Here is a 115,343-nt window from a genome sequence, read left to right as displayed (position 1 = left end):
CTGCTCCTGTGCTGGGCGATCGCGACCGTTATCTGGCCACGTACAGCCACTCCATCAATTCATCGAAATGCGAGACGATGCGCTGCGGCGCACAGGCCTCAAGACGCGGCACACTGTGTACGCCGTAGTCGACACCGACACTGTGCATGCCCAAGGCACGCGCCATTTCCAGATCATATTCGGTATCCCCGACCATCAGCGCCTCATGCGCCTCAACGTTCAGCTCGGCCAACAGCTCCTCGAGCATGCGGGGGTGCGGCTTGGACAGCGTCAGGTCCGCAGTGCGCGAAGCATGGAACCAGTCACCGCAATCATGGGCCCTGAACATGCGGTCCAGCCCGCGGCGGCTCTTGCCCGTCGCGACGGCCAGCAGCTGCTCGGGATGGCGACGCAGACGCTGGATGCCGGCCTCGACACCGGGGAAGAAGTCCAGCGGCGTGGTATCGACCGCCACGAAATGCGCCTTGTAGGCCGCGACCAGCGCCTCGCACTGCTCGGCCGTCGCCCCCGGGAACAGGCGCTCCATGGCTTCGGGCAGCCCGAGCCCGATGATGTCGCGAGCCGCATGGGCAGGCAGCTCACCCATGCCCGTCGCCAGTGAGGCCGCCTGCAGGCAATCGACGATACGCGCCTCGGAATCCATCAGGGTGCCATCCCAGTCGAAGATGACCAGGCGATAGCGCGGTTGCGGCAGTCCTGCAACGAGATCAGTCATGACGAGCTCCCAGCTCTCTGGCAGTGGCGAGAACGCGCTTCATCCGCTTGTCCAGCGGCGCGCGCACGGTGACGGTTCGCCCGTCGATCGGATCAGGGAAGCTGAGCTGGGCGGCATGCAGGAACAGGCGCTCCAGCCCGACCTTCTTCGCCAGGGCATTGCCGCGCTCGGTGCCGTACTTGGTATCGCCGAGCAACGGATGCCCGGCATGCACCGAGTGCACGCGGATCTGGTGAGTACGCCCGGTAATCGGCTCGGCCTCGACCAGCGTCATGCTCGGATAGGCCTCACGCACCGCGTAACGCGTACTGGCCGTCTTGCCGGCCTCATCGACGCGCACCCGACGCTCACCATTGCCACCGTCATAACGCTCCAGCGGCGCATTGACGTAATCGCGACGTGAATCCCAGCGCCCCTCGACCAGGGCCAGATACAGCTTGGTCATCTTGTGGGCCTTGAGGTCGTCATTGAGCTGCAACAGCGCAGCCCGCGTCTTGGCCAGCAGAATGCAGCCGGAGGTATCACGGTCCAGGCGGTGCACCAGCTCCAGGAACGGCAGGTCGGCGCGAATCTGGCGCATGGCCTCGATCAGGCCGATCTTGACGCCACTGCCACCGTGCACGGCAAGCCCCGAGGGCTTGTTGATGACCATGAAGTCATCTGTCTCACGCACGATGCAGCCCGCCAGCACCTCGCGCAGGTTGTCACTGACTTCCTGCACGGCGGCTTCCGGCGAGAGGCGCAGTGGCGGCACCCGTACCAGATCGCCCGCCTGCAGGCGATAATCGACCTTGATGCGCTTCTTGTTCACGCGCACTTCCCCCTTGCGCACGATGCGATAGATCAACGCCTTGGGTGCGCCCTTGAGGCGGGTACGCAGAAAGTTGTCGATGCGCTGCCCGGCCAATTCCGGGGCAACCTCGATCCACTGGACTGATTGGCCTTCGGCCATGTCGCACTCCTTTCCGGCCCCGCCTTCGCGCGGCCTGCTCATCTTGTTGCCGTGCGCCTGGGCGCACTCAGACCGGCCATTCTACGGTGTCATGCGACCAATGGGGAATCATCGTGCCACATGCCGCTCTCATGAGCGGCTCACCGGGCCTCGTATCTCGGGCGATGTAGCGAAGCGTTTGATCTGGCAGCTGAATTGCTGGTACATACCTTTACTGGTATATTCGAGCGCAGTGAGATGGGCCTTCTCTATATGCCCGATCATCGTCTCCGCAGCCCTGTCACAGCGGCCGGAAAAACGGCGCACCCGGCACTTCAACAAGGTGCTTCACGCCGGCGGAGAGGGTCAGATGGCCCGCAATGAAGCAACGCGCACCGACATCAGCACCGTGCAGGTCACGCAAGCACCCTGTTGTCATCTACCCTGTCGGTAGCGTGCTGTCCCGCGCATCGCACCTGTCAATCACAGGCAGCGAAGGCCGCCCCAAGGACAGTCATTCGCGGCCAGTGGCCAGACCAGAAGCTGACGCAAAACATCGATGTCGCTCAGGTCTCACAGGACTTGGTGACGATATCAGCGGGCGCGGAACGCATGACGCCGCGCGCCGCAGCGCAATCGCCCTTCGAGCCTTCGTTGCAGACTCCACGAGATGCTGTCGCGGGAGCCCGAAAGCCGCCTGCGCAGGCAAGACAGCAAGATGCCCAGTCATTCATGGGCCAACGACACAAGACCGCCCGGGCATGAAGCCCGGGCAATCATTCGATATCCGTGCCGAAGGCCGGCGTCGATGAATCGGCAAATGCCAGGTGTTAGGGAAGAGACCGCAGGGCCGGAGGAGTACCAATCCCCGCAACACGTCCTGCCTCTTCCAAGTACTCAACATGATCATGCCGCATGTGGCCCGTCCACGGACTTGCCTGCATGCGAAAAACGCATTCCACGACATGCGCTGAGCACAACACGAAGCGGAAAACGGTTCCTCGTCGCCGACGCACAATGCGGCTGCCCTTCGGCACGCCCAGTCTAGCGAGACGACATGAAACGGATGCTCATCAACGCGACCCAGCCGGAAGAGCTGCGCGTCGCACTGGTCGACGGACAACGCCTTTACGATCTCGACATCGAGTCCGGCGCCCGCGAACAGAAGAAAGCCAACATCTACCGCGGCAAGATCACCCGCATCGAGCCCAGCCTCGAAGCCTGCTTCGTCGACTTCGGCGCCGAACGCCACGGTTTCCTGCCACTCAAGGAAATCTCCCGCGAGTACTTCTCCAAGGACCCCGGCCAGGGCCGTCCCAACATTCGTGAAGTGCTCAAGGAAGGCCAGGAAGTCATCGTCCAGGTCGACAAGGAAGAGCGTGGCAACAAGGGTGCCGCCCTGACCACCTTCATCAGTCTGGCTGGCCGCTTCCTCGTGCTGATGCCCAACAACCCACGTGCCGGTGGTATCTCCCGCCGCATCGAGGGCGAAGAGCGCGCTCAGCTGAAGGAAGCGATGAACAGCCTGACCCTGCCGGACAAGATGGGCGTCATCGTGCGCACCGCCGGCATCGGCAAGAGCGCCGAAGAACTGCAGTGGGACCTCGACTACCTGGCACAGGTGTGGGACGCGGTGACCAAGGCCGCTTCCAGCCGCCCTGCCCCCTTCCTGATCTACCGTGAATCCAACGTCATCATCCGTGCCATGCGCGACTACCTGCGCAATGACATCGGCGAAGTGCTGATCGACTCTTCGGAAGTCCAGGAAGAAGCGCTGTCCTTCGTGCGTCAGGTGATGCCGAGCTACCAGCAGAAGATCAAGCTCTACGAAGACGACGTGCCGCTGTTCTCGCGCTTCCAGATCGAATCCCAGATCGAGACCGCCTACCAGCGTGAAGTGAAGCTGCCCTCCGGTGGCGCCATCGTCATCGACCACACCGAAGCCCTTGTCTCCATCGATATCAACTCCGCTCGCGCCACCCGCGGCAGTGATATCGAGGAAACCGCGCTGCAGACCAACCTGGAGGCCTCCGACGAGATCGCCCGCCAGCTGCGTCTGCGCGACATCGGCGGCCTGGTGGTGATCGATTTCATCGACATGACGCCGGCACGCAACCAGCGTGAAGTCGAGAATCGTGTGCGCGACGCGCTCAAGATCGACCGCGCTCGCGTGCAGATCGGTCGCATCTCACGCTTCGGCCTGATGGAAATGTCGCGCCAGCGTCTGCGTCCGTCCCTGGGCGAGACCAGCGGCGTGGTCTGCCCGCGCTGTGACGGCCAGGGTACCATTCGTGACGTGCGCTCCATGGCGCTCTCCATCATGCGCCTGATCGAAGAAGAGGCCATGAAGGAGCGCAGCTCGCAGATCCGCGCCATCCTGCCGGTGCCGGTCGCGACCTACCTGCTCAACGAGAAGCGCGCCACGCTGTTCGACATCGAGCGCCGTCAGGGCGTGAATGTCGTGCTGCTACCGAACCCGGAGCTCGATACGCCGCACTACGAAGTCGTGCGTCTGCGTGATGACCACGTCGATGAAGACGGTGCCGACAAGTCCAGCTTCGAGCTGTCCGTCGAGACCGAGGTCGGCAAGGAACCGGATCCGAACTTCGACAAGCCGCCGGCGCGCACTGAAGCCGCCGTCAAGAGCGTGTCCCACACCACGCCTGCCCCGGTTGCCGCACCGGAAGCGCCTGTAGCAGTGGCCGAGACCGCTGACAGCAGCAGTGACAGCGATAGCCGCAACGGCAACGGCAAGAACAACGGCAACCGTCGTCGCAACGGCAACGGCAGCAGCAATGGCCGTAACCGTCAGGAGCAGCGCAACGAGTCTCGTAATGACACTCGCAGCGAAGGCCGCAACGACAGCCGTCAGAGCTCGCGCAATGACAACCGTCAGGGCAACCGTTCGAGCCAGGGCAATGACACCCGCGCTCAGGCCAGCAAGCAGGAAGTCGTGGCGCAGTCGTCAGCCCAGACTCCCGCCAGGACTGCCACTCCGGCCACCGGTGGCGGCCTGCTGTCGCGCCTGGCCCGAGGCTTCAGCCGCCTGCTGGGCAATGACAGCGATACCGCCGTGCCGGCCAAGTCCAGCGAAGCCCGCAAGGCACTGGAAAAGGCCCGTGAGCGTCGCGAGACCGTCAGTGAAGCCAGCGCTCCGGCAGCGGCTCGCAACGACTCCCGCAATGGCCGCAACGCTGAACGTAGCAACGATCGTAACAACGACCGCAGCAATGACGGCCGTGGCAACGAGCGTGATGACAACCGCAAGGATTCCCGTCGTCGCAATGACAACGCGTCACGCAACAACGACGGCGAGTCACGCAACAGCGGCAACGACGCTGACAGCAACAGCCAGAACGATGGCCGCAGCAACAACAAGCGTCGTCAGCGCAACGACCGTGGCAACCGTCGCAAGTCCAACGAGTCGCGTCAGGACAGCCAGCAGGAAATCGTCACCAACGACAGCAAGCCGCAGGCCGAACCGGAGCAGACGCCGCAGGCTGACAACAGCCCGAAAGCCGAAGCCAGGAGCAGCGACAGCCAGAACGCCAAGGCCGACAACGCCAGCAAGCGCGATTCCGGCAAGCGCAGCGACAAGCCGGGGCGTGGTGAAAAGCCGGCCAAGACTGACAAGGCCGAGCAGGTCGACAGCAAGCAGGCACGCGAGTCCATCAAGGCAGCCGAACAGGCCGAGCAGGTGGAGCAGCAGGTCAGCAGCGAAGACCAGCAGACCCGCAACAACCCGCGTGTGCGCAGCCGTCAGCACGCTCTGAACCCGCAGGCGGTCGAAGAGCAGAAGTCGCTCAAGGCCATGACGCTGGCAGGCCCGCAGGCAGCCGCTACTTCGGCAGCCGCTGCGGTGCCGGCCATTGCCGAGGAAGGTGCCGAAGCCGTCAACGCCACCACCGCTGCCCCGCAGGGCGAAGCCAATGCCCCGCAAGGCAACGACAGCGCCCAGCAGGTTGAAAACAGCACCGCGGCACAGCACGCACCGACCACCGTCGAGCAATCTGCCAGCGCAGACCTCACGGCAGCCGCCGCACCGGAAATCAGCGAGCCGAGCAACGAGACGCTGAGAGAGACGGTCGCCCCTGAGTCAGCGCCATCCGACGTGCAGGCGTCCGAGTCTGAGCCAGCGGAAGTGGCCGAGCCGGTCGTCGAAGCGCCGATCGAAGCACCTGCCGAAGAGGCGTCCGAAGCGCCTGCCACTGGCGCTCACCAGGCGCAGAAGACTGAGCAGCACGCCGCCCAGCGCACTGAGCAGCACGCCGTCCAGCAGCCAAGCGTGCACCAGCCGCAGGCCAGCGCAGCTGACAACGCCGTCGACACGCCGGCCGTCACCGCGGCAGAAGTCGCGCCGGAAGCCGCGGCCGATGAGCAGTCGCTGAAGGAAAGCGTGACCAGCGAAGCCGCTGTGCCTGAAGCGTCAGCCGCCGCCGAGCAAAGCGCCCAGGCACCGGCCACCGAAGCTCAGGCACCTGTCGCTGAAGCAGAGGAAGCGGTCGCCGCTGAAACAGACACTGCCAGCCAGCCTGCGCAGCCTGTGGCGCAAGAACCTGGCGTGGAAGAAGCCGCCGTTGAACAGCCTGTACAGGAGGCCGTGCGTCAAGAGGCTCCTCAGCAGACTGAGACCAGTGAGGCGAAGGTGGCAGAAAGCGCTGACGTGGCCAGTACTGAGATTGAGCCTGCCGTCAGCACTGAGCGCACCACAGATACTGTCGCTGTAGCTGCGGAAGGCTCTCAATCAGCTGAAGGCTCTCAATCAGCTGAAGGCTCTCAATCGGCTGAAGGCTCTGATGCTGCTGAAGGCTCTGCAAACGCTGAAGGCGCTGATGCTACTGCTGAAGGTGCCGAAAGCGCCGTCAACGTCAGCGCCAGCGTCGAGAATGCGCCGGCCGAGGCAGCGTTCGCGACTGCCGAGCGTCACGACAATGTCGCCGTGGCGCAAGCCGTGAGCGACGACTCCCACACAGGGGAAGTCGCTGACAGCGAGCAGAATCAGGCACCGAGCGAGCAAGGCGAGACGACAGCGGCAGAAGGCGTGCAGCAGGACAGCACGCAGCCAGCCACCGAGACCCGCCGTCGTCGTGGCGAACGCGCCTACAACGATCCGCGCGAAGTGCGTCGTCGTGAGCGTGAAGCTGCCGAACGTGCTGCTGCACACCAGACCAGCGCGGAGACTCAGGACACGACCGCTCAGGATGACAGCAACACGTCACACTGAGTCCTGAGGCAGGCGCCCTGCCCCTGCCGTCACTCTGGCGCCCCTTTCAGCCACCAGCGCTGAAGAGGGCGCCAGAAAGGCAGCAAGACAGGGCCTAGCCAGGGGCTATGCCAAGGTCTGCCAGCCGCTCTCGTTGAGCAGCAAGTCAGATGAAAACAAGAACGCCCCGCAGGCAAGCCTGCGGGGCGTTCTTGTTTTCATCGTATAACTCAATGTGCACGACTCTGGGCCTCAGCTCGGGCATCACTCTGCCGGCATCATCCCCAGCTCACGCGGCTCCTGCTCGAGCCAGACACCGAAGCGTGAATGGACGGCCTCACGCACCTCCTGCGCCAGTGCCAGCAGCTCCGTGACGGCACCCCCGCCGAAGTGCACCAGCACCAGCGCCTGCTGAGCATGCACGCCGACATGGCCTCTGCGCGCGCCCTTGAGACCACATTGATCGATCAGCCAGCCTGCTGCCAGCTTGATGCTGCCATCGGCCTGCGGGTAATGCGGCAAGCTCGGGAAGCGAGTCAGCAGCGCCTGACCCTCGGCCTGAGGAAGCTGCGGATTCTTGAAGAAACTGCCGGCATTGCCCAGTTGTGCGGGGTCGGGCAACTTCTCACTGCGCGTGGCAATCACCGCCCGTGCGACCTGCAACGGCGTCACCTCTTCCCCTTGCGGCAACGCCGCGCTGACGCGCTGGGCGAGATCACCATAATCGAGCTGGGGCGACGCCTGGCGCGATACCTGCAACTCCAGACGCGTGATCAGCACGCGATGTTCAAGCACGCCCTTGAAGATGCTGTCGCGATAACCGAAGCCGCATTCCTCGCGATTCATCCAGCGGCAGCTGCCATCTTCCAGCGACATGACTTCCAGGCGCAGCAGGTGGTCTGCCAGCTCGACGCCATAGGCACCGATATTCTGGATAGGTGCCGCACCGCAGCAACCGGGAATCAGTGCCAGATTTTCATAGCCCCACCAGCCGGCGCTGGCCAGCTCCATCACCAGGGCATGCCAGCGCTTGCCGGCCTCGACGGAGACCGTGGCCGTCAGGCCATCTTCTGCCGGCGTGATGGTGACCCCGTCAAAGGCCGGACGCATGACATGGGCATCCAGCCACGGCAGCAATACCAGATTGCTGCCGCCGCCGATCACCACCAGACGCTCTCCAGCCTGCCGGGAGGCCAGCACCTGTGCCCTGGCCGCCTCGACGGTGTGTGGCTCACTCAGGGCGCGGGCGCGCGCCGAGAAACCCAGCGTATTGCAGCCATCCAGTGCCACCCCCTCGCATTGCGAGGTGTCGCCTGCGCTCTGCTCACTTGACACCTGAGTCATGAGCGCGCCCGCGCCGTGGTCGCCGCAGGCAGTGCCGCGATGAGCGCCTCGCAAGCCACATCGATCAGGTCCAGCACACGCTCGAAGGCATCGGGGCCCCCGGTGTAGGGGTCCGGCACCTCACGACTGCCCGCCGCCAGCGCGGGCAGCGGGGTCGGCAGCAGGTCCAGCAGGCGACCGATCAGCGCCTGGTCGCCACTGTTGCTGCGCGCAGCCAAGGCACGGGTATCGGCAAGATTGGCGTCGTCCATCACCAGAATCAGATCGAAGTCGTGAAAGTCCTGCTCGCACAACTGACGGGCACGCAGCGCGCTGATGTCATGGCCGCGCTTGGCCGCATGGGCGATGGCCCGCGAATCAGGCTGACCGCCGACATGCCAGTCACTGGTGCCACAGCTGTCCACCGTGACGACCTGATCCAGGCCGTGGCGCGTCAGCGCCGCGCGCAACACGCCTTCGGCACTCGGTGAGCGGCAGATATTGCCCAGGCACACCATCAGGATGCGCTCCAATGGCGCCTGACGCTGGGCCAGCTGCTCAAGAAGCTCGCTCATCAGCCCTCTCCGCTCTCGCTGCCTGCCGCTGCTTGCGCCAGCCAGTCACGCACGCGCTCGAGATCCTCCGGCGTATCGACACCGGCCGGATGCGCCGTGCAGGCAATGGCTACCTGGATGGCATGACCATGATGCAGCGCGCGCAGCTGTTCGAGCTGTTCGAGCTGCTCCAGCGGGGCCGGCAGCCAGTCAACGTAATCGGTCAGGAAGCTGGCGCGATAGGCGTAGAGGCCGATATGACGCAGCCAGGAATCGGTAGCCAGCATGTCCGGCGGCGTGGTGAAGTGCTCGCGATCCCAAGGAATGGGCGCGCGCGAGAAGTACAGGGCACGCCCGCGCAGGTCACGCACCACCTTGACCACATTGGGGTTGAACAGGCTGTCGACGCTGGCGATCGACTCCGCCAGCGTGGCGATCGAGGCCCCCTCGTCTTCCCCGAGACGCACCGCCACCTGATCGATCAGCGCCGCCGGCAGCAGCGGCTCATCGCCCTGGACGTTGACCACCAGGGTCTCGGGGGCCAGCGCCAGCAGCGTGACCACCTCGGCAAGGCGGTCCGTCCCGCTGGGATGATCGGCACGCGTCATCACCACCTCGGCCCCGAAGTCTTCGCAGACCTCACGGATACGCTCGTCATCGGTGGCGATCACGACCCGGCTGGCCTGACTGGCGCAGGCATTGCGCCAGACATGCTCGATCATCGGCTGGCCATGAATGTCCGCAAGGGGCTTGCCCGGCAGGCGTGAGGAGTTGAAGCGCGCCGGAATCACGACCACGAAGCCAGACTCGCCCTCTGAACGGCTGTCGTCTGCCGGCCCCTGCTGCAGAAGGTCACTCATCAGCCGCGGCTCCCCTTGAGCTTCTCGTCGGCATCCATCTGGCGCGCTTCTTCTTCCAGCATGACGGGAATGCCGTCGCGTACCGGATAGGCGAGGCCATCGTAGAAGCACTTGAGCTCGGCGTTCGCCGCATCATAGGTCAGCTTGGCCTGACACAGCGGGCAGACCAGTAGCGCGAGCAGTTCCTTGTCCATCGAGACATCTCCGGAATAACAGCAGAAAAGAAAGAAAATTCAGCGATCAAGCCCTCAGAGCGCCTCAAGGCGTTTGGCGAGCCAGTCCACCAGCGCCTGATCCGGACGCGCCTCGACATCCAGCGCCCAGCAGCGCTCATTGGCGAAGCTGCGACACTTGACGGCGTCCTTGGCGGTCATCACCACGGGCAGATTGTCGGAAAAGCGCAGATCCGTCGGCGTGAAACGATGGTGGTCCGCCAGCGGACGCGGCAGATGCTCGACCCCGAGGTTGGTCAGGGTGCGGAAGAAGCGCTGCGGATTGCCGATACCGGCCAACGCATGCACCTGACCGCTGAATGGCAACTGGTGGGCAGGATAACGCACGTCGTCGATCAGGTGACGCCAATGGACCGGCGTCAGCGTCATGCAATGCGATTCCACCGGCAGACGTGAGCAGTCGATGACACCGTTGGAGATCACCGCATCGACACTGGCGAGGCGCGACAACGGCTCGCGCAGCGGACCGGCGGGCAGGCAACGCTGATTGCCGAAGGCACGCTCACCATCCACGACCACCAGCTCGATGTCGCGCCCCAGCGCATGATGTTGCAGACCATCATCGGAGAGCAGAATGTCGCAGCCGGCGGCAATCAGGCGCCGCGCCGCGCTCGGGCGATCCGGGTCGACCGCCACCGGCAGGCCGGTCTGCTGGGCCAGCATCACCGGCTCGTCGCCGGCATGCTGAGGGTCGGTATCGGCCTGCACGTAGAGGGGATAGCGCGGCGAATGCCCGCCGTAGCCGCGCGAGATGATGCCCGGGCGCCAGCCCTGCTCGCTCAACCAGCGCCCCAGCCAGGCGACCAGCGGCGACTTGCCGGTGCCGCCGACGGTGATGTTGCCGATCACGATCACCGGCACCGGCGCCCTCCAGACCTCACGCTTGCCGGTGAGATAGGCATTGCGCTTGCGCGCCACCACATTCCTGTAGACATGTTCCAGCGGGCGCAGTAGATGGAGCCAGCCGGCGCCGCGATACCAGGCGTCTACCAGTCGTTCACTCATGCGTCTGCCGTCTCCCGGAACTGGATGCGATGCAGCGCGGCATAAGCACCTTCCTGAGCAATCAATGATTCGTGGGTGCCGTCTTCGATGATCTCGCCATCATCCATCACCAGGATGCGGTCCGCCTTCTCGATGGTGGACAGACGGTGGGCGATCACGAAGGTCGTCCGGCCCTGACACACTTCTTCCAGCGCGCGCTGGATATAACGTTCAGATTCGGTATCCAGCGCCGAGGTGGCCTCGTCCAGCACCAGGATCGGCGAGTCCTTGTAGATGGCACGAGCGATGGCGATACGCTGGCGCTGACCACCGGAGAGCATCACGCCATTGTCGCCGACGATGGTGTCGTAGCCTTCGCTCATGCGCTCGATGAATTCGTGGGCATAGGCCGCACGCGCCGCCTCTTCCACCCGCGCCTTGTCGACCTCGCCGGTGCCATAGGCGATGTTGGCGGTCAGGTCGGCATTGAACAGGGTGACATTCTGCGAGACCAGCGCGATCTGCTGACGCATCGGGCGCAGCTTGTAGTCCTCGATGGCGACATCATCGATCAGGATGCGGCCGGTGGTCGGTGCGTAGAAGCGCGGCAACAGGCTCATCAATGTCGACTTGCCCGACCCCGAACGCCCGACGATGGCCACCATCTGCCCTGGCTTCACCTCCAGATCGATGCCCTTGAGCACCTCCGGCTGATGGTCTGCATAGCGGAAGTGGACATTGTCGAAGCGCACACGCCCCTCGAGGCGACCCTCGGGCACCAGGGTGCCATTGTCCGGCTCTGCCGGCGTATCCAGCAGACCGAACAGTTCTTCCGAAGCTGCCATGCCCTTCTGGATCTCGCCGTTGACTTCGGTCAGCTGACGCACCGGCTTGGCCATCATCGAAGCCGCGGTGATGAAGCCGACGAACTCACCGGCGCTCATGCCTGCCATCAGTTCCGGCGCCATCGCCAGCCACACCAGCGTGGCCAGCGCCACGGCGATCAACAGCTGGATGACCGGCGTGGCGGTGGCCTTGGTCAGCGCTTCCTTCATCTTCTGCTCGCGGTTGTACTCACTGACCGCGGCGAAGCGCGCCTTCTCGAAATCCTCGGCACCGTGGGTACGCACGACACGATGGCCGGACAGCGCTTCGGAGGCCACGTGGGTCACCTCCCCCATCGAACCCTGGATACGCTTGGAGAGCTTGCGGAAACGCTTGCTGGCATAGCTGACCACCCAACCGATCAGCGGCGTGACCGCGATGAATACCAGTGTCAGCTTCCAGTTGGTCCAGAACAGATAGCCCAGCAGGCCGAGCACGAAGAAGCCTTCGCGCATGATGATGGTCAGCGCCTTGGTGGCCGCGCCGGTGATCTGCTCGACATGGTAGGTGACGCGAGTGATGAGATGGCCGGTGGAGTTCTCGTCGAAATAGCGCCCCGGCAGGTGCAGCATGTGGTTGAACACCGTGGTGCGCAGGGTGTGCACCACGTTGCGTGCCACATCACTCATGCAGTAGGTGCCCAGGAAGGTGCCGACGCCACGCACGGCGAACATGCCGATCACGAACAGCGGCAGGAACAGTCTGAACTGGGCGTCAGGATTCTGAATGCCGTCGATCAGGCGCTTCATCATCTCGGCCAGCGCCGTACTCGAGGCACCGTAGATGATGTAGCCGACGATGGCGGCCAGAAACATCTTCCAGTACGGGCGAACATAGCCGAGCAAGCGGCGGTAATGAATCCAGGTGGAGTCGCGACTCACGGGGTCTCCATAGACTTGGGCGGCGCCCTCATGGGGCATCCGGTGATGATGATTCCGTCCCGATACGCGTACTGATGCGCACACGGGTGATACCCACTTCAGCGGCGGCGTCCAGCGCCGTGACCACCTTGGCGTGGGGCGTGCGGCCATCGGCTTCGAGGATCAACCCGAAACGATCTGCCTGGTCCTTGTACTGCGCAAGTTGCGCTCCCAGTTCATCCTCGCCGAGGCTTGCCTCGCCGAGCGTAAAATCACCTGCTGCCCCGATGCTCAGAATCAAGGGCGCCTGCTCTACCGCGCTGGCCTGACTGGACTGCGGCAGGATGAGATCCAGCGCTCGACGGCTATCGAAGGTCGTCGAGACCATGAAGAAGATCAGCAGCAGAAACACCACGTCGATCAGCGGGGTGAGATTGACCTCCACCGACTCACGCTGGCGACGCGGAAACCTCATGACGGCCTCCCGGCACCTGCCCCCTTGCCATCATCGCCACCATAGGGGTCATCGGCATCACGACGCATGTAGGCCGGCAAGTCTTCCGGCAGGCGCTCATGGGGCTCCGGCACCTGGCCGGGGCGCTGCCCCGGGCGACGGTCGATGCCGTCATGGCTCTCGGCCAGCCCGAGCTCGCCCTGATGGTGCGAGATATACTCCACCACCTGCCCTGCCTGCTCCTCCATGTTGACGGTGATGTCCTCGACACAGCGCTGAAAATAGCGATGGAACATCAGTGCCGGAATCGCCACCGTCAAGCCAGACGCCGTCGTCACCAGCGCCTGGGATATCCCGCCGGCCAGCTCCTGGGCGCGCTCGGCGCTGCCCGCATCGACGATCACGGCGAAGACGTCGATCATGCCGACCACCGTGCCCAGCAGCCCCAAGAGCGGCGTGATGGCGGCGATGGTGCCCAGCGGACTCAGGAAGCGTTCCATGTCATGGATGACGGCCACGGCCGATTCCTGCATGCGCGCGCGTACCTGCTCATTGCCCAGGCGCGCATTGCGCAGCCCCGCCGCCAGCACGTTGCCCAGCGGCGAATGACTCTCCAGCCAGTAGACATTGACCTGCCCCTGGCTGATCAGTTCACACACCTGCTGTCCCAGGCCCTTCGGCGCGATGCGTCGACGACGCAGCGTCCACAGGCGCTCGAGGATGATGGCCAGTGCCACGACGGAACATCCGAGGATGGGGAGCATCAAGACTCCCCCTGCGTACAAGGCTTCCAGCATGTGACCTCTCCCTTGGTCTCGATGCCTCTGCGGGCACCATTGTTGTCGTGTCAGATGTCACGCGCCATCCCTGTCGCGCAGGCCGTATGAATCCGCCATGCATCTGATCATTCAGCGGATTTTACCCCAAGGCACCTCACTCCGATACCGCCAGCCCTGCGCGCTGGTTGCAGCCGCTCCCCCTGCGGCGACCACTCCCAGTGCAAGGCACCGTCCAGCCCGACATGCCAGAGACACTCGACATGACGCGCCAGACGCTCCACCACGTCCGGATGCGGATGACCATGCGGATTGTAGCGACCGGCGCTGACAATCGCGTGACGCGCCGCCAGGCTCTCAAGCCAGGCATCACCACTGCTGGTGCGGCTGCCGTGATGTGCGACCACCAGCAACGGCAAGCCGCGCCCGGCCAGGCGCTGACGCAGCGTCGCCTGCAACTCGCGCTCCTGCTGCTGACCGATATCGCCGGTCAGCAACGCCAGCGGGCGTATGCCATGCGCTATCAAGACCACACAGGAGTGCGCATTGTCACGCAGGGTCTTCAACCCTGCTGGCGGCCACAGCATCTCAAGACGCACGGGATGGCCCTGCAGTTGACCGAGGATAATGCTGCGCCCGGCGACACACTCACGCACTGCCACCTCATCGAGCCAGTCAACCTGACGCCCCAGTCGCGACCGCTGCCCGGCCGGCACCCACAAGACAGCGATCTCCTCGGCAGACAGCGCCTGCAGGCCGCCGGCATGGTCACCATCCCCATGACTCATGATCACGCCGATAGGCTCTTCCGCCACATGGGGGGCTCCCGGCAAGCGAGCGCTGGCATTGCGCGACGCCGCCCCCAGGTCATAACGCCAGAGCCTCGGTACCTGCCGTGACGCGTCAGTCGAGCCGCTCGTGCTCGACGCCAGATGGCTGCGCAGCGACAGCGCCAGCCCCTGCCCGACATCATGCACCGTCAGACTGAGCGCGGGCGCCCTGGGCGAGAACGAGGCGGCTTCTGTCGCGCGCGTGCCGGCGTCCCGCTCGGCGGTGGCAAGCGCGGTCGGTGACCACGGCAAGGTCAGCGCCGCCAGTGACAGCCCCCAGCAGAGGACCACGCTGCCACACAGGCGCTTCAGACGGCCATCGAGGCCCGGCACACCCTCCGCCAGCCAGGCACACAGCAGGGCCATGACCGCGAGCGTCAGGATCAAGGCCGAGGGAGTGGCATCCGACAGGCCCGCCGTCATTGGCACCTGCGGCCAGCGCCCCTGTGTCGATGCAAGCGAAGACAATATCTCCATCGTCTGCGCCATGCCCTGTGCCAGCAGCTGCCATAGACCGCCACTGAACACACCGTCGGCGAGCATCACCGCGAGCCGTGACGGGACGAGCCCCGTGAACAGCAACAGCTGCTCGAGGCCCGCAAGTCCCCAGCCCAGCATGCCAAGTGGCACGATCAATAGCGTCACCAAGGGCGCCATCACCAGATTCATCGGCAATGACAGCCAGGAAAGCTGACCGCGCGAAAGCAGCAGGGCCACTCCCATGACCAGCGTCAGCAACCACTGGCTGCGCAACGTGGCCAGACACCAGCCGCGCACTCCCCGCGGACGCGAACGCCCCTGCCAGGCCAGCAGCAACACCGCCACGGCGATGAATGACAACCAGGTGCCCGGGCGCCATAACGCCAGCGGGTCCAGCCCCAATACCAGAATCAGCGCCAGCATCCAGACCTGCCAGACACCCAGCCCGCTGCGGCCACTCGCCATCCAAAGCCCGACCGTCACCATCAAGGCGGCGCGCAGTGCCGGCGGCGCCAGGCCTGCCAGCAAGGCGAAACTCCAGGCCGCCAGACAGGCAAGCCACCAGGGCGCGACGCTGAATCGCCACCCGCCCGGTCGCCAGAGGCGCAGCACGCCGAAACTCAGCCCCAGCACCAGGCTGGCCATCAGGCCGACATGCAGCCCCGACACCACCGCCAGATGTGTCAGCCCGGTAGCGTTCAGCGTGTCCCAATCGGCACGGGTCAGTGCCGAGACCTTGCCCAGCGTCAGTGCCGCCAGCCAGCGACAGGGCGAACCCGGCCAGTCGACCAACGCCTCGCCTTCGCCCTCGCCTTTGCCACAGCGCTGCCATAGCGCCTGTTCGGCATGCAGGCGCAGTGCTGCCAGCCCGCCTGGCGGCGCCAAGCGCTGCGCAAGGGACAGTTGGCGCACATAACCCGTGGCGACGATACCTTCGCGCCATAGCCAAGCGACACGGTCAAACTCCGCCGGGCTCGCTGAGCGCCCGAATGCCGGGTTGCTGGCGCCATGAGGCGGCACCAGACGCACGACCATGCGCCAGCGCTCACCGGCCTGCCAGGGAGTCGCCAGCGCCTCGCGTGTCGCAACATCGCGGGGTGGCTTGCGTGGCCAGTAGCGCCGAAGCTGCACCCGCTGATCCAGCAGCCGCTGACAGGCGGCCTGACGCCCGGCATCCGCGCCCGGTGACTCCGTCGGTTGGAAGAGATCACAGCGCGAGATACGCAGCACCAGGCGCACCGAGTCATCGGGCGTCGGCAATGCGCGATTGACCTGTTCGATCCGGCCTTCCAGCCACAGCTCCTGGCGCGTCAGCGCCTCCGCCATCACGAGCGGCTGCTGCAGAAGGCCGATCACCAGCCCGAACCCCAACGCTGCCGAGAGTCGCAGGCTCAAGGCTCCAAGCCGAGAGCGGCGTGACCCGGCGTCGGTAGCAGAGTGCCGGCAAGCACGGGAGGGAGTGGCTGCAAAGGCCCCCGCTACCATGAGCCAACAGAGCAGCAAGGCGGGCAACAGCAGGTTGTCGCTCAGCGTCATGAAGGTGCCCCAGCCATGCGCCCCACCCTCCTGCGCGCCGAGCCCTGCCGATGAGCGTGACTGCCAATCCGCGCCCCACTCGCCCTGACGTGACAGCCAGATTCCCACCACCAGTCCCGCCAGCAGCTGGGCCAGCGAGGCCGGTGACAGCCAGAATCGAGCGGGATGGGACGATTTATTCACGGTGGCGCCTGACATGTTGCTGGCCTCTTGCAAGGACACCCGTGGCTCAGCCCGTCAGGCATGGCGCGGGCTTTGCTGCGCTCGGTGTCGAATCGAGACACGCGGGTTGCAGATCACGAACCGGATAACTGCGCAGTCAGCATGGCAGTCCTGCAGCCATGTATGGATAATGGCCGGCGTTGAATGCCAAATGGCCAAGTCATGCCTCGTCGTCTACTCAAGCGGCTCATGCCGGAACCGGATGCACTCAAGCGCAAGAAGTCGCTGCGCTTCATGCATCACCTGATCGCCGATCCCGCACTGTGGGCGTTGTCGCGACGCACTGTGGCCAATGCCTTCATGGTGGGGCTGTTCTGTGCGCTGTTGCCGATTCCCTTCCAGATGGTGGTGGCCGCCTTCGGTGCCTGGGCACTGCGCTGCAACCTCGCGCTGTCGGTAGGTCTTGTGTGGGTGACCAACCCGCTGACCATGCCGGTGGTCTACTACGCGACCTACCGCGTGGGTGCCTGGATGCTGGACACGCCTGCACGGGTGATGCCGGACCAGGTCTCCGCAGCCTGGTTCGCCAACCAGCTGGAAGACATCCTGCCCGCCCTGGCGCTCGGCTCGCTGGTCAGCGCCGTCGTCCTCGCGCTGCTGGCCAACATGCTGGTCCGCCTCTTGTGGCGCTATCAGGTGGTACGCAACTGGCGCAGCCGCCGCAAGGCACGCCTGGCCGCCAGACGTTGCAGCAAGGAGCAATCGTCACGCCAGAACGCTGAGCAGGACACGGACACGCCCTGAACGCTGCCGACAGACGCGCATGAAAAACGCCCCGCCATCTCTCGATGGCGGGGCGTTTGGCTTTCTGGCATGGCGTAACAGCGGCTCGACTCAATCCTCGTGCAGCTTGCCACCGTCCAGGCGCAACACACGGTGCTGGTGCGCGGCCAGACCGTTGTCGTGGGTCACGATGATGAAAGCCGCCTGCGCTTCGCGCGCGATGTCATCCATCAGCTCCAGAATGCGCGCCGCCGTGGTCTGGTCCAGGTTGCCGGTCGGCTCATCCATCAGTACCAGGCTCGGGTCCGTCACCAGCGCACGCGCGATGGCGACGCGCTGGCGCTCACCTCCGGACAGCTCGCCCGGCTTGTGATCGGCGCGCGGCGCCATGCCGACCCGCTCCAGCAGCTTGCGCGCCTTGACGGCAGCCTCGGCGCGTTTGTGGCCACGGATGATCAACGGCATCGCCACGTTCTCTTCGGCACTGAATTCCGCCAGCAGGTGGTGGAACTGATACACGAAGCCGATGTGCTGATTGCGGAAGCTGCCCAGCGCCGACTCGCTGAGTTCGGACAGGCGCTGGCCAGCCACCTTCACGATGCCCTGGGTGGGGTGGTCCAGCCCACCCAGCAGGTTGAGCAGCGTGGTCTTGCCGGAACCGGAGCTGCCGACCACGGCGACCCGCTCACCGGCATGCACGCGCAGCTCCAGCTCGTCGAGCACCTGCACCTTCTGGGGGCCTTCGTCGTAGCTGCGACTCAGGCGCTCACAGATCAGCATCGGCTTGCCGTGGGTCTGGCCAGGCGCGTGAGTGTCAGAAGCCGGCGTCGGCATGGCGGTGTCTCCAGCAGCGGAACGGATGGATGCATCAGACGATGTCGACGGATTACTCATAGCGCAGCACCTCCGCCGGCTGGATGCGCGAGGCGCGCCAGGCCGGATACAGCGTCGACAGGAAGCTCAGCACCAGCGCGGAGCCGATGATGATGCCCATGTCGCTCATCTCGAGGCGCGATGGCAGATAGCTGATGAAGTAGACGTTGGGATCCAGGAACTGGATACCGAAGGTCGACTGCACCCAGGCGATGATGTCTGAGACGCTCAGCGCCAGTGCCACACCGGCGATGGCACCGATGATGATGCCCATCACACCGATGGTCAGCCCCTGCACGATGAAGATGCCCATGATGGAACCGGGCTTGGCCCCGAGGGTACGCAGGATGGCGATATCGGCGTGCTTGTCGGTCACCATCATCACCAGCGTCGAGACGATGTTGAAGGCCGCGACGGCGACGATCACCATCAGCAGCAGGCCGATCATGTTCTTCTCCATCTGGATGGCGGCGAACAGGTTGCCGTGGGTGCGCTTCCAGTCCATGCCGCGATACTGCGGCCCCAGCTGACTGACGATGTCGCGGGTGACCTGATCGGCGCTGAACAGGTCATCGAGCTTCAGGCGTACCCCCTGGACGTCGCCTTCCTTGAAGCGCGCCAGCTTGGCCATGTCCGAGATATCGGTGTAGGCAAGGCTGGCATCGACGTCCGCGCCGACCTTGAAGATACCGGTCACCGTGAAGCGCTTGAGGCGCGGGAAGATGCCCCCGGGCGTGATGGAGGCCTCGGGCACCAGTAGCGTGACGCGATCCCCCACGCCGACGCCCAGGTTGCGCGCCAGCAGCTCGCCCATCACGATGCCCCAGCTGCCGGGCGTGAGATCCGCCAGGCTGCCCTGCACCATGTGCTCGCTGATGATCGAGACCTGGTCCTCCGCGGACGGATCGATGCCGGTGACCAACGCGCCCTTGTTGCGGCCGTTGGTGGTGAACATGCCCTGCTGCTCGATATAGGGCGCTGCGCCGACGACATGCGGCTTCTCGCGCAGCTTGCCGGCCAGCGTCTCCCAGTCGGTGACGCTGTCACGCGCCTCGACGCGCACATGCGGCACCATGCCCAGTACGCGGGTGCGCAGCTCGTGGTCGAAGCCGTTCATCACCGACAGCACCAGAATCAGCACGGCGACGCCCAGCGACAACCCCAGCATCGAGGTCAAGGAAATGAAGGAAATGAAATGGTTACGGCGCTTGGCGCGGGTATAGCGCAGGCCGATCAGAAAGGGTAGGCGATCCAGCAGCATCGATGTCGATTCCTTGGGTCAGGGTCGCGGGCCATGATACGCATTCCGCAGGCTCGGCGCATGGAGCCATATTCGAATGCAGTTTGCCAGCCTTCGTCTGTGGCCAACATGAACCGCCATCATGGCAAGACATGTGCACGTCAGACAGCACAGGGCTAGCGTCGGCGCATGGCTCTGCTATCATCGCGCGCCGAGTCCGCGGCATTGCGGCTTGCGCCTTTATCGTTACCTCTTCATCAGGGAGATGCCCATGGCCACCCGTCTGCTCGCCGAATGGCACCCGCAGGACGCCATCCAGCTCAGCTGGCCCAGCCCGCACAGTGACTGGAGCGAGATGCTCGAGAGCATCGAAGCCACCTGCGAGGCCATGGTGATCGCCATCAGCCGCTATCAGCACGTGCTGATCAGCGTCAGCGATGACACCACCCGCGAGCGCCTTGCCGCGCGCTTCGCCGGTTTCGGCGTGCCCGCCGAGCGCCTGCATCTTTTCGTGGCGCCGCTGGATGACACCTGGACGCGCGACCACGGCCCCATCACCGTCGAACGTGATGGCCAGCCGGTACTGCTCGACTACACCTTCACCGGCTGGGGCGGCAAGTTCGAGGCCGCCCGCGACAACGCCCTGACCCGCGCCCTCGCCGCGCAGGGGGCTTACGCAAGCCCGGTGGAAAGCCGCGACTTCATTCTGGAAGGCGGCGGCATCGAGAGCGACGGCCAGGGCACCCTGCTGACCACCGAGGCCTGCCTGCTCAACGACAACCGCAATGCCGGCCTGAGCCGCGCCCAGGTCGAGGCGCAACTCAAGGCCGATTTCGGAGTCAAACGCGTGCTGTGGCTCGCCAATGGTCATCTGGAAGGCGACGACACCGACAGCCATGTCGACACCCTGGCGCGCTTCTGTGACCCGCGCACCATCGCCTACGTCCGCTGCGATGATCGCGACGACCCGCATTACCCGGCGCTCAAGGCGATGGAAGCCGAGCTTGAAGCACTGCGCGACGCCAATGGCGACCCGTACTTCCTGGTACCGCTGCCGTGGCCGGATGCCTGCTTCGATCCGGACGACAGCCATCGTCTGCCGGCGACCTACGCCAACTTTTTGATCATCAATGGGGCCGTGCTGGTGCCGACCTACGCCGATCGTCACGACATGATCGCCCTCAAGGCCCTTGCCAGCGCCTTCCCCAAGCGTGACATCATTCCGGTCGATTGCCGCGCCGTGATTCGCCAGCACGGCAGCCTGCACTGCATGACCATGCAATTGCCCAAGGGTACGCTGGCCACCTCGAACACCTCTCAAGGAGCACTGTGATGACTGCTTCCCGCCGTACACTCAAGGTCGGTGTCGTCCAGCAACAGGGCTGGCCCGACAAGGACACAAGCCTGGCGGCCAGCGAAGCCGCCATTCGTCGCCTGGCAGCCGGTGGCGCTGAACTGGTGATGCTGCAGGAGCTGCATGCCAGCCACTACTTCTGCCAGACCGAAGACACCGAGATCTTCGATCTCGCCGAACCCCTCGAAGGCCCGACCACCCAGCGACTGGCCGGCCTGGCCGCCGAACTCGGCCTGGTCATCGTCGGCTCCATCTTCGAGCGCCGCGCGGCGGGCGTGTATCACAACACCGCCGTGGTGCTCGACAAGGCCGCTGGCCTGGTCGGCACCTTCCGCAAGATGCACATCCCGGATGACCCCGGCTTCTACGAGAAGTTCTACTTCACGCCGGGCGATGCACCGAGCGCACAGTCCCCGCGCCGCGGCTTCGAACCCATCGACACCTCGGTCGGGCGTCTGGGTGTGCAGGTCTGCTGGGACCAGTGGTATCCCGAAGGCGCGCGCCTGATGGCGCTGGCCGGTGCCGAGATGCTGCTCTACCCCACCGCCATCGGCTGGGACCCGCGCGACGATGAAGCCGAGCAGACGCGCCAGAAGGATGCCTGGACCCTGATCCAGCGCAGTCACGGCGTCGCCAATGGCGTGCCGGTGATCGTCGCCAACCGGGTCGGTCATGAAGCGGACCCGACGCCTGCCAGCGAAGGCATCCAGTTCTGGGGCGGCAGCTTCATCTGCGGCCCCCAGGGCGAGCTGCTGGCGCATGGCGGCACCGAGCCCGAGGAGCTGCTGGTCGAGGTGGACCTGGCGCGCGGCGAAGACGTACGCCGCATCTGGCCTTACCTGCGCGATCGTCGCATCGATGCCTATGGTGATCTCACCGAGCGCTATCGCGACCGCTGAGCCCACCGGGCATTGCAGGGGCCGGCCTGACAACGGCGCCCTGTCGAGATCACACAGACCCCGCAGAGACAGGAGGGCGCCCAGCGTGGCGCCCTCTTCTGTTTCGGTCTGTCGGCGCAGCCGGCCTTTCCCGTCACTCCATCCCGGGTGATTCAGTCTCTCGCAGCCCTTCGTCTGCCCGCGCATGCCGCCATGGTCTGACTTGCCATCCCGGTCACGCTAGGCTAAACAAGATAACGCGATAAAAAATCACGTCTCCCTTGCTGCAATCAGGACGCAGAGCATGCCCGAATACCAGTTGATGGCCAGAATAGAAGCGGCCTTCGATACGCAGATCAGTGCCGCCGATCAGGTCATCACTGCGGTCAGAGAAGAGAATTCGCCACTCTGGCGGCTGGATGGCGTCAGTGCCGATAGCGAATGGCTCAGCCAGGCGTTGCAGGACGTGTGGTATCAGGATGGCCAGGACGGCCGAGTCACCCGCCCCTATCTGGGCGTCGTCGCCGCAGGCCCGACGGTGATCGAGCGCGTCGCGGCGCTCAACGCCGCCAAGGAGCAACTGGCGGAGCTCTTCGCCGAGCTGCGCGAGAAGTATCCCGACCAGCTGGCCGAACTGAAGGCGATTCTGCCCTTCCGCCACCCGGGGCTGAATCAGCACCTGAGGGGCGATGGACTGGCGCGGCTGCATCTCAAGCAGTGCTGGCGGCGGGTGCCGGTGGCAGAGGCGCCGGTCGCGCGGGTGCGCTTCGCCTGGTACAGCTCCGGGCGTTCGATCCAGCGCGTCAGCGTGGCGGAGTGTGAAGCCTTGCTGATGAAACTGGATACCGAGGCCGAGCACGTACGCCTGCAGCTCAAGCTGCTCGCTGGCTTGCCATCGGATGAGATTCTGGCCCGCATCCAGCCCCAGGCGCCGCTGATGCGCGCCAACCTGTTCTACCGTGAGCCGATGATGCGCGAAGACGGCGAGCTACGTACGCGCCGCGCGCTGAATGTCTCTCTGCCGCTGTTCCTGCCGCATGATGACCTGCGTCTGCCCGCTCTCAACCAGCCAAGCCCGACGCCGCCCACCGAGCGCACCCGCGCCCGCCGCGGCGACGTGCGCATCGAGGATACGCCCTTCCTCAAGAGTCTGCGCGTGCATCGCTATCGTTGATCCCTAGAGCAAGAGAGCCGGAGAGCCAAAGAGCCGGTGATCCAGACAGGCCGTGAAGACGCCCGCTAGAGGTCCAGCGCCGATTCGGGCATCCGCTTGAGGTGCATGCGGCGCGCCAGGCGAATCACCGGCTTGAGCGTCAGCTGCAGCGAGCCGATCACGAACAGCCAGATCCCCAGCGTCATCCACTCCTCCCAGAAGAAGCACACGCTGCCGATCGTGAACAGCAGGCCCAGCACCAGCTCATTGATGATGCTGGCCAGCTCATAACGGCGATGGATGATCAGCTCTTCATGGCCGAGGCGTAGCGTGAGGTCCGTGGTTGGGTCATCCTGCAATGTCTCGCGTGACTGCGTGCCCGACTGGCGAGTGTCGTGTTGCTGTGAATCATCCTGCATGCGTCATTTCCTCAAGGCTCATCAACAAGGTTTCCCGACTGGGAGCCCGACAACCACAAGGCCCCGACATCAATGATGTCGGGGCCTTGTGGTGTGCCTTCAAGTCAGCGGACAAGTCAGCGGGCGCGAGGCCCACACCGCTCAGAACAGACGGTTGAGTCCGTTCATGGCCGCGACCCGATAGGCTTCCGCCATGGTCGGGTAGTTGAAGGTGGTGTTGACGAAGTACTTGAGCGTATTCGCCTCACCCTTCTGCTGCATGATGGCCTGACCGATGTGCACGATCTCGGATGCCTGGTCACCGAAGCAGTGGATGCCGAGGATTTCCAGCGTATCGCGATGGAACAGGATCTTGAGCATGCCGACGGTATCGCCGGTGATCTGGGCACGGGCGGTGTCCTTGAAGAACGCCTGCCCCACTTCGTAGGGGATGCGCGCCTCGGTCAGCTCGGACTCGCCACGACCCACCGAGCTGATCTCGGGGATGGTGTAGATGCCGGTCGGCACCTCATTGACGAACTTGAACTCTTCCCCCAGCAGGTTGGCCGACGCGAAGCGGCCCTGATCGTAGGCGGCGGATGCCAGGCTCGGCCAGCCGATCACATCGCCCACCGCATAGACGTGGTCCAGCTCGGTGCGGTACTGATCATCGACGGTCAGCTGACCGCGGCCGTTGGCCTGCAGGCCGACATTCTCGAGACCAAGGCTGTCGGTATTGCCAGTACGGCCGTTGGCCCACAGGAAGGCGTCAGCACGCAGCTTCTTGCCGGACTTGAGGTGCACGACCACGCCGGACTCGTCGCCCTCGATGCGGTCGTATTCCTCGTTGTGACGCACCAGCACGCCATTGTTGCGCAGGTGATAGGACAGCGCGTCGGAAATCTCGTTATCCAGGAAGGACAGCAGACGATCACGCGTATCGATCAGATCGACCTTGACGCCAAGGCCGGAGAAGATCGAGGCGTACTCGGAGCCGATGACACCGGCACCGTAGATAATCAGCGTGCGCGGCGTGTGCGACAGGCCCAGGATGGTGTCGGAGCAGTAGATGCGCGGGTGGCGGAAGTTGACGTCCGCCGGGCGGTAAGGACGCGAGCCGGTGGCGATCACGACCTTCTCCGCGTGCAGCTCCTCGACCCCTTCATGGGCATCGCGTACCACGACGGTGTGCTCGTCCTTGAAGCGCGCGGTACCGAAGAACACATCGATGCGATTGCGGGCGTAGAAGCGCGTACGCATCTCGACCTGCTGCTCGATGGTGCGGCGTGAACGCTCCAGTACCTTGGGGAAGGAGAACCAGCGCGGCTCACCGATGTCGCGGAACATGCGATTGGTGTTGAACTCGATGATCTGCTTGACCGCGTGGCGCAGCGCCTTGGAAGGGATGGTGCCCTTGTGGGTGCAGTTGCCGCCCACGGAAGACTGAGCCTCGATCACGGCGACACGCTTGCCATGCTTGGCCGCGTTGACTGCCGCGCTTTCCCCTGCCGGACCGGTACCGATCACGACGACATCGTAGTTATAGACTGCCATGAGACTCGCTTGCTCCTTGATTGTTCGTAGACCGGCCCTGACACGTACGGTCTCACCTCGCGGTGACACTGCCATGTCAGGGCCGGTAGCAGGCCTTGCGGCCGGCGGGCTCTGAGCCATCAGAGCAGAAATCAGCGACGTGCGGCGTCGTAGGCCAGATCGCTGGCCGGCTTGCCGCCACTCTCTGCCATCAGACGCTGGCGATCCTGCTCCTTCTCGCACTCCTCGTCCTTGCCGCCACAGATGTCACAGCCATCCTTGAGCCCGAGATTGTTGAGACCACCGCAGGAGCCGGCGATCGGCTTGCGGCCCATCAGGACACCGACGGCCATCACGCCAATCAGCAGCAACATCGCGGCGAACACCAGTAACCAGATCGTCATGTCATTCCTCCCGGGGCATGGCCCCATTGTAAACCTCTCGCGCGGATCGGCTTCAGCGCAGCTTGCCCCCTGTCGATCCAGTGGATCATCCAGGACGGCATCCAGAAGATGCCATGCAGTCTGAGCGCCCGACCCTGTCGGTGGCGTGTCTCGACAGATGGCAGACAAGAAAGCCCAGCCGGCTGTCTTTCGGCAGGCCGGCTCTCGGTAGACCGACACTCGGTAGACCGGCTCTCGGTCGACCAGAGTCAGGCACCGGCTTCCTCTGCGGGCTTCGTGTCGCCTGTCGCCGGCGCGCCCTTCAGGTAGGGCGCGAATGCCGGACTCCAGGACTGCTTGAAGCCATCATCCGTTTTGACAATGAAATAGGCGGCAATGTTCTCGCGATCTGCGATCGTCATTGCCTTCTCGGCGCCCAGCACGTTGAGTGCCGTGGCCCAGGCGTCCGCACTCGCGCAATCCGGCGTGATCACGGTGACCGAGGCCAGACTGTGCTGGATCGGTCGACCGGTACGTGGATCGATCGTGTGCGAGTATCGTACGCCGTCCTGCTCGAAATAGTTGCGGTAATCACCGGAGGTAGCAACCGCGGCATTGCCGGGATCGATGATGCGCTGCACGGAGCGCTCGAAGGACTTCGGCGCTTCGATGGCGATGCGCCACGGCTTGTGGCCGGGCTTCTCTCCCTTGACGCGGATCTCGCCACCGACTTCGACCAGATAGTTCTCGATGCCCTTGGCCTCGAGCACATCGGCGACCCGGTCCACTCCATAGCCCTTGGCGATCCCCGACAGGTCGGCATACACCGGCTTGCGCTTGATCACCGTATTGCCATCGAGCTCCAGCGCCAGATGATCGACCTTCTCGAGCGCCTGCGCGATCTGTTCATCGCTCGGCGCCTTGTCGAGGCGCTCATCCGGGCCGAAGCCCCACAGATTGACGGCCGGGCCGACGGTGATATCGAAGGCCCCGTCGGAGCGCTTGCCGATATCCTGCGACTCGGCCAGCACCTGCGCCAGGCCATCCGACAGCGTGATCGGCGTATCCAGCGGCGCCTGATTGAGCTTCGAGAGCTCCGAGGCGTCCTTGTAGGTCGACATCTGCCAGTCGACCTTGTCGAGCGCCTCGAGGCTCGCCTGCTTGAGTGATGCCACCTCATCGGCATCCAGGTCCGCAGCCACCGTGACATGGAACCCGGTGCCGAAGATGGGGCCGGCGAAGCGATGCAACTCAGGGTTGCTGGAATTTTCACAGCCTGCAACCAGCAGGGCCAGCCCCATGAGGGCCGGCCCTGCCAGTCGTCTTGCGACGCGTGACATCATCGATCAACCACCGAAGTCATCGAGCAGGATGTTCTCCGGCTCCACACCCATGTCGGTGAGCATCTTGACGACGGCCGCGTTCATCATGGGCGGCCCGCACATGTAGTACTCACAATCCTCAGGCGCCGGATGGTCCTTGAGGTAGTTTTCATACAGGACGTTGTGGATGAAGCCCGTCGGGCCTTCCCAGTTGTCCTCAGGCTGCGGATCGGACAGCGCCAGGTGCCATTCGAAGTTCTCGTTCTCTTCGGCCAGCTTGTCGTATTCCTCGTTGTAGAACGACTCGCGCATGGAGCGCGCACCGTACCAGAACGACATCTTGCGCTTGGAATTCAGACGCTTGAGCTGATCGAAGATATGGCTGCGCATTGGCGCCATGCCAGCACCACCACCGATGAAGACCATCTCGGCATCGGTGTCCTTGGCGAAGAACTCACCGAACGGGCCCATCACTGTCACCTTGTCACCCGGCTTCAGCGAGAAGACGTAAGTGGACATCAGACCCGGCGGATGCTGGGAATTCGGCGGCGGAGTGGCGATACGGATGTTGAACTTCAGGATGCCGTACTCTTCCGGATAGTTCGCCATGGAGTAAGCGCGGATGACCGGCTCTTCGTTCTTGTGCTGAACGTTGAACAGACCGAACTTCTCCCAGTCACCACGATACTCTTCCTCGATGTCGAAGTCGGAGAACTTGATGTCGTAGGCCGGCGCTTCCAGCTGGACGTAACCACCGGCGCGGAAGTTGACTTCCTCGCCTTCCGGCAGCTGCAGGTTCAGCTCCTTGATGAAGGTCGCGACGTTCGGGTTGGCGGTGACAGTGGTTTCCCACTTCTTCACGCCGAAGATCTCTTCCGGCACTTCGATCTTCATGTCCTGCTTGACCGGGACCTGGCACGACAGGCGCCAGCCTTCCTTCTTCTCACCCATGGTGAAGTGGGATTCTTCGGTCGGCAGGATGGAGCCGCCGCCTTCCGAGATCCGGCACTTGCACTGGGCACAGGAGCCACCGCCACCACAGGCGGAGGACAGGAAGATGCCGTTGGCGGCCAGAGTCTGCAGCAACTTGCCACCGGCCTGGGTCGTCAGGGTGTTGGCGGGGTCGTTGTTGATCTCGATCTGGACGTCACCACTCGAGACCAGCTTGCTGCGTGCCGCGAGAATCACGAGCACCAGGCCGATAACGACCACGGTGAACATGACGACGCCGAGCACGATGATGGAGGTATCTACCATTTCGATTTCCTTATGCTCGGTTGCGTTACAGCTGGACGCCGGAGAAGGACATGAAGCCCAGCGACATCAGGCCAACGGTGATGAAGGTGATGCCCAGACCCTGCAGGCCAGCCGGCACATCAGAGTACTTGAGCTTCTCGCGGATACCGGCCAGTGCAGCGATGGCCAGTGCCCAACCGAAGCCGGCACCCACGCCATAGATGACGGACTCACCGAAGGTGTAGTCACGCTGCACCATGAACAGGGCCGCACCGAGGATGGCGCAGTTGACCGTGATCAGCGGCAGGAACACGCCCAGCGCGTTGTAGAGCGCCGGCACGAACTTGTCGAGGAACATCTCGAGGATCTGGACGATCGCCGCGATGACGCCGATGTAGGACAGATAGCCCAGGAAGGACAGATCGATGCTTTCCGCCCCTTCCAGACCCGTCCAGGTCAGCGCGCCTTCACGCAGCAGGTAGTTCAGGATCAGGTTGTTGACCGGAACGGTCACCGCCAGCACGACGATGACGGCCACGCCCAGACCGATCGCGGACTGGATCTTCTTGGACACCGCCAGGAAGGTACACATGCCCAGGAAGAAGGCCAGTGCCATGTTCTCGACGAACACGGCCTTGATGAACAGGCTCAGATAGTGTTCGAACATGTTACACAGCCTCCTTGATCTTGGTGTTGGCGGTAATCTTGTACTCCGCCTTCTCGACCTGCTCCGGGTAGATGCTGCGCAGCACCCAGATGAACAGACCGATGACGAAGAACGCCGACGGCGGCAGCAGCATCAGGCCGTTCGGGATGTACCAGCCACCGTCGTTGACGGTCTGCAGGATGGTCACGCCGAACAGGGAGCCGGAACCGAACAGCTCACGCACGAAGCCGACCACCAGCAGGATCACGGTGTAACCGAGACCGTTGCCGATACCGTCGATGAAGCTCATCGTCGGGCCATTCTGCATGGCATAGGCTTCAGCGCGACCCATCACGATGCAGTTGGTGATGATCAGACCGACGAAGACCGACAGCTGCTTGGACGTCTCGAAGGCGAAGGCCTTCAGCGACTGGTCGACCACGATGACCAGCGAGGCGATGATCGTCATCTGCACGATGATGCGGATGGACGACGGGATGTGATTGCGGATCAACGAGATGAACATGCTGGAGAACGCTGTCACCAGGCACACCGCGATCCCCATGATCAGGGCGGTGTTCATCGAGTTGGTCACCGCCAGCGCGGAGCAGATACCGAGGATCTGCAGCGCGATGGGGTTGTTCTTGAAGATCGGCGTCGTCAGGACACCTTTAGGAGTTTCGGCTGCCATCATTACGCTCCTTTGACGTCACGGAACTGGGTCAGGTACTTGGCGAAGCCATTCTCACCCATCCAGAACTGCAACAGGTTGGTCACGCCGTTGCTGGTCAGGGTAGCCCCTGACAGCGCATCGACCTGGTACTTGGCATCCGGAGAAGACGGATTCACGCCGCCCTTCTTCAGGTGCACTTCCGGGTCCATGCTGCCTTCGGGATAGATCTTCTTGCCATCCCACTGGGCCTTCCACTTCGGGTTGTCGACTTCGCCGCCAAGCCCCGGAGTTTCGCCCTGCTGGTAGAAGGAAAGACCGACCACGGTGTTGCCGTCACCCTTCAGTGCCAGATAGCCGTACATCATTGACCACAGGCCGTTACCGCGCACCGGGACGATGATCTCGTCCGGCTGTTCGACATCGCCGACCAGATAGACCACGGAGTACTGCTCACGACGCTTGATTCCCGGCAGGTCTTCGTCGCCAGACAGGGTGCGTGAGGTAGCCGGGTCCTTGGACATCTTGGCCTGGTCGTACTTCTCCGGGTCGATGTCATCGACGTATTCACCGGTATCCAGGTCCACCACCTTGGCGGTGACCTTGTCACGGAACTGCTGACCGATGTCCTCACCCGGTTGCAGCAGCTCGGCGACCGCGAGGATGTTGCTCTTGCGATCCAGCTCGGCATTGGTCATCTGCATCGGACGCAGCACGACCGCTGCGGTGGAAACCACCACCGAGCAGACGATGCACAGCCCGAGCGCGACGCCGAGGGTTTTCTTGATGGAGTTGTTGCTGGCCATGTCAGACGGTCTCCTCGTTCGCGATGCCGGCAGTCTCGCGCTTGACGCGGCGCTTGATGTTGGCCTGCACGACGAAGTGGTCGATCAGCGGAGCGAACAGGTTGGCGAACAGGATCGCCAGCATGATGCCCTCGGGGAAGGCCGGGTTGGCGACACGGATCAGCACGGTCATCACGCCGATCAGTGCACCGAATACCAGCTTGCCCTTGTTGGTCATGGAGGCGGAGACCGGATCGGTGGCCATGAAGACCATACCGAAGGCGAAGCCGCCGATGACCATGTGCCAGTACCACGGCATCTCGAACATGGCATTGGTGTCGCTGCCGATGGCATTGAACAGCGCCGAGGTCGCGATCATGCCCAGCAGGACGCCCAGCATGATTCGCCACGAGGCGATACGCGTCCACAGCAGCACTGCGGCACCCAGGAAGATCGCCAGTGTGGAGACCTCACCCACCGAGCCCGGAATGAAGCCGAGGAAGGCGTCGGTCCAGCTCATCTGCTGCATCAGGGCACCCATGCCATCCTGGGCTGCAGTGGAGAGTGCGGTCGCACCGGTGAAGCCATCCGCCGGCACCCAGACCGCGTCGCCGGAAATGCTGGCCGGGTAGGCGAAGTACAGGAAGGCACGGCCGGACAGTGCCGGGTTGAGGAAGTTCTTGCCGGTACCGCCGAAGACTTCCTTGCCGATCACCACACCGAAGGTGATGCCGAGCGCGACCTGCCACAGCGGAATGGTCGCCGGCAGTGTCAGCGCGAACAGCACGGAGGTGACGAAGAAGCCTTCGTTGACCTCATGACCGCGACGCATCGCGAACAGCACTTCCCAGAACCCGCCGACCGCGAAGGTCACCAGATAGATGGGCAGGAAGTAGGTGGCGCCCAGGATGAAGTTGGCCCACACGCTGCCGGCATCATGGCTGCCCGCCAGCAACATGACGATGGCTTCACGCCAGCCGCCCAGCGCGCTGTAACCGCCCGCGATGGCCTCATTGGCCTGCAGACCGGCGTTGTACATGCCGAAGAACATGGCCGGGAAGGTACACATCCAGACCGTGATCATGATGCGTTTCAGGTCGATGCCATCACGCACGTGGGTGGTGCTGCGCGTGACGCTCGCCGGCGCATAGAAAATGGTGTCCACGGCTTCGTAGAGCGCGTAGAACTTCTCGTACTTGCCACCTTTGTGGAAGTGCGGCTCCAGGTTATCCAGAGTCTGTCGAATGCCCATCATCAGACCTCTTTCTCGATCGTGGTGAGGTTGTCACGCAGGATGGGACCGTATTCGTACTTGCCCGGGCACACGTAGGTGCACAGCGCGAGGTCCTCTTCATCAAGCTCCAGGCAGCCAAGCTGCATGCCGGTCTCGATATCACCCACGATCAGCGAACGCAGCAGCTGCGTCGGCAGAATGTCCAGCGGCATGACCTTCTCGTACGCGCCCACCGGCACCATGGCACGCTCGGAGCCATTGGTGGAGGTATTCGGACGGTAGTCGGTCAGACCGGTCAGCTTCGACAGGTAGATACCCAGCACCGAGTGACGCTTGGCGCCCATCGACAGCCAGCCCATGAAGGCACGCTTGTTGCCTTCCTCGAGCAGGCTCACCTGATTGTGGTAGCGGCTGACGAAACGCAGCGCCCCTTCACAGGTCAGGCCGGAGAACACCGAACCGGAGATGACACGCGTGTCTTCCGGCTGCTCGACTTCGCCCTTGAGCAGCTCTTCGGTGCTGGCGCCCAGACGGGTGCGCAGCAGGCGCGGCTTGGTGGCACGCGGGCCACCGACGGCGATGATGCGCGTGGTGTCCAGGCGACCTTCCGCCAGCAGCGTACCGATGGCGACCACATCCTGATAACCGACATGCCAGACCTGACGCTGCAGGCTGACCGGCGCGAGGTGATGGATGTGCGTGCCCGGCAGACCCGCCGGGTGCGGGCCCTTGAAGGACTCGCTGACCACACCGGAGACGTCGCCACCCGGGATATCAGCCCCCGGTGCCTGGCACAGGAAGACCTTGCCTTCGGTCAGACGCGTCAGTGCGACGAGCCCCTGACGGAAAGCGGCTTCCTGGCCCTTGAGGACCACGGCCGGGTCCGCGGACAGCGGGTGAGTATCGATGGCGGTGACGAAGATGGCTGCCGGCTTGGCATCCAGCGCCGGCACGCGCGAGAACGGGCGGGTACGCAGCGCCGTCCACAGACCGGACTCGACCAGCTGGTCGACCACGACCTGACGTTCGAGACCTGCAATGGCGGCGTCGCCATGTGCAGTGAATTCCACAGCTTCGCCCTGCGCGTCGATCTCGATGACCACGGACAGAAGCTTGCGCTTCTCGCCACGATTGATCTCGACCACAGTACCGGCAGCAGGCGCGGTGTAACGGACGCCCGGGGTCTTCTTGTCAGTGAACAGGAGTTGCCCCTGCTTCACCTTGTCCCCTTCACGGACTTCCATCGTCGGCTTCATGCCGACGTAGTCAACACCCAGGATCGCTACGCGACGAACGGGCTGCGCATCCTCGATACGCTGCTCCGGCGCCCCGGCGATGGGGAGATCCAGGCCACGTTTGACTTCGATCATAGACTCGCCCAATTGTCGGATCTGATGTTGTTCAGGAAAGATCACCCATCGTAGATACGCCTCGAGGCCGATAGTTGACCAGGCAGCCTCGCGATTTTCGCGTATCAGGCAATGTGAATGCTTTTCTTATCAGACGGTTGGAGGTGTAGCCCAGAGATTGGACCGGCCCAAAAAAATCCGGCTCATTATAAAGATGCGAGGCCGGAAAGACCATACGACACTAAAGTGGTGCACACGCCGAAAACGCCAACGCCCCCGCCATCATTGAGGGCGGGGGCGTTGTAACAGCAGGTATTTATTTCAATTTTTCGCGAGTCACGCCACAGGCGCGGCGCATTGACTCAGCGCGTCGGGAAGTAGCTGAAACGCACGTTGGACATGTGCTGCAGAATACGTACCACCTGACAGCTGTAACCGAACTCGTTGTCGTACCACACGTACACGACGGCCTGCTTGTCGGTGACGATGGTCGCCTGGCCATCGACGATGCCGGAATGGCGGTTGCCGACGAAGTCCGAGGACACCACTTCACAGGAATCGACGTAGTCGATCTGCTTCTGCAGTGAGGAATGCAGGGAGGCGGTGCGCAGGAAGTCGTTCATGCGCTCGGCGTCGCTTGCGGTGTTCAGCGTCAGATTGAGGATCGCCATCGAGACATTGGGCGTCGGCACGCGGATCGCATTGCCGGTCAGCTTGCCGGAAAGCTCCGGCAGCGCCTTGGCGACGGCCTTGGCGGCACCAGTCTCGGTCAACACCATGTTGAGCGCCGCGGCACGCCCACGACGGTCACCACTGTGGAAGTTGTCGATCAGGTTCTGGTCGTTGGTATAGGAGTGCACCGTCTCGACGTGGCCCTGGCTGACACCGTACTCATCGTGCAGCACCTTCAGCACCGGCACGATGGCATTGGTAGTACAGGAAGCCGCGGAGATGATGCGGTCATCATCGCTGATGTCGGTGTGGTTGACGCCGTAGACGATGTTCTTCAGATCGCCCTTGCCCGGCGCCGTCAGCAGCACCTTGGCCACGCCCTTGCACTCCAGGTGCTGCCCCAACCCGGCCTCGTCACGCCACTTGCCGGTGTTGTCGACCACGATGGCGTTGTCGATACCGTGCGCGGTGTAGTCGATCTCGGTGGGCGAGTTGGCGTAGATGATCTTGATGTAGTTGCCATTGACGATCAGCGCCGAGTTTTCCTCATCGACGGTGATGCTGCCCTCGAAGGGACCGTGCACCGAGTCGCGACGCAGCAGGCTGGCCCGCTTTTCCAGGTCATCCTTGCTGCCACGCACCACGATGGCGCGCAGACGCAGCAGGTTACCGCCGCCGGCCTTCTCGATCATGATGCGCGCCAACAGGCGACCGATACGCCCGAAGCCATACAGGACGACGTCCTTCGGGTCGCCACCCATGCCGCCTTCGACGTAGCCACCGACGATATCGGCCAGTTCACGCTTGAGGAAGGCGGTAATGTCCGTCTCGTCGGAGCGCTTGAAGGCAACGGCCAGCTTGCCGATATCGACGTGGGCCGGGCCCAGGTTGAGCTCGATCATCGCGCGCACCAGCGGGAAGGTGTCTTCCACTGACAGCTCGACGCCTTCGGCCTTGCGCACCCAGCGGTGGTTCTTGAGGATGCGCACCATCGAGCGGTTGATCAGCGAACGCCCGTAGATGGAGGGCACGACGTTGAAGCGGCGGTAGAGATCTCCCAACAGCGGGATCATCTGCTCCGCGAGGGCTTCATTGTCCTGCCACTGCTTGAAACAGGCTTCGAGATTCTCTTGGCTCACGGGTGCATCCTCTCACGTGCGGGCAAATAATGATGGTCGTCACCGATCGCTTGGCGACGCCGGACAAGGCCAGCTGAGTATGCGTAACGCGGCTATGCACCACAATGAAAGGATGGTCGCACGCAGGGTAGTAGTGCTACAGAATCAACGATTTGACTACAAAAGCGCTTCCTCCATCCCGCGCTCGGTCATCGGTGTCCACGGTGCTGAAAAGAGGATCACTTGCCCCCATGTAGCAACTGACTTGCTATGATCAAGCGCGACTCCTTTCATGGCGGCGACTGACGCTGCAGCCCATTGCGCTGCGATAGCTTGCGTTGAAGCGCCTGCCTTGTTGCTCTCCTGAGTGTGCCGTGCCCTCACCAATGTGCCGTGCCCCCGTGAGACTGCCTTGCACCCATGAGTCGCTCAGCGTCATCTGCATGCGTGGGCCGCTCACCATGAGCGACTGACCCAGCACCTTATTTCACTCGGGCCCTGCCCGTGACGTCATCCCGTGCCGTGAACGCCGCAAGGCGTTGCGCCCAAGCCCAGGACACAAGACACCAGAGCCCATGTTCGAGACTCCGCTGACGCCCCCGTTGCCGCGCTCGCGCCGCGAAACCACCTTCTGGATGCTCAATGACCCCAGCGCCGCGGCGCTGGCGCTGGCGCGCCTGGCCGATGCCGATGTAGCGCCGCTGATGGTCATCACGCCGGATACCGCCAGCGCCCAGCGCCTGGAAGCCGACCTGCGCTTCTATACGCGCCATCCCGAGCGCCTGCTGCCCTTCCCCGACTGGGAAACGCTGCCCTACGACAGCTTCTCACCGCACCAGGACATCGTCTCGGAGCGTCTGCGCACCCTGCGTACCCTGCAGACCAGCCGCCGCGCCATCGTGCCGGTACCGGTCAACACCCTGATGCAGCGCCTCGCGCCGGTGGATTACATCGCAGGCCAGGTCTTCAGTCTCGCCAAGGGTGACATCCTCGATCGCGAGGATTTCCGCTCACGCCTGTCGCGGGCCGGTTACCGCGCCGTGGAGACGGTCTATGAACCAGGCGAATACGCCCTGCGCGGCGCGTTGATCGACCTGTTCCCCATGGGCAGCGTGCAGCCGCTGCGCATCGATCTGTTCGATGACGAGATCGACACCCTGCGCGCCTTCGACCCTGACACCCAGCGCAGTGGCGACAAGGTCGAGGCGATCGAGATTCTGCCTGCACATGAATATCCACTGACCCGTGGCGCCATCGCCTGCTTCCGCGAGGGCTTCGAGACGCTGTTCGATGTCGACCCGCGCCAGTGCATTCTCTACAACGACGCCATCAAGGGCATTCCCTCGCCGGGGCTCGAGCAGTATCTGCCGCTGTTCTTCGACGAGACCGCGACGCTCTTCGATCACATGGGCGACGAACTGCGCATCGCCATGCTGCCCGGCGTGCGCGAGGCGGCCGAGAGCCACTGGGATGCCATCACCACACGCTACGCCAATCTGGGCGTCGACCCGACCCGCCCGCTGCTGCCACCGCATCGCGCCTTCGTGCCGGTCAATGAGCTGCTGGGCCTGATCAAGCAGCACGAGCGCATCGAGCTGGTGCGCGAGCCCAATGCCCACGCCATCGAATTCGGCCACCAGACACTGCCGAGCCTGGCCATCGATGCGCGTAGCGCCGACCCGACCCAGGCGCTGGCCAGCTTTCTCAAGCAGCGCCTGAACGGCGAGCATGCCCAGCGCGTGCTGTTCGTCGCCGAGACCCAGGGCCGCCGCGAAGTCGTCGAGGAGCAGCTCACCCCGCTGCTGCGCGGCTTCGGGCTGCGCAGCCTGGATGACTTCGCGAGCTTCGAGCACTTCGTGGATAGCCCAGCCGCCGTTGGCCTGACCGTCGGTGGCCTGACGCATGGCACCTGGGTGGCCAGCACGCAGGGAGAAGATGCGCTGTCCAGTGATGACACCGACAGTTACAAGGGGCTGGTGGTCATCACCGAGACCGAGCTTTACGGCGAAGTGGTACGTCAGAGCCGCCGCCAGGCGCGCGCCACCGATGACAACGAGCTGGCCGTGCGACACCTCTCGGAGCTGCGTGAAGGCGCGCCAGTGGTGCACCACACCCACGGCGTCGGCCGCTATCTGGGGCTGGAGACCATCAACGCCGGTGGCCAGGAGGCCGAGTTCCTCGCCCTCGAATACGCCGATGGCGCCAAGCTCTACGTGCCGGTGGACAGCCTGCACCTGATCTCACGCTATTCCGGGGCCAGCGACGAGCTGGCACCGCTGCACAAGCTGGGCTCCGAGCAGTGGGAGAAGGCCAAGCGCAAGGCGGCCGAGAAGATCCGCGATACCGCCGCCGAGCTGCTGGATGTCTATGCACGCCGCGAGGCGCGTGTCGGCCATGCCTGCGACTTCCCCGCCGAGGACTATGCACGCTTCGCGGCCAGCTTCCCCTTCGAGGAAACTCCGGACCAGGCGCAGACCATCGGCGCGGTGATCCAGGACATGTGCGCCCCCCAGCCGATGGATCGCGTGGTATGTGGCGATGTCGGCTTCGGCAAGACGGAAGTCGCGATGCGCGCCGCCTTCCTCGCCGTCAATGCCGGCCGACAGGTGGTGGTGCTGGTGCCCACCACCCTGCTCGCCCAGCAGCACTACGACAACTTCCGCGACCGCTTCGCCGACACCGCGGTGGAGATCGCCCTGCTGTCGCGCTTCACCAGCGGCAAGGGCCAGGAAGCTTCGCTCGAGCGCATCAGGAACGGCCAGGCCGATATCGTGATCGGCACCCACAAGCTGCTCTCAAAGTCGCTGGAGCTGCCCAACATGGGGCTTCTGATCATCGATGAGGAGCACCGCTTCGGCGTCTCCCAGAAGGAGCGCCTCAAGAGTCTGCGCGCCGAGGTCGACATCCTGACCCTGACCGCCACGCCGATTCCGCGCACGCTGAACATGGCGATGAGCGGCATCCGCGACCTGTCCATCATCGCCACGCCGCCGGCGCGTCGCCTGTCGGTGAAGACTTTCGTGCAGCAGCGCAACGACGGCGTGGTCAAGGAAGCCATCCTGCGCGAGCTGCTACGCGGCGGGCAGGTCTACGTGCTGCACAATGAGGTCAAGACCATCGAGGAGAGCGCCGCGCGCATCGCGGAGCTGGTGCCGGAGGCCAATGTCGGCGTCGCCCACGGCCAGCTGCCGGAGCGTAGCCTGGAGCGGCGCATGTCGGACTTCTATCACAAGCGCTTCAACGTGCTGGTGTGCTCGACCATCATCGAGACCGGCATCGACATCCCGAGCGCCAACACCATCATCATCGAGCGCGCCGACAAGTTCGGCCTGGCCCAGCTGCATCAGCTGCGTGGCCGCGTCGGGCGCTCGCACCACCAGGCCTACGCCTACCTGCTGACCCCGCACCCCAAGGCGATGACCCGCGATGCGGTCAAGCGCCTGGAGGCGATCAGCGAATCCCAGGACCTCGGTGCCGGCTTCACGCTGGCCTCCCATGACATGGAGATCCGCGGCGCGGGTGAGCTGCTGGGTGACGAGCAGTCCGGCCAGATGGAAACCATCGGTTACTCGCTGTACATGGAGATGCTCGATCGCGCCGTGAAGGCCATCAAGGCAGGCAAGACGCCCAATATCGAGTCGCCGCTGGATGAAGGCGTCGAGGTCAGCCTCAATCTGCCGGCACTGATTCCGGCCGATTATCTGCACGACGTCCAGCAGCGTCTGATGATGTACAAGCGCATCAGCAACGCCGAGAACGCAAGCGACCTGCGCGAACTGCAGGTCGAGATGATCGACCGTTTCGGCCTGCTGCCGGAACCGGTCAAGACCCTGTTCCGCCAGACCCAGCTGCGCCAGCGCGCCCAGGCCCTGGGCATCATCAAGCTGGAGGCCGGCGCCGGGCGGGGTCGCATCATCTTCGGCGCCCAGACGCCGGTCGATCCGCTGACGCTGGTCAACCTGATCCAGCGCCAGTCGGATGTCTACAAGCTGGAAGGCGCCGACACCCTGCGCTTCGCTACCGACATGGATGACGCCGAGAAACGCTTCAGTTTCTGTGAGACCTTGCTGGACCTGCTCAACGCCAAGACCAAGGCCGCCTGACCCACCCACTCACCTCTGTGCACGTGAAAATGCGCAGAACATGAAAACGGCCTGCATCGCGGATGCAGGCCGTTTTTTCTGGTAGTCAGACCGCCGCACCTCTCAGGGGACAAGCGCCTCACGCATGGCGCGCCAGAAGCGCTGCCAGCAAGCACTGCACCCTGGGCATGCCAGCCTCGATAACGGACTCCGTGCCCGCGCGGGTCGGCTCCTCTTCGCCGACGCCTGCGGCATGGCTGATCACCAGACACAGGCTGGCATATTCCATCTCGAGCTCACGGGCCAGTACGGCCTCGGGCATGCCTGTCATGCCGACCAGCGTATTGCCATCGCGCGCCATCAGGCGGATCTCGGCAGCCGTTTCCAGGCGCGGCCCCTGCACCACGCCCAGCACCCCGCCGGCCGTGAGGGGCAGCCCCGCCTCGGCCGCCGCCGCATGCAGTTCCTCGCGCCAGACCCGATGATACGGCCAGGCGAACGACACATGCTGAAACGGCTTGAAACGCCCATCGAAGAACGAGCCCTCGCGACCGGTGGTGTAATCGATCAGTTGGTCCGGCACCACCAGCGTGCCCGGGGTCAGCGTCGGGTCGATACCGGACACGCAGTTGACTCCCACCACATGGGTTGCGCCCGCTTGTTTGAGCGCCCATAGATTGGCGCGATAGTTGATGCGATGCGGTGGCACCTTGTGCGGCTGACCATGACGAGCCAGGAACAGCAGCGGCTGCCCATTCAGACGCCCCTCCACGACACCACAGGAGGCCGCCCCCAGGGGCGTTTCCTGACCGCCGCGCTTGAGCACTTCCATCCCCACCCAACTGCCGAACCCCGTCCCACCGATCACCGCCAGCATCGCCCGCCTCCTTGCCACCCGTGTGCAGGAACCTCTCGGGACCGGACCCTCCGCCCCCCCCCCTCAGCGAACGCTACTCCGAGCCAACCGACAACGACAAGCACAATCGTCATGTCTTGCGTCAAGAGAACAGAAAAGGCCCCGAAAACGACACCACCCGCCGCGGTTGCCCGGGCGGGTGGTGATTGAATGCCAGCGTTGACGATGGCTATCGCACGCGATGGCGATGTCAGCCGGCGATGGCGACTGCCATCGGGCAGGTCCTGATGCAGCTCCTTGGGCTACAGATCTCTGGTCTACAGACCCTTGGGCGCGTAGATGCCCGGCGCGTTACGCCAGTAACCCTTGTAGTCCATGCCGAAGCCGAACAGAAAGCGGTCTTCGACGTCCAACCCACAGAAGTCGGCCTTGAAGCCCGGGAAGGCCTTGCGGTCATGCTTCTTGTCGACCAGCACGCAGCTGGACACGCTGCGCGCGCCGGCTTCACGGCAATACTCGAGGATCGCGGCCAGGGTGCCTCCTTCATCGAGGATGTCATCGACGATCACCACGTCGCGGCCGGCCATCGGCAGTTCCGGGTTGACGCGCCAGAACAGCTCGCCGCCGCGCATCGCGCCACGATAGCGAGTGGCGTGCAGATAATCGACTTCCAGCGGGAAGTCGAGACGGGTCAGCAGCTGGCCGGCGGTGATCAGGCCGCCGTTCATCACGCAATAGAAGATCGGCATGCGATCGCCGAGGTGTTCCGTCAGCTCAACGGCCATGCGGTCGAGTGCCACTTCAAGGTCAGCTTGCGGGATCAGGCAATCGGCGTTGTCCATCACCTCACGCATTTCGTCATGCAGGGCGGTGAGAGTCTCAGGCGTCGGAGTCAGCATCGGGAGTTTCCTGGGTGTCACTGGCCTCATCTCCACGCCGGACAGGCGCAGAAGAGGATGTAGCAGCGGCGGTTGAATCAGAACGGCGGCGGGACCCGCGCGTCTGCGTGTCTGATGACGCCGCGGCGTTCTCTGCCTCGGCGTCGTGTTCATGGTGGCGTCCTTCGAAGGACAGTACATCGGCAAAGTGCAGACGCTGCCCCGGCAGCGCCACCTGGGCATCATGCTCACGGATGATGTCGTGCACCTTGAGCAGGACATCCTGCTTGATCGCGTGGTACTTCACCCAGTCGGTGGTGCGCGTGAAGACATAGACGAAGAAGTTCAGCGAATGCTCACCGTAGGTGGTGAAGTTCACGATCTGGGTGCGCGTCTGGTCGATCTCGTCATGGCCTTCCAGCATCTCGCGTACCGCGGCAACGATGGGGCCGACCTGGGCGGCATCCTCATAGCGCAGCCCCACGGTCTCGAAGATGCGGCGGTTGTACATGCGCGACGGATTCTCCACCGAGATGCTGGTAAAGATGGCGTTCGGCACGTAGAGGGGCCGCATGTCGAAGGTGCGGATGCGCGTCAGGCGCCAACCGATATCCTCGACGGTGCCCTCGATCTCGCGGTCCGGGGAGCGGATCCAGTCGCCGACCTTGAAGGGCCGGTCGAGATGGATCATCAGGGCACCGAAGAAGTTGGCCAGCAGATCCCGCGCCGCAAAGCCGACCGCGATACCGCCGACACCCCCGAAGGCCAGCACCCCTGACAGCGAGACGCCGAGATTCTGCAGGATGGCCAGCCCCACCAGCACGACCACGACCGCACGCAGCAACTTGCTGATCGCCGAGGCCGTGGTGGCATCCATCGCGTTGACGTTGGTGCCGGGCGGCGGCATGGTGCGCAGCGCCTCGAAGCGCTTGACCATGCGAATCAACGCCCAGGCCAGCGCCAGCAGGGTCACGATCTGGCGCGCCGTGCCCAGGTACTTCTCGGCCCCGCTGAGGCTGAACTGGCCGGCGATGATGCCGAGCGCCAGCAACACCCCCATACTGTAGAGCCAGAATGACAAGGGATGACGCAGGCCATGCACCAGGGCGTCATCCCACAGGTTGCGGCTCTTCTCGGCATGCGCCGCCAGGCGAGTGAGCACCACTCGTTCGATGAGGTGCAGCAACAGCACCGCCAGCAGCAGCAGAGCCAGATTGATGCCCCACAGCGGCAGACCAAAGGTCTGCTCGACCCATTGGCGCAGCGGCTCGACCCATTGATTGATCATCTCTTCGGCAGGCGCTGCCAGCTTGTCGGCAGCAGCCTCGGTGGCGGATTGCTCAGCCATGGGAATTCCTTGCCAGTCTTCGACTCGAAAAAGACACCGCGTGCCTGATTATTGCGCGCTACCGGACTCAGAGGCCGACGACGTGTCAGACGCCTCGGCACTGCCAAGCGTGCCCGAGGGCATGGCAACCTGCTGTGATGCCTGGCTGGCCGCCATCGATTCGAGCCGCGCGTGGGTGCGCCGCCAGCGTGCCAGCCCCACCAGGCCATCCAGCGTCGGGCGAGCCCGCGCATAGCGCAACCGCGCCTGGCGCTTGCCTCGGTGGCGCTGCTCATCGTCATCGAGGCTGTCGAGCACTTCGCGCGCGGCGGCCGGGTCATTGCAGACCAGCGCCATGTCACAGCCGGCGTCCAGCGCCAGGCGCGCACGCTCTGCCGGGCCACCTTCCGCGACTGCCGCCGCCATGCCCAGATCATCGGAGAAGATGGCGCCCTTGAAGCCGAACTCTTCGCGCAGCAGGCCCAACCAGCTGGGCGAGAAACCCGCGGGACGTGCATCGAAATCCGGATAGACCACATGCGCCGGCATCACGCCGCCCAGACGCTCGGCGAGGGCCGCGAAGGGCTTGAGATCATGTTCGCGCAGCTCGCGGAACGGACGCGGGTCGACCACGCGCTCCAGATGGGTATCGGCCGAGATGCCACCATGCCCCGGGTAATGCTTGCCGACGGCGGACATGCCCGCCTCCTGCAGCCCATCGATGAAGGCGCCGCCCACCGCGATGACGTCTTCCGGCGTGGCGCCGAAGCTGCGATCACCAATGATGGTCGAGCCCGCCACATCGATATCCAGCACCGGCGCAAAGGTGATATCACAGCCGATGGCTGCCATTTCCATGCCCAGCAGCCAGCCGGCATCGCGTGCCAGACCCAGGCCTGCGGCCTGGGCGTCTTCGCCGCAACCATCACAGTCACGGCCGAGACAGCACTGTGCCAGGCTGCGCATCGATGGCAGGCGTGTCACGCCCTCGCGCAGACGCTGGACGCGCCCGCCCTCCTGATCGATGGCGATCAGCAGGTGGGGATTCACGCTGCGAATCTCGCGGCTCAGCTCCAGCACCTGCTCAGGAGAAGCGCAGTTGCGCGCAAACAGGATGACGCCCCCGACGGCAGGGCGTGCCAGCAGTTCACGTTCGTCGCGGGCGAGGGTCAGCCCCGCAACATCGACCATTACGGAGCCCAGTGGCTGTGTCATGTCATCCTTCCTGTCCATGGCCTGCGGCAGTGATGTCCCGTGTAGAGAGGAATCACGACCGCCAGGACTTCATGTCTTTTACGGGGCTTGGCAGCCTGGAAGAAACGTGATGAATCAGGCTGCCAGCGCGAGGAAAGGCGCAATTCTAGCCGACTGAACCCCTATCGAACAGTCGCGACCAGCTGCACCCCGGCAAGGGACTGCCACACGGATTTCGGTGACGGCTCATGGAGGGTATCAGACTCGGACACCAACGCCTTCAGACATGCAGCAGCACCGGTGTGCCGGGCACGGCCTCGGCAAAGAGTCGCAGCAGGTCGTCATCACGCAAGCGAATGCAGCCGTGGGACGCCGCGACGCCCATGGGTTCCGTGCTGGGCGTGCCATGAAAATAGATGTAGCGGCGCAGACTATCGACCCGCTCACCGCGGGCATTGCGACCGCGATTGAGGCCGGGCTCGCGGCCGCTGAGCCACAGAATGCGCGTCAGGATCCAGTCACGCTCAGGATGCTCTAAGGCAAGCTCAGGCGTGAACACCTCACCCGTGAAGCGCCGTCCGCGATAGACGGCGCCACGCGGATTGCCCGCCCCGATGGCGGCACGAATCACATGCCAGCCGGTTGGCGTGCAACCGCTGCCGTCGAGCTCGCCGATACCGTTGAGGCCGCTGGAGATCGCGCAGGCGTGCACCAGCGCGTCAGGGCCGGCCGCGGGGGGCGGCGCATCACGACTGCCACTCGGCGCGTCATTGCGTATCTCGAGGCTCTGGCGTGAGAGATCCACCGCGACCCAGCAGGCCATCAGCTGGCCGCCTGGGTGACCGCCTCACCATCCCCGAGCGAGGCCGGCAACGGCGCTGCCATCGCCGCGACCACCACCGGCCGCATGTGCTGAATCAGCTCACGCACCGTGGTGTGATGGCCGTATTCGGCCTCCTCGATATCGCGCAGTGCATCCAGGCCCGAGAAGGTGAAGATCACGCTGCCGAGCATGAAGTGCAGGCGCCAGAAGCGCTCGTTGTCCGGCAGATCAGGCGTCGCCAGCTTCAGAAGCTCGGCGAAGCGGCTGAAGACCGTGCCGTAATGCTCGCGGATATAGCGCCGCATGTGGCCCTGCCCCTGGGTATAGGCCAGCCCAAGCAGGCGCATGAAGGTACGCAGGCTGTTGCGCTCGGCCGGCACCTCCAGCACGGTGCGCGCCATCACCTCCAGCAGGACCTCCAGCGGCACCTGACGCCCGGCGTATTGCTGCTCGACGCTGTCGAGTGCCGCGTGGAAACGCTCACTGAACGGATCGAGATAGCGCGCGAAGACCGCCTGGATCAGCGATTTCTTGGAGCCGAAGTGGTAGTTCACCGCCGCCAGATTGACCTTGGCCTTGCTGGTGATGTTGCGCAGTGAGGTCTCGGCGAAGCCGCGCTCGGCGAACAGCACCTCGGCAGTATCGAGGATGCGGGTAACGGTATCGGTCTGGGCCATGGGCGGAACCCTTGTCAGGTAGAAAAGGACTGGAGTCGTAGGTCACGGCGCAAGCCCCGCACGGCGACTCTCTCATGAGGTGGTGCTGGTTCACGGCAAGGCCGCGTACGATCAAGGCATGTTCGAACACGGCCCGCTCGAGCACGGCATGTTTGATCATGCCTCGACCGGCCACCGCCATCGACGAACATTCGTTTGAAACACTTTGATTCTAGCGCGCCATGCCATGACTGACAATTCTCTCGCGTTTCAAACGCCAGAGGTTTAGCCAAGACTGATATTCGCTGAACGCTGACCGTGGCGATCCAAGGACTCGCAATATCCGTCCCTCCCAGACAGCCCGCCTGACCTCATCAGCAGAGCCTTTGACATCGGGCAAGCAAGGTCACCAGACAGCGATCTCTCGACGACTACCTGCCCTTTGAGGCCACCACGCAAGCCACGATGCCTTGCATGACCGCCATGACTGGATACAATGACAGTTGTATGGATGCACACCCCGTGCCGTCAGCTCAAGATGCCGCCCAGGCCAAAGGCAATGCCATGACCCAGCCGCTTACTCCGCGCCAGCAGGATGTCTTCGACTTCATCATCAAGACCATCAAGTCCTCTGGCTACCCGCCGACGCGGGCCGAAATCGCCCAGGCGCTGGGCTTCCGCTCGCCGAATGCCGCCGAGGAGCATCTGCGCGCCCTCAAGCGCAAGGGCGCCATCGAGATGGTGCCGGGCACCTCACGCGGCATTCGCGTGCCGTCGCTGGCTGACGTCGACGACAGCGCCAACGATGGCCTGCCGGTGATCGGGGAAGTGGCTGCCGGCAGCCCGATTCTTGCCAGCGAGCATATCGACCGCCACTGTCCGCTGCCGAGTGACTACTTCTCGCCGGCTGCCGACTACCTGCTGCGTGTGCGCGGCGTGTCGATGAAGGATGTGGGGATTCTGGAAGGCGACCTGCTGGCCGTACACCGCACCACCAGCGTGCGTGACGGCCAGATCGTGGTGGCCCGCCTGGGGGATGAAGTCACCGTCAAGCGCTTCCGCCGTGACGGGCACTACGTATGGCTGGAAGCCGAAAACGAGGACTTCTCGCCGATCAAGGTCGACCTGCGCACGGACAGTCTGGAGATCGAGGGTCTCGGGGTGGGCGTCATCCGCGATGGTGGCCTGCACTGAGGCCTTGACCAGCAGCGCTTTGCCCAGCAGAAAAGCCGCACGCATCGCACAAAAAAACCCGCCTCGAGGCGGGTTTTTTTGTGCGCGAAGCATGAGCGATGAATCAGTGCACGATGCCTTCTGACTGCTCGTCCTCGTCTTCTTCGCCATCCCAGAGGCGAGTCCGGGTGATGGCGTGGTCGATCATCTCACGCGCGACCTCGAAACGATTGTCACGCAGCAGATCAGCGGCCTCGTCCGAAATGCGAATGCTGAGCAGCGGCTCACCTTCGCTTTCCGCGGCGCGCAGAATCACTTCACCATCTTCCATTTGCACAATTTCAAGTACGGCGGGATCGGACACGTCATTCCTCCTGCACGGCATCTCGCGAGATACCGGCGTCGTTGTAATCGTCAGCGCGACGGCTGGCAAGCCCGGCACCGCGCTGCCATCAGCGACGCAGAAAAAAGTACGACCACAGCCAGAGCCATGGTCGTACCGGAGAATGCAGGGCTTGCCACAATGCGATCAGTCTAGCACCCGTGAAGGCGAAACGTCACCCGATTGCCATCCGCCAGTCATCACCAGCGTGCAGCACCAGATCAACGCCTGAACCTACCACTCGACACTCGACTCGCGCAGCTGCGGCAGCAGCGCCTTGAATGCCGTGATGGCAGCGCTGAGCCGCTCGGCCAGCGAGGCGTTCGAAGCTGCCGCGATGATCAGGCCATCACCACGCGAGCGCGATTCCTCGCGGCGAGCGGCACCGTCCTCTTCATGCAGGCGGGTCACATCCGCGACCAGCTCAGACAACCAGCTGTCGGGACGCTCCAGCAGGCTGCGCAGCTGCTCGACCTCGGCAATGGGCGTCGGCGGGGTGGAAAGGCGCTCACGCCAGCCACCCTGCGGCCAGCGCGCTGTCACGGCACACTCTTCCAGCAATGACGCCAGCGCAAGCTCCAGTAGGGCGAGCGCGCCCTCCTCACCGGCCATGCGTCGTGCCACGGCATGCTCATCGTCGCCAGAGGCTGCTGACTGGGCCAGCAGCAACTCGGCCTGATACAGCAGCTGATTGGTACGGGCACGCTGGCTCATCAGCTCTTGGCTCCCTTGCGCTTGTCCTCGACGACCCAGCGGCCGTTGTCATAGGTCGCCTTCCAACCGGTCGCCTTGCCTTCCTCATCGGTCATGACGTATTGAGCCTTGACCTTGCGCGAGAAGCGAATCTGCGCCGGACGTCCGTCCGGGTCCTGATCCGGGGCATCAAGAATGAAGTGATACTTCTCCGGCAGCTCGTCGGCATGCGCCTTGAGCTCCTTGACCAGCGGCGGACGCGTCTCGCGATTCTTCGGGAACTGACTGGCCGCCAGGAACAGGCCACTGGCGCCATCGCGCAGTACGTAGTGGTCCTCGACCTTGACGCAGGCAAGTTCCGGCATCGGAATCGGGTCCATCTTCGGCGGCGCTACCTCACCGGACTTGAGCAGCTTGCGGGTGTTCTTGCAATTCTCGTTGGTGCAGCCGAAGTACTTGCCGAAACGCCCGGTCTTGAGCTGCATGTCGGAGCCGCACTTGTCGCACTCGATCACCGGGCCATCGTAACCCTTGATGCGGAACTGTCCTTCCTCGACCTCGTGACCGACACAGTCCGGGCTATTGCCGCAGACGTGCAGCTTGCGCTGCTCATCGATCAGGTAGCTGTCCATCGCGGTGGCGCAGATCGGGCAGCGACGCTTGGCGCGCAGCGCATCCGTCTCGGCATCTTCACCGGCATCGGCCGCCACGGCTTCATCGCCCGGCAGCAGATCGATGGTGGTCTTGCAGCGCTCCTTGGGCGGCAGGTTGTAGCCGGAACAACCCAGGAAGACCCCGGTGGAGGCGGTACGGATCTGCATCTCGCGCCCACAGGTCGGGCAGGCGATGTCCGTCGGCACCGGCTGGTTCGGACGCATGCCCTCTTCGGACTGGGCGTGGTCCAGCTCGGCCTTGAACTCGGCGTAGAAGGTGTCCAGCAGCTCGCGCCAGTTGCGCCCGCCATTGGCCACCTCATCGAGATAGTCTTCCATGCGCGCCGTGAAGCCGAAGTCCATCAGGTCCTTGAAGGACTCGCTGAGGCGATCGGTGACGATGTCGCCCAGCTTCTCGGCATAGAAGCGACGGTTTTCCAGCGCCACGTAGCCACGGTCCTGGATGGTGGAGATGATGGCGGCATAGGTGGACGGACGGCCGATACCGCGCTTCTCCAGCTCCTTGACCAGGCTGGCCTCGGTGTATCGCGCCGTGGGCTTGGTGAAGTGCTGCAGCGGCTGCAGCTCGACAAGGTCCAGCTTCTCGCCGATGGCAAGATCCGGCAGCGACTGATCCTCTTCCTTCTTGCCCATCGGCTTCATGACACGCGTGTAGCCGTCGAACTTGAGCACACGGCCCTTGGCACGCAGCTCGTAGCCATCCACTTCGATGGTCAGCGTGGAGGACAGGTATTCGGCCGGCAGCATCTGACAGGCCACGAACTGACGCCAGATCAACTCATACAGACGCTCGGCGTCACGCTCCATACCGGCGAGATCGGTGGCGCGGCGCGACACTTCGGAAGGACGAATCGCTTCGTGCGCTTCCTGGGCGCCCTCCTTGCTGGAGTAGACGTTGGCCGCTTCCGGCAGGTAGTTGCTGCCGTATTCTTCGCTGATGAAGTCACGCGCCGTGGCCACCGCGTCCGCCGACAGATTGGTCGAGTCGGTACGCATGTAGGTGATGTAACCCGCCTCGTAGAGACGCTGGGCCATCATCATGGTCTTCTTGACCGAGAAGCCGAGACGACCACTGGCCGCCTGCTGCAGGGTCGAGGTGATGAACGGCGCGTTCGGCTTGGAGCGCGTCGGCTTGTCTTCACGATTGGTGATCGCGAGCTTGGCCGTGCGCAGCGCCGCGATGCGATCCATCGTCTCCTTCTCGCTGGTCGGACGGAAGGCCTTGCCATCCTGACGCGCCAGCTCGAAACGGATCGCTTCACCACTGGCGGCGGCCAGCTCAGCGTGGACATCCCAGAACTCTTCGGGGATGAAGGCGCGGATCTCGCGCTCACGTTCGACGATCAGCCGCACGGCAACCGACTGCACGCGACCGGCGGACAGGCCACGAGCGACCTTGGCCCACAGCAGCGGCGAGACCATGAAGCCGACGACGCGATCCAGATAGCGGCGTGCCTGCTGGGCATGCACGCGATCCATCTTCAGCTCGCCCGGCTCATCGAAGGCCGCCGTGATCGCCTTCTTGGTGATCTCGTTGAAGACCACACGCTTGTAACGCGAATCGTCGCCACCGATGGTCTCGCGCAGGTGCCAGGCAATCGCCTCACCTTCGCGGTCCAGATCCGTCGCGAGATAGATGGTGTCGGCTTTCTCGGCCAGGCGCGTCAGCTCGGAAACGACCTTTTCCTTGCCGGGCAGGATCTCGTAATGCGCCTCCCAGCCATTCTCCGGGTCGACCCCCATGCGGCGGATCAACTGGGTCTTGGCCTTCTGCGCCTTGTGAGCCGCCTTGACCTCGGGCGACATCTTGCGGGTCTCCGCCGCCTGACGGGCACGTTCCTTGGGGTCGGTGGCCTGCTTGCCGCTACCGCTGGTCGGCAGGTCGCGGATGTGCCCGACACTCGACTTCACCACGAAGTCGTTGCCGAGATACTTGTTGATGGTCTTGGCCTTGGCGGGCGACTCGACGATCACCAGTGACTTGCCCATGGTTGCTCGCATCTCCTGGCCGGCACTGATTGCGCCGGCGAATGACTCGTCGCGCTGGGTTTTGTCCCAGCCGAAAAATGCGCCTACCCTACCCCAGCATTTCAGCGCTGACCAGCAATGTTGAGACTGGCACCTCGTCAAGGCGGCTCAAGATGACGCCTCTGCGACAGCCTCGAGACATGCCATGCCACCTGCCATGCCAGCGTGCGGCTTGCGTCAGATGACATCGACAGCCGTCATGCATGGGGGCGTGGCATTCCGGCCTCCGAGCCGGACTTGAGCATAGGTCATCAGCGCATGGCAGCGGTCAACGGGGCCGGTACACGGTCTGCGCCGGCTCGATGAGCGGAAATGTCGCTCAGCAGGCTATTGCCACTATATAGGTAGCAGTGAAATGGCTGCCTGTGAAAGCCAGCCAGCGAACATTGGCGTGATGGGGCGATCACCCCGACGCCGACGCAAAGGGCATGCGACGCCTGGCTGTCAGGCGTCGAAATGGCCGGCCGCCCCCGCATGGCGTAGCGCGGCAAACCCTCAAGCGAGAGTCCACGTCCGCGTACCCGCGACAACGTATTCGCAACAATCGCGCGGCAGACTTCACGTCCCCCCTTGCAGTCCCGATCGTGATCACGAGAATGGACAACGACAGCCGACGATACTCGACAGGCTCCCTTTCAGCCTTCAATGTAGTAAAATGACAACAACCTGGTTTGCGTTTTCAGCCAGTCCATCACGCCAGTGTTCAAGGAGTATGCTTTCATGCCGCACGCGTTCAACGGCCCGATCCGCCGCACCAAGATTGTCGCCACTCTCGGCCCTGCCAGTGACAAGCCGGGTGTGCTCGACGCGATGATTCGTGCCGGAGTCGATGTGGTACGCCTCAACTTCTCCCACGGTAGCCCCGAAGATCACCGCATGCGCGCCGAGGCCGTACGACAGGCCGCTGCCGCCCAGGGCCGCAGCGTCGCCGTGCTGGGTGACCTGCAGGGTCCGAAGATCCGCATCGCGCGCTTCAAGGATACCGCCGTCAAGCTGAGCGAAGGCCAGCCGTTCATCCTCGATATCGGCCTGGGCCGTGATGAAGGTACCGTCGAGCGCGTCGGCTGTGACTACCAGGAACTGGCCGATGACGTGGTCGCGGGCGACGTGCTGCTGCTCGACGATGGCCGCGTGGTGCTTGAGGTCAATGAGCTCAAGGGCAACGAGATCCACACCACCGTCAAGGTCGGCGGCAAGCTGTCCAACAACAAGGGCATCAACAAGCAAGGCGGCGGTCTGTCTGCCGAAGCCCTGACCGACAAGGACAAGGCAGACCTGAAGACCGCCATCGATATCGGTGTCGACTATCTGGCCGTGTCCTTCCCGCGCAGCGGCGCCGACATGCAGCTGGCACGTGAGCTGCTGGGCGAGGAAGGTCGTGACATCGGCCTGATCGCCAAGGTCGAGCGCGCCGAAGCCGTGGCCGACGACGCCGTACTGGACGGCATCATTCTCGCCAGTGAAGGCGTGATGGTGGCGCGTGGTGACCTGGGCGTCGAGATTGGCGATGCCCAGCTGATCGGCGTGCAGAAGCGCATGATCCGCCGCGCGCGCAGCCTCAACCGCGTGGTCATCACGGCCACCCAGATGATGGAATCCATGATCAGCGCGCCGCTGCCGACCCGCGCCGAAGTCTTCGACGTCGCCAATGCCGTGCTCGACGGCACCGACGCCGTGATGCTGTCGGCCGAGACCGCCGCCGGCGACTTCCCGGTCGAGACCATCGAGACCATGGATCGCGTCTGCCTGGGCGCCGAACGTGAACGTGCCGCGCAGGAATCCCAGCACCGCATCCACGAAGGCTTCAGCAAGACCGACGAGACCATCGCGCTGTCCGCGATGTATGCCGCCAACCACCTGACCGGTGTCGTGGCCATCGTCTGCATGACGGAATCCGGCTATACCCCGCTGATCGCCTCGCGCATCCGCTCCGGCCTGCCCATCGTCGGCCTCGCGCAGGACCAGAAGACCCAGCGCCGCATGGCGCTCTACCGCGGCGTGGTGTCACTGCCCTTCGATTCCAGCGAATTGCCGGCGGCGGAAATCAATCGTCGCGCCATCGCGGAGCTGGAAGCCCGCGGCATCGCGACTCGCGGTGACCTGGTGATCCTGACTCGTGGTGACCAGATGAACGCACATGGCGGCACCAACACCATGAAGATCGTCACTGTCGGCAGCACCATCGACTGATCGGCCTCGCTGACCCTCCGCCCCGGGCCTTTCGGGGCGGAGGGTCAGCGACATTGCCCCATCCTCAGGAGGTCAGGGAATGAGCGAACAACGACCCAAGCGCCAGGCACGGCGCACCTTGCCAGCACGCAAGCGCATTGCGCTGGTGGCGCACGATGGCAAGAAGGATGAAATGCTGGCGTGGGCCAATCGCTGGCGCGATGAGCTGTCCCGCCACCAGCTGCTGGGCACAGGCACCACTGCTCGCCGCATCAGCAAGGAGCTGGGCCTCGAGGTCGAGGGCCTGCTGAGCGGCCCGCTGGGCGGTGATCAGCAGATCGGCGCGCGCATCGCCGAAGGCAATCTGGACCTGCTGGTCTTCCTGTGGGACCCGTTTGCGCCGATGCCGCACGACCCTGACGTCAAGGCGCTGCTGCGCCTGGCGGCATTGTGGAACGTGCCGGTCGCCAGCAATGCGGCCAGCGCGGACTTCCTCTTCCACTCGAAGTTGATCTCCGAGGAAGTCGAAGTGGCCGTGCCGGACGCCAACGACTGGGTCAGCACCCGCGCCTGAATGACGCTGGATGTCGCCCCATGAAAACGCCGCCTGCTCGCAAGAGAGGCGGCGTTTTCATGGCCAGATGTTGTAATCAAACTACCTTTTGCGCAGACAGGCAGTATTGTCTGTGCGGCATCTGGCGAAATTTCTGCCTTCCTGCCACCACCCCTGCTCTTCCTCTCTCTTCAATTACTCTCTAATCGTCTACCCCTCTCTCCGGCGACGCTACGAGAGACGCAGCTCAGTCCATGACAGCAGATCAGGACATCTACTCAATAGGTCAACTCAAGAGGTCAGCTCAAGCTGACTGGCGATCACCGCCCCACGCGCCGCCATGCAGTAAAGTCCGATGTGATGACTGTCTGCCTGGGGATGCGTCGCCGTATCGGGGAAACCCAGCTGCGCGACCACCTCGGCTGGCAGGTCGTAGGTGGCACAGCCGGGCTCCAGTACCACGATGTCACGCACCTTGCCCAGCAGGCCGTGATTGCGCGCCGACAGCAACGTCAATACCAGGTCCATCACGCAGATATCGGTGCAGATGCCTACCACGACCAGGGTTTCCAGCCCTTCGTCGCTCACCCACTCCTGTAGCGCATTGACCTGGGTATCGAGATCAATCGCGCCGACATAGCCATTGATGCAGTCCTTGCGTACCAGCGTGGCCTGCGGATCCTCTTCCAGCCAGGCAAGTTCCGCCACCAGCTCATCCTCGCCGCTGCCCTGCTCACAATGGGCGGGATAGGGCGGCTCCGGCTTGCCCGGCGCATGGGAATCAATGAAGACCAGCAGCGGGCGTCTACGCTCACTGAAGGTCCGCGCCAGCGTATCGCTGAGGGCGATCATCCTGCTGACCTGGGCATTGGGCGCCTGAGGCGCCAACGCACCGCCTGCGACCTGACAGAAGCCGTTGATCTCATCGACGATGATCAGTCCGGCCGTCGGTAGCGACACCGGCACCACGTCAGGCCGCACCGGCAGGCGGGCGTCAAGCTCGCCGGGGGGAACCCATTCGGCGGGAGTGGCAGGAATGCGTTGCACCACGCAAGACGCCGCGACATCGGGTGAAGTCGCGGCGTCTTGCGTCTCTGATCTAGAGAGTGCGGAGGATGCGCAGAAGCGCTGCTCGAAAGACACCATGCAAAAGGCCTCTGATGACGAATGGCCTTCAGCATAACGGAACTCAGGGCCGAGCGGCGACCTTCACCCGGTGGGCTCGCTGGTCCCGGACAGCACCGCGTTGCCCTGCCCTTCATCTACCGTGGTATCACAGGAAAAGCACTGGCCGCGCACCCGCGCGTGATCACGCCTCAATACCGCGAATTGCGCCACACGACCGGGATCATCCTCGATGCGCTGCGCGAGGCACACAAGGCCCGGGCGACGTGCCAGTGATGGCGGCGCGATGGCCAGCGTATCGCTGCGACTCTCTGCCATGTCCAGTGCATCCGCCATGTGCAGACACTCCACCCGCTCGACCTCCGGCAGGTTCTGCTGCAGCCAGGCATCGCACTCTTCGAACAGGGCCTCCCGCGCCACGATACGCCTCACCGCCGACGGCGAAGCCCCGGGCGGCCCGAGTAGACTGAGGCTGATGGCACGGAAGACACGCCGCTCGACGCAGATACCCGTCCAGAAGGCCAGGGCCTGATGCGTGGCGCGTACCGGACGCTGATGCCCACGTGACCAGGGCACCACGGCAGTATCGATCTCACCTTCCGCCAGCGCCCTGATGACCTCGTCGATACCTGCGTAGGCCTTGAGCTGGGCGTCGTTGGCATAGAGCTTGAGCGCACACTCGCGCGAGTACCCCCCAAGGTGCCCGGGGTAACCCACACGCAACCCATCGGGAGCCGGGATCACGCCCTGCGGCGAGATATCGCCGTGGACTTCGCTAGCTGTCACCTTCATACCAGCCCCTCATGCCAATGTCTGAACAAACCTCATCCTGACAACAGCATAGCCGCAAACATGGACGGTGTTAGGCAAAACCCTCCCAGGTGACCTCAGGCAAAGCCGCCATTGGCACCGATGACCTGGCCACTCACCCAGCCGGCATCTTCGCTGGCAAGCCAGGCCACGACGGCTGCAACATCCTGCGGGTCCGCAATGCGCCCCAGCGCCGCCATGCCCTTGAGGCGCTCAATGGTCTCTTCACTCTTGCCATGACGAAACAGGCCAGTATCGGTCGGGCCCGGCGCCACGGCATTGACCGTGATGCCTCGCTCACCGACTTCCTTGGCCAGCACCCGCGTCAGCTGGTCCACCGCGGCCTTGGAAGCCGCATAGGGCCCGTAGGTCGCGAACATCTGCCGCGTCACCGAGGTGGACATGTTGATCACGCGTCCGCCATCACGCAGGTGCTGCGCCGCCTCACGCATCAGATTGAAGGAACCGGTCAGATTGGCCTGCATCAGGTTGGCGAAGTCGTCATCCGTGAATTCGGCGATGGGCTTGTAGATGCTCATGCCGGCATTGTTGACCAGGATATCCACCCCGCCATACAGGTGCAGGGCTTGCGTGAACAATTGTGCCGCGTCGCTGCTGACACCGACATCGGCCTGTACGGCGGTCGCCTTGCCACCCCGTGACTCGATATCCTTCACGACCTGCAAGGCGCCATCACTGTCGCTGCGATAGTTGACGATGACGAGAGCGCCGTCCGCCGCCAGGCGCTGCGCGATCCCGGCACCGATCCCGCGTGAAGCCCCACTGACTACCGCCACCTTGCCGCTCAACCGCTGTGCATTCTCCGACATAGCTGTCTCCTCTTTCGTCATGGGCGATCGATCTCGAAGGCCATCAATGATGAACGCCTTGCGAGTGTCAGTCAGACATCATCATTGCAGCAAGCGGATGCCGCTGACACCCCTGCAACGTATGGTTTCGTATAGACGAAAACCGCCACCCCGGGCATGCCGATGGTGGCGGTTCTCTTACGGCAGCGGCCTGCTTCAGGCTTCGCCGTTGGCCTGACGCTCGAAGGTATCGGCGCGCAGGATCTCGATCCAGTAGCCATCGGGGTCCTTCACGAAGGCAAGGCCCTTCATCTTGCCATCGTCGGGGCGCTTGACGAACTCGACGCCCAGCGACTCGAAACGCTCGGCAGCCGCGTAGACATCCGGCACGCTGACCCCGATATGCCCAAAGCCCTGCGGTTGGGCATTGCCGTCATGGTAGGCGAAGTCCGGGTCGTTCTCGGTACCCCAGTTATGAGTCAGCTCCAGCATCGCCTCACGCCCGAAGGTGTAGGTGGTGCGCTTCAGATCATCACCGGGCACTTCGCTGGCCTGAACGTCATCCAGATAGGCAAGGAAATAAAGACTGAACTGCATCTCCGGGAAGTCGAGCTTGCGTACCAGACGCATGCCCAGCACGCGGGTGTAGAAATCCAGGCTGCGCTCGGGGTCCTTGATGCGCAGCATGGTCTGGTTGAAGACGTAACCACGGGTGGCCGGGTCGATCTGCTCACTCAGGCCGGGAACCTGCTCGAAATGTGTTGCCATGTCTGTCCTTCCGCAAAAAAGGACGGCAGGGCCTCGAAGGTGCCCGACCGCCCCTGGTGATCGTATAGCTGTCAGATGGTGACGGCGGCCAGATTTTGCAACCTCGCCGCCGCTGGCATCACGCGATCTCGATCAGCACTTCCCCCGGCGTGACACGATCGCCACGCGCGACATGAATGGCCTTGACGGTGCCATCGACCCGCGCGGCGATCTCGGTTTCCATCTTCATCGCCTCACTGATCAGCACCGACTGACCCGCCGTGACACTGTCACCGACCGCGACCAGCACCTCGACGATGTTGCCCGGCATCGCGGTGGTGACATGGCCCGGCGCCGAGGCGCTGGCGCGTCCGCCGCTATGGCCACCCGCCACGTAATCGTCCTTGGCCTCGAACACCACCTCTTCCGGCATGCCGTCCAGGGTCAGGTAGACGTGACGCTTGCTGCCCTTGGCACCGCCGACGCCGGTGATCTGCACCGCGTAGGACTCGCCGTGCACGTCGATGACGAACTCGGTCGGCACGCCAGAGGACACCGGACGCTCCGCCTCGCCCTGGGGGATGACTTCCGGCGTGAGGGTGCCGGCGCGACGCTCACTGAGGAAGTCACGTCCCAGCTCCGGGAACATGGCGAAGGTCAGCACGTCCTCGGGGGACTCGGCCAGCTCGCCCAGCTCCTCGGTGAGACGCGTCATCTCCGGCGCGAGCAGGTCGGCCGGGCGCCCGACTTCCACCGGCGCGTTGCCGATGGCACGCGAGCGGACTTCTTCATTGACGGGTGCCGGCGCCTGGCCATAGCCGCCCTGCAGGTAGCGCTTCACTTCATTGGTGATGCTCTTGTAGCGCTCGCCGGTCAGCACGTTGAGTACCGCCTGGGTGCCGACGATCTGCGAGGTCGGGGTGACCAGCGGGGGATAGCCGAGATCGGCACGCACACGCGGAATCTCATCGAAGACCTCGCGGATGCGCTCCAGGGCGTTCTGCTCCTTCAACTGGCTGGCCAGGTTCGACATCATGCCGCCGGGGATCTGACTGATCTGGACCGAGACATCCTCACGGGTGAATTCGCTCTCGAAGGCCGAATACTTGCGGCGCACCTCGTGGAAGTAATCGCCGATCTCGCGCAGCGACTCCAGCTCAAGGCCGGTATCCCACTGGGTACCGCGCAGCGAGGCCACGAAGGATTCGGTGGCCGGATGGCTGGTGCCACCGGCGAAGGCCGAGATGCAGGTGTCAATGTGGCGACAGCCCGCCTCGACGGCCTTTATCTGGCACTGCGGCGCCAGGCCTGCCGTGGCGTGGCTGTGCAGGTGGATCGGCACCTCGACCGCCTCGACCAGCGCGCTGACCAGGTCATAGGTGGCGTACGGCGTCAGCAGGCCGGCCATGTCCTTGATGGCGATGGAATCGGCCCCCATCTCGACCAGCCTGCGCGCCTGCTCGACATACATCTCCAGCGTATGCACCGGGCTTACGGTGTAGCAGATGGTGCCCTGGGCGTGCTTGCCGGCCTTCTTGACCGCGCGCATGGCGGTTTCCATGTTGCGCAGGTCATTCAGTGCATCGAAGACACGGAAGATGTCGATGCCACCTGCCGCGGCGCGCTCGACGAAGGCCTCCACCACATCATCGGCGTAGTGACGATAGCCGAGCAGGTTCTGGCCGCGCAGCAGCATCTGCAGCGGGGTATTCGGCATGGCTTCCTTGAGCGCCTTCAGGCGCGCCCAGGGGTCTTCCTTCAAGAAACGCACGCAGGCATCGAAGGTCGCGCCGCCCCACACTTCGAGGCTGTAGAAACCGGCCTGATCGAGGCGCGCGGCAATCGGCAGCATGTCTTCGGTGCGCATGCGGGTCGCGATCAATGACTGGTGGCCATCGCGCAGCACGACTTCGGTGACCTTGACGCGATCGGCATGATCGACGGTGTTGGTGTTGGGGGTTGCAGCTGTCATGTCTGGGGTCCTTCTAATTGTTGGCTACGTGAACCGGGGGAAGCTCAGGGAAGATTCACGACATCAGGGGCATCAGGTGCGCATCAGAGACCGGCATGGGCCGCGATGGCCGCCGCGATCGCCAGCGCTGTCTGCTCCGGCAGGCGCTTGACCGAGTACTGGGTCAATTCCGGGTGAGCGGCCACGAAACCGGTATCAAAGTGTGCGTTGCGGAAATCAGGGTGCTTGAGGATTTCCTGATAGTAAGGCGCCGTGGTCTTGACGCCCTGCAGACGCATGTCATTGAGGGCACGTGAACCACGGTTGATGACCTCTTCCCAGGTCAGCCCCCACACGATGAGCTTCAGACACATGGAATCGAAATACGGCGGGATGGTGTAGCCGGTATAGATCGCGGTATCGGTACGCACGCCAGGCCCGCCCGGCGCGTAGTAGCGCGTGATGCGTCCGAAGCTTGGCAGGAAGTCGTTCTTGGGGTCCTCGGCATTGATGCGGAACTGGATCGCATAGCCGTGATGGCGAATGTCTTCCTGACGGAATGCCAGCTTGTGGCCCCAGGCGATGCGGATCTGCTCACGCACGATGTCCACGCCGGTGATGGCCTCGCTGATGGTGTGCTCCACCTGCACGCGAGTGTTCATCTCCATGAAGTAGATCTCGTTGCCCTTGACCAGAAACTCCACGGTACCGGCGTTGCGATAGCCGACGGCGCGGGCGGCACGTACCGCCATCTCGCCGACGTAGGAGCGCTGCTCCGGTGTCAGCTGCGGGCTGGGGGCGATCTCGATCAGCTTCTGGTTGCGACGCTGGATAGAGCAGTCACGCTCGAACAGATGAATCACGTTGTCGTGATTGTCAGCCAGAATCTGCACCTCGATATGCAGCGGGTCGACCACACAGCGCTCGAGGAACACATCGGCACTGCCGAAGGCCTTGGTGGCTTCCGAGATCACGCGCCCCCAGGCCTGCTCAAGCTGATGAGCATCATCACAACGCCGGATACCGCGCCCCCCACCGCCTGAGGTAGCCTTGAGCATGACGGGGTAGCCGACCTGCTCGGCGACACTCAGCGCTTCCTCGACATCGGCCAGATTGCCGGCCGAGCCCGGCGTCACCGGCACGCCGGCCGCCTTCATGGCATCGCGGGCCTGGGTCTTGTCACCCATGCGGGCGATGACACTGCTGGCCGGCCCCACGAAGGCGATACCCGCCGCCTCACAGATGGCCGCGAATTCGGCGTTCTCCGACAGGAATCCGTAGCCCGGATGGATGGCGTCACAGCCGGTCTCGCGCGCGAGATCGACCAGGCGGCGGGCATCCAGATAGCCGGCCAGCGGGTCTTCGCCGATGAAATGCGCTTCATCGGCGCGTTTGACGTGCAAGGAGAAACGGTCAGGTTCGGTGTAGACAGCGACTGAGCGGATGTCCATCTCGGCACAGGCGCGTACAATGCGCACTGCGATTTCCCCTCGGTTGGCAATCAGCAACTTGCGAAACATGGTGACTCTCCCGGACGTGACGCGTGATCTTGTTGTGGTGCTCTGGTCGTGCGCTTGTCATTGACCGCCAGACGCGACAACGGCGCTGACAGACACGAGGTAGCATGCGTTCCACGCTACCCAGCGAGAGACCAATAGAAAAGTTGATATTTTTTTGCCAATCTATAAGTAAAACCTTATGACTGGGTGTGTCATGTCGCGTCCAAACTTGTTGAATCGCTTAACTTTCAGACAGTTACAGGTGTTCCAAGCGGTTCATCGCCAGCAGTCCTACTCCCGTGCGGCCGAGCAACTTGGCCTGACGCAACCCGCCGTCAGTGCCCAGATTCGTCAATTGGAGCAGGCACTCGAGCAATCGCTGTTCAAATATGCCGGCAAGACGCTGCATATCCTGCCGGCGGCTGATGCCCTGGCGAACTCGGTGCAGTCGATCTTCGGCGAGGTCTCGAGCCTGCAGATGGAGCTGTCGGAGATTGCCGGCACCATCCGCGGTGAGCTGAATCTGGCGGCCGTCTCAACCGCACAGTACGTGGTGCCGCATATCCTGGCGCGCTTTCGGGCGCGGTATCCGGAAGTGTCGGTGCGCCTGCGCGTCTGCAATCGCGGTCAGGCACTCGAGCGCCTCGCCGAGCGGCGCGATGACCTGGTGATCATGGGCATGGTGCCGGATGACGCCAACCTGGCCTTCATGCCGATTCTCGACAACGAGTTGATCCCCGTGGTCTGGCCCGGTCATCCGCTGCTGGAGGTCAAGGGCATCACCCTGGAAGACCTCGCTCAGTACTACATGCTGATGCGTGAACCCGGTTCCGGCACGCGTACCGCCTTCGAGGAGTTCGCCGCACGCGAGCGCGTCTCGCTGCGCCACACGCTGGAGTTGGGCTCCAATGAGGCCATCAAGCAAGGCGTGATGGCGCACCTGGGCGTGGCGATCCTGCCGCGACTGTCGGTTCAGCTCGAGCTGGCCTCAGGCCTGCTGGCCTCGCCCTCGCTGCCGGGCTTCCCGCTCAGGCGCAGCTGGTGCACCGTCTACCCCAAGGACCGCTACCCCACGCCGGTCACCGAGCTGTTCCTGCGCTTCGTGCGCGAGCTGCTGCCGGAGCTCAATGCGCACTTCAGCGCGCCGATGGAGCCCATCCCCGGACACAGCGTGGCCTGCCTGCCGCTGGCAACCGAGCAATGAACATAGCCTCCTGACGGCGCAAGCCACATGAAAAAACCGCCATGGAGACGAGCTCCATGGCGGTTTTTTTTCGTTAAGGCAGCTGACGGCATGTCAGCAGTGCGGCTTACTTCACTTCCACACCGTGCGCCTGCTTGTCGGCGTGGTAGGAAGAGCGCACCAGCGGGCCGGAGGCGACATGCGAGAAGCCCATCTCGCGCGCCTTCTGGCCGAGCCAATCGAAGGTGTCCGGGTGCACCCAGCGGTCGATGGGCAGGTGGTTGCGCGACGGCTGCATGTACTGACCCAGGGTCAGCATGTCGACGCCGTGGTTGCGCAGGTCCTGCATGACCTCGAGCACCTGCTCGTCAGTCTCGCCGACACCCAGCATCAGACCGGACTTGGTCTTCACTTCCGGACGACGCTCCTTGTAGCCCTTGAGCAGATCCAGCGACCACTGGTAGTCGGCACCCGGACGCACGCGACGGTAAAGGCTCGGCACGGTTTCCAGGTTGTGGTTGAAGACGTCCGGCGGCGTCTGCTCGAGCACGTCCAGCGCGACCTGCATGCGGCCACGGAAGTCCGGTACCAGCACTTCGATCTCGGTGCCATCGCACTTCTCGCGAATCTCGCGGATGCACTCGGCGATGTGGTTGGAGCCACCGTCGCGCAAGTCATCACGGTCGACGGAGGTCACGACGACGTAATTCAGGCGCATCTCGGCGATGGCCTCGGCCAGCTCGCGCGGCTCGTCGGCGTTCAGCGCGTTGGGACGACCGTGGGCCACGTCGCAGAATGGGCAACGACGGGTGCAGATGTCACCCATGATCATGAAGGTTGCGGTGCCGCCGCTGAAGCACTCGCCCAAGTTCGGGCACGAGGCTTCTTCACAGACCGTGTGCAGGCCGTGCTTGCGCAGCGTCTGCTTGATGCGCGTGACTTCCGGCGAGGCCGGCATGCGCACACGCAGCCAGTCAGGCTTCTTGGGCAAGGTCTCGGTGGGAATCACCTTGACCGGAATGCGGGCAACCTTCTCGGCGCCGCGCAGCTTCACGCCACGCTCCTTGCGGGCAGGAGCAGCGGAGGGAGCGGGCTTCGTGGTAGCGATGGTCTCGGTCATCAGTTCTGTCCTGCTGTTCGAGAAATGTCAGCCAGTGCCGCGGGCAGGCCGCTCACCGGAGTCAGGGTCACATCGCCCAGGCTTGCGCCCAGACAACGCACCAGGCGGTCACGCTCGCTGGCGAGATCCACCGGTGCGCGAACGAGATCGCGCAGCTGGGTCATCGCCATGCCGGCATAGCCGCAGGGATTGATGCGCCCGAAGGGCGCGAGGTCCATGTCCAGATTGATCGCCACGCCATGGAAGCTGCAACCACGCCGGATGCGCAGTCCCAGCGAGGCGATCTTGGCCTCTTCCATCGAACGACGCGGGTCATCGCCACGCTGCGCCGACTTCTTCACATAGACGCCAGGCGCGTCCGGACGTGGATAGGCCTCGATGCCATGCTCGGCCATCGCCGCCACTACCGTCTCTTCCAGCGCCGTCACCAGCTGGCGAACGCCGATGCCACCTCGCTTGACGTTGAGCAGCGGGTAGAGCACCAGCTGGCCGGGCCCATGATAGGTCACCTGCCCGCCACGGTCGGTCTGCACCACCGGAATGTTGCCCGGCATCAACAGATGCTCCGGCTTGCCCGCCTGGCCCTGGGTAAAGACGGGCGGGTGCTCCACCACCCACAGCTCGTCAGGCGCATCGGCCGCACGCGTATCAGTGAAGTGGCGCATGGCCGACCACACCTCATCATAGGCCTTGAGGCCGAGGTGGTAGACGTGAATCGTGTTCATGCATGCGCTCCTGTCATCAAGGCGCAAGACAAGGAAATCCAGCGTTTCATGCCTGGATCACAGCACCATATGGATGCGACCGGTGGCCTTGAGGTCACGGTGCAGCGCATCCAGCTGATCGGTACCGGTGGCACGGATCACCACACGGATGCTGCGATAATTGCCGTTCTTGCTGTCCTGCCAGGTGATGGCCGTCGCATCGAAGCCCGGCGCATGCACTTCCAGGATATTGCAGACCACTTCGACGAGATCTTCTGCGGCGGTGCCGACGATCTTGAGGGAGAAATCACACGGGAATTCAATCTTCGGGGGCGTCTGCCCACCAGCTGCTGGCGTCTTGGCCATGGGGATAGCCCTTCAGGTAACTCTATTTCCGACCATTCTACTCAACAAAGGGCGATCCGTCAGCCGGATCGCCCTTTGTTGAGTACACGACCGCGATATTCAGGGGCGCGCGCCTGGCACCGCCAGCGCGCGCCCCACTTCCATCACTGAATCATGTCATCGGCCGCGTCACTTCACGCAACCAGACGACTGACTCAGTTGAACAGGCCGTGGAAGAACAGCATCAGGGCATCCCACAGACGCTTGAACAGGCCGCCCTGCTCCACCGGCTCCAGTGCGACCAGCGGCTCTTCGGCCAGCACCTTGTCGTCCAGCTTGATCTGCAGGGTACCGTACTGCTCGCCGGCCTGAACCGGGGCCTTGATGGTGTCCTTGAGATCAAGGCGCGCGGTCAGCTTGTCAGCCTGGCCACTCGGCACGGTCAGGAAGACGTCCTGAGCCATGCCCAGACGCACCTGGTCCTTCTCGCCACCCCAGACACGCGCCTGATTGAGCACCGCGCCCTTGTCATAGAGCTTCTTGCTCTCGAAGTAGCGGAAGCCGTAGGTCAGAAGCTTCTGGGATTCCTGCGCACGCGCCTCTTCGGACTTGGTCCCCATCACGACACTGATCAGGCGAGTATCTTCCTTCTTGGCGGATGCCACCAGGCAGTAGCCGGCTTCTTCGGTGTGGCCGGTCTTCAGGCCATCGACGTCCTTGTCACGCCACAGCAGCTTGTTGCGGTTCGGCTGCTTGATGCCATTCCAGGTGAAGTACTTCTGGGAATAGATCTCGTAGTGATCCGGATAGTCCTTGATGATGCGACGCGCCAGAATCGCCAGGTCGTGCGCCGTGGAGTAATGCTCCGCGTGCGGAAGGCCAGTAGCGTTCATGTAGTGGGTGTTCTTCATGCCCAGACGCTTGGCATGCTGGTTCATCAGGTCGGCAAAGGAGCCCTCGCTGCCGCCGATGCGCTCGGCCAGAGCGACGCTGGCGTCGTTGCCGGACTGGATGATGACACCGTGCAGCAGGTCATCGACGGTGACACTGGTGCCTTCGCGGATGAACATGCGCGAGCCACCCGTCTTCCAGGCATTGACGCTGATGCGTACGTCTTCGTCCGGGCTCAGCTTGCCGTCGTCGATCTCGCTCTCGACCAGGTAGGCCGTCATCATCTTGGTCAGGCTGGCCGGCGGCAGGCGCTTGTCGGCGTTGTGCTCGACCAGGATGCGCCCGGAATTGGCATCCATCAGGATCCAGGAAGATGCCGCCAGCTGCGGTGCCGCCGGAATCAGGGTATCCGTCTCGATGGCATGGGCCGGGGTGGCGGCAACGCCTGCGAACAGCGCAATGCCGCTGGCCGCCATCAGCGCGGAGAATCGACGCCGAAGAGGAAGAAGTCGGGCTTTCAGGGACATGTTGGAATCTCTTTGACACTCATGCATAAGCCGAGGCTTGCGCCTCGGCCATGTTGCGCCTCTTCACGAAGCGCATGATGGATGAAAACGGGCCTGCGGCCCTTATCGCTCTGCCGTGACGCTGAAGGCCCCGGCATAGCCAGCATCGGCCAGCGCCGACTTGAGCGATTCAATACGGACATTGTCTTCCAGCGGGCCGACCTGAACCTTGTAGAGGTCGCCGCTACCCAGCACGCGGGTCGGTCGTCCCAGACGGGAGCTGACGCTGGCGCGAATGCTGTCGGCCTTGCTCAGATCACTGACCGCCGCGACCTGCAGGAAGGTAGCTTCCCCGTTCGCCACGGAGGACGTGCTGCTCGACGCAGCAGAGGCTACCACGGGCTTGGCGGCAACGCTCGCGCCAGAAGCGCTCGAGGCCACGGAACCGGCAGTTGCCTCCATCTCGTCAAGTCCGGCAATGCCCTGCTCGCGGCGTACCGCCTGGCTGCGCGCCAGCAGGCGCTCGGATTCAGCCGTGCCCTGGGTCGGGCTCGGGCCCGGCTTCCAGGTCGTGGCATCGAGGGTCTCGACACGCACATGCCCGGTGCCATGGCCCAGCATGTCCAGTCGCCACGCCGCGCTGTAGGACAGGTCGATCAGACGGTCTTCATGGAAGGGGCCGCGATCGTTGACCTTGACGATGACCTGCTTGCCGTTGTCCAGATTGGTGACACGCGCATAGGTCGGCAATGGCAGCGACTTGTGAGCCGCCGTCATGGTGTACATGTCATAGATCTCGCCACTGGCGGTGGCGTAGCCATGAAACTTCTTGCCGTACCAGGAAGCAGTGCCCTCGGCCACGTAACCGCGCGGATCATCCATCACGTGATACGTCTTGCCCCATACCTCATACTCGCTGCGGTTGCCGCTGCGGGTATAGGGTTCGACACGGGGCACTTCATCGGGCACTGCCGAGACATCCGGCGCATCATCGGGATAGGCATCGCTGTCCATCTCGTAACGCCCATTCTTGCCGGCCTTCTTGCCCGTGCTCGCCGAGGCACCATCACTGACCTGGGTGCCACCCCCACTGCTGGCACACCCGGCCAGCAGGGCAAGCGCAAGGGTCAGCGGTAGCGCGCGTGACCAGCTCATCCCGCACCTCCGTCCTCGAGACGACGCTTGATCGCCCGGGACAGCTCATCCACGGCCATCGCATACATGTGGCTGTGGTTGTAGCGCGTGATGACGTAGAAGTTGTCGTAGCCGACGGCGTAGCGATAGCCCTGCTTCAGGTCCAGCGCCAACGGAATCACCTGGGTATTGCCGGCCACGTCGACTGCCACCTGGACACCGGCCGCCTCGAGCGCGGAAACGCTCATGTACGGCTTTTTGGTCTTGTTGAAGGTGACGGAGGACGGCGGAGTGCCGGGGCCATCCGCGGCGCTGACCACCGGCGCACCGGCCTTCCAGCCATGACGCGCGAAGTAGTTGCCGACACTGCCGATGGCATCGACCGGGTTATGCCACAGATCCCGCACGCCATCACCATCGAAATCGACCGCATAGGCCTGATAACTGGTGGGGATGAACTGCGGATAGCCCATCGCGCCGGCATAGGAGCCCTTGATCGAGAGCGGGTCGATGCCCTGCTCCAGGGTCAGCTGCAGGAAGGCGGCCAGTTCACCCCGGAAGAAGGTGCCACGTCGCGGATGATCGAAGGCCAGCGTGGAGAGCGAATCGATCACCCGATGGGTGCCGGTGTGCTTGCCGAAGAAGGTCTCGACGCCGATGATCGCGGCGATGACTTCCGGTGGCACGCCATACTCGGCCTGGGCACGGTCGAAGGTCTCGCGATGCTCGGCGATGAACTTCACCCCGGCCTCGATGCGGGATTCCTTCATGAAGATGGCGCGGTACTGGTCCCAGCGCAGATGACCTTCCGCCGGGCGCGACATGGCATCCAGCACTTTCTGGCTGTAATCGGCCTGGTTCATCAGCTCGGTCACGCGATCGCGATCCAGCCCCTTGGCCACCAGTTCGTCGACCAGCTTGGCCGTTTCCGGGTGAGTCGCCGGGGCGAAGCCATCAGGCGCCGCCTTGGCCATGCCTGACATTCCCAGCAGCGGTGCCACCATCACCAGGGCTGCGCCCCAGTGCTTCAGACGTCGCCCACGCGCATTGATCACCGTCATCGACTCTCTCCTTGCCTGTCTGCGAGCTTGGCTCGCGAATGTCCTTGCCACTCGGCAACTGGCCGCCACGTCATCGCGACAATAGGCGCCGGTGGGTATGAATGCTCATGAGAATACCGAAGCCTGCCAACAAGGTCACGCTGGAGGTCCCACCATAACTGACCAGCGGCAACGGGACGCCAACGACCGGCAAGATACCCGATACCATGCCGATGTTGACGAATACGTAGACGAAGAACGTCAGGATGATCGCGCCCCCCGTCAGCCGTGCAAAACTGTCCTGGCCATTGTTGGACATCACCAGCCCGCGCAGCACGATCAGCACGTAGAGCCCCAGGAAGAAGCTCATGCCGATCAGGCCGAACTCCTCCCCGATGACCGCGACGATGAAGTCGGTATGGCGCTCCGGCAGGAACTCGAGCTGGGACTGGGTCCCCAGGGTATAGCCCTTGCCGAAGATGCCGCCCGAGCCGATGGCCGTCTTGGACTGGATGATGTTCCAGCCCGCGCCAAGCGGGTCAGACTCCGGATTGAGGAATGTCAGCACACGGCGGCGTTGATAGTCGTGCATGACCATCCACAGAAGCGGCAATGCCGAGGCGATCAAGGCGCCGAAGAAGGCGATCAGCTTCCAGGAAAGCCCCGCCAGCAGGATCACGAACACCCCCGCCGCGGCGACCAGCAACGAGGTGCCGAGGTCAGGCTGGCGCGCGATCAGCAGCACCGGCGCGACGATGATCACGGCGCAGATGGCCAGGTCTCGCCAGCGAGGGGGCAACGGGCGCTGCCCGAGCCAGCAGGCCACCATCATCGGCATTGCCAGCTTCATCAGTTCAGAGGGCTGAAAGCGCACTACCCCGGGAATGACCAGCCAGCGCTGGGCGCCCATGCCGACATCCCCCAGCACCTCCACCGCCACCAGCATCAGGAAGCCGGCGCCATAGACGACCGGCGCCCAGCGATAAAGCGTCGCGGGTGACAGCTGGGCAAGCCCGATCATGATCACCAGTGCCAGCGCCTGGCGTGAGGCCTGGCGCAGCGTGAAGTCGATATCTTGGCCGCTGGCACTGTAGAGCACGATCAGCCCGCAGCCGAGCACGGCCAGCAGCAACAGCAACAGCCAGGGGTCGAGGTGGATACGCTCCCACAGACTGGTGCGGCGGCGATGACTGAGATCTCCCCCTACACCACGCATCGAGCGCTGATAATCAGTCGGCATCATTCTCTCCTTGCTCACCCTCGCCCGCCGGTACCTCCGGGGGTGCCAGAGCGGCAGCCAGCGTGAGCGCCGCCTCACGCGCCTCGGGATCAATGCGCGGCAACAGCCAGTAATCGGTGACGGCGCGCGCCATCGGACCTGCCACGGAGCTGCCACCCTGACCGTTCTCGATCACCACGGAAACGGCTATTTCCGGGTGCTCGACCGGCGCAAAGGCGGCGAACAGGGCGTGGTCTCGCAGACGCTCCGCGAGCTCCTTGCCGTTGTATTTCTGGTCCTGACCGAGGGTGAAGACCTGCGCGGTACCGGACTTGCCGGCCATGCGATACTTGAGCCCGGGGCCGACATACTTGCGCGCCGTACCTTCTCGCCCGCTGACCACGTCCTCGAGCGCGGCGATGACATCGTCCCACCACGCCGGGTTGTCCAGCACTACATCCGGCTTTTCCTCGCTTCGGGGCAGCAACACCGTCTCGTCACCGATGCGCTTGGCCAGGTGAGGCGTCACGTGTCGGCCACGATTGGCCAGCACGGCCTCCGCCGAGGCGAGCTGCAACGGCGTGGCAAGCCAGTAGCCCTGACCGATACCGATGGAGATGGTCTCGCCGGGGTACCAGGGCTTGTCGTAGCGATTGCGCTTCCATTCCTTGGACGGCATCAGGCCGGGCAGCGCACCCTGCACGTCCAGCGCCGTCTGCTCACCGAAGCCGAACTTGTGCATGTACTCGCTGATGCGATCGATCCCCAGACGGTAGGCAACGTTGTAGAAGAAGGTGTCATTGGACACCGCAATGCCACGCCGCATGTTGACGCGCCCATGCCCCCAGCGCAGCCAGTTGCGATACTTGTGGCTGTCATTGGGCAGCTGGAAATAGCCGGGATCGTAGAAGGTGGTGTTGGTGGTGATGGCACCGTTCTCCAGCCCTGCCAGCGACATGAAGGGCTTCACGGTCGAGGCTGGCGGGTACTGGCCGCGAATGGCACGGTTGAACAGCGGCAGGTCGATATCATTCTGCAGCGCGCGATAGCTCTTGACGCTGATGCCGGTGACGAACTCGTTGGAGTTGAAGCCCGGCACGGAGGCCATCGCCAGAATGTCGCCCGTCTCGGGCTCGATGGCCACGATGGCACCACGTCGCCCCTTGAGCAGCCGATAGGCGAGATCCTGCAGACCGCGGTCGATGGTCAGCGTCAGGTCCTTGCCCGGCACCGGATCGATCCGCGACAGCTCACGCAGCACGCGACCCCGCGCATTGGTTTCCACCTTGCGCAGGCCCGCCTGACCGTGCAGCGCCTCTTCATAGAAGCGCTCGATACCGGTCTTGCCGATGAAGTGGGTGCCCGAATAGTTGCCCTTGTCGAGGGTCTTGAGCTCAGCCTGATTGATGCGCCCCACATACCCCAGGGTATGCGACAACGGCTTGGCATCCGGGTAGTAGCGCAGCAGCTGCGCCTCGACCTCGACGCCAGGCAGACGATAGCGATTGACGGCCAGACGCGCGATCTGCTCCTGACTCAACTCACTCATCAACAGGGCGGGCTGATAGGGACGTTGACGCTGACGCGAGCGTTCCTTGAAGTCTTCGACTTCATCGGGCGGCAGATCGAGAATCTCGACCAGGCGCTCAAGCGTCGTCTCGAGATCACCGGCGCGTTCGCGCACGATGGTGAGATTGTAGTTGGGGCGGTTTTCGGCGAGCAGCTGACCATTGCGGTCATAGATCAAGCCGCGCGTAGGCGGCAAGGGCTCGACACGCACACGGTTCTTGTCCGAGCGCGTCGTATAGATGTCGTGTTCCACGACCTGCAGGAAGAGCAGCCGCGCCAGCAGACACCCGGCCAGCACCAGCACAAGGCCGGCAGCCACGATGCTGCGAAGGCGAAAGATCCGCACTTCCTGTTGAGGATTCTTTATCGTCGCCCGGCGTTGGCGCATGGCGGGTCTCGCAACCAGTGTCGTGTCGCAAGCGGCAGGCGCTTACCGGTGATAGGGGTGCCCGACCAGCAATGTCCAGGCGCGGTAAAGCTGTTCCGCCAGCACGATGCGCACCAGGGGGTGCGGCAGCGTCAGTGCCGAGAGCGACCAGCGCTGATCGGCACGTGCCAGCAGGCGTGGGTCGAGCCCATCCGGACCACCGATGAGGATGGCCACGTCTCGCCCTCCCAGCCGCCAATCATCGGCATGCTGGGCAAGCTGCTCGGTACTCCAGGCCTTACCTAGGACATCAAGGGCGACAACATGTTCATTTCCCTTGAGTTTTTCAAGCATCCGATCGCCTTCACTGGCCATGGCACGGGCGATGTCCGCATTCTTGCCGCGATTGCCGGGCGCCAGCTCGATGAACTCAAGCGAAAAATCCCGCGGCATGCGCTTGAGATATTCCCGGCTACCCTTCTCCACCCAGTCCGGCATCTTCTGCCCGACCGCCAAAACTCGGATCTTCATGTCCTGTCCCGTGCTGTGTCAGAACGACGGGCAAGCCCGCGGTCCTTCCATCGGATACTCCCTGCCCGCGACATCGCGACCGGCAAGGACACAACGCGCGGTTGGCATGCCCCGACGAGCAACCCGTCGGGTCAGGCTGGCAGGATCAATGGCTCTGCTCGTACTCTTCACGCGTTTCGCGGGGCAGATCGCTCCACAGGCGCTCGAGGTCGTACAGGGCACGGGTTTCGGCCAGCATGACGTGGACGACGACATCGCCCAGATCCAGCAGCACCCAGTCGGAACCGTTGTCACCTTCACAGCCCAGCGGCTTGACGCCGGCTTCTTTCACGGTGACCTGCACGTTGTTGGCCAACGCGGAGATATGGCGGCTGGACGTACCGGTCGCGATCACCATCACATCGGTGACGCTGGTCAGCTTGGAGACATTGATCTCGCTGATTTCCTGGGCCTTGAGTTCTTCAAGGGCGTCGACAACCAGGTTTTTAAGAGCTTCGGTCTGCATGATTCCTCGGGAGTTTGTTCGGCAGGGGGCGCATTCTACCCGTTGGCGATGCGCGCGCCTATGGGCATCGTCATTTACTCGCCAAAGTGGCGCCACGCACGGCGATGCGGGATCACTGCGCCGGCGCACCTTCTCATGATGCCACGCTCGCACGCGACATGACGTTCAGAGCCACAACGCCCAGCTTGATGATGGGCTCAGCTCAGTGATGGGTTCAGTTCGATTACGGGCTCAGGTCGATGACGGACACTTCAGGACGAGGACGGACAATAGAGGCCATGCGCCTCGATATGACGGATCACCGCTTCCGGCAACAGGTAGCGCACGCTGTCACCCAGCGCGAGGCGCTCACGCACGAAGGTGGCACTGATGGCCATGCGCGTCGGCAATGACAGGCGCAACAGGTGGCCGCCCGGACGCGCCATCAAGGCCGCCACCGAGTCGACCTCGCGCCCCTGGATCAGCGCTTCGAGCGCCCGGGGCAGCGGTGCATCATGGTCCGGCCGCTCGATCACCACCACGTGGGCTTCATCGAACAGACGATCGGCAGCATGCCAGTCCCCGAGCTTGAGGAAGGCGTCATGGCCGATCGCCATCACCAGCCGCGCCTGCGGGCCATATTCGGCACGTAGACTGGCCAGGGTGTCGGCACTGTAGGAGGGGCCATCGCGCAGTAACTCACGCCCATCGGCCTTGAGACCCGGCTCTCCCTCTATCGCGGCTTCCAGCATCGCCAGACGCTGATCACTGCTGACGCCGGGCGCGGCGCGATGCGGCGGCTGATGCGAAGGAACCAGCAGTACATGGTCCAGCCCCAGCGCTTCGCGCAGCTCGATGGCACTGCGCAGATGGCCGTGATGGATGGGATCGAAGGTACCGCCGAGCATGGCGACACGCGGCACCGGGCCGAGACAGCCCTCGAAGCTCGGCTCCGCTGCCGTGTCAGTCCTTGAACGCGAGTCATGTGCCGACTCGGTGTCGTGATGCACGGCCTCACGCTCCTGCGCGAGACCATCGGCATTCAAGGGGCGCTGGGTGTCCTCCAGCGCCTCGGGCGACAGGGCCTGCTCGTTCGTCAAGGTCTGCTCGGGCGCGACCTGCCCCTTGGCGGGTGAGACATGGTCCTTCACTGGCGAATCTGCCCATCACCGAACACGATGTACTTGCGGGTCGTCAGGCCCTCAAGCCCGACCGGACCACGCGCATGCAGCTTGTCGGTGGAGATGCCGATCTCGGCGCCCAGGCCATATTCGAAGCCATCGGCGAAGCGGGTGGAGGCGTTGACCATCACCGAGCTGGAATCGACTTCCGCCATGAAGCGGCGCGCCAGCGCATAGTTCTCGGTGATGATGGCCTCGGTATGCCCGGAGCTGTGACGCTCGATATGCGCCATCGCCTCATCCACGCCATCCACGACACGAATCGCCAGAATCGGCGCGAGATATTCGGTATCCCAGTCTTCCGCACTGGCGGCCACGGCCTGCGGCAGCACTTCACGGGTGCGCTCGCAACCGCGAATCTCGACCTCATGTGCCGCCAGACGCTCGGCGATACGCGGCAGGACCTCGGCGGCAACCGGCGCATCGACCAGTAAAGTCTCCATGGTGTTGCAGGTGCCGTAGCGGTGGGTCTTGGCGTTCTCGGCGATCCGGACCGCCATCGCCAGGTCAGCCGTGGCATCGATATAGACGTGACAGATGCCATCGAGGTGCTTGATGACCGGCACGCGCGCATCACGCGAGATACGCGAGATGAGGCTCTTGCCACCGCGCGGGATGATGACATCGACGAACTCGGGCATCGCGATCAGCTCACCGACCGCGGCGCGGTCCGTGGTGGCGACGACCTGGACTGCCGTGGCTGGCAGCCCGGAGAGCACCAATGCCTCGCTGATGATCTCGCTCAGCGCACGGTTGCTGGACGCGGCCTCGGAGCCACCGCGCAGGATGCAGGCATTGCCGGACTTCAGACACAGGCTGGCCGCCTCGATGGTCACGTTGGGACGTGACTCGAAGATGATGCCGATCACGCCCAGCGGCACGCGCATGTGGCCGACCTGAATGCCGCTCGGACGAGAGCGCAGACCATCGACCTCGCCGACCGGGTCCGGCAGCGCCGCGACCTGCTCGAGCCCCTCGATCATGCCGTCGATACGCGCCGGCGTCAGCGCGAGACGATCGACCATCGCCTCCGATAGCCCATTGGCGCGTGCACGCGTCAGGTCCTCGGCGTTGGCCTCTGCCAGTGCCTCGCGACGCTCATCGATCAGACGCGCCATGGTCTGCAGAGCACGATTCTTGATGCCGCTGTCGACGCGACGCATCACGACGCTTGCCGCGCGCGCTGCATGCCCCAGACGATTCATGTACGCCACGACGTCCGTGGTGTCGTGCTTGCCCTGCTCACTCATGTGCCTAATCTCGCTGGTTGTCAGTGTCCACGTGCTCATTACATCATCAGCCGCGCGCCGCGGGGGACATTTCGCCATGAAGCCCTGACGTGAAGGCCTGATGTGAAGGCCAGCCGTATAGGCCTTGGAGGCGTAGACACTAGTGTCACTCGCCGTTTGGGGTATGCTGCCATTATTGCAGGCGACGTTGCATGATCGGAGCACCGTCGCATCTTGCAAATGTGTCGGCAATGCCCACGTCACAGACCGTTCGGCCAGGGAATTCGGCCGATTTCGCGCCATCCACGGCAAAGGTGCCAATATAAGTCACCATGGAGATCAAGTTCAAAGTCCGTCTCAGTCAGTTCGTCTGTCTGCTCGGCTCTGTATTGCTGCTGCTGGAAGCGGCACGACAGATCAGTATCGGCCTGACGCTCACTGCCCTGTTGCTGGCGGTGGGCGGCACGATGTTGCTGGTGGTCTCTCTCGCCCACGAGCTGTTTACCCTACGCTGGTTCCGCACGCTGGTGATGCTCAGCGTCGCGCTGATCATGAGTGCACTGGTGTTGCTGGCCCCGCAACAGCACCTGATGTGGCTGTGGGGCTTCGCCGTCCTGCTGCTCTATCCGCGCCCGCGCTGGCTGGCCCCGGCCTGCGCACTGATCGGACTGGTCACCACCTGGCTGGCGCTCAGCCAGCTGGGCAGCGACTGGCTGAGTCTGGGCATCGGCATCACCGCGACTCTGATGGCGCTCGGTGCCATCGGTGGGCGACGCCAGCAGCAGGTCTGGATGCAGCTGGAACGTCGTGGCCGGCGTGATTCCAGCCGCGCGATCTGGTCACAATACCAGCTGATGCGCGACCTGCCGCGGGAAATTGCCCGTGCCGATCGCGAGGAGATCCATATCGAATTGATCCTGCTCGCACCGGTCAAGACCGGTCGTCTGGCCAACCGTCGCCTGATGAACACCCTCGACAGTGCCGCGCTGCCGCATGAGACCCGCTACCAGCTCGATGACGGGGCACTGGCCGTCTTGCTGGTCACCCGCGGCGAGCGCATGACAAGTCTGCGCCGTCGCCAGTTGATCGAGCATCTCGCGATGCCGGTCCGTGCCCGCGTGCAACCCCTCAACGACAGTGATCCCAGCGCGCTGGACCTCAAGCGCCTCAGCGCCCACTTGAGTGATGAACCGCAGCCGATCACCCTGCTGGCGCCACTGCCTCGCAAGCCTGCCGATGCCTCATCAGACGAAACCTCGACAGACAACGTCTCGTCAGATGCCGGGCGAGGCACCCTCAAACAGGCCAGCGAGGCAGACAAGATCGCCGTGGCACCGTCACGGGGGAATGATCACTGATGTCTCCTCTGCACAGTCTGGCCCATCGCGAGCGTCGGGAACTCGCCAATCGCAAGACACTGATCATGCTGCTGGCCGCCGCGGTGATAGCCACCTATGCCCTGTGGCGCTATCTGGTCGGCGATTTCGATCATATCCTGACCCCCGTGCTGGCTACCCTGCTGATGGCGATTGCCGCCGGCCTCAATCACCTCGATGATGAGCAGCCGCTGCCTTCCTACCTGACGCTGATCGCCAGCTATCTGATGCTGGCACTCGAGGCGCCGGGTACCTATCCGGGCATGTCGCTGTGGCTGGGGCTGCCCAGCGTGCTGACACTGCTGCTGTTGCCCCTGGCACCGGCGATGCTGCTCAATCTGGTGCTGGCGCCACTTTGGCTATGGCTATTGGGTCAGCAGGAAGACAACTTCGGCGAGATACTGCGTTACCTGTGTCTGCTGCTGGTGGCCAGCCAGCCGTTCGTCATCAACAGCCTGCAGGCGGGTGTCATGAGCCTGACCGCCAGCGAGGAAACCGAATGCAATGCCTTCAATGCGCGCACCGGTCAGCAACGACTGATCAGTGAGGCAGCGCGTGCACGGGCACTGGATCAACCATTCAGCATTCTGGTCGTCTATCTGCCGCAACTGGACATGCTCGGCGAGCAGTTCGGCGAAGACCGGCGCGTCGAGTGCCTGGCGATGGCCTGCGACGTGATGCAGGAGGTCTCGCGCCAGGGCGACCTGCTGTGTCGCAGCGACAAGTCGTCCTTCTGGCTGATGCTGCCCAATACCGGCGAGGCAGGAGCACTGATCATGCGTGAGCGCCTGACCGCGGCGCTGGCAGCGGCCACACAGCCGGAAACCGGCTCCATCATTGCCCGCGCACGCCTGGTGACGTACAAGGCCGATGACACCACCCAGAAACTCGAGCAACGCCTGCTGGCCAGCCAGCTTGCCCTGATGGATCTCAATGAATGAGCGACACCCTTGCGTCACTGCTGCATTGGCTGAACCCCAGCGTGATGATCGACACCCTGATGACCACGCTGAGCGATCACCCGGCAGCCCTTGTCGCCGTCATCGGCCTGGTCTCACTGCTTGAATCTCTCGCCATCATCGGCTTATTGGTGCCGGGCGTGGTCATTCTCACCGCCGGTGCCTCACTGGCCGGCCATCTTGAACTCTCGCTGCCGATACTGCTGGCCGCCGGTGCGCTGGGCGCCATCATCGGCGATGGCGTGAGTTTCTGGCTGGGCATCCGCTATCGCGACCAACTGCCCGGCCGCTGGCCTTTCTCGCGCCATCCCGAGTGGATCGAGCACGGTCAGCAGTTCTTTCATCGCCACGGCAGCTGGTCGATCGCCTTCGGACGCTTCGTCGGTCCGGTGCGCCCGATCATCCCGCTGGTCGCCGGCATGCTCGACATGCCGCCGGCACGCTTCTTCCTGGTCAATGGTCTCTCGGCACTGGCCTGGGCACCGGCCTACCTGCTGCCGGGCTATCTGCTGGGCCAGACCTGGCAGTCACTGTTCACCCTGCCGGAAGGGGCCGATGGCCTGCTGGTCGGCCTGGCCAGCGGACTGATCGCCTGTGCCTTCGCCTTCTCCTTCCTGCGCCGCCAGCTGGGCCGCGAGGGCCGCCTCTATCATTGGCTGGCTCGCCGCATGCGTCGCAGCCCCTCCGGGCGGCGTCTGTGGTGGCAGCTGCGTCATCCCGACCCCGAGGGCGAATTCCCGCTCGCCTCGATGGCACTGCTGATCTTCGCGGTGATCAGCGTGCCCGCCATGAGCCTGGCGGTGCTGGCCCATCCCGAGCCGTGGTGGATCGACCGCGTGGCCGCCTCGCTGGCCGCAAGCCTCGCCTCACTGATGCCCCAGGACTGGCTGCGCGAGGCAAGCCTGGTGCTGTCTCGCCTCGCCGATGGCACCGGCCTGGCGGCGCTCGTGGCTCCGTGGCTGGTGTGGCTGCTGCTCAAGGGCCGCCACGCGGTGTGGCTGCATCTGACGGCCGCCTGGCTGGGGATCGCCAGTGCCAATACCGTGCTCAAGCATCTGATCCAGCGCCCGCGCCCGGATACCCCCGCCTTCCTGGAAGGCTCGATGTCGTTTCCTAGCGCCCATGCCGCCGGCAGCGTGGCAGTGTTCGGATTGGCCGCCGCCTTCATTGCCGAGCGCCAGCCATCCTCACGACGTCGCTGGATCTACTGGGCGGCCATCGCCGCCTGTACGCTTGTCGGCCTGTCACGTATCACGCTTGGCGTCCACTACCTCAGCGATGTGCTGGGCGGTGCCTGCCTGGGGCTGCTGGTCTGTGCACTGGTGCGCATCAGCTATCCCGCCTTCGTGCGTCAGCCCTCGCGCCCCCTCGACTCGCCAGCCCCGCTGCTGTGGTTGAGTATGGCGAGCCTGTTGCTGTTGACGGCACGCTTCGCCTGGCTGCCGCTATAGGCTGTCGCGATCAGACTGCTGCCGCTCAGGCCGTCGCGATAACGTTACCGTGATAACGCTGTAAACCGATGAGCCGCCTGAGATGGCGGCTTTATCACTCCCCCCTGATGACGAGGAACCTCATGCCCGGCCCTGCTGCCCCTCCCTCCAACCAGCCCCAGGCGCTGATGTCGATTCATCTCGGCATCGCGCTGCTTGGCGGTACGGCGCTGTTCTCGAAAGGCGTGCCTCTCTCGGCGCTCGACATCACCACCTGGCGCAGCCTGCTGGCGGGACTGTTCCTGCTGTGGCTGGCACGCCTGAAGTGGCATGTCTCGCTACGTCTGAGCGGGCGTGACTGGCTCTTGCTGGGCATCGCCGCCGCGCTGATGGCCGCGCACTGGGTGAGCTACTTTCACTCGATGCAGGTGTCTTCCGTGGCCACCGGCATGCTGGCGCTGTTCACCTACCCCATCTTCATCGTGCTGCTGGAGCCATGGGTGGAAGGCACGCGCCTGAAAGCGAAGGACCTGGCGGCAGCGGGGCTGGTCTGCATCGGCATCTGGCTGCTTGTCCCAGGCGGCGACAGCAGCGCGCAGGGCGACAGCCTGGCGGGGGTGTTATGGGGCGTGTTCTCGGGCCTGTTGTTCGCGGCGCGCAATCTGCTGGTGCGCTACCGTCTCAGCCACCTCAACCCGGTACTATCGATGAGCCTGCAGGCGCTGGGCGTCGTGGTGCTGACGCTGCCATTCGTCTCCGGCGAGATCATGGATGCCAGCCCCTCGACGGGGATCGCCATGCTGGTGCTGGCCATCGTCTTCACGGCAGCACCGCATGCCCTGATGACCTTTGCCCTCGGTGGCCTCAAGGCCAAGACCGTCGGCATGATCGGCTGCCTGCAACCCGTCTACGGCGTATTGCTGGCGTGGCTGATTCTCGGCGAGGTGCCCACCTGGCTGACACTGGTCGGCGGTAGCTTCATCGTGGCGGCGGCAGCACTTGAGACCCTGCGCCGCAGCTGAACCGAAGTCGCAGCTGAATCAGCACCGCGCCCCTGAACACACTCAGGCCCGCCATTGGCGGGCCTGAGTGTGTTCACAAGCTGACATTCTTCGCTCGGTCATGCCGACATCAACCGGTCGCGAGCCAGATGCCCACGCCGATCATCAGCGTGCCGGCCACGCGGTTCATCAGCCGCACTCGCGAACCCCGCCCCAGCCAGCGCGCCAGGCTGCTGCCACCACCGGCGTAGAGCAGCAGGCAGGTGAATTCCAGCGTCAGGATGATGCCGACCAGCGCGATCAGCTGCGGCGCCAGCGGCAGGCTGGCATCCAGAAACGGCGGCAACAGCGCGATGAAGAACGCCCAGCCCTTGGGGTTGGCAATCGCGGTGACGAAGCCCTGTGCGGCCAATGCACGGCGCGAGGCGCGCGGTGCCGTCGCATCCTCCCCTGCTACCCCCAGGGCCAGGCGGCCACGTGAACGCCACATCTGGATCCCCAGCCAGGCTAGGTAGGCGCCCCCCGCCAGCTTGAAGGCCGAGAACACCATCGGATAGCGCAGCATGATGGTCGCGACGCCGATCACCGCCGACACCGCCACCAGCCCGACGCCCAGCAGTTCGCCCACCATCATCCACAGCGTGCGCTTGACGCCCTGGGTCATGCCCAGGGTCATCGCCAGCGTCATGCACATGCCCGGTGTCAGCGAGACCAGAAAGAACGTCGGCACGAACACCGACAACAACGACCAATTCAGCATTCCCTGCTCTCCTTGCGCAATCTGATGCAGTGCCAGAGGGATGTCTCTGACAAGCTCTCACCGACGAACTCTCTCCTGAGCGGATCGACCGATCGCCCTTCAATCGCCGCTGACATGCCCCTCGCCCCAGCGCGGCATCAGCGCATGCGCGATACCCAGCTGGTTGAGAATGCGTGCGACGATGAAGTCGATCATGTCATCGAGGGACTGCGGGCGATGATAGAAACCGGGCGCAGCGGGCAGGATGACGGCGCCCATGCGCGTCAGCGTGAGCATATGCTCGAGGTGAATGGCCGAGAACGGTGTCTCGCGCGGCACCAGAATCAGCGTGCGACGCTCCTTGAGGGCCACATCGGCGGCGCGCTCGATCAGGTTGTTGCTGGCCCCGGTCGCGATCGCGGACAGCGAGCCGGTGGAACACGGGCACACCACCATGGCACTCGGCGCGCCGGAGCCGGAGGCCACCGGGGCCATCCAGTCCTCGCGCCCGAAGCAACGAATCTGACCGGGCCTTGCGGCGTAGCGCTGGGTGAGCACCTCGGCGAGGCGCGCCGGACGTGCCGGCAGCTCCTCATCGGTCTCGGTGGCGATCACCATGTGCGCCGCCTTGGAGACCATCACCATCACTTCATGACCGGCCGCGACCAGACACTCGATCAGGCGCAGGCCGTACTGGGCGCCGGAGGCCCCGGTCAGCGCGACGGTAACCGCCGACTTGAACTCGCCCTCAGGGGCTGTCGCTTGCGCTTTCATGCTTCACCTTCACGTGCTGCCAGCGCCGCCAGAAGGCGCTCGTGAATACCGCCGAAGCCGCCATTGGACATCACCACCACCCAGTCGCCGGCGCGGGATTGATTGGCGATCTTCGCGATCAGGGCGTCGAGGTCCTGCTCCACCTCAGCTTCCACGCCGAGCGCGCGGCACTCACTGACCGTCTCGTCCAATGACCAGCCGAGGCTGGGGCCCGCGAACCAGCTGACGCGGTCGGCCGCGGTCACCGAAGCCGGCAGACGCGCCTTCATGGTGCCAAGCTTCATGGTATTGGAGCGCGGTTCGATCACCGCCCACAGGCGACCGCCTTGCCCTTCGGCCGCCACGCCCGGCGCCAGGCCCTCGAGCGTGGTGGCGATGGCGGTCGGGTGGTGCGCGAAGTCATCGATGACCTTGACGCCCGCTACCTCACCGCGCAGCTCCTGCCGACGCCTGGGCGGCGCGAAGCGCGCGAGTGCCTGCAGCGCCGCCTCGACACTCACGCCGCACTCGACGGCAGCGGCCACCGCGGCACAGGCATTGGCCACGTTGTGGCGTCCGCGCATCGCCCACTGGCACTCGACGAAGCGGTCCGCCTCGCCGGACACGGCGGCCGGCGCCGCCAGCGCGAAGTGGCTGCCATCGGCACTGATCAGACGATAGCGCCAGTCGCCACCGGCGTTCTCGATACCGCTCTCATCGCCGAAGCGCGCCACCGGCGTCCAGCAGCCTTGATCCAGCACGCGTTCCAGCGCCTCGGCACCGGCGACGGCGTCCGCTGCGACCACCAGCTTGCCGCCAGCCGGCACGGTGCGCACCAGATGGTGGAACTGACGCTCGATGGCGGCGAGATCCGGGAAGATGTCGGCGTGGTCGAACTCGAGATTGTTGAGCACGGCGATGCGCGGACGGTAATGCACGAACTTGGAGCGCTTGTCGAAGAAGGCCGTGTCGTACTCATCGGCCTCAACCACGAAGGGCGCCTGCGGGTCGCCGATACGCGCGGAATCCCCCAGCTGCGGCGGCACGCCACCGATCAGATAGCCCGGCGTGCGACCCGCACATTCGAGAATCCAGGCAGTCATGGTCGCGGTGGTGGTCTTGCCGTGGGTGCCGGCGATGGCGATCACCGGACGACCGGTCAGCACCTCGTCACACAGCCATTGCGGGCCGGAGGTGTAGGCCAGGCCGCGCTCGAGCAGCGTCTCGACTTCGGGGTTGCCGCGCGAGACGGCATTGCCGACCACCGTAAGGTCAGGCGCGGGGACGAGATTGTCGGCCGCATAGCCCTCCATCAGGGTGATACCGGCCTCGGCCAGCTGTGTGCTCATGGGCGGATAGACGTTGGCATCGCTCCCCGTGACGCGATGACCGCGCGCGCGCGCCAGCAGCGCCAGAGAGCCCATGAAGGTACCGCAAATACCGATGACGTGAAGGTGCATCTGTTTCTCCAATCCGGAAGCCCGAGCAGACTAGCATGCCCGCCAGGCGGCGAGTAGCGCGCGGCCTGTCAGGGATGGACGACACCCCCAGTGGCATTCGGGCGTCGTGCAGGGGTCATGTCTTTCGGATATGATGCGGCGGGTAAGCGCCAGCCCGTTCAAGACCATGACAAGGAAGCAGAGACGAGAAGCCCATGCCCCAGCACAATGCCTTCTACGCCCAGTCCGGTGGCGTTACCGCCGTCATCAACGCCAGTGCCTGTGGCGTCATCGAAGCCGCTCGTGAAAACGGCGACCAGATCGGCAAGCTGTATGCCGGTCATAACGGCATCATCGGTGCCCTGACCGAAGACCTGATCGACGTCAGCCAGGAAAGCGACGAGAACATCGCCGCGCTGCGCCACACGCCGGGCGGTGCCTTCGGCTCCTGCCGCTACAAGCTCAAGAGCATCGAGGACCACCGTACCCAGTACGAGCGTCTGATCGAGGTGTTCAAGGCCCACGATATCCGTTACTTCTTCTACAACGGTGGCGGCGACAGCGCCGATACCTGCCTGAAGGTCTCTCAGCTGGCCGAGACCATGGGCTACCCGATCCAGGCCATCCACGTGCCGAAGACCGTGGACAACGACCTGCCGATCACCGACAACTCGCCGGGCTTTGGCAGCGTGGCCAAGTACATCGCCACCTCCACCCGTGAAGCCGGTCTCGACATCGCCTCCATGTGCGCCACCTCCACCAAGGTGTTCATCCTGGAAGTCATGGGGCGTCACGCGGGCTGGATCGCCGCCGCCGGCGCCCTGGCCGGTGAAGATGCCACCCAGCCGCCGCACATCGTCGTCTTCCCGGAAGTCGCCTTCCACCGCAAGGAATTCATGGCGCGCGTCGATGCCTGCGTCAAGGAACACGGCTACTGCGTGGTGGTGGTCTCCGAAGGGGCGCGGTACGAAGATGGCACCTTCCTGGCCGATGCCGGCAATACCGACGCCTTCGGCCACCGTCAGCTGGGCGGCGTCGCGCCGACACTGGCCGGCATGGTCAAGCAGGACCTGGGCTACAAGTATCACTGGGCGGTGGCCGATTACCTGCAGCGCGCGGCACGCCACATCGCCTCGAAGACCGACGTCGAGCAGGCCTATGCCACTGGCCGTGCCGCCGTCGAGATGGCGCTGGCCGGCAAGAATGCCGTGATGCCGGCGATCCGTCGCCTCGGCGATGGCGCTGACTACGCCTGGGACATCATCGAGGCACCGCTGGAGCAGATCGCCAACCATGAGAAGTTCATGCCGCTGGAGTTCATCACCGAAGACGGCTTCTACATCACTGACGCCTGCCGCCAGTACCTGTCACCGCTGATCCAGGGCGAGGACTTCCCGCCGTTCGTCAATGGTCTGCCGGCAGTCGCCAAGCTCACGCTGGCCAAGGTCGAGAAGAAGCTGACACCGTTCACGATCTGATCGCCTGGCGTTGACGCGCCTGAGCGATCCGTCGCTGACACGGCCAGTTGCTGACAGAGCCGGTCGTTGACAGTGAAGCCAGTGTAAAAAAGCCCCGCACAGGCGACTGTGCGGGGCTTTTTGATGGCTGTCAGTTGTCATGCAGATGTAGAGGGGAATACCTCCTCCAGCCGGTAAACCACATGCGCCTGCTGCTGACGCTGACTGACTTCGACCATACGCGCCGCTACCTGAGCGCCACGGATCGGTCGATAGCGCTGCAAGCCCGGCGAGCGGGTGAGCACCGGCAACAGATAGCGCGCCAGCGTCTCACCCAGGCGGAACTCGCGGCGCTCCCCCACCAGCAATGACGGCTGGAAGACACTGATACGCGCAAAGGGCAGCGCCTTGATGGCCACTTCCAGTTCGCCCTTCATCCTGAGATAGCCATTGCGGCTCGCATGATTGGCGCCGCTGGAGGAAACCAGCAGGTAGTGCGTCACTCCCTGGGCGGCCGCCAGCCGGGCGGCACTCAGTTGATGATCGATGTCGACACGCCGCTGGGCCTCGAGCGACCCCGCCTGCTTGAGTGTGGTGCCCAGGCACGAGAACAGCAGGTCCGCCTGGAAACAGTGGGCCCAGTCTTCCAATCGCGCGAAGTCGACCACATGGTTCTCGACCTTGCCGCAATCGCTCGGCGCCGGCCGGCGCGTCAGCGTGACGACTCGGGCGATGGCCTCACAGGCGCTGAGCTCAGCCACCACCTCGCGCCCCACCACGCCGGTCGCCCCGATCACGATCGCGGTCTGCCCCATCCCCCTCTTCCCTCCACCATGGCCTTGAACCCCATCAGTCTCTGCGCTCATTTCAGTAGCCAGGACAGCACCAGCAGCAACAGCAGGATGCCGGCGACGCCCTGCCAGAAATTGGCCGGTTCACGGATCGCCTCCGAGGGCGTCAGCGCCTTGCCGGGGTCCTGCTGCGGCAGGCGCAGCGCGTAGAGCAGCTCAGACAGGCGGCGATAGCGCAGGGTGCGCTGCGGGTCCAGGGCGCGCCTGAGGGCGTCATCCAGTATCTGTGGCACCTGGGGATTGCGCATGCGGGCTGGCTGATATTCCAGCAGTTCGAGGTCGGTATGGGTGCGCAGCTGCTCCATCGACTGGGCATAGGGCTGCATGCCGGTCAGCAGCCAGTAGATCACCGAGGCCAGGCCGTATTGATCGCTGCGACGACTGACATCGGCGCCAAGGGCATATTCCGGCGCGCTGTGCTCGGTGAGGCCGACCTGTCGTGCCAGCGGACCGGCGCTCTCATGGCCATCCCCTTCACGCAGATGGCAGGCGCCGAAATCGACCAGCACCACCTTGCCATGCCGGTCGATCATCACGTTGTCGGGGTGAATCAGCTGGTGCAGCACCTCACGACGATTGAGAGCATGCACGGCCTTGCCAAGCTGGCGCGCGATGTCGAGACGCTGCTCGAGATTGGCCTGCGGGTGCATGCGCGCCCATTCGGTCAGTGTCTGCGCCTCCAGATGTTCGAGCAGGTAGTAGAGATGATCACGCGGGCGTGACGGCTCCACCACCTTGACCACGAAGGGCGAGCTGACACGGTCCACCACCCACTGCTGGAGCAGGAAGTGCTCGAGATAGGCATTCTTGAGCGACAGCTCCGGGCTGGGCGCCTTCATCACCATTACGCGGCGGCTCTTGAGGTCACGCACCTTGTAGACGCGCACCCGCGCGCTGCGCGACATGACTTCCATCACTTCCAGGCCATCGATACGGTCGCCCGGCTCCAGTTCACGCGGTACCGGCAGGTCGCCATAGACGCGCCCCGGCGTATCGTCAGAGGCAGTCGCCAGGCGATCGATGCGCACCAGCTGGAAGCAGAACTGGTCGGCCGTGTAGCCGCGCTCATCGGCGCGGTCCGCCGCGGCATGCGCCAGGCGCTCACTGGCGGCGTCGAGATCCGAGACGTCATCGCGAATCAGTGAGACGAAATCGGAAGGCAGCAAGGTGCCGCGCACCGCCTGGGTCGTGAACAGGAAGATATCGCCTTGCTTGAGCGGCAGCTCGATGTAGTCGATGTCGAGGCTGACATCCATGCCCAGTGCCCGCGACGGATAACGATAGCCGCCGAGATCGGTGACATGATCGCGCGAGATCTGCTCGAACTCGCCGCCACGCAGACGGAAAACCACCGTGTCGCCGGCATGGAACAGATGCGCCGACTGGCCCCGGAAGACGACCGCGGAAATCGAGGTCACGTAACTGCCGCCCCGCACGAAGCGGCTCTGGCTGTAACACCAGCTGTTCAGCGCCCGCAGCACGCGGGTCGCGGAATACTTGACGCTCCAGTTGTCGGGCGTGGCGAAGTAATCGGCCAGAAAGCCACGCACGGCAAGGTCACCGGCCTGCTTGGCGATCGCGTTCTTGCTGGTGGTGTCGGCGATCAGCGCACAGCCGCCCTTGGCCGCCAGCGGGCCGCGCTCCAGCGGTATCTCCAGCGACATCGAGCTGCGATGACGCTTGCGGTCGGGAGCCACGAAGGCCTGACCGTAACTGAGTGAAAGCTCTGCATCCGCCAAGGCGGTCTCCTTGCGTCTCGATCCTGCCGTTACGTTTCATGCATGCGGTGGTGACGCAGCCCCAGCCCGACGCTGAAACGCGCAATCGCCGTTGCGCCACGCTGGGCGGCCCCAAGTGTTACCCGAGTCAGCCTGCAGTGCCACCACTCGTTGGTGCAACGCAAGGCGATCGAGCGTGGCATAATGGCAAAACGGTCTGCCAGTTCGTATAATTCAGCGGAATTTTGACCCGCAGGCCTTCAACCCGCAAACCCAAGGACTCGACAATGAGTTTCGACAAGATCCCCGCTGGCAAGGAATTGCCGAACGACGTCTACGTAGCGATCGAGATTCCGGCCAATCACGCGCCGATCAAGTACGAGATCGACAAGGACATCGATGCGCTCATGGTGGATCGTTTCATGGCCACCCCGATGTTCTACCCGGCCAACTACGGCTACATCCCGAACACCCTGGCCGACGATGGCGATGCCCTCGACGCGCTGGTCGTGACCCCGTATCCGGTCGCACCGGGCAGCGTCATCCGTGCGCGCCCGGTCGGTGTGCTCAACATGAGCGACGAAGCCGGTGAAGACGCCAAGCTGGTCTGCGTCCCGCATCAGAAGCTGACCTCCCTGTACGACGACGTCCAGGAAGTCACTGATCTGCCGGAACTGCTGCGTCAGCAGATCGCGCACTTCTTCGAGAACTACAAGGATCTCGAGAAAGGCAAGTGGGTCAAGATCGATTCCTGGGACGGTGCTGATGCAGCCCGTGCCGCGATCGAGAAGGCAGCCGCTGCCTACCAGAAGGACTGAGTTCTTCTGAAGTGATGCGCGATTCCTGCATCACGATGCAAAAAGCCCCCGTCAATGACGGGGGCTTTTTCGTTTCCGGCTCACGCCCGACACCGATGAGGAGCCCCCTCAGGCGGTATCGGACGTCACGGATCAGCCCTTCTCGAGCAGGCTGCGCAGGTCACTGATCGCGGAGTTGGCACGCGCGATGTAGTTGGCCATCACCAGCGAATGGTTGGCGAAGAAGCCGAAACCGGAGCCATTGAGAATCACCGGACTGCCGATATCCGTCTGGGTGGATTCCAGCTCACGGATGATCTGATCGATGGAGGTCAGCGCGTTCTTGTCTTCCAGCACCCCCTGGAAGTCATGGCGAACCGCCTTGAGCAGATGGATCAACGCCCAGGAAGTACCGCGCGCCTGATAGAAGACATCATCGATCTCGAGCCACGGTGTCTTGATCTCTTCTTCCGTGTGGGTGCTCTTGGCCGAGGTGGCGCTCTTGTCGCCAGCCAGACTCAGGTTGAGCTGCGACTTGCCGACACTGGCCGACAGGCGCTGGGACAGGGAGCCGAGACGATTCTCGACATCGGACAGCCAGGCCACCAGATTGTCGGCGCGCGCATAGAACTGGCCATTGTTCTGGGTGTCATCGCTCAGACGCTTGAGGTAGTCGCCCAGCTCACGGTTGGCGTCGGCATATTCGTGCTCGGCTTCCGGCAGCATCCAGGCATTGGCATCGATGAACAGCAGCGATTCGGCCTTGCCCAGTGCCTTGTCATCGCTGGACTGGGACTGCGAACGACTGAATTCCTTGCGCAGCTCACGTGTCATGTCACGCACCTGCACCAGCACGCCATATTCCCAGTTGGGCATGTTGTCGAGCATCAGCCCCGGCGGCGCCACATCATTCTTGAGATAACCGCCCGGCTTGTGCAGCAGGGTATCGTTGAGTGTCATCAGGGTGGCGACGGTCGCGGTGCCTGTCGGCAAGGTCTCGAAAGCCGGTGCCGGCTCTTCGCCCTCGACCTTGGCCACCGGCGCGGCCAGACCATGCACGCGAGCCAGCTCGGTGCGCGTGGCCTGATCGATGTTGAACTCGTCCGGCTCACTGCTCCAGTAGATCCCAAGGCCAACGCAGACCAGCAGGTAAATGACGAACAGCCCGATCAGTGGTTTCCAGATCCAGCCATACTGAGGCGTTTCCAGCACATCGCGATTGGCGCCGCGCTTGCTGCCTTTACCGAATAGGGCCATGCGTTCTTCCTTGTATGAAGCCTTGTAGAAAAAGCCGTGTGAGAGACGAGTCAGACCTGCCTGAACGCAGGTGAGCCGCGCCGATGCATCCAGCGCCGGTACTCATGACGTACGTCCTATCCTATCATGCGCCCCTGCACGTGCCAGTCGCACTCGGTGAAGTGCCGGTTCTGCCGCAAGGTGCGATGTACTTCGGGTCGCGGACCGGGTCACGGGCCAGGCTGTCGCCCGCACGGACGGCCCAACACGCTTTCACACGTCCTCACACGAGCGGGGATGTCTGCTACATGGTGGCACATTCATCCGCGTGCAAGTCGTGCGCGGCGATGATGGGCTTGCCCTCGATCCAGCGCTCGCCCCCGAGCAGGATGATGGCGGCGAGACACTGCGGTGCCTTGAGGCCTGCAGGATGTTCTTTCGGCACTGTATAAGGATGCTTTCGTGCTTCGTTCGTTCTTGAAAGTCAGCATGGCGCTGCCAACGGGCCGCGCACGCCCCTCCGCGTTCTCACGCCTGCTGGGCCCTGCGTTGCTGGCAACCCTGCTCGCGGTCGCTCTGGTTGTCGCCCAGGCGATGACGGCGCTGCCCGCCAATGCCGGCCTGTTCAGCTCAGGCTCAGGCTCAAGTTCAAACGCCGGCAGCGGCTCAAGCAGTGCGGCGTCCAGCCTGTTCGGCGGCGGCAATCAGGGCGATTTCCTGCCGGTCAGTGAAGCCTTCACGCCGCGCAGCTGGCGCGAGGGCGACACCCTGTATGTCGGCTTCACCAGCGCCGAAGGCTATTACCTCTATCGTCATCAGTTCAGCTTCTCGACCACCAGCGACCAGGTCGTGCTGGGCGACGCCGACCTGCCGCCGGGAGAGCTGAAGAACGACCCCTACATGGGCGAGGTGCATGTCTTCCATGATGCGCTGGTCATTCGCATCCCGCTGACCAGCGCCTCCTCTGGCAAGGCAGTGCGTGACGACACACCGGCCAGCGGCCCGATCCCGCTCTCCATCACCTTCCAGGGCTGCGCCGATGCCGGGCTCTGCTATCCGCCGGAGACCGTCACCCTCGAGGCCGGTGAGCAGAGCGCCCCTGCCCAGTTCGCGAAGCTGATGCCAACCGCCAGCCCGTCGAGCGACACGACGGCATCGACGGTCAGCCGCACCACTAAAGCCCCGATCAGCGGCACCGATGCCGGCTTCAGCGCACTGTTCACGGATGCCAGCCTGCTGACGGCTCTGGGGCTGTTCTTCCTCGCCGGGCTCGGCCTGACCTTCACGCCCTGCGTGCTGCCGATGATTCCGATCCTGAGCTCGATCATCGTCGGTCAGCGCCCCAGCCGCCCGCGCGCCTTGCTGCTGTCCACGAGCTACGCCCTGGGCATGGCCCTGACCTACGCCGCGGCCGGCACCTTGATGGGCCTGTTCGGCGCGGGACTCAACCTACAGGCGCATCTGCAGGCGCCGGCGGTACTGATTCCCTTCGCTGCCTTGTTCGTGCTGTTCGCGCTGGCCATGTTCGGCGCCTTCAATCTACGCCTGCCCAGCGGCATGCATTCACGGCTCGACACGCTGCAAGGGCGCCTGATGAATGCGGGTCCCGGCGGATTGGCACTGGCGGGCGCGCTATCGGTACTTGTGGTATCGCCCTGTGTCTCGGCACCGCTGGCCGGTGCGCTGGTCTATCTTTCCGCCAGTGGCGATGCCATGACAGGCGGTCTGGCACTCTTCGCGCTGGGGCTGGGCATGGGCGTGCCGTTGATTCTGGTCGGCACCTTCGGCGCCAGCCTGCTGCCCAGGGCAGGCGGCTGGATGGAGGGCATCAAGCAGGCCTTCGGCATCCTGCTGCTGGGGGTGGCGCTGTGGCTGGTGGAGCGCTTGCTGCCGGCCTCGCTGGCAGTGCTGGGCTGGGCCATTCTGGCCATTGGCACCGGCGTGGCGCTGGGGGCGCTCAGCACACAGACCCGAGGCTGGGGGCGTGCCCGTCAGGCACTGGGACTGGTGGCGCTGGGCTGGGGCATGATCAGCCTGCTGGGCGTGGCAGGCGGCGCAAGCGACCCGCTGCGCCCACTGGCCCCCTTCACCGGCGGAACATCATCCGGGCAGGCTACCGAGACGTCACTGGACTTCACCACCGTCAGCGACATGAGCGAGCTCGAACATGAGCTGGCAGTTGCCGCCAGCCGTGGCCAGCCGGTCTTCGTCGACTACTACGCCGACTGGTGCATCTCGTGCAAGGTGATGGAGCGCGAGGTATTTCCCAGGGTCGCCAGCCAGTTGCGCCAGTTCCACCTGATTCGCGCCGACGTCACCAGTACCGGGACCGCGACCCAGGCGCTGCTCAAGCAATTCGGCCTGTTCGGCCCCCCAAGTCTGCTGTTCTTCGCCGATGAACGCGAGCTTGTGGAGGCGCGCATCCAGGGGGAAGTCGACGCCAGTCAGCTCGACCAGCACCTGACAGCGGTGCTGGATCAGCAGCGCGCCACGTCACAACGCGCGAACTGAGCGGCGTGTCTGCCCCATGCCCGGTGTGGGGCCGTTGCTGACGAGACGCACGCAAGGACGAAGAATGCAGCAAAATCTTCGGTTCAGTGCCAAACTGGACAGCGTTCGAGAATTTCGGCAGAATCCGCGTCACTACGGCAACAGCCTACGCTCAATAGGTAAACGTCGTGGATAGTGACGGTATCTTTGCATTTTCTTCATGGGTTAACAGCTCAATGAGCCTGGTGCTCGAGCACGGCTGACACAAGGGACATTCATGGCGCGCATCCTGGTACTCAACGGCCCCAATCTCAATCTTCTGGGGACCCGTGAACCCGAGGTGTATGGCACCACCACGCTGGAGGATATCCACCAGCGTCTGGTCCAGCGCGCCAGCGCGGCCGGCCATCAGCTGGACTGGCTGCAGTCCAATGCCGAGCATGTGCTGATCGAACGTATCCACCTTGCCCGTGAAGATGGCACCGCCATCATCCTGATCAATCCGGCGGCCTTTACCCATACCAGCGTTGCGCTGCGCGATGCGCTACTCGGCGTCGCACTCCCGTTCATCGAGTTGCACCTGTCCAACACCCATGCCCGCGAGCCGTTCCGCCACCATTCGTATCTTTCCGATGTGGCACGCGGCGTGATCATGGGCTTTGGCGCTCGAAGTTATGACATGGCGCTTGACGCCGCCCTGGACGATCTCGCGCAGTAAGGGTACGTCCAGAGCGGTGTTCACGCACCGCCATCAGGCCTCATCACTGCCTGATACCAGGATTCACCGACCAACGCCATGGTCGGGACAGCCGTCAGGGCTGTCGCCCGCAGCCGCCACTATCACGGCTGCACACCCCCCATTTCCAGCCACATTTACATCGGGATTAATTTCATGGATATCCGCAAGGTCAAGAAGCTGATCGAGCTGCTCGAAGAGTCCAACATCAGCGAAATCGAGATCCAGGAAGGCGAAGAGTCCGTTCGCATCAGCCGCCATCCGCAGGGCTTCGCCCAGCAGCCGATGATGCAGGCCCCGATGATGATGCAGCAGCAGCCGATGCAGCAGGCCGCTCCGGCAGCCGCTGGCGCCGCTGAAGCACCGGCCGCTCCGGCAGCACCGGCTGCTCCGCAGGGTCACACCATCAATTCCCCGATGGTCGGTTCCTTCTATCGTTCTCCGGCGCCGGGCTCCAAGGCCTTCATCGAAGTCGGCCAGAGCGTCAAGAAAGGTGATACCGTCTGCATCGTCGAAGCCATGAAGATGATGAACCAGATCGAAGCCGACAAGGATGGCGTCGTCGAAGCCATTCTGATCGAAGACGGCGAGCCGGTTGAATTCGACCAGCCCATGATCGTCATTTCCTGATCCCAACGGACACGTCACCATGCTCGACAAGGTACTGATTGCCAACCGCGGCGAGATCGCCCTTCGCATCCTTCGCGCCTGCAAGGAACTGGGCATCAAGACGGTAGCGGTGCACTCCAAGGCCGACCGCGACCTGATGCACGTCCGCCTGGCGGATGAAGCTGTGTGCATCGGCCCGGCCTCCTCTGCCAAATCCTATCTCCACATCCCGGCGCTGATCGCAGCCGCCGAGGTGACGGACGCCGACGCCATCCACCCGGGCTACGGCTTCCTGTCGGAAAATGCCAACTTCGCCGAACAGGTCGAACGTTCCGGCTTCGCCTTCATCGGCCCGCGCGCTGACACCATCCGCATGATGGGTGACAAGGTCGCGGCCATCGAGGCGATGAAGCTGGCCGGCGTTCCGACCGTGCCGGGTTCCGACGGCCCGGTGCCGGAAGACGAAGACGAGATGTACGCCATCGCCGAGCGCATCGGTTATCCAGTGATCATCAAGGCCGCCGCTGGCGGTGGTGGTCGCGGCATGCGCGTGGTGCACTCCAAGGCCAGCCTGCTGTCCTCGGTGAGCATCACCCAGGGTGAAGCGGCCGCGGCCTTCGGCGACGGCACGGTGTACATGGAGAAATTCCTCCAGAACCCGCGTCACGTCGAAGTCCAGGTACTGGCCGATGGGCAGGGCAACGCCATCCATCTGTATGACCGCGACTGCTCCCTGCAGCGTCGTCACCAGAAGGTACTGGAAGAAGCACCGGCACCGCAGCTGGACGAAGAAGCGCGTGCCAAGGTACTCAAGTCGTGCACCGATGCCTGCATCGAGATCGGCTACCGTGGCGCCGGCACCTTCGAGTTCCTGTACGAGAACGGCGGCTTCTACTTCATCGAGATGAACACTCGTGTTCAGGTCGAGCACCCGGTGACCGAGATGGTCACTGGCATCGATATCGTCAAGGAACAGCTGCGCATCGCCTCCGGCCTGCCGCTGTCCGTGAAGCAGGAAGATATCGAGCTGCGCGGTCACGCCTTCGAGTGCCGCATCAATGCCGAGGATTCGCGCACCTTCATGCCGTCTCCGGGCAAGGTCGAGCTCTATCACGCGCCGGGCGGTCTGGGCGTGCGCATGGACTCGCACCTGTACTCCGGCTACACCGTTCCGCCGCACTACGACTCCCTGATCGGCAAGCTGATCACCTGGGGCGAGAGCCGCGAGATCGCACTGACGCGCATGCGCAATGCCCTCGACGAGCTGCTGGTGGAAGGCATCAAGACCAACACTGACCTGCAGAAGGATCTGGTGCGTGATGCCGGCTTCCAGGAAGGTGGCGTCAACATCCACTATCTGGAGAAGAAGCTGGGCCTGTAAGACGCCCCGCTTGAGTTCGGTAACGCCGTTGCCGATGGACGCACGACAGAAGGGTGGCCTCGGCTGCCCTTCTGTCGTCTGTGCCCTCCTCCCCTTTCTTATCGCCCATCGACAGGAGTCACCATGTCCTGGCTGCAACTCAAGGCGCGTATCGCCCCCGACCACGCCGAGATTCTCGAGCATCTGCTGATGGAAGAAGGCGCCTGCGCCATCACGCTGCAGGATGCTGAAGACCAACCGCTGTTCGAACCGGACCTCGGCAGCACGCCGCTGTGGAGCGAGACTGTCCTCACTGGCCTGTGGGATGGCACCGAAGGCATCGACGCCATGCGCGAGCGGGTCAAGGCCGGCTGGGCGGCGCTGATTCCCGATGAGCCCTGCCCGGAGATCGAGGTCGAGATCCTCGAGGATCGTGACTGGGCCCGTGAATGGATGGATGGCTTCGAGCCGCTCAAGATGGGCCAGCGCCTGTGGATCGTGCCCAGCTGGCACGATGCGCCGGAGCAGGACGCCGTCAACCTGATGCTCGACCCGGGCCTGGCCTTCGGTACCGGCACCCACCCGACCACTGCCCTGTGCCTGGAATGGCTCGATGGGCTGGCCGTCGATGGCAAGCTCGCCCAGCACAGCGTGCTCGACTTCGGTTGCGGCTCCGGGATTCTCGCCATCGCCGCCCTCAAGCTCGGCGCGGTGGATGCGCTGGGCACCGATATCGACCCGCAGGCGCTGCAGGCCTCGCGTGAGAACGCCCAGCGCAATGAGGTCAGTGACCAGCTGACCCTGTGCTACCCGGACCGCCTGCCGGAGGCGGGCTATCAGATCGTGGTCGCCAACATCCTGGCCGGCCCGCTGGTCGAGCTGGCTCCGCAGATCGCGGGCAGCGTCGCGCCGGGTGGCCTGCTGGCGCTCTCCGGCATTCTCGCGCCCCAGGCGGGAGAGGTGCTCGACGCCTATCGTGAGGCCGGTCTGATCATGGAAGAGCCCACCGAGCGTGAAGGCTGGGTTCGCCTCAATGGTCAGCGTCCACTGATGGGCTGAGCCACGCCATGAGCGCCGCAGCCGCGCAGGGAGAACGCATCCAGGACGCATTGTGGATGAAATAGCCCTTCAAACCCTGCGGCGCTCTAGGTATCATGACGCCCCCGCGAATCCCTGACACGACAGCGGCTCGCGCGCCTGACACCACTCGCATGACACGAGACCCATGACCGATACCCCGCTTCCCGCCGACCTGCCCCGCATCGGCGTACATCAGCTTCCCAATCGCGTGATTCTGGCCCCGATGGCCGGTGTCACCGATCGCCCGTTCCGGCAGCAATGTCGTGAGCTGGGCGCCGGACTGGTGGTATCGGAGATGGTGACCAGTGACAAGCGGCTGTGGAATACCGTCAAGTCCCGCACGCGCATGAACCATGCCGGCGAACCCGGCCCGCGTGCCGTGCAGATCGCCGGCGGTGATGCCGCCATGCTGGCCGAGGCCGCGGCGCTCAACGCCGAGATGGGTGCCGAGATCATCGACATCAACATGGGCTGCCCGGCCAAGAAGGTCTGCAACAAGGCCGCCGGCTCTGCCCTGATGCGCGACGAGAAGCTCGTCGGCGAGATTCTCGATGCCGTGGTGGGCGCCGTGGACGTGCCGGTCACGCTCAAGATGCGCACCGGCTGGTGCGAAGAGACGCGCAACGCCATCGCCATCGCGCGCATGGCCGAGAGTGCCGGCATCCAGGCGCTGTCCGTGCATGGTCGCACTCGCCAGCAGAAATATACCGGTGAGGCCGAATACGACACCATCGCCGCCGTGAAGGCCGCGGTGTCGATTCCGGTCTTTGCCAATGGCGATATCGACAGCGGCGAGAAGGCGCGACATGTGCTTGACTATACGGGCGCCGACGCCGTGATGATCGGCCGTGCGGCCCAGGGCAATCCCTGGATCTTCCGCGAGATCAATCACTACCTGGCCACCGGCCAGGTAGCCTGTGGCCCGAGCGATGCGGAGCGCGCCCTCGTGATGCGCACCCACCTCGAGGCCCTGTATGAATTCTACGGTGACTACATGGGAGCGCGCATCGCGCGCAAGCATGTGGGCTGGTATCTGGCGACACGCGAGGATGGCAGTGAGCTCAAGCGCCACTTCAATCCCCTCGAGGAGCCGGAACAACAGCGCCAGTTCCTGACCCGCCTGTTCGGCGAGCCGGAAGGCATCGCCCGCACCGAGACGCAAGGAAGTCACGCAGCATGACCAGCAGGCACCCTCTTTCACCCGACGACGCAAGCCAGGCCACCCTGATGACGCCCGTGCGGCACCATCAGACCCTGCGCGAGGCCGTCGAGCATTCCATGGCGCGCTACTTCGCCCACCTGGATGGCGAGCAGGTCACCGACCTGCATGCCATGGTGATGGCCGAGGTCGAGGCGCCGCTGCTGGAGGCGGTGATGGCCCACGCGCAGGGCAACCAGACCCGCGCCGCCGACATGCTGGGCCTCAACCGAGGCACACTGCGCAAGAAGCTCAAGCAGTTTGATCTGATCTGACCCCGCCGGGGCACCTTGACAGGTGCCCCGGCGTCTTTTTGTTGATCCACGAGTGGAGCATCATGCAAGCCAAGCCCCAAGCCATCCGTCGCGCCCTCCTGAGTGTTTCCGACAAGACTGGAATCGTCGAATTCGCTCGTGCCCTGGACGCCCGCGGCGTCGCCCTGCTGTCCACTGGCGGTACCTTCCGCCTGCTCAAGGACAACGGCCTTGCCGTCACGGAAGTGTCCGAGCACACCGGTTTCCCGGAAATGATGGATGGCCGGGTCAAGACCCTGCACCCGAAGATCCACGGTGGCATTCTCGGCCGTCGCGGCCAGGATGATGCGGTGATGGCCGAGCACGGCATCGACCCCATCGACATGGTCATCGTCAATCTGTATCCGTTCGCCGCCACCGTGGCCAACCCGGATTGCTCGCTGGAAGACGCCATCGAGAACATCGATATCGGCGGCCCGACCATGGTGCGTTCCTGCGCCAAGAACCACGCCCACACCACCATCGTCGTCAACGCGGCCGACTACGACCGCGTGATCGCCGAGATGGATGCCAATGACAACGCCGTCAGCGACGAGGCGCGTTTCGACCTGGCCGTGGCCGCCTTCGAGCACACCGCCGCCTATGATGGCGCCATCGCCAACTGGCTGGGCCAGCGTGTCGAGGGTGGCAGCGAAGGCCTGCCGCGCCAGTACAACGTCAGCCTGAGCAAGAAGCAGGACATGCGTTACGGCGAGAACCCGCATCAGCAAGCGGCCTTCTACGTCGAGGACGGTGCCACCGAGGCCAGCGTCGCCACGGCCGTGCAGGTCCAGGGCAAGGCGCTGTCCTACAACAACGTCGCCGACACCGATGCCGCCTTCGAGTGCGTCAAGGCCTTCGACGAGACCGCCTGTGTCATCGTCAAGCACGCCAACCCGTGTGGCGTCGCCATCGGCGACTCTGCCCTGGCCGCCTACGAGCGTGCCTATCAGACCGACCCGACCAGCGCCTTCGGCGGCATCATCGCCTTCAACGTGCCGTTGGACGCCGAGACGGCGCAGGCCATCGTCTCGCGTCAGTTCGTCGAGGTGATCATCGCCCCGGGAATCAGCGACGAAGCCGCTGCCATCGTCGCCACCAAGGCCAACGTGCGTCTGCTCGACGTCGCGGATGCCTGGGCGGCCGAACGTACCGGCGGTCACGACTTCAAGCGTGTCACCGGCGGCCTGCTGGTTCAGGACCGTGATCAGGGCATGGTCGGTCGTGACGAGCTCAAGGTCGTCACCGAACGTGCGCCGAGCGAGCAGGAACTCAACGACCTGACCTTCGCCTGGAAAGTGGCCAAGTTCGTCAAGTCCAACGCCATCGTCTACATCAAGGATGGCCAGACCATCGGTGTGGGCGCCGGCCAGATGAGCCGTGTGTATTCCGCCAAGATCGCCGGCATCAAGGCCGCCGATGAAGGGCTCAAAGTGCCGGGTTCCGTGATGGCCTCCGATGCCTTCTTCCCGTTCCGCGACGGCATCGACGCCGCTGCGGCGGCCGGCATCACCGCCGTCATCCAGCCGGGTGGCTCCATGCGCGATCAGGAAGTCATCGATGCGGCCAACGAAGCCGGCATCGCCATGGTCTTCACCGGCATGCGTCACTTCCGTCACTGATCGGATGTCAGTGCTTCGGTGACATGCAGGAGCGCAGTGATCTGCACGAACTTATAGACTAGCGCTCACGCAAAAGCCCCCGCCAGCGATACGCTGACGGGGGCTTTTTCATGCGCATGAGACAATAACAGCGGTCATTCGACCGGCAGGTTGACCCAGCGCAGGAAGTTGTCGCGCGCGACATTGCGCGCCGCCTGTGGCGACAGCGCATCGAGGAAGGGCGTGTAACTTGCCAGGGTATCGCCCACCGAGCCGAAGCGCCCGACCACATCACTGCCGAGCACGAAGCGCTGCGGGAAGCGCTCGACCAGCTTGACCCAGCGCGAGCGCGGCTGACCTGATTCATCCAGCAGGTACGGCTCCAGCACCGACCAGGACAGGTCGACATTCAGGTTAGGATAGGTTTCGAGCATGCGCTCGATCTCGCCATGTAGCCAGGTCATGCGCCCCAGACGGCGATTGAGCTCGGCGCTGGTCCCGGCGTGTGCCCAGATGAACGTCGTCTCGGGGTTGTCGCGCACCGCACTCTCGAATTCCTCGAGATACAGGCCCTCATGCCCTTCCCGCTTGCTGGTGATATTGGAATGAATCATCACCGGCAGGCCCTTCTCCGCCGCCAGCGCATAGACCTTCATCAAGGCAGGATGATTGGCACGCGGCGTCTCGCCCTCGGTCAGACGCGTCAGGTCATCATGGCGCGTGAAGACTTCACCGATGCCCTTCCAGAAGCCGGGATAGATCGCCATCAACTGGCGGATCTCGTCGGCGGCGTTCAGATCGGTGGGGTTGAAGCCGGTGATGAACGGCGAGAAACGCGCCTGTACCGGCCCCGGTGCGCGGGTCAGCGCCTCGGCCAGGATGTAATCGGTACCGGAATACCAGTAGACCGGCGCATCATCGCCCATGTAGTAACGTGGCTTCTTGGGCGCGTCCTGCTGCCATTTCTTGGCGACGCCGATCCCCGTGACCAGGGCGTGATCGACCTGCGCCTCGTCCATGGCATCCAGCAAGGCCCCCAGACCATCGCCCTGCTGGAAGAAGTCCACGAAGTGCAGATGGGCGTCGCTGTAGTGATAATCGCGTGTCTCGTCGGCGGCCACGGATTCGAGACCAGCCAGACTGCCGGCAAGCCCCAGCAGCAACGCCAACGCCCCCTGGACGAGAGGACGTTGGCGGGAGCGGGCAGGATGAGACGGCTCGGCAGGACAAGAGGCACTGGCAGGAAGAAAGGAACGGGGGGTGCATTGGGCAAGCGTCAGCATGAGGAGCTCCGGGGAAAAGGTCGCTCGATTCTGCGGCGCATCCTTGCCACGCGCAAGCGGCCTCAGCCCGCCAGCGCCGCTCCGCTCATGGCGTTTCGCGAGTTTGCCTCGCGCTCAGCAGCCTGCTGGCGGCGCGCGGTGACACGGTTCCAGACTTTTTCGTGGAAGAAGAAGGCGACGGTGTTGACCGCAGGCTCGACGATGGCGACCAGACCGCCGACCACGATGTCACCGGTCAGCAGGTAGGTGACACCGAAGGCGATGGAGAAGTGCATGCTGGCAAAGGTCAATGTCTTGATCATGTTGGCTGCCCTCCGGGCGGTCTGTGCTCAGCGAGACGCTGAACCCCAGCGCGTCGCGTGTCTCTTGGTGGGCAAACTGTTGTTGCCTCGATGTAATGAATGATAGTGAGTCTCATCTGCAACTTGAAATCACTTTGCCCTACCCCGCTGATAAGGGCTGGCTATCAAGCGCTCGGATCACCACGCGCCACAGCCCACAGGATTGGGTAGAATGCGCAGCCGTACCATGCGATTGCATTCCATCCACTCTGTCTCCTCAAGGTCGCCATGACGCCGCCACTCGACTCTGATGCCCTCCAGACGCTGCTTGAACGCCTGTCCAATGATGCCAGCCGCTGCTTCAACGAGGGCAAGGTCGCGGATTACATCCCGGCCCTGGCGCAGGTGGACCCGGATCAGTTCGGGATTGCCGTCTGCCATGTGGATGGCCGCGTCCAGTACGCCGGCAGCGCGCATACCCGCTTCTCGATCCAGTCGATCTCCAAGGTGCATGCACTGGTACTGGCGATGCAGCGTCTTGAGAGCGACGAGATCTGGTCGCGTGTCGGTCGTGAGCCTTCCGGCCAGGCGTTCAACTCGATCATGCAGCTGGAGGTCGAGAACGGCATTCCACGCAATCCCTTCATCAATGCCGGTGCCTTGCTGATCACCGATCTGCTGGTGTCGCGCATCGTCTCGATCCAGAACACCCTGCGCGAGCAGCTCAGGCGTCTGTCCGGCAGCGACGATATCGGCTTCGATGAGAAGGTCGCGCGCTCGGAAATGGACCACAAGGCACGCAATGCCTCGCTCGCCTATCTGATGCAGGCCTACGGCAATGTGCATTCCGATGTGGATGACCTGCTGGATACCTACTTCCACAGCTGCTCGGTGTCGATGAACTGCGTGGAACTGGCACGCAGCTTTGCCTTCCTGGCCAATCGCGGCGTCAATCCGCTGGATGGCAAGGAAGTGGTCTCACCGCTGGAGACACGCCAGCTCAATGCGTTGTTGCTGACCTGCGGCCTTTACGACGCGGCAGGTGACTTCGCCTGGCGGGTGGGTCTGCCGGGCAAGAGTGGGGTCGGCGGTGGCATCATCGCCATCCTGCCGGGACAGATGAGCATCTGCGTCTGGTCGCCACGTCTGGACGGCTACGGCAACTCGATCGCCGGACGGCATGCACTGGAAGGCCTGGTGGCGGGCATGGGGCTTTCGCCACTGGGGTGAGATATGCGAGCCGAGAAGTGAGGGCTGAGATGGGCGGATCGAGATATGAGAGTTGAGGCATGAGAGCCGAATGCGGCAATAAAAAAGGGCAAGTCGCGTCCGCCACGCCACTCGCCCTGTCTTCAATCCTTGAAGACTATCACCACAGGTCCCGCTCTTTGACTGTAGCGTAAATAAGCATATCCACAAGTAAGAGAATGCCGACAAAGCACACCTGTCTTTGGCCCTGATCTGCGCTAAAAGACCGCGATGTACCGCTTTGGTCTGACATGCGCAGCGCCGTCGATACTCGAGACACTCCGTCTCTACGACCAATGACTCATGCACCTCTTGACGCGAGATTGGCCGCCTGTCGCGCATGCCACTTTCCCATCAGCCTGCAGGAAGCCATCGAACGCGGCGGCGAACATTCCATGGCCAAGTTGCAGGCACGCTCGGCGCAGACAGGTGGAATAAAGACATGGCATGAAAAAGCCCGCCCGGTTTCCCGGGCGGGCTTTTTGCCATCTGATGTCGCGTCCGATCATTGCCTTAGTGCGGACCCGATGACGATGGATCAGCCAAGTGAGAGACACAGATACTTGGTTTCCATGTATTCCTCGAGCCCATACTTGGAGCCTTCACGGCCCAGCCCCGATGCCTTGGTGCCGCCGAAAGGTGCCGCGGCGTTGGAAATCAGGCCGGTGTTGATGCCGACCATGCCGTAGTCCAGACCTTCCGAAACACGCCAGACGCGCTTGAGATCGCTGCTGTAGAAATAACTGGCCAGTCCGAATTCGGTGTCGTTGGCCATCTCGATCGCCTCTTCTTCGCTCTCGAAGGGGAAGATCGCCGCCAGCGGACCGAAGGTTTCCTCACGGGCGACTTTCATCTCCGGCGTCACCTGCGAGATCAGGGTCGGCGTGAAGAAGCTGCCCCCCAGCGGATGCGGATGGCCGCCCAGCAGCAGCTCGGCGCCCTTGTCGAGAGCATCCTGCACGTGCTCGGTGACCTTCTCGACGGCATCGCCATCGATCAACGGGCCGACCTTGACGCCCTCCTCCAGACCATTGCCAACGGTCAGCTCGGCGTTCATCGCGGCAGCCAGCTTCTCGCTGAAGGCATTGACCACGCTGGACTGCACCAGGAAGCGATTGGTGCAGACGCAGGTCTGGCCGGCATTGCGAAACTTGGCTGCCATCGCGCCTTCCACCGCCGCATCGAGATCAGCATCTTCGAACACCAGGAAGGGCGCGTTGCCGCCAAGCTCCAGCGAGATCTTCTGGATATGCTGCGCGGCATTTGCCATCAGGCCACGCCCGACTTCCGTGGAGCCGGTAAAGGTCACCTTGCGCACGATGCTGGAATCGGTCATCGCCCTGGCGATGTCCTTGGCCGAGCCCGGCACGACATTGAAGACGCCGCGCGGCACGCCAGCGCGTTCCGCCAGCACCGCCAGCGCCAGCGCCGAGAACGGGGTCTGGCTGGCCGGCTTGACCACGATCGGGCAGCCCGCGGCCAGTGCGGCGCCCGCCTTGCGGGTGATCATCGAGGCCGGGAAGTTCCACGGCGTGATCGCCCCCACCACCCCGACCGGCTGCTTGAGCACCAGGATACGCTGGTCACGCTTGGCGGCCGGAATGGTGTCGCCATACACGCGCTGGCCTTCTTCGGCGAACCAGCGCAGGAAGCTGGCCGCATACTGGATTTCACCGGCGGCTTCGGCGAGGGGCTTGCCCTGCTCCAGCGTCATGATCTGCGCCAGATCATCCTTGTGCTCCAGCATCAAGGCATACCACTTCATCAGGATGTCAGCGCGCTCCAGCGCCGGCGTCTCCTTCCAGTCAGCAAAGGAGCGCTGCGCTGCCTCGATGGCGCGTTCAGTCTCGGCGTAACCCAGCCGAGGCACGCGGCCGATGATCTCGCCGGTGGCAGGATTGTCGACCTCGATCTGCTCGCCGGAATCCGCGGCTACCCAGCCACCGTCGATATAGGCAAATGGACGAAACAGACTGGTATCGTTGAGATGTTCCATGAAGACTCCCGAGGCGTGCTTGTGGGTCAAGGTAGTGATTCCCGGCTAACCGAGACTACTCAAGACTAACCTGATATAGCCTAGATGCGGGCGTGGCGCTAGATCCACAACCCTGCCAGCACTAGTACCACGATGGCCAGCCCGACGAGCCACCAGCGCTTGCGTATCGCTGGCCTGACGGTGTCGGCCGTGGTTCCGGGGGCCTCGCTCTCGGGCGGCATCGAGACGACTCGTCGCGCCTTCTGCTGCTTGATTCGCGCATTGAATACCTGTACTGCACGCCCGTCGCGAAGTTCGAAGTCCACCGCCACTCCCGGCCCCGGCAAGCCACGCCCGCGCCAGCCGACCAGATCGAAGGCGTGCTCACCGCCCTTCTCGTCCCGAATGGTGCCCTGCTGTTCTGCATCATCGAAATGGATGATTTCCCCGATCACATCATGTCTCCCGACTCTTCAGACTTCTGCGCCTGACTTTCTCGATATGTGAGCTTCTCGACATCTGACTTTCACGACATATGAACTTCTCGACATATGAGTTTCTCAACGCCTGCCCCGGCCGACTAGTCATGCGCTTCGCGACTGTCCGACAGGGTGACGGACACCGAGTCAGAGAAGCGCAAGGCATGTGGCTTGTCGATCTCGACCTGCGCCGTCAGCACCTGTTCGTGCGCCATCACGATATCCAGCACCTCACGGGTCATGCGTTCGAGCAGCGCGAAACGCCCTTCCTCGACATGCGCGATCAACTGCTTGGTGATGGTGCGGTAATTGAGCGCTTCACTGATGTGATTGAACTGCACGGCGCGTGCCGCGCGATAGCGGATCACCACGTTGATCACGACATCCTGGCGGTTCTGGATCTCGTCTTCATTGATCCCGATATAGGTGCGCAGACGGAGATTCTTGATGCGAATGGTGGCGAGATCGTGATCGAGATGTTCATCGTGCAAGGCATGCATCGGCATCGGCAGGGACTCCTGATCAAGGGAAACGCGCGAGATGACTCCCAGACAAGAACGCCGCCTCGAAAGGCGGCGTCTTTACTCAGCTGTCAGCTGATCAACGTCAGGAATTCCTGACGGGTCGGCTGATTGTCGCGGAAGGCGCCCAGCATCACGGACGTCTTCATGCTGGAATTCTGCTTTTCCACCCCACGCATCATCATGCACATGTGACGCGCTTCGACCACGACGGCCACACCACGTGCACCGGTGACCTGCTGAACGGCCTCGGCGATCTGCTTGGTGAGGTTTTCCTGGATCTGCATGCGACGCGAATACATGTCGACGATACGCGCGAACTTGGACAGACCGAGCACCTTGCCAGACGGCAGATAGGCGATGTGGCACTTGCCGATGAACGGTAGCAGGTGATGCTCGCACATCGAGTAAAGCTCGATGTCCTTGACCAGTACCATCTCGTCCGTATCGGAGGTGAAGACAGCGCCGTTGACGATCTCCTCCAACGACTGATGATAGCCATGAGTCAGGTACTGCATGGCCTTGGCCGCGCGCTTGGGCGTATCCAGCAGGCCCTCACGCTCTGGATCCTCACCCAATGCGGTGATGATCTGGCGGTAGTGGTTGGCAATCTCTTCGGTCATCCGTCTGCCTATGGTATCGGTCAGGGGCGCGCACTAGCGCACGCATAGCAGGGGTAAAGCACAAAAGTCATACACAAGCGATCAGATGGCAAGAAATCGTATAACTTCGTGTTCAATGTCAGGGCCAGATTCTACCTCAGGCATGCCGTCAACGCAGGTCTGTTCACGCGATTGTCGTATCCATGCAACACATGCGCCCCCAACGGTAACCGTTGGGGGCGCATGAAGGGGCGACGTCAATCACTTCGCCAAAGGGGGCTCAGGCCTCGCTGCAGCTTTCAGGTCATGCCGCGACCGCTAGGCCAGCCAACGCGGCGCAGACAGCGCGACGCGCTGCTGTTCCAGGCTGCGAATGTGGTCGTCCCAGTAGCCCAGACTCGCCACGTGCGAGAAGGCCTGCGGGAAGGCGGGGTCCGACCAGCGCCGCACCACCCAGGCGCTGTGACGCACCATGCGCAGTGTGCGCAGGGTCTCGATCCACTTGAGCTCGCTGCGATTGAACTCACAATGCTGCTCGTAGCCCTCCAGCACCTCGGACAGCTGCATGTGCAGCTCCGGGTCGCTCTGACCGGTCAACAGCATCCACAGGTCCTGCACCGCCGGGGCGCTCAGGCAGTCATCGAAGTCGACCAGCGCGAAGCTGTCATCACGTCCCAGCATGTTGCCGATGTGGCAGTCGCCGTGGGTGCGGATCAAGGCGCTTTCCGGCCAGCTCTGCTCCGCGACCAACGGACGCAGTGCCTCGATGACGCGCTGGTAGCTGTCGCGCTGGCGCTCACTCAACCAGTCGGAGGCCAGCACGCTGGCGCAGCTCTCTTCCAGAATCCGCAGCGGCGAGAGTGTCTCCCGCTCGCGAAACGCGCTCTTGCGCCCCACCGCGTGCACGCGACCGATCAGCTCACCCAGCTGGTAGAGATGCTCGGCAGATTCAAGCTCCGGCGCGCGCCCCACCACATGCGGGAAGAGAGCGAAGTCGAAGCCTTCGAATCGATGCAGCGTCTCGCCGGCCTCGTTCGCCCACGCGGGGGCGCCCGGGACACCGGCCTCATCCAGTTCGGCCAGGAAGGCGTGCTCCTCGAGAATCTGGGCACGGCTCCAGCGCTCGGGGCGATAGAACTTGGCCACCCAGCGGCGTCGGTCATCATCGGCGAGATGGTAGACACGATTCTCGTAACTGTTCAGCGCGAACGGCTCGCCGGGCAACCAGAAGCCCAGCGATTCGACAGCGGCCACGACACGGTCCGGCGCGAGAGCATCGAAGGGATGAAAACGCGTGTCTCCATGGCCCTCTGGCGCGGATGTCGTCGACCAGGTGTTGCCATTGGAGCGCGCATCCAACTCGCGCGAGGTGCCGGAAGATTGCGTGTCTTCGGGGGAAACAGGATCAATAGGCATGGCAATTCCTCGGGCATGGACCAGCAAACGGCTGCCGGACCTTGCATGCTATGAGATTAGACCCTCTGCACGCCAGTCTTCTCCCTGATTGACCCCGCCTGCCCGCTGAGTTCAACGCCCGCTGGGAGGTTGAACCCTGGCGGCACATGCCGTGCGGCTCACCTTCATGTCGCGTTTGCAGGTCACGGCGCCCCGCGCGAGGCCAGGGGAGTCCGCGCCAGCACGCAGGCCTCGACCTCACGGGCACCGGCTCGCAGGCAGGCCTGAGCAAGACTATCGAGCGTCGCACCGCTGGTCATGACGTCATCGATCAGCAGCACGTGCTCGGGCAGTAGGCCCTCGATGTCATAACGCCCACGCTGGGCCTTCAGACGCCCGCGCCTATCCCGCAGTCGCTGATCCGGCGCCGCCCTGGCCACCGCGACTGACGCCTCGTGCGGCATGCGCCTGTCGCGTACCCGCGCCATATCCCGCGGATGGCCAGCAATGGCGGGGCTCAGCCCGCGACACAGCTCTGCCAGCGCATCATGGCCGCGCTGGCGACGACGATAGGCATCTGCCGGCACCAGCAGCACTGCGCCGTGAGGATGCGACTGGCGCCACTCGTGGCAGAAGTGCGTCAGCTCCCGCTGCATGAGTTGGCGAAGCAGTCGTCCGGCGCGGCGCTGATGCTGGTCCTTGTAGCGCTGGAACAGCCCCGCCAGCAGTCCTTCATAACGCAGTGGCGCATAGCAGCGCGTAAAGGCGGGCGGTGACGACAGGCACCGCGCGCAGGCCTGCTGACTCAAGGCCAGTGAGGCGACAGGCTCAGCACAGCGCGGACAGGCATGCTGATTGCGCGCGATTCTCGCCTCGCAGGCGTCGCACCACTCGCGGCGCGATGACAGCGCTCGCTCATGACGCGAGCGTGTCGCTAGAGAGGAAAATGAATGGGGAGGTGAAACTGAAGCGCTCTGCCGTTCGGCCGCGCCGGACATGGCTGTCGTCAGCTGACGCTGACAGAAGGCGCAGGGTCGCGACAGCTGCCAGTGGTCAACCAGCAGATTTCTCATCGTTGACAGCGCCCGCGGAAACTCTATCATCTCAGTTAACCTTGTCTTTCTCGATGCGTTGACTGACTACTCGCCAGCTCGGCTGCCGGACTCACCCACGGATGAACGGCTCAGCGCGCTCTCGCTCTGCCCGCCTGATGAAGGACCTCAAGCTCATGACCGTAGAAGCCTCTCGCGTGACCACACAAGCCACGAATATCCCTGCGCCTGCCGATGACAGCGTGGTACGCCATGACTGGAGCGTCGCGGAAATCGAGGCGCTGTTCGCCCTGCCCTTCAATGATCTGCTGTTCCGTGCCCAGCAGGTGCACCGCCAGCACTTCGACCCGAACGCGGTACAGGTCTCCACCCTGCTGTCGATCAAGACCGGCGCCTGCCCGGAAGACTGCAAGTACTGCCCGCAGTCCGGCCACTACAACACCGGCCTTGGCAAGGAAAAGCTGATGGAGATCGAGAAGGTGGTCGAGCAGGCGCGTGCCGCCAAGGATGCCGGCGCCAGCCGCTTCTGCATGGGTGCGGCCTGGAAGAGCCCGCGTGAGCGCGACCTCGAGGTGGTCACCGAGATGGTGCGTCAGGTGAAGTCGCTGGGGCTCGAGACCTGCATGACGCTGGGCATGGTCGATACCGATCAGGCCAGAAAGCTCGCGGATGCCGGCCTCGACTACTACAACCACAATCTGGACACCTCACCGGAGTACTACGGCGAGATCATCACCACGCGCAGCTACAGCGAGCGCCTGGACACCCTGGCCAGCGTGCGCGAAGCCGGCATGAAGGTGTGCTCCGGCGGCATCCTCGGCATGGGCGAGACCACCACCGACCGTGCCGGCCTGCTGCGTCAGCTGGCCAATCTGGAGCCGCAGCCGGAATCGGTGCCGATCAACATGCTGGTCAAGGTGGCGGGCACGCCGCTGGAGAATGTCGATGACCTCGATCCCATCGAGTTCATCCGCGCCATCGCCGTGGCGCGCATCATGATGCCGAAGAGTCACGTGCGCCTTTCCGCTGGCCGCGAGCAGATGGACGATTCCACCCAGGCACTGGCCTTCCTCGCCGGTGCCAACTCCATCTTCTATGGCGAACGTCTGCTGACCACCGGCAACCCGCAGGCCAACCGTGACCGCGAGCTGTTCGAGCGTCTTGGCCTGCACCCGGAGACCCGCCAGGAAGTCGCCAGCGACGAAGTGCGCGAAGCCGCCCTGAAGGCCGCCATGGAAGAAAAGGCACGCGCCAATGTCGAGGGCAGCCTGTTCTATGACGCCACGCGCGAAGCGACGCCCGCCAGCAGCGAAGGCCAGGTGCGCGAACGCAAGCCCTGCGGTCTGGTGGTCTGATCGCTCGTGGCCACTGATACGCTCGCCTGCCAGCGCGCAAGCTCCAAGTCCAGCGGCAGCTTCACGCATCTGGAGGCCCTGCTCACTCAGCGTGAGCAGGCCGGCCGTTATCGCCGGCGCCTGACGCTGGATTCGCCCCAGGGCCCCCACGTCATCCTCGCCGGGCAGACAACCGATGCAGAAGCGCGCCCGCTGCTCAACTTCACCGCCAACGACTATCTGGGGCTGGCCAAGCATCCGGCACTGATCGAGGCCGGCTGTCGCGCGGCGCGTGACTTCGGTGTCGGCAGCGGTAGCGCGCATCTGGTCAATGGCCACCAGCGCGCTCACCACCAACTGGAAGAACGTCTGGCCGAGCTGACAGGACGCCCCCGCGCGCTGCTGTTCTCCACCGGCTTCATGGCCAATCTGGGCGTGATCGATGCGCTGGCGAGTGCTTCGCGCGAGGCCGGTCGCAGCCTCGAGATCTTCCATGATCGTCTCAATCACGCCAGCCTCCTCGATGGCGCGCGCCTGGCATCCTCAGGCACCACTGCCGTGCGCTCGCGTCGCTTCCATCATCGCGATATCGAGGACCTCGAGCGCCAGCTGGCGCGCTCCCGGGCCGACGACAAGCTGGTGATCAGCGATGGCGTCTTCAGCATGGATGGCGACTGCGCCGATATCGCGGGCCTGAGCCAGGCCTGTGCTCGGCACGGCGCCTGGCTGATGATCGACGATGCCCACGGACTGGGCGTGCTGGGTGAGCATGGCGAAGGCCTGGTCGGGCGCGATACCCCGCTGGCTGATGTGCCGGTATTGGTCGGCACCCTGGGCAAGGCGCTCGGTAGCAGCGGCGCCTTCGTCGCCGGTAGCGATGCGCTGATCGAGAGCCTGATCCAGCTGGCCCGCCCCTACATCTACACCACCGCGCAACCGCCGCATGTCGCGGCCGCGACCCTGGCGGCGCTCGAGATCATCGCGCGCGAGCCGCAACGCCGCGAGCAGCTACAGGCCCGCGTGCAGCAGTTCCGTGATGGATGTGCCCATCTGCTGGCGGGCAGTGGGCTCGCGCTCGAGCTGTCGCCAGCCGACACCAATGATTCACCCTCCATTCCGCTGACCCCGATTCAGCCGCTGATTCTGGGCAGCGAAGCGCGGGCCTTGGCCTGGAGCGCGGCACTGCGCGAACGCGGCGTGCTGGTCTCGGCCATCCGCCCACCCACGGTGCCCGCCGGTAGCTCGCGCCTGCGCTTCACCTTCTCCGCCGAGCACACTGCCGAGGATATCGCGGCACTGCTCGACGCTCTCGAAGCGGTACTGGCAGCGGAAAAGACCCAGCCCCGCTCTTCTTCCCCAACCATCAGCTCAGAAGGAGTCACGCCATGACGCTGTCTCGTCTGGTGCTGTTCAGCGGCTGGGGCATCGATGCGCGTATCTGGCAGCCCTTGATCGCCTGCCTGCACGCACGCCTCGCTCACGTCACGGAGACGGATGATCAGGCAGGTGACGGGGCAGATGATCAGACAAAGCGTCGCCCGCTGGAGATCATCACGCCGGACTGGCCAGAAGAAGGCTCGCAAGAGCCGACTGCCTCGCAAGCCTCACTGGGCGGCGCTGATACCCTGTGGCTGGGCTGGTCGCTGGGCGCCCTGCGGGCCGAGGCGCTGGCGAGAGAGCAAGCGCCGGCCGCTCTTGTCTCGCTGGCCATGGGGCCAAGCTTCATCGACCAGGCCCCATCTGAACAGACGATTCCCGCCCTGGCACCAGAAGTGCTGGAGGACTTCCGCGCAGCCTTCGCGCGCAACCCTGCCGCCAGCTGGCAACACTTTCTGCGCTGGCAGACCAGTGGTGAGGGCTCTGCACGTGACTGCCTCAGGCAATTGCGCGCACTGATCGGTCGCCACCCCGTCAGTCGCGAAGCGGTGCTGGCGGCAGGACTGGCGGAACTGGCCAGCCGTCAGATGTCACTAGCGCTTCAATCAGAGTTACCGCTCGAGTTCTGGCTCGGCAAGCAGGACCCGCTACTGGCGCCAGGCCTGAGTGCGGTGCTGCGCGCGCAGGGCCAGGTGGTCGCGGAATTCGAGGGTGGCCACTGCCTGCCATTGAGCGCGACCGAGGCGCTTGCCGATGCCCTGCTCACACGCATGGGCCTCGCCACCCACGTCACTCGTATCAGCGAGGAGGCCTGAGATGCCGATTGCCGTCAGCGTGCCGCCTACTGAACCTGCAACACCCCAGCTCACGCCTCCACTTACGCCTACCCCGAGCCGCCAGCAGATTGCCCGCGCCTTTGATCGCGGCGCTGCCGACTACCTCACGCTGGCGCAGGCGCAGCACGCCATGGCGGCCACCCTGTTCGCCTCGCTCCCTGAGCGGCTGCCGGCCGCCGCGCGAGTGCTCGATCTCGGTTGTGGACCCGGACATTGGACGCTCGAACTGGCGCAGCGCTACTCTGGGGCTCGCTGCATGGGGCTGGATCTCTCGCTTGAGATGCTGCGTGAAGCCGCACGCCAGACGAGCGAACTTGCGAGTGGCGACTCTGGACGCCTGCACTGGCTGCGCGCCGATGCCGAGCGCCTGCCACTGGCCGATGCGAGTCTGGACCTGGCCTTCTCGAGCCTGGCCGTGCAATGGTGCGACAGCCCTCGGCTATGGCTCGCGGAACTGTCACGCACCTTGAAACCCGGCGCTCGAGCGCACATCAACACCCTGGGGCCCGGCACCCTCAAGGAAGTACGCCATGCCTGGCAGCGCGCGGATGATTCCGTGCGTCACTTCCCCAGCGCCTCCCATCTTGCACGCCATGCCCAAGCCGCCGGGTTGCGCTGCCACTGGCAGTTACGCCCGCGGATATTTCACTATCCCGATGTCGCCGCCGTCATGGCCTCGATCAAGGGCATCGGGGCACAGACCGCCACTGGCCGGCGCCTGACACGTGCCGAAGTGCAGCAGGCCAAGGCGCGACATGAAACCTTGCGTACCGCGAAGGGATTGCCTGTAAGCTATCAAGTCATTGAACTTGTGCTCGAAAAACCGCTCAGAATTGCGTACGGATAACACTGATACTTTGCTTGAAGGCAATTACCTGCCTCGCTCGGATACAATGAAAACTGATATGAAAACCGCGGACAGCTCGTCACGGAACACGGCTCCGCCTGCGCGAGCCGAACATGGCATCGCCGCCTTCGTGACCGGCACCGATACCGAAATCGGCAAGACCTTCATCGCCAGCGCACTGCTGGCACGTGCTCGCCTGCGCGGCCTGACGACGCTGGGCCTCAAGCCCGTGGCCTCTGACTGCTTCGAGAATCACGATGGTCTGGTCAACGCCGACGCCCTGTCATTGCAGGCGCAGTGCGAACCGGAAGCCGATTATGAAAGCATCAACCCCTGGCGCTTCGCGCCGGCCATCGCGCCGCACATTGCCGCACGTCAGGTGGGCGTCAATCTCGAGGTGGCAAAGATCGCGGCGTATGTGCGAAGCCAGCGGACAAGTGCACCGCGCGACCTGCTGTTGGTGGAAGGCGCTGGCGGCTGGCGAGTACCGCTGAATGACGATGAGGATTTCTCGGACCTGGCCATCGAGCTGGGCTTGCCGGTGATTCTGGTCGTCGGGCTGCGCCTGGGCTGCATCAATCATGCGCGCCTGACGCTTGAGGCCATCGAGCGCGATGGGTTGGAGATCGCCGGCTATGTCATCAACCATCTGGAAGCGGATATCGAGGTCAGCGAAGACAACATGGCGACGTTGTCACGCACGTTGCGAGCCCCCTGTCTGGGGGTCGTGCCGTGGATGTGCGATGAAGACCTCTCCAATACACGCCACGCTGCCGAGCGCGCCGCCAGCTATCTGCAACTGCCCTGCGGGCTGGAGTCACGCAGCGTGCATGTCGTGCCGGAGTGAGTCAGTGAAGTTGCAGCACAAGGCGGGGAAATTCAGGGGTTAATCGACACAAGCGATTGACTTGAAAGGCATCACAGGTAAAATGCAGCCCTGCTTCTCGCGGAAGTGGTGGAATTGGTAGACACGCCAGATTTAGGTTCTGGTGCCGCAAGGTGTGGGGGTTCGAGTCCCCCCTTCCGCACCATCAGCAGACTCTGCTGATGCTCCCCAACTGCCTGGCGCAGTCAGCAAGTCCTCTCGCTTTTAATCTGTCATGCATGCGTCGTGATATCTGACGCCTTCTGCACCCATCATCATTGTCAGCGCCTTCCAGCCGATTACTGGTCCCGCGTCTTTCCCGCTTTCTGCGTTACTCTGCTTTGCAAACTACCTGCTCTGCATTCTCCTGCTTAGCGTTCCTCTACTTTGCGCCCCCGGTCGATCTATGGTGCGGCATTCGCGCGTCTGGACAAACCTCAGCGTCGTCTTATGCTGTCTTGCAGGTTGGTCAGGCTGACACGCGCCTGATCCAGCAATAGCTGGCGCTCTTCACGATCATGATGCGCGGCATGCGCCGCGGCGAGCTGCAGGTTCACGTATTCGATCCCGCTGGTGAAGCGATAGAACTCGCGACGCGAGGCCACCTGGCGAAAGGCGTCGAGCAGTGAGGGGTCAAGCGCCAGCCGCTCACCACGCGCAACGTCTGGCTCCGCCTCCACCAATGCCGATAGCAGTGGTTGCACGGCCTGATTCCATTCCTCTCTGCGCGGCCGCCAGCGACCGAGCCAGAAGCCGATGAAACCGCCGATGCCAAGGCCGCCCAGCCCCCATAACCATTCCCACTGCATGCTGGTGCCTCATTGCGTCAGATCGAATTCCGAGGGTCATTGCCTCATCTTGGCGCAGTATACCCAACAATGAGCGCTCTCATGCTCAACGCCCGATATATTTAATAAAATACTAATAAACAAGACATTTGCGCTCATTGCGCACGGGCACCCAGCACGATGATGGCGCTGCCTGCCAGGCAGACCAGTGTCCCCAGCAGGTCCCAGCGACTGGGCAACTGCTGCTCGACCAGCCACAGCCAGGCCACTGACGCGGCGATATAGACACCGCCATAGACGGCAAAGGCGCGCCCGGCGTGACTGACGTCGACCAGTGAAAGCAGCCAGGCGAACAGCGCCAGGCTCAGCATGCCGGGAATCAGCCAGCCGGGGCTGCGCTCCAGTTTCCACCAGGCCCAGAAACTGAAGCAGCCGGCGATCTCGGCGAGCGCCGCCAGCGGATATATCCAGAGAATCGACATCGATGAGTCTCGTGTGAGATTGGCAGCCCTGGGTGACAGCGCCATGAAAGTTGTCGGCATCAGACGACTCCCGCACCCCGTCAAAAGCCGCTAGGATTAATTAGCGGACAATCCATGGACAATCACGGCCGATGGATTCCCTGTCCGTCTCTCCGTATTGACCAAGCCAGGATTGGCGCCGTCTTGCTGCGCATGATATCGCGCAGTGACTCGATAACAAGGAACCCCACGATGACTCGGCAACGACTGATCATCAACCGCCTGGATGCTGACCGCCTCCAGCGCCTGATCGACGCTCAGCAGCACGATGAGGAGCTGTCCCTTCGCCTCGAAAGCCGCCTGATCCAGGCAGAGATCGTGCCCCCCGATGACTTCCCCGAAGACCGCGTCAGCATGCGTAGCCGCCTGCGTCTCAAGGGGTCGCGCTCCGGCGATAGCGAGCTGACACTGCACTATCCCACCCCGGAGGATGGTGAGTGCATTTCACTGCGCAACCATCTGCCGCAGCCCGAAGAGCAAGAGACCTCACTGGCCCTGTGCATCATGTCGCCACTGGGCATCGCGCTGCTGGGAATGGCGGTTGGCGAGCAGATCACGCTGCCCCGGGAAGATGGCCAGAGCGACATCATCCGCCTGGAAGCCATCCTGCATCAGCCGGAAGCCTGCGGTCATTTCCACCTCTGAAGGGCCAGTGCCGCTTGATTCACACCAGAAAAAAAGCGCCAGGTTCGACAGTCTGCCTGCGCAGACACAGGCTGGCAGCACGGCAATACGCTACGCTGACAGGAGCCAGCAGGGTTGCCGGACCCTGCTGACTCACGCCATTGCTCCTTGACATAACACGCCATCGATCCCGCTGCGCACCTGTGCATGCGGGCATTTTCAATGTCTGTCTGGAGAATGCCTCATGGGTATATTATCGCACCCTCATATCAAGGCAGACGCTCACCAGCGTCTGCATGAAGCACTCGAGCACTACGCGGCCAGTCATCAGCATCGTGAAAACATCCGCATGCATCTGGTCTGCGTACCTGTCATCTTCACTGCCAGCTTGATCCTGCTATGGAGACTGCTCGGGGGGCAGGGGCTATCGAGTGAACCGGGGCTGGGTCTGTGGATGCTGCCCGGTGGCGTGGTCACCCTGGCGCTCCTGGCCGTCTATGCGCGCTTCTCTCTCAGGGTGCTTGGCGTGATGGTCACCTGGACCCTGGCCAGTCTGGCCGTGATGTTCGTGATGCTTGGGCTCAACTGGCCGGTGACTCCGATGATGCTGGCGGCCTTCGTGGTTGCCTGGATCGGTCAGGTCGTCGGCCATCGTATCGAGGGCCGCAAACCGGCCTTCCTCGATGATCTGCGTCAGCTGCTGATCGGCCCGCTGTTCGTGCTGGTCGAGCTGTTCCCCGCCATGCGTGACTGGCTGCTGAAGCAGGATGAGCCGACCGAGCGGTCATGAGCCGACCTGCAAGCATGCAAGCTTACCGACACGGTCCGATGGACAGGGGCTCAGGCCACACAAAAAAGCCCAGCGACCTGACACGGTCGCTGGGCTTTTCATGGGACGCTAGTGACGATCACGGTGCCTTAGCCTTACGTCATTGCGTCTTGCGTCATTGCTCCGGCGCGAAATCCTCGAGGCTGAAGGCCATCAATGGCGCTGCACCAGCACTGATCTGGGCTTCCAGGGCGACGGCGCGCGGCAGCACGCGTGCCACGAAGTACTCCCCGAGCGCCAGCTTGCGGCGATAGAAGGCCTCACCGCTGGCACCTGCTTGCGCCAGTCCATGCGCCGCAGCTCGCGCCATGCGCAGCCACAGATAGCTGTAGACACACAGCCCTGCCAGATTGAGGTAGTCACAGGCCGCCGCGCCCAGCTCTTCCAGGTTGTCATCGGCACGGGCCAGCAACTGCTCGGACACTCGCTCCAGACGCGCAAGCTCCGTCTTGCAGGCCTCGGCGAACGGGTGGGTCCGAGCATCGTCGACCTGACACTCAAGCTCGGCTCGCACCAAGGCGGCAAAGCTCGCCACATGGGCGCCACGATTGCGGTAGAGCTTGCGCCCCACCAGATCCATCGCCTGAATGCCGTTGGTGCCTTCGTAGATCATCGCGATGCGTGCATCGCGCACGTACTGCTCAGCGCCCCACTCCACGCAGTAGCCATTGCCACCATAGAGTTGCTGCGCCATGACGGTGGCATCGAAGCCACGGTCGGTCAGCAGCGCCTTGGCGATCGGCGTCATGAATTGCACCAGCGCATCCGCGCCAGCCTTCACCGCGTCATCGGCGTGATATTTGACGCGGTCCAGCTGCTGGCCCACGAAGACGGCAAAGGCGCGCCCGGTCTCGTTCCAGACGCGCACCTCAAGCGCCATGCGTCGCACGTCAGGATGCACCAGAATCGGGTCGGCCGGCTTGTCAGGCGCCTTGGCCCCAGTCGGTGCCCGGCTCTGCAGACGCTCGGCGGCGAAGTCCATCGCGCTCTGATAGGCCACCTCGCCCAGCCCCAGCCCCTGCAGACCGATGGAGAGACGCTCGTAGTTCATCATGGTGAACATCGCCGCCAGCCCCTGATGCGGCTCGCCAATCAGCACGCCTTCGGCACCGTCGAAGTTCATCACGCAGGTCGCGCTGCCCTTGATGCCCATCTTGTGTTCGATGGAGCCACAGCTGACCGCATTCGGTGCCGTCGGCTGCCCATCGGCATCCAGCAGGTGCTTGGAGACCAGAAACAGCGAGATGCCACGCGTCCCCGACGGCGCATCCGGCAGCTTGGCGAGCACCAGATGCACGATGTTGTCGACCATGTCGTGCTCGCCGCCGGTGATCCAGATCTTGGTGCCGGTGAGGCGATAGCGCGGCAGCCCCAGCAGCGGGTCATCGCCCTCGAGGGATTCGGCACGGGTGCGGATCAGGCCGAGGTCCGTGCCGCAATGCGGCTCGGTCAGACACATGGTGCCCAGCCAGTCGCCGGCATACATGCGCGGCAGAAATACCTGCTTGACGGACTCCGGCGCGTGGCTGTCCACCGCCAGACAGGCACCGGCATTCAGCGCCGGATAGAGCGCGAAACTGGCATTGGTGGCGTAGAGCATCTCTTCAAAGGCCACGGTGAGCATCTTGGGCATGCCCTGACCACCGTATTCAGGGTTGCCGCCCAGTCCCATCCAGCCGCCTTCGGCGAGTACCCGATAGGCCTCCTTGAAGCCCTTGGGTGTCGTGACGTGGCCGTTTTCGAAACGCGCACCCTCGGCGTCACCGCTCAGGTTCAGCGGCAGCAGCTCGGCCTGGGTCACGCGCGCACCTTCCTCGAGAATCGCCTCGGCCAGCTCGACATTCACCTCTTCGGTGGCTGCCATGTCCGCCCATTCCTGCTCGGCGGCAAACACCTCATCGAGAATGAAGCGTGCATCCTTGAGTGGCGCCTGATACTTGGCCATATCACTGTCCTCACTGACTCATGTGCTAAGGGCTTGCGCGAAAAACTTGCCTCACGCCCGTGATGAAAGACGGGCTTCGCTCAGCAGAATTCAAACGATTGCTTGAAACAATAGGCGCAATCAGATGCCACGTCATCTCGACCTTGGCCCAAGAGCCGCCCAGCCATGTGCCAACGCGATGGTCAGGCCAACGACCACAGCCCCCCCATGGCCCGCGACCTAACGCAAGACGCCGCCCCGGGGTTACCGAGGCGGCGTCTTGTCACTGCTCATGTCGCTGCTTTTTCGCTTCTACGCCTTCGTTTCCACGACGGTCGCGCTATACCGATACCACATTGGCCAGCGGCGTCGGATGCTTGCCATCTTCCCACCCCAGGCTGCTGTTGGCATTCGGCGAGAACCATTGAAGTGTGTCGTGCAGCTTGACCACATCCCCGACGATGATCAGCGTCGGCGGCTTGAGGCCCTGACCGGCGATCTGCGCCGGCATGTCCGCCAGCGTTGCCACATGCACACGCTGACGCGCGGTGGTGCCCTGCTCGACCAACGCGATCGGCGTGGACGCCGCCAGGCCATTGGCGATCAACTGCTCGCAGATCAGGCCCAGGCTGCCAAGCCCCATGTAGAAGACCAGCGTCTGGGCCGGACGCGCCAGCGCTTCCCAATCCAGGTCACAGCTGCCATCCTTGAGATGCCCGGTGACGAAGCGCACCGACTGGGCGTGGTCGCGATGGGTCAGCGGGATGCCCGCGTAAGCCGCGCAACCGGAAGCCGCCGTGATGCCCGGAACCACCTCGAAACTGATACCGGCACCGGCCAGGGTCTCGAGCTCTTCCCCGCCGCGCCCGAAGATGAAGGCATCACCGCCCTTCAAGCGCACCACGCGATGCCCGGCGCGAGCGTAATCCACCAGCGCCTGATTGATGCCTTCCTGGGGCACGCTATGATCACTGCGCGCCTTGCCGACGTACAGGCGACGCGCCTCAGGCTTGGCCAGCGCCAGAATCTCGTGACTGACCAGACGGTCGTGAATGATGACATCGGCCTGCTGCAGATGACGCAGCGCCTTGAGG

102 protein-coding genes and 1 tRNA gene (1 of these 103 only partly in view) are annotated in these 115,343 nt (G+C 63.8%); 33 read left to right on the top strand and 70 right to left on the bottom strand.

Going from position 1 to position 115,343, the window contains the following annotated elements; all coding sequences use genetic code 11:
* Positions 1–28: 28 nt before the first annotated feature.
* Both F8A90_RS04410 and rluC read right to left on the bottom strand, forming a co-directional pair.
* Positions 29–715, bottom strand: coding sequence for an HAD-IA family hydrolase (locus F8A90_RS04410; RefSeq protein ID WP_166019280.1), 687 nt, complete (start codon positions 713–715; stop codon positions 29–31).
* Positions 708–1,667, bottom strand: coding sequence for a 23S rRNA pseudouridine(955/2504/2580) synthase RluC (gene rluC / locus F8A90_RS04405; protein WP_200019184.1), 960 nt, complete (start codon positions 1,665–1,667; stop codon positions 708–710). The genes F8A90_RS04410 and rluC overlap by 8 nt, the downstream gene beginning before the upstream one ends.
* A gap of 1,036 nt (positions 1,668–2,703) precedes the next feature.
* Between rluC and rne the strand changes: the two genes are divergently transcribed.
* The gene (rne, locus tag F8A90_RS04400; RefSeq protein WP_200019183.1) at positions 2,704–6,870 is read left to right on the top strand and encodes a ribonuclease E; all 4,167 of its coding nucleotides are present in this window, start codon (positions 2,704–2,706) and stop codon (positions 6,868–6,870) included.
* A 243-nt stretch (positions 6,871–7,113) separates the two neighbouring features.
* Here the strand turns inward: rne and murB are convergent, their stop codons facing one another.
* The 9 genes from murB to F8A90_RS04355 form a co-directional block, all read right to left on the bottom strand.
* The gene (gene murB / locus F8A90_RS04395; RefSeq protein ID WP_200019182.1) at positions 7,114–8,193 is read right to left on the bottom strand and encodes a UDP-N-acetylmuramate dehydrogenase; all 1,080 of its coding nucleotides are present in this window, start codon (positions 8,191–8,193) and stop codon (positions 7,114–7,116) included.
* Complete coding sequence (locus tag F8A90_RS04390) at positions 8,190–8,747, bottom strand: low molecular weight protein-tyrosine-phosphatase (RefSeq protein ID WP_200019181.1); 558 nt, start codon at positions 8,745–8,747, stop codon at positions 8,190–8,192. The genes murB and F8A90_RS04390 overlap by 4 nt, the downstream gene beginning before the upstream one ends.
* Positions 8,747–9,586: a 3-deoxy-manno-octulosonate cytidylyltransferase gene (gene kdsB / locus F8A90_RS04385; RefSeq protein WP_200019180.1), complete on the bottom strand. Its 840-nt coding sequence runs from the start codon at positions 9,584–9,586 to the stop codon at positions 8,747–8,749. The genes F8A90_RS04390 and kdsB overlap by 1 nt, the downstream gene beginning before the upstream one ends.
* On the bottom strand, positions 9,586–9,780 hold the full coding sequence (locus F8A90_RS04380; protein ID WP_043331901.1) for a Trm112 family protein: 195 nt from the start codon (positions 9,778–9,780) through the stop codon (positions 9,586–9,588). The genes kdsB and F8A90_RS04380 overlap by 1 nt, the downstream gene beginning before the upstream one ends.
* A 54-nt stretch (positions 9,781–9,834) precedes the next feature.
* On the bottom strand, positions 9,835–10,824 hold the full coding sequence (lpxK, locus tag F8A90_RS04375; protein ID WP_200019179.1) for a tetraacyldisaccharide 4'-kinase: 990 nt from the start codon (positions 10,822–10,824) through the stop codon (positions 9,835–9,837).
* The gene (msbA, locus tag F8A90_RS04370) at positions 10,821–12,569 is read right to left on the bottom strand and encodes a lipid A export permease/ATP-binding protein MsbA (RefSeq protein ID WP_233593441.1); all 1,749 of its coding nucleotides are present in this window, start codon (positions 12,567–12,569) and stop codon (positions 10,821–10,823) included. The genes lpxK and msbA overlap by 4 nt, the downstream gene beginning before the upstream one ends.
* A 28-nt stretch (positions 12,570–12,597) precedes the next feature.
* On the bottom strand, positions 12,598–13,023 hold the full coding sequence (locus F8A90_RS04365; RefSeq protein WP_153635253.1) for an ExbD/TolR family protein: 426 nt from the start codon (positions 13,021–13,023) through the stop codon (positions 12,598–12,600).
* The gene (locus F8A90_RS04360; protein WP_082388116.1) at positions 13,020–13,799 is read right to left on the bottom strand and encodes a MotA/TolQ/ExbB proton channel family protein; all 780 of its coding nucleotides are present in this window, start codon (positions 13,797–13,799) and stop codon (positions 13,020–13,022) included. Before F8A90_RS04360 ends, F8A90_RS04365 begins: the two co-directional genes overlap by 4 nt.
* 107 nt (positions 13,800–13,906) lie before the next feature.
* On the bottom strand, positions 13,907–16,807 hold the full coding sequence (locus F8A90_RS04355; protein ID WP_200019178.1) for a ComEC/Rec2 family competence protein: 2,901 nt from the start codon (positions 16,805–16,807) through the stop codon (positions 13,907–13,909).
* Positions 16,808–17,008: 201 nt separating this feature from the next.
* Here F8A90_RS04355 and F8A90_RS04350 point away from each other — a divergent pair, with 201 nt between their 5' ends.
* Positions 17,009–17,590 (top strand): DUF2062 domain-containing protein, encoded by a 582-nt coding sequence (locus F8A90_RS04350; protein WP_200019177.1) that lies wholly within the window; start codon positions 17,009–17,011, stop codon positions 17,588–17,590.
* 90 nt (positions 17,591–17,680) lie between these two features.
* On the opposite strand, the gene F8A90_RS04345 is transcribed toward F8A90_RS04350, so the two are convergent.
* Together F8A90_RS04345 and F8A90_RS04340 are read right to left on the bottom strand one after the other, a co-directional pair.
* A complete protein-coding gene (locus tag F8A90_RS04345) occupies positions 17,681–18,403 on the bottom strand; it encodes an ABC transporter ATP-binding protein (protein ID WP_200019176.1) in 723 nt (240 codons plus the stop codon).
* Between the two features lie 52 nt (positions 18,404–18,455).
* Complete coding sequence (locus F8A90_RS04340) at positions 18,456–19,700, bottom strand: lipoprotein-releasing ABC transporter permease subunit (protein ID WP_166019579.1); 1,245 nt, start codon at positions 19,698–19,700, stop codon at positions 18,456–18,458.
* A 253-nt stretch (positions 19,701–19,953) separates the two neighbouring features.
* Here F8A90_RS04340 and F8A90_RS04335 point away from each other — a divergent pair, with 253 nt between their 5' ends.
* The 3 genes from F8A90_RS04335 (at position 19,954) to F8A90_RS04325 (ending at position 23,088) form a co-directional block, all read left to right on the top strand.
* Positions 19,954–21,015: an agmatine deiminase family protein gene (locus F8A90_RS04335; protein ID WP_200019175.1), complete on the top strand. Its 1,062-nt coding sequence runs from the start codon at positions 19,954–19,956 to the stop codon at positions 21,013–21,015.
* A complete protein-coding gene (locus tag F8A90_RS04330) occupies positions 21,015–21,935 on the top strand; it encodes a carbon-nitrogen hydrolase (RefSeq protein WP_200019174.1) in 921 nt (306 codons plus the stop codon). Before F8A90_RS04335 ends, F8A90_RS04330 begins: the two co-directional genes overlap by 1 nt.
* Positions 21,936–22,218: 283 nt before the next feature.
* Positions 22,219–23,088, top strand: coding sequence for a DNA replication terminus site-binding protein (locus F8A90_RS04325; RefSeq protein WP_200019172.1), 870 nt, complete (start codon positions 22,219–22,221; stop codon positions 23,086–23,088).
* Positions 23,089–23,153: 65 nt separating this feature from the next.
* Here the strand turns inward: F8A90_RS04325 and F8A90_RS04320 are convergent, their stop codons facing one another.
* The 11 genes from F8A90_RS04320 to F8A90_RS04270 form a co-directional block, all read right to left on the bottom strand.
* Positions 23,154–23,486: a YrhK family protein gene (locus F8A90_RS04320; RefSeq protein ID WP_107335345.1), complete on the bottom strand. Its 333-nt coding sequence runs from the start codon at positions 23,484–23,486 to the stop codon at positions 23,154–23,156.
* Positions 23,487–23,627: 141 nt separating this feature from the next.
* Positions 23,628–25,019, bottom strand: a complete 1,392-nt coding sequence (sthA, locus tag F8A90_RS04315) for a Si-specific NAD(P)(+) transhydrogenase (protein ID WP_043331912.1) — start codon at positions 25,017–25,019, stop codon at positions 23,628–23,630.
* 131 nt (positions 25,020–25,150) lie between these two features.
* Complete coding sequence (nqrM, locus tag F8A90_RS04310; RefSeq protein ID WP_043331913.1) at positions 25,151–25,402, bottom strand: (Na+)-NQR maturation NqrM; 252 nt, start codon at positions 25,400–25,402, stop codon at positions 25,151–25,153.
* A 248-nt stretch (positions 25,403–25,650) separates the two neighbouring features.
* Positions 25,651–26,724, bottom strand: a complete 1,074-nt coding sequence (locus tag F8A90_RS04305; protein ID WP_233593440.1) for an FAD:protein FMN transferase — start codon at positions 26,722–26,724, stop codon at positions 25,651–25,653.
* 3 nt (positions 26,725–26,727) lie between these two features.
* Complete coding sequence (nqrF, locus tag F8A90_RS04300; protein WP_043331915.1) at positions 26,728–27,960, bottom strand: NADH:ubiquinone reductase (Na(+)-transporting) subunit F; 1,233 nt, start codon at positions 27,958–27,960, stop codon at positions 26,728–26,730.
* Positions 27,961–27,985: 25 nt separating this feature from the next.
* On the bottom strand, positions 27,986–28,606 hold the full coding sequence (gene nqrE / locus F8A90_RS04295) for an NADH:ubiquinone reductase (Na(+)-transporting) subunit E (protein WP_043331916.1): 621 nt from the start codon (positions 28,604–28,606) through the stop codon (positions 27,986–27,988).
* 1 nt (position 28,607) lies between these two features.
* Positions 28,608–29,276, bottom strand: a complete 669-nt coding sequence (locus F8A90_RS04290; protein WP_043331917.1) for an NADH:ubiquinone reductase (Na(+)-transporting) subunit D — start codon at positions 29,274–29,276, stop codon at positions 28,608–28,610.
* A gap of 2 nt (positions 29,277–29,278) precedes the next feature.
* Entirely contained in the window at positions 29,279–30,061 is a 783-nt protein-coding gene (locus F8A90_RS04285) for a Na(+)-translocating NADH-quinone reductase subunit C (RefSeq protein WP_175088221.1), read from the bottom strand.
* 1 nt (position 30,062) lies between these two features.
* The gene (locus F8A90_RS04280) at positions 30,063–31,295 is read right to left on the bottom strand and encodes an NADH:ubiquinone reductase (Na(+)-transporting) subunit B (protein ID WP_043331920.1); all 1,233 of its coding nucleotides are present in this window, start codon (positions 31,293–31,295) and stop codon (positions 30,063–30,065) included.
* The gene (locus F8A90_RS04275) at positions 31,295–32,644 is read right to left on the bottom strand and encodes a Na(+)-translocating NADH-quinone reductase subunit A (protein ID WP_166019267.1); all 1,350 of its coding nucleotides are present in this window, start codon (positions 32,642–32,644) and stop codon (positions 31,295–31,297) included. The genes F8A90_RS04280 and F8A90_RS04275 overlap by 1 nt, the downstream gene beginning before the upstream one ends.
* 341 nt (positions 32,645–32,985) lie before the next feature.
* Positions 32,986–34,434, bottom strand: coding sequence for a glyceraldehyde-3-phosphate dehydrogenase (locus F8A90_RS04270; protein WP_043331922.1), 1,449 nt, complete (start codon positions 34,432–34,434; stop codon positions 32,986–32,988).
* Positions 34,435–34,988: 554 nt separating this feature from the next.
* Between F8A90_RS04270 and mfd the strand changes: the two genes are divergently transcribed.
* Positions 34,989–38,516, top strand: a complete 3,528-nt coding sequence (gene mfd / locus F8A90_RS04265; protein ID WP_200019170.1) for a transcription-repair coupling factor — start codon at positions 34,989–34,991, stop codon at positions 38,514–38,516.
* A gap of 118 nt (positions 38,517–38,634) precedes the next feature.
* Here the strand turns inward: mfd and F8A90_RS04260 are convergent, their stop codons facing one another.
* The 6 genes from F8A90_RS04260 to F8A90_RS04235 all read right to left on the bottom strand — a co-directional run bounded on the left by F8A90_RS04260 (position 38,635) and on the right by F8A90_RS04235 (position 44,250).
* Positions 38,635–39,372, bottom strand: a complete 738-nt coding sequence (locus tag F8A90_RS04260) for an S-methyl-5'-thioinosine phosphorylase (protein ID WP_200019168.1) — start codon at positions 39,370–39,372, stop codon at positions 38,635–38,637.
* Between the two features lie 296 nt (positions 39,373–39,668).
* Positions 39,669–40,250, bottom strand: coding sequence for a hypoxanthine-guanine phosphoribosyltransferase (locus F8A90_RS04255; protein WP_233593439.1), 582 nt, complete (start codon positions 40,248–40,250; stop codon positions 39,669–39,671).
* Positions 40,231–41,577 carry a mechanosensitive ion channel family protein gene (locus tag F8A90_RS04250; RefSeq protein WP_233593438.1) on the bottom strand — a complete coding sequence of 449 codons (1,347 nt, stop codon included), beginning with the start codon at positions 41,575–41,577 and terminating at the stop codon, positions 40,231–40,233. Before F8A90_RS04250 ends, F8A90_RS04255 begins: the two co-directional genes overlap by 20 nt.
* Before the next feature lie 48 nt (positions 41,578–41,625).
* Complete coding sequence (nagZ, locus tag F8A90_RS04245; RefSeq protein ID WP_200019166.1) at positions 41,626–42,771, bottom strand: beta-N-acetylhexosaminidase; 1,146 nt, start codon at positions 42,769–42,771, stop codon at positions 41,626–41,628.
* A gap of 259 nt (positions 42,772–43,030) precedes the next feature.
* Positions 43,031–43,573: a L,D-transpeptidase gene (locus F8A90_RS04240; protein WP_200019164.1), complete on the bottom strand. Its 543-nt coding sequence runs from the start codon at positions 43,571–43,573 to the stop codon at positions 43,031–43,033.
* Positions 43,573–44,250, bottom strand: coding sequence for a TetR/AcrR family transcriptional regulator (locus tag F8A90_RS04235; RefSeq protein ID WP_043331928.1), 678 nt, complete (start codon positions 44,248–44,250; stop codon positions 43,573–43,575). Before F8A90_RS04235 ends, F8A90_RS04240 begins: the two co-directional genes overlap by 1 nt.
* A gap of 543 nt (positions 44,251–44,793) precedes the next feature.
* Here F8A90_RS04235 and lexA point away from each other — a divergent pair.
* A complete protein-coding gene (gene lexA / locus F8A90_RS04230) occupies positions 44,794–45,423 on the top strand; it encodes a transcriptional repressor LexA (protein WP_166019261.1) in 630 nt (209 codons plus the stop codon).
* 103 nt (positions 45,424–45,526) lie between these two features.
* Here lexA and F8A90_RS04225 read toward each other — a convergent pair whose 3' ends face one another.
* From F8A90_RS04225 to topA, 3 genes are all read right to left on the bottom strand, one after another.
* Complete coding sequence (locus F8A90_RS04225; RefSeq protein WP_052384340.1) at positions 45,527–45,766, bottom strand: hypothetical protein; 240 nt, start codon at positions 45,764–45,766, stop codon at positions 45,527–45,529.
* A gap of 252 nt (positions 45,767–46,018) precedes the next feature.
* Positions 46,019–46,498 carry a DUF6586 family protein gene (locus F8A90_RS04220; protein WP_200019162.1) on the bottom strand — a complete coding sequence of 160 codons (480 nt, stop codon included), beginning with the start codon at positions 46,496–46,498 and terminating at the stop codon, positions 46,019–46,021.
* Positions 46,498–49,140: a type I DNA topoisomerase gene (topA, locus tag F8A90_RS04215; protein ID WP_166019259.1), complete on the bottom strand. Its 2,643-nt coding sequence runs from the start codon at positions 49,138–49,140 to the stop codon at positions 46,498–46,500. Before topA ends, F8A90_RS04220 begins: the two co-directional genes overlap by 1 nt.
* Positions 49,141–49,899: 759 nt before the next feature.
* On the opposite strand from topA, the gene pyk reads away from it, so the two are divergent.
* A complete protein-coding gene (pyk, locus tag F8A90_RS04210) occupies positions 49,900–51,369 on the top strand; it encodes a pyruvate kinase (RefSeq protein WP_043331933.1) in 1,470 nt (489 codons plus the stop codon).
* 79 nt (positions 51,370–51,448) lie between these two features.
* A complete protein-coding gene (locus tag F8A90_RS04205; RefSeq protein ID WP_054555025.1) occupies positions 51,449–51,922 on the top strand; it encodes a methylglyoxal synthase in 474 nt (157 codons plus the stop codon).
* Positions 51,923–52,192: 270 nt separating this feature from the next.
* On the opposite strand, the gene F8A90_RS04200 is transcribed toward F8A90_RS04205, so the two are convergent.
* The 6 genes from F8A90_RS04200 to F8A90_RS04175 all read right to left on the bottom strand — a co-directional run bounded on the left by F8A90_RS04200 (position 52,193) and on the right by F8A90_RS04175 (position 58,863).
* Positions 52,193–52,951, bottom strand: coding sequence for an isochorismatase family protein (locus F8A90_RS04200; RefSeq protein WP_200019160.1), 759 nt, complete (start codon positions 52,949–52,951; stop codon positions 52,193–52,195).
* A 159-nt stretch (positions 52,952–53,110) separates the two neighbouring features.
* Entirely contained in the window at positions 53,111–53,818 is a 708-nt protein-coding gene (locus tag F8A90_RS04195; protein WP_200019158.1) for a prephenate dehydratase domain-containing protein, read from the bottom strand.
* Between the two features lie 95 nt (positions 53,819–53,913).
* On the bottom strand, positions 53,914–54,666 hold the full coding sequence (locus F8A90_RS04190) for an SDR family oxidoreductase (protein ID WP_233593437.1): 753 nt from the start codon (positions 54,664–54,666) through the stop codon (positions 53,914–53,916).
* Positions 54,667–54,861: 195 nt separating this feature from the next.
* The gene (gene gloA / locus F8A90_RS04185) at positions 54,862–55,413 is read right to left on the bottom strand and encodes a lactoylglutathione lyase (protein ID WP_200019154.1); all 552 of its coding nucleotides are present in this window, start codon (positions 55,411–55,413) and stop codon (positions 54,862–54,864) included.
* A 118-nt stretch (positions 55,414–55,531) separates the two neighbouring features.
* A complete protein-coding gene (gene oadA, locus F8A90_RS04180) occupies positions 55,532–57,364 on the bottom strand; it encodes a sodium-extruding oxaloacetate decarboxylase subunit alpha (protein ID WP_200019152.1) in 1,833 nt (610 codons plus the stop codon).
* A gap of 83 nt (positions 57,365–57,447) precedes the next feature.
* A complete protein-coding gene (locus F8A90_RS04175; protein ID WP_043331944.1) occupies positions 57,448–58,863 on the bottom strand; it encodes an acetyl-CoA carboxylase biotin carboxylase subunit in 1,416 nt (471 codons plus the stop codon).
* A gap of 193 nt (positions 58,864–59,056) precedes the next feature.
* On the opposite strand from F8A90_RS04175, the gene F8A90_RS04170 reads away from it, so the two are divergent.
* Positions 59,057–60,046 carry a LysR family transcriptional regulator gene (locus tag F8A90_RS04170; RefSeq protein ID WP_043331946.1) on the top strand — a complete coding sequence of 330 codons (990 nt, stop codon included), beginning with the start codon at positions 59,057–59,059 and terminating at the stop codon, positions 60,044–60,046.
* A 106-nt stretch (positions 60,047–60,152) separates the two neighbouring features.
* Here the strand turns inward: F8A90_RS04170 and lipA are convergent, their stop codons facing one another.
* From lipA to F8A90_RS04110, 12 genes are all read right to left on the bottom strand, one after another.
* Entirely contained in the window at positions 60,153–61,145 is a 993-nt protein-coding gene (gene lipA / locus F8A90_RS04165; RefSeq protein ID WP_052384342.1) for a lipoyl synthase, read from the bottom strand.
* Positions 61,145–61,870, bottom strand: a complete 726-nt coding sequence (gene lipB, locus F8A90_RS04160) for a lipoyl(octanoyl) transferase LipB (protein WP_200019150.1) — start codon at positions 61,868–61,870, stop codon at positions 61,145–61,147. The genes lipA and lipB overlap by 1 nt, the downstream gene beginning before the upstream one ends.
* A gap of 57 nt (positions 61,871–61,927) precedes the next feature.
* On the bottom strand, positions 61,928–62,215 hold the full coding sequence (locus tag F8A90_RS04155) for an HP0495 family protein (RefSeq protein WP_043331948.1): 288 nt from the start codon (positions 62,213–62,215) through the stop codon (positions 61,928–61,930).
* 194 nt (positions 62,216–62,409) lie between these two features.
* Entirely contained in the window at positions 62,410–63,612 is a 1,203-nt protein-coding gene (locus tag F8A90_RS04150) for a D-alanyl-D-alanine carboxypeptidase family protein (RefSeq protein WP_233593436.1), read from the bottom strand.
* A 102-nt stretch (positions 63,613–63,714) separates the two neighbouring features.
* Positions 63,715–64,746 (bottom strand): septal ring lytic transglycosylase RlpA family protein, encoded by a 1,032-nt coding sequence (locus F8A90_RS04145; protein ID WP_200019148.1) that lies wholly within the window; start codon positions 64,744–64,746, stop codon positions 63,715–63,717.
* Complete coding sequence (gene mltB / locus F8A90_RS04140) at positions 64,743–65,786, bottom strand: lytic murein transglycosylase B (RefSeq protein WP_233593435.1); 1,044 nt, start codon at positions 65,784–65,786, stop codon at positions 64,743–64,745. Before mltB ends, F8A90_RS04145 begins: the two co-directional genes overlap by 4 nt.
* 70 nt (positions 65,787–65,856) lie before the next feature.
* On the bottom strand, positions 65,857–67,005 hold the full coding sequence (gene rodA, locus F8A90_RS04135) for a rod shape-determining protein RodA (RefSeq protein WP_166019252.1): 1,149 nt from the start codon (positions 67,003–67,005) through the stop codon (positions 65,857–65,859).
* Positions 66,995–68,941 carry a penicillin-binding protein 2 gene (gene mrdA / locus F8A90_RS04130; protein WP_200019146.1) on the bottom strand — a complete coding sequence of 649 codons (1,947 nt, stop codon included), beginning with the start codon at positions 68,939–68,941 and terminating at the stop codon, positions 66,995–66,997. Before mrdA ends, rodA begins: the two co-directional genes overlap by 11 nt.
* 42 nt (positions 68,942–68,983) lie before the next feature.
* Positions 68,984–69,451, bottom strand: a complete 468-nt coding sequence (gene rlmH / locus F8A90_RS04125; RefSeq protein ID WP_043331959.1) for a 23S rRNA (pseudouridine(1915)-N(3))-methyltransferase RlmH — start codon at positions 69,449–69,451, stop codon at positions 68,984–68,986.
* Positions 69,452–69,596: 145 nt separating this feature from the next.
* A complete protein-coding gene (rsfS, locus tag F8A90_RS04120; protein WP_043331961.1) occupies positions 69,597–69,956 on the bottom strand; it encodes a ribosome silencing factor in 360 nt (119 codons plus the stop codon).
* Positions 69,957–70,207: 251 nt separating this feature from the next.
* The gene (gene nadD / locus F8A90_RS04115; protein ID WP_166019573.1) at positions 70,208–70,843 is read right to left on the bottom strand and encodes a nicotinate-nucleotide adenylyltransferase; all 636 of its coding nucleotides are present in this window, start codon (positions 70,841–70,843) and stop codon (positions 70,208–70,210) included.
* A gap of 239 nt (positions 70,844–71,082) precedes the next feature.
* Positions 71,083–72,366, bottom strand: a complete 1,284-nt coding sequence (locus tag F8A90_RS04110) for a glutamate-5-semialdehyde dehydrogenase (protein WP_166019250.1) — start codon at positions 72,364–72,366, stop codon at positions 71,083–71,085.
* Positions 72,367–72,677: 311 nt separating this feature from the next.
* Here F8A90_RS04110 and F8A90_RS04105 point away from each other — a divergent pair, with 311 nt between their 5' ends.
* The 4 genes from F8A90_RS04105 (at position 72,678) to F8A90_RS04090 (ending at position 77,132) form a co-directional block, all read left to right on the top strand.
* A complete protein-coding gene (locus tag F8A90_RS04105; protein WP_200019144.1) occupies positions 72,678–73,703 on the top strand; it encodes a hypothetical protein in 1,026 nt (341 codons plus the stop codon).
* On the top strand, positions 73,703–74,662 hold the full coding sequence (locus tag F8A90_RS04100; RefSeq protein WP_200019142.1) for a diguanylate cyclase domain-containing protein: 960 nt from the start codon (positions 73,703–73,705) through the stop codon (positions 74,660–74,662). The genes F8A90_RS04105 and F8A90_RS04100 overlap by 1 nt, the downstream gene beginning before the upstream one ends.
* Positions 74,659–76,131, top strand: coding sequence for a bifunctional DedA family/phosphatase PAP2 family protein (locus F8A90_RS04095; RefSeq protein ID WP_233593434.1), 1,473 nt, complete (start codon positions 74,659–74,661; stop codon positions 76,129–76,131). Before F8A90_RS04100 ends, F8A90_RS04095 begins: the two co-directional genes overlap by 4 nt.
* Before the next feature lie 122 nt (positions 76,132–76,253).
* Positions 76,254–77,132, top strand: coding sequence for a DMT family transporter (locus tag F8A90_RS04090; protein WP_200019135.1), 879 nt, complete (start codon positions 76,254–76,256; stop codon positions 77,130–77,132).
* 109 nt (positions 77,133–77,241) lie between these two features.
* On the opposite strand, the gene F8A90_RS04085 is transcribed toward F8A90_RS04090, so the two are convergent.
* The 3 genes from F8A90_RS04085 to mpl all read right to left on the bottom strand — a co-directional run bounded on the left by F8A90_RS04085 (position 77,242) and on the right by mpl (position 80,063).
* Positions 77,242–77,871: a LysE family translocator gene (locus F8A90_RS04085; protein ID WP_166019246.1), complete on the bottom strand. Its 630-nt coding sequence runs from the start codon at positions 77,869–77,871 to the stop codon at positions 77,242–77,244.
* Positions 77,872–77,970: 99 nt separating this feature from the next.
* The gene (locus F8A90_RS04080; protein ID WP_200019133.1) at positions 77,971–78,624 is read right to left on the bottom strand and encodes a flavin prenyltransferase UbiX; all 654 of its coding nucleotides are present in this window, start codon (positions 78,622–78,624) and stop codon (positions 77,971–77,973) included.
* A complete protein-coding gene (gene mpl / locus F8A90_RS04075; RefSeq protein ID WP_200019131.1) occupies positions 78,621–80,063 on the bottom strand; it encodes a UDP-N-acetylmuramate:L-alanyl-gamma-D-glutamyl-meso-diaminopimelate ligase in 1,443 nt (480 codons plus the stop codon). Before mpl ends, F8A90_RS04080 begins: the two co-directional genes overlap by 4 nt.
* A gap of 194 nt (positions 80,064–80,257) precedes the next feature.
* On the opposite strand from mpl, the gene F8A90_RS04070 reads away from it, so the two are divergent.
* Entirely contained in the window at positions 80,258–81,520 is a 1,263-nt protein-coding gene (locus F8A90_RS04070; protein ID WP_200019129.1) for a 6-phosphofructokinase, read from the top strand.
* A gap of 137 nt (positions 81,521–81,657) precedes the next feature.
* On the opposite strand, the gene F8A90_RS04065 is transcribed toward F8A90_RS04070, so the two are convergent.
* On the bottom strand, positions 81,658–82,314 hold the full coding sequence (locus F8A90_RS04065; RefSeq protein ID WP_200019127.1) for an NAD(P)H-binding protein: 657 nt from the start codon (positions 82,312–82,314) through the stop codon (positions 81,658–81,660).
* 47 nt (positions 82,315–82,361) lie between these two features.
* On the bottom strand, positions 82,362–84,089 hold the full coding sequence (locus F8A90_RS04060; RefSeq protein ID WP_043331977.1) for a bifunctional protein-serine/threonine kinase/phosphatase: 1,728 nt from the start codon (positions 84,087–84,089) through the stop codon (positions 82,362–82,364).
* 266 nt (positions 84,090–84,355) lie between these two features.
* Here F8A90_RS04060 and ppa point away from each other — a divergent pair, with 266 nt between their 5' ends.
* A complete protein-coding gene (gene ppa, locus F8A90_RS04055; RefSeq protein ID WP_043331979.1) occupies positions 84,356–84,886 on the top strand; it encodes an inorganic diphosphatase in 531 nt (176 codons plus the stop codon).
* Between the two features lie 132 nt (positions 84,887–85,018).
* On the opposite strand, the gene F8A90_RS04050 is transcribed toward ppa, so the two are convergent.
* A complete protein-coding gene (locus F8A90_RS04050; protein ID WP_200019125.1) occupies positions 85,019–86,122 on the bottom strand; it encodes a DUF2333 family protein in 1,104 nt (367 codons plus the stop codon).
* 283 nt (positions 86,123–86,405) lie between these two features.
* Positions 86,406–86,546: a hypothetical protein gene (locus F8A90_RS04045; protein WP_200019123.1), complete on the bottom strand. Its 141-nt coding sequence runs from the start codon at positions 86,544–86,546 to the stop codon at positions 86,406–86,408.
* 17 nt (positions 86,547–86,563) lie between these two features.
* On the opposite strand from F8A90_RS04045, the gene dsbD reads away from it, so the two are divergent.
* The 8 genes from dsbD (at position 86,564) to purH (ending at position 95,489) form a co-directional block, all read left to right on the top strand.
* On the top strand, positions 86,564–88,612 hold the full coding sequence (gene dsbD / locus F8A90_RS04040; protein ID WP_233593433.1) for a protein-disulfide reductase DsbD: 2,049 nt from the start codon (positions 86,564–86,566) through the stop codon (positions 88,610–88,612).
* A gap of 256 nt (positions 88,613–88,868) precedes the next feature.
* Positions 88,869–89,309, top strand: coding sequence for a type II 3-dehydroquinate dehydratase (aroQ, locus tag F8A90_RS04035; protein WP_043331983.1), 441 nt, complete (start codon positions 88,869–88,871; stop codon positions 89,307–89,309).
* A 174-nt stretch (positions 89,310–89,483) separates the two neighbouring features.
* Positions 89,484–89,957: an acetyl-CoA carboxylase biotin carboxyl carrier protein gene (accB, locus tag F8A90_RS04030; protein ID WP_043331985.1), complete on the top strand. Its 474-nt coding sequence runs from the start codon at positions 89,484–89,486 to the stop codon at positions 89,955–89,957.
* Between the two features lie 19 nt (positions 89,958–89,976).
* Positions 89,977–91,317: an acetyl-CoA carboxylase biotin carboxylase subunit gene (gene accC / locus F8A90_RS04025; RefSeq protein WP_043331987.1), complete on the top strand. Its 1,341-nt coding sequence runs from the start codon at positions 89,977–89,979 to the stop codon at positions 91,315–91,317.
* 123 nt (positions 91,318–91,440) lie between these two features.
* Complete coding sequence (prmA, locus tag F8A90_RS04020) at positions 91,441–92,355, top strand: 50S ribosomal protein L11 methyltransferase (RefSeq protein WP_200019121.1); 915 nt, start codon at positions 91,441–91,443, stop codon at positions 92,353–92,355.
* 166 nt (positions 92,356–92,521) lie between these two features.
* Positions 92,522–93,556, top strand: coding sequence for a tRNA dihydrouridine synthase DusB (dusB, locus tag F8A90_RS04015; protein ID WP_200019119.1), 1,035 nt, complete (start codon positions 92,522–92,524; stop codon positions 93,554–93,556).
* On the top strand, positions 93,553–93,849 hold the full coding sequence (fis, locus tag F8A90_RS04010; protein WP_043331993.1) for a DNA-binding transcriptional regulator Fis: 297 nt from the start codon (positions 93,553–93,555) through the stop codon (positions 93,847–93,849). The genes dusB and fis overlap by 4 nt, the downstream gene beginning before the upstream one ends.
* Before the next feature lie 62 nt (positions 93,850–93,911).
* A complete protein-coding gene (gene purH / locus F8A90_RS04005; protein ID WP_200019117.1) occupies positions 93,912–95,489 on the top strand; it encodes a bifunctional phosphoribosylaminoimidazolecarboxamide formyltransferase/IMP cyclohydrolase in 1,578 nt (525 codons plus the stop codon).
* Positions 95,490–95,623: 134 nt separating this feature from the next.
* Here the strand turns inward: purH and F8A90_RS04000 are convergent, their stop codons facing one another.
* Positions 95,624–96,751, bottom strand: a complete 1,128-nt coding sequence (locus tag F8A90_RS04000; protein WP_200019115.1) for an amidohydrolase family protein — start codon at positions 96,749–96,751, stop codon at positions 95,624–95,626.
* Between the two features lie 62 nt (positions 96,752–96,813).
* Positions 96,814–97,053: a DUF2061 domain-containing protein gene (locus F8A90_RS03995; protein WP_200019113.1), complete on the bottom strand. Its 240-nt coding sequence runs from the start codon at positions 97,051–97,053 to the stop codon at positions 96,814–96,816.
* A gap of 267 nt (positions 97,054–97,320) precedes the next feature.
* On the opposite strand from F8A90_RS03995, the gene glsB reads away from it, so the two are divergent.
* Positions 97,321–98,262, top strand: a complete 942-nt coding sequence (gene glsB, locus F8A90_RS03990) for a glutaminase B (protein WP_200019111.1) — start codon at positions 97,321–97,323, stop codon at positions 98,260–98,262.
* Positions 98,263–98,818: 556 nt separating this feature from the next.
* Here glsB and F8A90_RS03985 read toward each other — a convergent pair.
* From F8A90_RS03985 to F8A90_RS03960, 6 genes are all read right to left on the bottom strand, one after another.
* On the bottom strand, positions 98,819–100,276 hold the full coding sequence (locus F8A90_RS03985) for an NAD-dependent succinate-semialdehyde dehydrogenase (RefSeq protein WP_166019236.1): 1,458 nt from the start codon (positions 100,274–100,276) through the stop codon (positions 98,819–98,821).
* A gap of 98 nt (positions 100,277–100,374) precedes the next feature.
* On the bottom strand, positions 100,375–100,710 hold the full coding sequence (locus F8A90_RS03980; RefSeq protein WP_200019109.1) for a hypothetical protein: 336 nt from the start codon (positions 100,708–100,710) through the stop codon (positions 100,375–100,377).
* A 125-nt stretch (positions 100,711–100,835) separates the two neighbouring features.
* The gene (gene folX, locus F8A90_RS03975) at positions 100,836–101,240 is read right to left on the bottom strand and encodes a dihydroneopterin triphosphate 2'-epimerase (RefSeq protein WP_166019234.1); all 405 of its coding nucleotides are present in this window, start codon (positions 101,238–101,240) and stop codon (positions 100,836–100,838) included.
* Between the two features lie 86 nt (positions 101,241–101,326).
* A complete protein-coding gene (folE, locus tag F8A90_RS03970; RefSeq protein WP_166019233.1) occupies positions 101,327–101,878 on the bottom strand; it encodes a GTP cyclohydrolase I FolE in 552 nt (183 codons plus the stop codon).
* Positions 101,879–102,175: 297 nt separating this feature from the next.
* A complete protein-coding gene (locus tag F8A90_RS03965; RefSeq protein ID WP_200019107.1) occupies positions 102,176–103,273 on the bottom strand; it encodes a serine/threonine protein kinase in 1,098 nt (365 codons plus the stop codon).
* A gap of 182 nt (positions 103,274–103,455) precedes the next feature.
* Complete coding sequence (locus F8A90_RS03960; RefSeq protein ID WP_200019105.1) at positions 103,456–104,325, bottom strand: ComF family protein; 870 nt, start codon at positions 104,323–104,325, stop codon at positions 103,456–103,458.
* 155 nt (positions 104,326–104,480) lie between these two features.
* On the opposite strand from F8A90_RS03960, the gene bioB reads away from it, so the two are divergent.
* From bioB to F8A90_RS03930, 6 genes are all read left to right on the top strand, one after another.
* Entirely contained in the window at positions 104,481–105,659 is a 1,179-nt protein-coding gene (gene bioB, locus F8A90_RS03955) for a biotin synthase BioB (protein ID WP_166019230.1), read from the top strand.
* Positions 105,660–105,665: 6 nt separating this feature from the next.
* Positions 105,666–107,027: an aminotransferase class I/II-fold pyridoxal phosphate-dependent enzyme gene (locus F8A90_RS03950; protein ID WP_233593432.1), complete on the top strand. Its 1,362-nt coding sequence runs from the start codon at positions 105,666–105,668 to the stop codon at positions 107,025–107,027.
* Complete coding sequence (locus F8A90_RS03945) at positions 107,024–107,830, top strand: hypothetical protein (protein WP_200019103.1); 807 nt, start codon at positions 107,024–107,026, stop codon at positions 107,828–107,830. Before F8A90_RS03950 ends, F8A90_RS03945 begins: the two co-directional genes overlap by 4 nt.
* Position 107,831: 1 nt before the next feature.
* Positions 107,832–108,698 (top strand): methyltransferase domain-containing protein, encoded by an 867-nt coding sequence (locus F8A90_RS03940; protein ID WP_200019100.1) that lies wholly within the window; start codon positions 107,832–107,834, stop codon positions 108,696–108,698.
* A 58-nt stretch (positions 108,699–108,756) separates the two neighbouring features.
* Complete coding sequence (bioD, locus tag F8A90_RS03935; RefSeq protein WP_200019098.1) at positions 108,757–109,545, top strand: dethiobiotin synthase; 789 nt, start codon at positions 108,757–108,759, stop codon at positions 109,543–109,545.
* A gap of 99 nt (positions 109,546–109,644) precedes the next feature.
* Positions 109,645–109,729 (top strand) — tRNA-Leu (locus F8A90_RS03930).
* Between the two features lie 271 nt (positions 109,730–110,000).
* Here the strand turns inward: F8A90_RS03930 and F8A90_RS03925 are convergent.
* Together F8A90_RS03925 and F8A90_RS03920 are read right to left on the bottom strand one after the other, a co-directional pair.
* Positions 110,001–110,372, bottom strand: a complete 372-nt coding sequence (locus tag F8A90_RS03925; protein WP_200019095.1) for a hypothetical protein — start codon at positions 110,370–110,372, stop codon at positions 110,001–110,003.
* A 134-nt stretch (positions 110,373–110,506) separates the two neighbouring features.
* Positions 110,507–110,833, bottom strand: a complete 327-nt coding sequence (locus F8A90_RS03920; protein WP_043332424.1) for a YnfA family protein — start codon at positions 110,831–110,833, stop codon at positions 110,507–110,509.
* Between the two features lie 231 nt (positions 110,834–111,064).
* Between F8A90_RS03920 and F8A90_RS03915 the strand changes: the two genes are divergently transcribed.
* Together F8A90_RS03915 and F8A90_RS03910 are read left to right on the top strand one after the other, a co-directional pair.
* Positions 111,065–111,517, top strand: a complete 453-nt coding sequence (locus F8A90_RS03915; RefSeq protein WP_166019225.1) for a hypothetical protein — start codon at positions 111,065–111,067, stop codon at positions 111,515–111,517.
* Positions 111,518–111,740: 223 nt separating this feature from the next.
* A complete protein-coding gene (locus F8A90_RS03910; RefSeq protein ID WP_200019093.1) occupies positions 111,741–112,286 on the top strand; it encodes an Mpo1 family 2-hydroxy fatty acid dioxygenase in 546 nt (181 codons plus the stop codon).
* 154 nt (positions 112,287–112,440) lie between these two features.
* Here F8A90_RS03910 and F8A90_RS03905 read toward each other — a convergent pair whose 3' ends face one another.
* Positions 112,441–114,270, bottom strand: a complete 1,830-nt coding sequence (locus F8A90_RS03905) for an acyl-CoA dehydrogenase C-terminal domain-containing protein (protein ID WP_200019091.1) — start codon at positions 114,268–114,270, stop codon at positions 112,441–112,443.
* Positions 114,271–114,589: 319 nt separating this feature from the next.
* Positions 114,590–115,343, bottom strand: the 3' portion of a protein-coding gene (gene cobA / locus F8A90_RS03900; RefSeq protein ID WP_325096940.1) for a uroporphyrinogen-III C-methyltransferase. Its footprint extends 452 nt past the window's final position; only the last 754 of its 1,206 coding nucleotides appear in the window; its start codon lies off the right edge, out of view — the gene reads right to left on this strand; its stop codon occupies positions 114,590–114,592.

Source organism: Cobetia sp. cqz5-12, from assembly GCF_016495405.1.
Lineage (GTDB): Bacteria > Pseudomonadota > Gammaproteobacteria > Pseudomonadales > Halomonadaceae > Cobetia.
This window is presented reverse-complemented; position numbering and strand designations above follow the sequence as displayed.

Excerpts from the sequence above, each read along its gene's own strand:
- F8A90_RS04410 (WP_166019280.1), bottom strand. The coding sequence starts at position 715 with ATGACTGATCTCGTTGCAGGACTGCCGCAACCGCGCTATCGCCTGGTC.
- rluC (WP_200019184.1), bottom strand. The coding sequence starts at position 1,667 with ATGGCCGAAGGCCAATCAGTCCAGTGGATCGAGGTTGCCCCGGAATTG.
- rne (WP_200019183.1), top strand. The coding sequence starts at position 2,704 with ATGAAACGGATGCTCATCAACGCGACCCAGCCGGAAGAGCTGCGCGTC.
- murB (WP_200019182.1), bottom strand. The coding sequence starts at position 8,193 with ATGACTCAGGTGTCAAGTGAGCAGAGCGCAGGCGACACCTCGCAATGC.
- F8A90_RS04390 (WP_200019181.1), bottom strand. The coding sequence starts at position 8,747 with ATGAGCGAGCTTCTTGAGCAGCTGGCCCAGCGTCAGGCGCCATTGGAG.
- kdsB (WP_200019180.1), bottom strand. The coding sequence starts at position 9,586 with ATGAGTGACCTTCTGCAGCAGGGGCCGGCAGACGACAGCCGTTCAGAG.
- F8A90_RS04380 (WP_043331901.1), bottom strand. The coding sequence starts at position 9,780 with ATGGACAAGGAACTGCTCGCGCTACTGGTCTGCCCGCTGTGTCAGGCC.
- lpxK (WP_200019179.1), bottom strand. The coding sequence starts at position 10,824 with ATGAGTGAACGACTGGTAGACGCCTGGTATCGCGGCGCCGGCTGGCTC.
- F8A90_RS04365 (WP_153635253.1), bottom strand. The coding sequence starts at position 13,023 with ATGAGGTTTCCGCGTCGCCAGCGTGAGTCGGTGGAGGTCAATCTCACC.
- F8A90_RS04360 (WP_082388116.1), bottom strand. The coding sequence starts at position 13,799 with ATGCTGGAAGCCTTGTACGCAGGGGGAGTCTTGATGCTCCCCATCCTC.
- F8A90_RS04350 (WP_200019177.1), top strand. The coding sequence starts at position 17,009 with ATGCCTCGTCGTCTACTCAAGCGGCTCATGCCGGAACCGGATGCACTC.
- F8A90_RS04345 (WP_200019176.1), bottom strand. The coding sequence starts at position 18,403 with ATGCCGACGCCGGCTTCTGACACTCACGCGCCTGGCCAGACCCACGGC.
- F8A90_RS04335 (WP_200019175.1), top strand. The coding sequence starts at position 19,954 with ATGGCCACCCGTCTGCTCGCCGAATGGCACCCGCAGGACGCCATCCAG.
- F8A90_RS04330 (WP_200019174.1), top strand. The coding sequence starts at position 21,015 with ATGACTGCTTCCCGCCGTACACTCAAGGTCGGTGTCGTCCAGCAACAG.
- F8A90_RS04325 (WP_200019172.1), top strand. The coding sequence starts at position 22,219 with ATGCCCGAATACCAGTTGATGGCCAGAATAGAAGCGGCCTTCGATACG.
- F8A90_RS04320 (WP_107335345.1), bottom strand. The coding sequence starts at position 23,486 with ATGCAGGATGATTCACAGCAACACGACACTCGCCAGTCGGGCACGCAG.
- sthA (WP_043331912.1), bottom strand. The coding sequence starts at position 25,019 with ATGGCAGTCTATAACTACGATGTCGTCGTGATCGGTACCGGTCCGGCA.
- nqrM (WP_043331913.1), bottom strand. The coding sequence starts at position 25,402 with ATGACGATCTGGTTACTGGTGTTCGCCGCGATGTTGCTGCTGATTGGC.
- F8A90_RS04305 (WP_233593440.1), bottom strand. The coding sequence starts at position 26,724 with ATGATGTCACGCGTCGCAAGACGACTGGCAGGGCCGGCCCTCATGGGG.
- nqrF (WP_043331915.1), bottom strand. The coding sequence starts at position 27,960 with ATGGTAGATACCTCCATCATCGTGCTCGGCGTCGTCATGTTCACCGTG.
- nqrE (WP_043331916.1), bottom strand. The coding sequence starts at position 28,606 with ATGTTCGAACACTATCTGAGCCTGTTCATCAAGGCCGTGTTCGTCGAG.
- F8A90_RS04290 (WP_043331917.1), bottom strand. The coding sequence starts at position 29,276 with ATGGCAGCCGAAACTCCTAAAGGTGTCCTGACGACGCCGATCTTCAAG.
- F8A90_RS04285 (WP_175088221.1), bottom strand. The coding sequence starts at position 30,061 with ATGGCCAGCAACAACTCCATCAAGAAAACCCTCGGCGTCGCGCTCGGG.
- F8A90_RS04280 (WP_043331920.1), bottom strand. The coding sequence starts at position 31,295 with ATGATGGGCATTCGACAGACTCTGGATAACCTGGAGCCGCACTTCCAC.
- F8A90_RS04275 (WP_166019267.1), bottom strand. The coding sequence starts at position 32,644 with ATGATCGAAGTCAAACGTGGCCTGGATCTCCCCATCGCCGGGGCGCCG.
- mfd (WP_200019170.1), top strand. The coding sequence starts at position 34,989 with ATGTTCGAGACTCCGCTGACGCCCCCGTTGCCGCGCTCGCGCCGCGAA.
- F8A90_RS04260 (WP_200019168.1), bottom strand. The coding sequence starts at position 39,372 with ATGCTGGCGGTGATCGGTGGGACGGGGTTCGGCAGTTGGGTGGGGATG.
- F8A90_RS04255 (WP_233593439.1), bottom strand. The coding sequence starts at position 40,250 with ATGCTGACTCCGACGCCTGAGACTCTCACCGCCCTGCATGACGAAATG.
- F8A90_RS04250 (WP_233593438.1), bottom strand. The coding sequence starts at position 41,577 with ATGGCTGAGCAATCCGCCACCGAGGCTGCTGCCGACAAGCTGGCAGCG.
- nagZ (WP_200019166.1), bottom strand. The coding sequence starts at position 42,771 with ATGACACAGCCACTGGGCTCCGTAATGGTCGATGTTGCGGGGCTGACC.
- F8A90_RS04240 (WP_200019164.1), bottom strand. The coding sequence starts at position 43,573 with ATGGCCTGCTGGGTCGCGGTGGATCTCTCACGCCAGAGCCTCGAGATA.
- F8A90_RS04235 (WP_043331928.1), bottom strand. The coding sequence starts at position 44,250 with ATGGCCCAGACCGATACCGTTACCCGCATCCTCGATACTGCCGAGGTG.
- lexA (WP_166019261.1), top strand. The coding sequence starts at position 44,794 with ATGACCCAGCCGCTTACTCCGCGCCAGCAGGATGTCTTCGACTTCATC.
- F8A90_RS04220 (WP_200019162.1), bottom strand. The coding sequence starts at position 46,498 with ATGAGCCAGCGTGCCCGTACCAATCAGCTGCTGTATCAGGCCGAGTTG.
- topA (WP_166019259.1), bottom strand. The coding sequence starts at position 49,140 with ATGGGCAAGTCACTGGTGATCGTCGAGTCGCCCGCCAAGGCCAAGACC.
- pyk (WP_043331933.1), top strand. The coding sequence starts at position 49,900 with ATGCCGCACGCGTTCAACGGCCCGATCCGCCGCACCAAGATTGTCGCC.
- F8A90_RS04205 (WP_054555025.1), top strand. The coding sequence starts at position 51,449 with ATGAGCGAACAACGACCCAAGCGCCAGGCACGGCGCACCTTGCCAGCA.
- F8A90_RS04195 (WP_200019158.1), bottom strand. The coding sequence starts at position 53,818 with ATGAAGGTGACAGCTAGCGAAGTCCACGGCGATATCTCGCCGCAGGGC.
- F8A90_RS04190 (WP_233593437.1), bottom strand. The coding sequence starts at position 54,666 with ATGTCGGAGAATGCACAGCGGTTGAGCGGCAAGGTGGCGGTAGTCAGT.
- gloA (WP_200019154.1), bottom strand. The coding sequence starts at position 55,413 with ATGGCAACACATTTCGAGCAGGTTCCCGGCCTGAGTGAGCAGATCGAC.
- oadA (WP_200019152.1), bottom strand. The coding sequence starts at position 57,364 with ATGACAGCTGCAACCCCCAACACCAACACCGTCGATCATGCCGATCGC.
- F8A90_RS04175 (WP_043331944.1), bottom strand. The coding sequence starts at position 58,863 with ATGTTTCGCAAGTTGCTGATTGCCAACCGAGGGGAAATCGCAGTGCGC.
- F8A90_RS04170 (WP_043331946.1), top strand. The coding sequence starts at position 59,057 with ATGTCGCGTCCAAACTTGTTGAATCGCTTAACTTTCAGACAGTTACAG.
- lipA (WP_052384342.1), bottom strand. The coding sequence starts at position 61,145 with ATGACCGAGACCATCGCTACCACGAAGCCCGCTCCCTCCGCTGCTCCT.
- lipB (WP_200019150.1), bottom strand. The coding sequence starts at position 61,870 with ATGAACACGATTCACGTCTACCACCTCGGCCTCAAGGCCTATGATGAG.
- F8A90_RS04155 (WP_043331948.1), bottom strand. The coding sequence starts at position 62,215 with ATGGCCAAGACGCCAGCAGCTGGTGGGCAGACGCCCCCGAAGATTGAA.
- F8A90_RS04150 (WP_233593436.1), bottom strand. The coding sequence starts at position 63,612 with ATGTCCCTGAAAGCCCGACTTCTTCCTCTTCGGCGTCGATTCTCCGCG.
- F8A90_RS04145 (WP_200019148.1), bottom strand. The coding sequence starts at position 64,746 with ATGAGCTGGTCACGCGCGCTACCGCTGACCCTTGCGCTTGCCCTGCTG.
- mltB (WP_233593435.1), bottom strand. The coding sequence starts at position 65,786 with ATGACGGTGATCAATGCGCGTGGGCGACGTCTGAAGCACTGGGGCGCA.
- rodA (WP_166019252.1), bottom strand. The coding sequence starts at position 67,005 with ATGCCGACTGATTATCAGCGCTCGATGCGTGGTGTAGGGGGAGATCTC.
- mrdA (WP_200019146.1), bottom strand. The coding sequence starts at position 68,941 with ATGCGCCAACGCCGGGCGACGATAAAGAATCCTCAACAGGAAGTGCGG.
- rlmH (WP_043331959.1), bottom strand. The coding sequence starts at position 69,451 with ATGAAGATCCGAGTTTTGGCGGTCGGGCAGAAGATGCCGGACTGGGTG.
- rsfS (WP_043331961.1), bottom strand. The coding sequence starts at position 69,956 with ATGCAGACCGAAGCTCTTAAAAACCTGGTTGTCGACGCCCTTGAAGAA.
- nadD (WP_166019573.1), bottom strand. The coding sequence starts at position 70,843 with ATGCTCGGCGGTACCTTCGATCCCATCCATCACGGCCATCTGCGCAGT.
- F8A90_RS04110 (WP_166019250.1), bottom strand. The coding sequence starts at position 72,366 with ATGAGTGAGCAGGGCAAGCACGACACCACGGACGTCGTGGCGTACATG.
- F8A90_RS04105 (WP_200019144.1), top strand. The coding sequence starts at position 72,678 with ATGGAGATCAAGTTCAAAGTCCGTCTCAGTCAGTTCGTCTGTCTGCTC.
- F8A90_RS04100 (WP_200019142.1), top strand. The coding sequence starts at position 73,703 with ATGTCTCCTCTGCACAGTCTGGCCCATCGCGAGCGTCGGGAACTCGCC.
- F8A90_RS04095 (WP_233593434.1), top strand. The coding sequence starts at position 74,659 with ATGAGCGACACCCTTGCGTCACTGCTGCATTGGCTGAACCCCAGCGTG.
- F8A90_RS04090 (WP_200019135.1), top strand. The coding sequence starts at position 76,254 with ATGCCCGGCCCTGCTGCCCCTCCCTCCAACCAGCCCCAGGCGCTGATG.
- F8A90_RS04085 (WP_166019246.1), bottom strand. The coding sequence starts at position 77,871 with ATGCTGAATTGGTCGTTGTTGTCGGTGTTCGTGCCGACGTTCTTTCTG.
- F8A90_RS04080 (WP_200019133.1), bottom strand. The coding sequence starts at position 78,624 with ATGAAAGCGCAAGCGACAGCCCCTGAGGGCGAGTTCAAGTCGGCGGTT.
- mpl (WP_200019131.1), bottom strand. The coding sequence starts at position 80,063 with ATGCACCTTCACGTCATCGGTATTTGCGGTACCTTCATGGGCTCTCTG.
- F8A90_RS04070 (WP_200019129.1), top strand. The coding sequence starts at position 80,258 with ATGCCCCAGCACAATGCCTTCTACGCCCAGTCCGGTGGCGTTACCGCC.
- F8A90_RS04065 (WP_200019127.1), bottom strand. The coding sequence starts at position 82,314 with ATGGGGCAGACCGCGATCGTGATCGGGGCGACCGGCGTGGTGGGGCGC.
- ppa (WP_043331979.1), top strand. The coding sequence starts at position 84,356 with ATGAGTTTCGACAAGATCCCCGCTGGCAAGGAATTGCCGAACGACGTC.
- F8A90_RS04050 (WP_200019125.1), bottom strand. The coding sequence starts at position 86,122 with ATGGCCCTATTCGGTAAAGGCAGCAAGCGCGGCGCCAATCGCGATGTG.
- aroQ (WP_043331983.1), top strand. The coding sequence starts at position 88,869 with ATGGCGCGCATCCTGGTACTCAACGGCCCCAATCTCAATCTTCTGGGG.
- accB (WP_043331985.1), top strand. The coding sequence starts at position 89,484 with ATGGATATCCGCAAGGTCAAGAAGCTGATCGAGCTGCTCGAAGAGTCC.
- accC (WP_043331987.1), top strand. The coding sequence starts at position 89,977 with ATGCTCGACAAGGTACTGATTGCCAACCGCGGCGAGATCGCCCTTCGC.
- prmA (WP_200019121.1), top strand. The coding sequence starts at position 91,441 with ATGTCCTGGCTGCAACTCAAGGCGCGTATCGCCCCCGACCACGCCGAG.
- dusB (WP_200019119.1), top strand. The coding sequence starts at position 92,522 with ATGACCGATACCCCGCTTCCCGCCGACCTGCCCCGCATCGGCGTACAT.
- fis (WP_043331993.1), top strand. The coding sequence starts at position 93,553 with ATGACCAGCAGGCACCCTCTTTCACCCGACGACGCAAGCCAGGCCACC.
- purH (WP_200019117.1), top strand. The coding sequence starts at position 93,912 with ATGCAAGCCAAGCCCCAAGCCATCCGTCGCGCCCTCCTGAGTGTTTCC.
- F8A90_RS04000 (WP_200019115.1), bottom strand. The coding sequence starts at position 96,751 with ATGCTGACGCTTGCCCAATGCACCCCCCGTTCCTTTCTTCCTGCCAGT.
- F8A90_RS03995 (WP_200019113.1), bottom strand. The coding sequence starts at position 97,053 with ATGATCAAGACATTGACCTTTGCCAGCATGCACTTCTCCATCGCCTTC.
- glsB (WP_200019111.1), top strand. The coding sequence starts at position 97,321 with ATGACGCCGCCACTCGACTCTGATGCCCTCCAGACGCTGCTTGAACGC.
- F8A90_RS03985 (WP_166019236.1), bottom strand. The coding sequence starts at position 100,276 with ATGGAACATCTCAACGATACCAGTCTGTTTCGTCCATTTGCCTATATC.
- folX (WP_166019234.1), bottom strand. The coding sequence starts at position 101,240 with ATGCCGATGCATGCCTTGCACGATGAACATCTCGATCACGATCTCGCC.
- folE (WP_166019233.1), bottom strand. The coding sequence starts at position 101,878 with ATGACCGAAGAGATTGCCAACCACTACCGCCAGATCATCACCGCATTG.
- F8A90_RS03965 (WP_200019107.1), bottom strand. The coding sequence starts at position 103,273 with ATGCCTATTGATCCTGTTTCCCCCGAAGACACGCAATCTTCCGGCACC.
- F8A90_RS03960 (WP_200019105.1), bottom strand. The coding sequence starts at position 104,325 with ATGAGAAATCTGCTGGTTGACCACTGGCAGCTGTCGCGACCCTGCGCC.
- bioB (WP_166019230.1), top strand. The coding sequence starts at position 104,481 with ATGACCGTAGAAGCCTCTCGCGTGACCACACAAGCCACGAATATCCCT.
- F8A90_RS03945 (WP_200019103.1), top strand. The coding sequence starts at position 107,024 with ATGACGCTGTCTCGTCTGGTGCTGTTCAGCGGCTGGGGCATCGATGCG.
- F8A90_RS03940 (WP_200019100.1), top strand. The coding sequence starts at position 107,832 with ATGCCGATTGCCGTCAGCGTGCCGCCTACTGAACCTGCAACACCCCAG.
- bioD (WP_200019098.1), top strand. The coding sequence starts at position 108,757 with ATGAAAACCGCGGACAGCTCGTCACGGAACACGGCTCCGCCTGCGCGA.
- F8A90_RS03925 (WP_200019095.1), bottom strand. The coding sequence starts at position 110,372 with ATGCAGTGGGAATGGTTATGGGGGCTGGGCGGCCTTGGCATCGGCGGT.
- F8A90_RS03920 (WP_043332424.1), bottom strand. The coding sequence starts at position 110,833 with ATGTCGATTCTCTGGATATATCCGCTGGCGGCGCTCGCCGAGATCGCC.
- F8A90_RS03915 (WP_166019225.1), top strand. The coding sequence starts at position 111,065 with ATGACTCGGCAACGACTGATCATCAACCGCCTGGATGCTGACCGCCTC.
- F8A90_RS03910 (WP_200019093.1), top strand. The coding sequence starts at position 111,741 with ATGGGTATATTATCGCACCCTCATATCAAGGCAGACGCTCACCAGCGT.
- F8A90_RS03905 (WP_200019091.1), bottom strand. The coding sequence starts at position 114,270 with ATGGCCAAGTATCAGGCGCCACTCAAGGATGCACGCTTCATTCTCGAT.